The sequence below is a fragment of the Actinoplanes sp. NPDC026623 genome (genome assembly GCF_040638275.1).
GTDB lineage: Bacteria > Actinomycetota > Actinomycetes > Mycobacteriales > Micromonosporaceae > Actinoplanes.
Genome location: NZ_JBEZXZ010000001.1, coordinates 1 through 113475, shown reverse-complemented (window position 1 = coordinate 113475; position 113475 = coordinate 1). Strand labels below are relative to the sequence as shown.

The window sequence follows — 113475 nt, the reverse complement described above, 5'->3', positions numbered from 1 at the left end:
CGACGACCCGTACGACGTGCTGGTCTTCTCCCGTACGGCCGGATTCCGGCACGACTCCATCGCCGTCGGCACCCAGGCCATCCGTGACCTGGGCGCGGCCAACGGCTTCTCGGTCACCGCGACCGAGGACCCGGCGGTGTTCACCGCCGCCGGGCTGGCCGGCTACGAGGCCGTCGTCTTCCTCAACACGACCGGCGACGTGCTCGACAACAACCAGCAGACCGCCTTCGAGGGCTACATCCGCGGCGGCGGCGGATACGTCGGCGTGCACGCCGCCGCCGACACCGAATACGACTGGCCGTTCTACGGCCAGCTGGTCGGCGCCTGGTTCGCGTCGCATCCGGCGATCCAGCCGGCCGCGGTGGTGGTCGGCGACCGCGGCCAAGCGGCGACGGCGCACCTGCCACAGCGCTGGACCCGCACGGACGAGTGGTACAACTACCGCACCAACCCCCGCTCCACCGCACACGTGCTGGCCACCCTCGACGAGAGTTCGTACTCGGGCGGCGGCATGGGCGCCGACCATCCGCACGTCTGGTGCAAGACGCTCGACCGCGGCCGGTCGTTCTACACCGGCGGCGGCCACACCAACGAGTCCTATGCGGACCCGGCCTTCCGGGCGCACCTGCTCGGCGGCATCCGGTACGCGGCCGGCGCGACAAACGCCGACTGCCGCCCGGAGACCGGCTACACGACGCTCTACAACGGCTCGACCGCCGGCTGGTCGCAGGCCGGCCCGGGCAGCTTCACCAACAGCGACGCGACCCTCACCTCGGTCGGCGGCATGGGCCTGTTCTGGTACAGCGGGAAGCAGTTCACCAACTACTCGCTGAAGCTGGACTGGCGGCTGGCCGGCGACGACAACTCGGGCGTCTTCGTCGGCTTCCCGCCGTCGACCGACCCGTGGTCGGCGGTGAACAACGGCTACGAGGTGCAGATCGACGCGACCGATTCCGCGGACCGCACCACCGGCTCGATTTACACGTTCAAGTCCGCCGACCTCGCCGCCCGCGATGCCGCGCTCAACCCGCCCGGCGAGTGGAACACCTACGAATTGCTGGTCGAGGGCGAGCGCCTGCAGGTGTTCCTGAACGGCACGAAGATCAACGACTTCACCAACACCGACCCGGTCCGCTCGCTGGCCGGCCACATCGGCCTGCAGAACCACGGTGACGGAGACGACGCCGCGTTCCGCAACGTCCGGATCAAGGAGCTCGGCGGCACCCCGCCGACCGGCGTCGGCCCGATCGTCGGGCTGGCCGGCAAGTGCCTCGACGTCGCCGGCGGCGGCACGGCGAACGGCACGAAGATCCAGCTCTACACCTGCAACGGCTCGGGCGCGCAGACCTGGACCGTCACCCCGAACGGCCCGGTGAAGGCGCTCGGCAAGTGCCTCGACGTCGCCGGCGGCGGCTCGGCCAACGGCACCAAGGCCCAGCTGTACACCTGCAACGGGACCGGCGCGCAGAACTGGTCGGCCCAGTCCGACCAAACCCTGCGCAATCCGCAATCCGGCAAGTGCCTGGACGTGAGCCAGAACAACCCGGCCGACGGCCAGCAGATCCACATCTGGGACTGCCTGGGCGCGGCGAACCAGAAGTGGATCCTCCCCTAGTACTGCAACACGCGGGTGGGCAGCGGCGTCTCGGTGACCGAGCCGTCCGCTGCCCGCTTGAGCTCGTAGCCCAGCGGGCCCTCGGCGTCGGCCACTACCTCGGCCAGCCTGGTGCCGCGATAGACCAGGCCGGCGCCGTCGTCGGTCGCGTAGCCGTCGCCGAGCGTCCCGTCGGCGATCAGCTTGTGCATCGTCGGGCGGCGCTGCTCCTCGGCGTCGTAGTGGACCCCGTTGCTGTAGGGCAGCCAGCCCAGGCCGTCGGTGAACGCCCGCAACTCGGTGCCGAAGCTGTCGGTGCTGCCGCCCTGGTGCCAGCAGATCGAGCCGGCCGACACGCCACCGAGCACCACCCCGGCCTGCCACGCCTCGTGCAGGATCTCCTCGAGGCCGTGCGCCCGCCAGACCGCGACCAGGTTGGCGACGCTGCCGCCGTTGACCCAGATCACGTCCTGGTCGAGCAGGTGCGCGCGGATGTCGTCGTGGTTCGGCATCGGAAACAGCTGCAGGTGCGAGGCCCGGTAGCGGGTCTTGGCGAACGCCGCGTAGGTCGCTCCGATGTAGTCGACGGGGTCACCGACCGCCTGGTGCAGGTAGCAGAATTTGGCCGTGTCACCGGCGTTCGCCAGCTCCGCGGCGAAGTGGTGGATCGGCCCCACCCGCAGGTCGAACATGCCGTAGCGGCCGCGCCGGAACCCGGCGCTCGTGGCGAGAATCGTGGGCTCGTCAGCTGTCATCGCGACATCATGGCGCACGCGTCGGCGGTATCCAGAACGAGGTCGACGGCGGCATCGAGCGCCGTCGCGAGGTGCACCGGGTCGCCGTCCAGGTCGGCGAAAACGGCGTTGATCCGTTCGGCGAACCGCGGCGGCGCGCCGGGCAGGGCGGCGGCCGCGGCGACCGCGCCCTTCTCGTTGATCAGCCAGCGCCCGGCCGCGCCGTGCAGCGCGTGCGCACACAGCCCCACCAGCCGGAACAGGCAGCCGGCCAGGTAGGCCGAGTCCCCGCGCGGCACCGCCTTGCGTGCCACTTTGGCGAGGAAGTCCGCCTCCCACAGGCCGGCGACGAGGCTGTCGCGCAGCGCCGGCGGAAAGACCCGGGCCCGCTCCTGCAGCGCCGCCAGCTCGCCGGCCGGATCGGCCAGGATCACCCCCAGGGCAACCTCTCCCGCGTACGCGAAGTCCGGCACGCCCAGCGGATGGCCCACCTGCGCGTGGAAGGCGTACCGGCCCTGCTCCGCGTCCGCGCAGGCCCGCTCGACCCGCGCCACGTCGCGGTAGATCCAGTCGACCGCCGCGCCGTCAACGGTCAGCCAGCCGCCGCCGTCCACCCACGGTCCCCACTCGCCGGGCGAGGTGACGCGCGCCGCCGGGCCGCCGAAGAATCTGGCCGACTCCGCCAGCGCCCCGACGTCGAGCGGCGTGCGGTAGTAGACGCCCAGGTCGGTGTCGGAGTCCGGGAGGTGCGTGCCCCGGGCCCGGCTCCCGCCCAGCAGCACACCGGTCACGCCGGGCACCCCGGCCAGGCCCGCGGCGAGCTCGTGCAGCCGCGTATCGCTCAACGCCACACCGTCATCCTGCCGCAACGCGGGCGGCGCCGCGGTCCGGGTCCGGCCGCGGCGGTCGCGCCGGGGCCGGCGGGCTCACCCCCGGTCGCCGTCCTGCGGCCGCTCGTCCGCGACGGCATCGGTCGCGGCGACCGCCGCGGGGGCCTTCACGGGATCCGTCGCGGTGGCCTTCGGTACGTCCTTCGCGGGATCCTTCGCGGCGTCCTTCGGCTCGTCGACGCAGGGCAGCCTGAGCTGGAGCTCGTCGATGTCGGCCGGGGTGAGCAGGCTCAGGTCGCCGTCGACGAGGCCCTCCTCGCCCTGATCGCCCTTGCGGTCGATGCAGATGGTGCCGCGGCCCAGGCCGATGCACGGCCCGATGGCGAGCCGGCATTCACCCGGGTGCACCCGCCCGCCGCCGGGCCGGATGCCACCGCGCCGGTTGCCGAAGGCGACGATCCGGGGCTGCGGCTCGCGGGTGACGGTCGAGTCGATGAGCCGCCGTCCCGTCTCCTTGCTGCCGGTGAAGGTCACCTCGTAGTGCAGGATCCGCTCGCCGGGAATGCCCGGCGTCTGGATCGCCCGGCTGCCGGGCGGCAGCGACGGATCCCGGACCAGCCGGGTCCGGAACGGGATCGACTCGGATTCCGAGATCCGCTCGACGCGCACCACGGGGCCCCCGGGCCCCGCCGTGCGCGCGGATCCGCCCGCATGCGCGGCGGCGGGGTTCCGGCCGGCGTGCAGGGTCGTCCGCCGCGGCGTGCGGGTCGCCGTCCGATCCGCCTCGCCGGGTTTCGACCTGCCGTCGTCCGCCTCTTCCGCCCCGGCGTGACCGGTGTCCGGCAGGCCCGCGTTCCGGTCACCGGCGTCGCGGCCGGAGGCGTTGCGGCCGCCCGCCTTCTCGCCGGCGGCGTCCTGGGAGCCGAGTTCGGCTTCGTCGGCCGGAGGCAGTTCGACGACCGACGAGTCGCGCCCGACGGCGGTCACCACTCGCGTGTCCGTGCTCGTCAGGGCAGCGACAACCGCTGCCGAGCCGGACACGAGGGCGAGCGCCCCGAGTCCGGCGGTGGCCATCCGTACCCCGAATGGCAACCGCGCCCAGAGAGACTTTCGCGGCGTTTCGAGTAGATGCTGCCAGGAATCACTAGATGTCTGGTTTAGCACCAAAACATTGTGCTGCCGCGAACCCAAGACACCAGCGTCAAAGCCGCACCCGAAAGGATGAAGGTCCGCCGACCGACGGCTATCCGACACCGCCGGCCGGTGATGGTTTTCGGGCCGCCACGCCGCACTCCACGTCCCCGGCGCGGCCGCGAACGCGCAGAGAATCGGCGGACACGCCCACGAAACCTGGAGGTACGGTGCGCAGAACGACAAGCATCCTCGCGGCGGCGACGATGGCAGTCGCGGGCACGCTCGCGATCGGCGGCCCGGCCTCGGCGGCCACGCCGAGCCTGCGCTTCCACGGTGCCCAGTACGACTCACCGGGCAGCGACACCCGCACCAACGCGAGCCTCAACAACGAGTGGGTCTCGTTGATCAACAGCGGCCGCAAGCCGGTCAACCTCAGCCGTTACACGATCCGCGACGCGTCGAACCACGTGTACACGTTCGGCAACGTGACGATCGCCGCCAACGGTGGCCGCATGTGGCTGCGTACCGGCAAGGGCACGAGGAACGGCCGCATCGTCTTCTGGGGCAGCGGGAACTACATCTGGAACAACACCGGCGACACGGCGACGCTGCGCAACGCCGCCGGCAAGAACGTCGACACCTGCACGTGGAAGCAGAAGACGGGCCGGACCTGGGTCGCCTGCTGACCGACCGATCCGCGAACGCGAGGCGGGCCGCCCGGGCATCCACCCGGGCGGCCCGCGCCCGTTCGTGGCCGGGCACCGCGGCCGGCGTGTCAAAGTACTCGGCATGACGACTGACGACCTGCCGGCCGGCATCGGCGCTCCCGCCACGCGAGCCCTGCACCAGGCGGGATACCACCGCCTGCCGGAGTTGGACGGCGTCAGCCGGGCCTCGCTTGCCGCGTTGCACGGAGTCGGCCCCAAGGCGCTGCGCATCCTGGCCGAGGCGCTCGACGCGCGCGGCCTGTCGCTGACCGCGTGACGTTCCGTCCCGGGCAGCAGGTGGTCCGGCGCTATCTGCACGCCGACCGCCGCATCGCCGCCGCGCTGGCGGCCCTGGTCGTCGCGGACGACGCGAACGGGCTGCTGCTGTGGTTCGAGTGCGGCGCCGAGACCATGCGGCGTACCGATCTGGCCGGCGGCCCGACCCGGCACCTGAGCATCGCCGCCGAGGTGGCGATGCCGACGATGCTGAGCCCGAGCCACCAGCGGACCTTCCGCACGCTGCTGCTCATGCCGCCCGGCGCCGCCCATTCGGTCTCCTGGAACTGGCTCCCGGACGGCACCTTCGCCGGCTGGTACGTCAACCTGGAGACGCCGGCCCGGCGCTGGCCCGGCGGGGTGGACACCCGCGACCAGTCGCTCGACGTGCTGGTCGGCGCCGACCGCGCCTGGCTGCTCAAGGACGAGGACGACCTGGCGGCGCTGGACCCGGCGCAGGCGGCGGCCATCCGGGCCGAGGCGGGACGGGTGACCGGGCTCGTCGAGGCGGCGGCCTACCCGTTCGACGGCAGCCACCTCGACTTCCGGCCGCCCTCCGGCTGGGCCCCGGCGACGCTCCCGGCCTGGTGGGACGCCGTGCCGGCTTGACGTATGCCGTTATGGGTATACGATTGGCCCATGGCGCGAGCGGCAACGACGACGGATGCGTTCAACGCGGTGGCCGAGCCCCGGCGGCGGCAGATCCTCGACCTCCTCGCGGCCGGCGAGCTGCCGGTCAACGACCTCGTGGAGCTGCTCGGGCTGGCACAGCCCCAGGTCTCCAAGCACCTGCGGGTGCTGCGCGAGGTCGACCTGGTGCGCGTCCGCGACGAGGGACGGCACCGGATGTACCGGCTGAACGCCGAGCCGCTGAAGACCATCCACGACTGGCTCAGCGGATACGAGCAGTCGTGGAACACCCGTTTCGACCTCATGGACGACGTTCTCGACGAGCTCAGAAAGGCGGAGGAGACAGATGGCGACCACGACTAACGGCACCGCGAAGGTCACGCTGCCGGCCGGCAACCAGATCATGATCACCCGCGAGTTCAACGCACCCGCGCGGCTGGTGTGGAAGGCCTACACGACGCCGGAGCTCATCAAGCGCTGGTGGAGCGGCGGCCACGGCACCGTCACGATCGCCGAGGTCGACCTGCGGGTCGGCGGCAGGTGGCGCTACGTGCTGGAGGCCAACGGCGGCTTCGAGGTGGCCTTCCACGGCGAATACCGCGAGATCCGGGAGCCCGAGCGCCTGGTCAACACCGAGGCCTTCGAGGGCATCCCCGACCCGGACGATCACGCGGCGCTGGTCACCACGACGCTTACCGAGAAGGACGGCCGGACCTACCTGGAGATGCTGGTCGAGCACCGCGACCAGACGGACCGGGACGCGCACGTCAACTCCGGCATGGAGGCCGGCATGCAGGCCGGCATGGACCTCCTCGAACTGGTCGCCGTCTCACTGGCCTGACGGCTCGAACGGCAGGACGGGCGGGCCGGACCAGGTCGAGAAGATCAGATGGGTTCGCACCCGCCCGACCTCGCGCCGCGCGGTGATCTCGTCGAGCACGAGGCGCTGCAGGTCGGCGGTGCTGCCGCAGGCGACGTGCACGACGAAGTCGTCCTCGCCGGTGACGTGGTGCAGCGCCCGGGTCTCCGGCAGCGCGAGCACATGCGCGACGAACGGGTCGACCAGCGGCCGGGCGTGCGGCTGCACCTGCACCATCAGCAGCGCCTCGACGTCACGGCCGACCGTGACCGGATCGACGGTGGCGGCGTAACCGGTGATCACCCCGGCCCGGCGCAGCCGCGCGACGCGGTCCAGGCAGGTGGACGGCGCCACCCCGACCGCGGCGGCGAGGTCCTTGTTCGGCATCCGGCCGTCGTTCTGCAACAGGCGCAGAATCGCCACGTCGACCGAATCGAACTGCACGTTTTCTCGCATCACCCGACGATAGTTCGGCGTGCGAGCCGCCAGGCCGTCAGCTGGCCGACACTCACCGCATGCAGCTTTCGACGCGAGCGGTGCACGCGGGACGCGACGACCTCGCCGACCTCGGTGTGCACGCCGTACCCCTGGACCTGTCCACGACCTACCCGGCACGTGACAGCCGCGCCGAGGCGGCCCGCCTCGACGTGCTCAGCACCGGCGCGACCGTCCCCGGAATGCCGGTGTACGGCCGGCTGGGCAACCCGACGGTGGCCCGGTTCGAGGCCGCACTGGCCGAACTCGAGGGATGCGAGGCGGGCGTCGCCTTCGCGAGCGGCATGGCGGCGCTCTCCGCCTGCCTGCTGGCCTCGGTCGCGGCCGGCCGCCCGCACGTGGTGGCCGTCCGGCCGCTGTACGGCACCAGCGACCACCTCCTCGGCTCCGGCCTGCTGGGCAACACGGTGACCTGGGCGGCACCGGGCGAGGTCGGTGCCGCGCTGCGCAGCGACACCGGCCTGGTGATCGCCGAGTCGCCGGCGAACCCGACCCTGGCCGAGGTGGACATCGCCGCGCTGGCCGCCGAGTGCGGCGACGTGCCCCTGCTGGTGGACAACACCTTCGCCACCCCGGTGCTGCAACGGCCGGCCACGCTCGGCGCGCAGATCGTGCTGCACAGCGCGACGAAGTTCCTGGGCGGCCACGGGGACGTGCTCGGCGGCGTCGTGGCGACCACCGAGGAGTACGCCCGCCGCCTGCGCCAGATCCGCTTCGTGACCGGCGCGGTGCTGCACCCGCTGGCGGGCTACCTGCTGCTGCGCGGGCTGTCGACCCTGCCGGTACGCATCCGCGCGGCCTCGGCTACCGCGGCGGTCCTCGCCGAACGGCTGCGCGCGCACCCGACGGTGTCGCGCGTGCACTACCCGGGCCGCGGCGCGCTGGTGTCGTTCGAGGTGACCGGCGACCCGCACGCCGTCGTGGGGGCGGTGCGGCTGATCACCCCGGCGGTGAGCCTGGGCAGCGTCGACACCCTCATCCAGCACCCGGGATCGATCAGCCACCACATCATGGGCGCGGCGGAGCGGGCCGGCGTCGGCATCAGCGAACGCCTGCTGCGCATGTCGGTCGGCCTCGAGGACGCCGAGGACCTGTGGGACGACCTCGACAAGGCCCTGCACGCCTGACACTGCGATCATGTGGCGTGACCATCACCGGTACGCCCGCCGCGGATCGCCTCGCCCGGATCGTGTCCGAGGTGTTCGCACCCGCCGTCCTGGTCGCCGGCCTGATGCTGGCGATCGGCTGGCACTCGGGCGGCGAGCCCGGCGTGTCGCGCTGGTGGGGGCTGCCGGGGGCGCTGTTCGCCGCCGGCATCCCGCTGGCGTACGTCCTGCGCGGTGTCCGGGCCGGACGGCTGACCAGCCACCACATCCCGGAACGCGAACACCGCCGGCTGCCGCTGCTGTTCGGGATCGCGTCGGTGGCGGTCGGCCTGCCGGTGCTGGTGCTGCTCGGCGCCCCGCGCGACGTGCCGGCGCTGATGGCCGCGGGCGGCGCGGGCCTGCTGGTCTTCGCGGCGGTGACGCACTGGTGGAAGATGTCGATCCACGCGGGCGTGGCGGCGGGCACGGTGGCGACGCTGGTCGCGGTGTACGGCCCGGTGGCCCTGATCGGCGTGCTGGCGGCGCTGCTGGCCTGCTGGTCCCGGATCCGCCTGTCGGCTCACACGCCGGCCCAGGTCGTGGCGGGCGCGCTGGTCGGAGCGCTGATCGCCGCGACGGTCTTCCCGGCGCTGCGCTGAACCTATGCGGGCTCCATCCGGGTCGCGCTCACCCGCAGGCCGATGAGGATCACGACCACTCCGAGCAGGCTGGTGAAGGCGAACGGGCCGACGAACGGAAAGAGCGCGAACAGCAGGCCCGCGACCGCCAGCGACGCGCTGCCGCCGACCGCGTCGGTGATGCTCTTCGCCGCGGTGTTGAAGCCCTGCTCGCCCGGCGCCGAGAGGGCGAGCACGACCGTGCTGATCCGCGGGTACAGCGTGCCCATGCCCGCGCCCGCCGCGAACCAGCCGATCACCGCGGCCGCGGGCGGCAGGTGCAGCACGACGGTCGCCCACTCGGTGATCGCCCCGCCGGCGAGGAGCACCGCGCCGGCCCGCAGCGCCGTACCCGGATCGAGCCGGTCGTCGAGCCGGCCCTGCACCGCCGAGGCCAGCGCCCAGGCGATCGCGCCCGCCGTCAGCGTGAGGCCGGAGAGCCAGGTCGGCAGGCCGTAACGGTCGTGCAGCAGCAGCGGCAGATAGACCTCGGTGCCGAAGAACACCCCGCCGGCCACGCCGCACAAAGCGACGGTCGCCGGCAGCCCCGGACTGATCCGGTACGTGCCGGGCGGCACCAGATTGCGCAGCGCGACCCCGATGATCAGCAGGAAGACCGGCACCAGCAGCCAGGCGGTCGCCGGCTCGAACTCGCCGAGCGAGCTCAGGGCGACCACGCTGACCGCGACCACCGCGGCCTCGGCCACCCGGCGGGCGTCGGCGGCCGACGCGGGCAGCCGCTCGGCGCGGACCCGGTCGCGGCCGCGGCCGCGGCCGCGCAGCGAGGGAAGCATGAGAGCGGTCGACACGGCGACCAGCACCAGCACGCCGAGAAACACCCAGTGCCAGCTCAGCGACTCGGCGACGAGGCCGGCCGCGAACGGCCCGACCATCGACGGCAGGACCCACGCGGAGGCGAACGCCCCGAAGATCCTGATGTGCAGGCCCGCCGGGTAGACCATCGCGACGAGCACGTACAGCGCGACGGTCTCGCCGCCCGCGCCGAGCCCCTGCAGGAAGCGCCCGGCCACGAACACCGGCATCGTGGCCGCCGTGCCGGCAACCCCGAGGCCGAGCGCGAAGATGCCCACCGCGGCGAGCAGCGGCACGGCCGGGCCGCGCCGGTCGGCCCAGGAGCCGAAGGCCACCATGCCGACGACCCCGGCTGCGAGCGTCGAGGAGAAGGCCATCGCGTACAGCCCGCGCCCGTCCAGGTCCGTGGTCACGATCGGCATGATCGTGGTGACCGCGAGCGACTCGAACGCGGCCAGGAAGACCAGGCTCCAGGCGCCGATGGTGGTCAACGCGTACGGGCGTTGCAGGATGCCGGCCGGTCGGGTTTCGCTGTCCACGCTCACCGCCCGAACCTAGGTCCTCAACCCGGCTTCAGGTCAAAGCGTTTGTGGCACGGGCTACTGCACGTCGATGTAGTCGGCGCCGCCGTTCACCGCCGTCGAGGCGGCGTCGCCGGCGTAGACCCAGCGGTACGAGCCGTCCGCCGACGCCGTCACCGTCGTCTTGAGCGTGCCGTTCGCGGCCGTCTTCACGGTCTTGACGTTCTTCCAGGCGGTCGTCTTCGCCTTCAGGTACTGCAGCGTCGCGTTGACCGTCCCGTAGCCCTGGAAGGTCAGGCTCTCCCAGCCGGCCCGGGTGAGCGTGCCCGTGACGGTGATGGCCTTGCCCTTCTTCACCGGCTCGGGCGCCGCGTTGGTGGTCAGTTTGGTGGTCCGCTTCACGGCGAACACGCCCGCGGCGTGCCGGTCGGCGAGGCCCTTGCCGTCGCCGGCCCGCGCCCAGGCCGCGACCTGCCACCCGCCGGACAGGGCGTTGCGCGCCGCGTCGACCCGCACGTCCATGGCGAACCGCGCCGTGCAGACTGAGCTGGTGTTGCTGGCCTTGACGCAGTCGGCCGGGCCGTTGGGCAGCACCAGGCCGTCGGGCGCCAGGTACGCACCGTGGTAGAGGTAGGCGTCGCCGTCCGCGATCCCGGACGGGTCCGAGGCGGTGAAGGTGGCCGCGAACGACCCGCCGCCGGAGGTGCCGAACGCGAGGTCCTTGCCGCCGTTGACGACGACGTTCGAGATCCTGGTGGCGCCGGCGGTCTCGTCCGGCGGCACGGCCGGACCCGCGAACGCGCGGATGACCGTCCGCCGCAGCCGCCCGCCCCGGTCGTCGGTCGCGGTGATCCGCAGCGACACGAACGCGGCCGTCGCGGGAACGGTCAGGGCGTCGCCGCGCAGCGCGGTCCACCCGGCGCCGTCGTCGGTCGAGTACTCGAGGTCCGTGACGGTGGCCGCGCCACCGCCCCGGGTCGACGCGGACGCGGTGACCCGCACGGCCGCCGCGCCCGCGCGGTTGCGGTTGTCCAGCCCCGAAACGGCGACGCCGACGTCGACCAGATTCAATGGGCCGTCATCGGGTGCCCTGAAGTCCCACTCGCTGCGGATCCGGGTGGACAGCTGCGACCACGCGACGCGCCGGCTCACCACCCGGTCGTAGTGGTGCGTGTCGCCGTCCGCGGTCAGCTTGCCGGTGACCACGGCCCGGGCGTCGACGCCGGGATTGCCGGCCGCGTCGGCGAACGACGCCGGCTCGTTCATCCGCAGCTCGCCGCCCGCCCGTACCGAGGAACCCGGCCCGCGCGGCAGCAGCGGCCCGGCGCCGACCGTCGACCCGGCGGCGGTCCCGGCGGCCAGCGTCCGATCCGGCAACGCGAGAAAGTTGTCGGTGGAGCCGACGGTCAGCCGGCGGCGCAGCGCGAGCCCGGGCGTCACATACTCGGTGACCGTGCCGGGAAGCCGGACCGCGGACTCCAGATAGGAGCCGCTCCAGCCGCCGCTGACCTCGGAACCGAGCGCGGCGTTCATGCTGATGCCCGGCGCCACCAGGGTGGTGACGGTCTTCGCGAGGTTGGCGGTGGTCACCTTGGCGATCGGCGCGGCCGGCACCGTGTCGGTATAGACCGACTGCAGGTCGTAGCGGTAGGGACTGGGCACCACCGCGGACGATCCGGCCTTCGTCAGCAGCTCGTGAACGCGCAGCGAGACCCCGGCCGCGGTGAAGGGCGTGACGTAGTTCCTGGCCGGCCCGCCGCTCGCGAAGCCGACCCTGGATCCGTCGGGCAGGGCGAGCCAGACCGCCGACGTCGCCCGGGTGGCGGTGGCGTCGTCCGCGATGATGCCGGTCTCCTTGGCGCCGGACTCGGCGAAGGCGACCGACACGGCGGCGGCGGTCACCTTGAAGGTGCGCACCAGCAGGTAGTTGCGCTGGCGGAAGTAGCCGTAGCGGGCGACGGCGAGGTAGTCGCCGGGCGGCAGCTTGGCGGTGCCGGCCGGGCTGTCCCCGTCGCCCTGCACGACGTGGTACTTCCAGGTGCTGCGGTCCCAGACATACATGAACCGGCCGGAGACCTTGGCGCTCGAGGTGATGGAGAACGTCACCTGATAGGTGGCGGCGGCCGAGGCGGGCAGCGGCGCGGAGGCCAGGACGAGACCGGCCACCACCGCGTACGCCATGATCCGCAGCATTCTCATGGCGGCCACAGTAGAGTGATCCGCCCCCGGCGGGGCACCCCCTAACGGGCACCCTGCGATGAACGAGCGCCGGGTAAGCGGTTGGCGGCGGCGCAGGCCGACCCCAGGTCGGCCTGGACGGTCAGGCCCGGCCGGGCGAGCCCGAGCTGCTGAACGACGTCGAACCGGCGCTCGTAACTCGGGTCGGCACCGACCGCCAGCGGCTTGTCCGAGGCCGCCCAGCGCCCCAGTTCGTAGAGCACGATCGGTTGCGTCGTCTCGAACGAGAACCAGAACAGGATCGCGTCGGCGAACGCGAGCAGGTCGAACTCCCAGCGAATCTGCCGGGCGCCCTCGGCGTCGTCGCCCATGGGAAAGACCGCCCGACGCGGGTTGTAGACGACCGGCCAGGCGGGACGCAGGTGTTCGATCGCGTCTCGCTGCCAGTCGGCAACGCCGCTGATGCCTCCGGCCAGGAAGATCCCCGGCCGTAGCGGCGACGCCGGCCGATCCGGCGCGACCACCACGGTCATCGGCCGTCGCCCGTCATTCATCTCGCCGGGCCGGACGCAGCGCCACCGTCACCACGTCGCCCTCGGCCAGGCCTTCGGCCTTGCGCACGACATCCTTGAGCGGAATCAGGTAGCGGCCGTCCTTGGGGAACAGCGCCGTCCTGAACTCCGTCTCCCCGACGACGACCCGCACCGGAACCTGGCCCCAGTAGATCAACGACCGCGCCTGCTCCTTGAGGTCGGCGCTGTCCGGCTCGGACATGGCCACGAAGAAGTAGGGCGCCGGTCCGCGCCACTCGATGACCTCGCCGTCGAACACCCACTCCACGGCGCCTCACACTGCCACAAGCCGGACACGTTCGCCGCAGAGCCGGGCGTGGCTACACGTTGAAGCGGAACTCCACCACGTCGCCGTCCTTCATGATGTAGTCCTTGCCCTCCATGCGGACCTTGCCCGCGGCCTTGGCCGCCGACATCGAGCCCGCCGTGGTCAGGTCGTCGTAGCTGACGATCTCGGCCTTGATGAAGCCGCGCTGGAAGTCGGAGTGGATCACGCCGGCCGCCTCGGGGGCGGTCGCGCCGACCGGGATCACCCAGGCGCGCGCCTCCTTCGGGCCCGCCGTCAGGTAGGTCTGCAGGCCCAGCGTGTTGAAGCCGACCCGGATGAGCTGGTTCAGGCCCGGCTCGGTCTGGCCGGTCGACTCCAGCAGCTCCATCGCCTCGTCCTCCGGGAGGTCGATGAGCTCCGACTCGATCTTCGCGTCCATGAAGACCGCCTCCGCGGGGGCGACCAGCGCACGCATCTCGTTCAGGAACGCCTCGTTGCCGAGCTCGTCCTCGTCGACGTTGAAGACGTACAGGAAGGGCTTGGTGGTCAGCAGGTGCAGCTCGGCCAGCAGGTCCAGGTCGATGCCGGCCGCCTGCGCACCCACGTACAGGGTCGTGCCCTCGTCGAGCAGCTTGAACGCGGCCTCGGCGGCCGCGACCACCGGCAGCCGGTCCTTCTTCAGCTTGGCTTCCTTCTGCAGGCGCGGCAGCGCCTTCTCGACCGTCTGCAGGTCGGCCAGGATGAGCTCGGTGTTGATCGTCTCGATGTCGTCGGCGGGCGCGACCTTGCCGTCGACGTGCAGCACGTTCGGGTCGGAGAAGGCGCGCACCACCTGGCAGATCGCCGAGGCGTCGCGGATGTTCGCCAGGAAGGCGTTGCCCCGGCCCTGGCCCTTCGAGGCGCCGCGCACCAGGCCGGCGATGTCGACGAACGAGACCGGCGCGGGCAGGATCTTCTCCGAGGAGAAGATCTCGGCCAGCTTCGTCAGCCGCTCGTCAGGCAGCCCGACCACGCCGACATTGGGCTCGATCGTCGCGAACGGGTAGTTCGCGGCGAGCACGTCGTTCTTGGTCAGGGCGTTGAAGAGGGTGCTCTTGCCGACGTTGGGCAGGCCGACGATCCCGATGGTAAGGCTCACGACAGGCCAGTCTACGTGGCGGGCATGTGCACGTACGCCTTGAGCCCGAGGGCGGCGAAGGCGTCGGCCGGGTCCGCGTGCCGGGGCAGGCCGGTCTGGAAGCGCCGCCAGACATCGAGGTCCGCCCGCCAGGCGCCCAGGTACGCCACGCAGAACGCCGGATCGATGATCTGGCAGCGGCCGCGGGCCACCTTGAGCGCCTGAATGATCCGGTTTCGCCGCTCGTCCGGGCGGCGGAGGTGCAGCAGGGCCAGGATCTCGTCGATCATGGCGATCCGGTCGTCGAGGAAGGCGCGCCAGAACCGTTCGTCCGCGGCCTGCATGGGGCGTTCGTGGTCGGACAGGGAGAAGAGTCCCTCGGCGAGGCAGTCGCCGAACTCCTCGGACCGCGCCCGCTCCGGGGACAGGAAAGGGTCGTAGCGGTCCTGGTCGACCCGCCCGTGCACGGCGACCCGCTCGACGTTGCGGCGGCCGACCAGGAAGAGCCAGTCCTCGTTGTAGATCGTGGGGAAGAACGGGGTGCGGGCATTGACCCGTACGGCCATGGCGCCCCCGCCGACGAAGACGTCCTGCGGCAGGCCGACCTCCCGCCGGGCGTGACACACGACGGAGTTGTCGGGGAAGCCGCCGTTGTGCATCGCCGACACGTTGTAGTCGTCCAGCAGGCCGCCCGCGTTGCGGATGTCCTCCGGCCGCAGGTGGGTGAGGTCGTCGTCGAGGAAGGCGATCCGCTGCCAGCGCAGCATCCGGGCCACGGCGAGGCCCAGGTTGCGCTTGATGCTGACGTCGGTGGCCCGGTTGAGCCTCTTGTGCCCGGCGAGCAGGACGTCGCAGCTGAACACGGGCAGTTTCGCCCGGTCGGTGACGTCCACCGCGATGACCGGCGCGTCGAGCTTCTCGGCCTGCTTGCGCACGATCTCCGCCGACGACCAGCCGCTGCACAGCGCGATCATCGGCCGGCCGAGCTCCCGGGCCAGGAGCACCGAGTCGCGCATGGTGGCCGGGTTGCGGATCGTCGGCACCACGATGGCGGGCATGTCGCCGGGCGTGAACCGGGTCGGGCGGGCGAGCAGGTGGCCGTGCGAGTAGCGGTGTCCCACGGTTCGCGCGACCGGGCGCCGCAGGGCGGCGGTCATCCCGCGTTCGACCACTCGTGCAGCACCGTGCCGGGCAGGGTCCAGTCCGGGGTGATGACCTCGCCGGCGACGATGCTGGCCCGGGCCAGGATGCTGTAGGTGTCCTCGGGCCGGTACCGCTGCTCGATGTAGGCGCGGTTGCGGTCGCGGAACCGGCGGTCGGTCAGGGTACGCACGGCGGCGTAGGTGCCTCGACCGTAGTTGCCGTTGCAGATGGTGACCGACCTCTTCCGGTTGTAAGGGTTCGGCGCGCGGCAGAACTGGGCGACGTCCTCGATCAGCAGCCGGCCCGGCGGATCACCCTCCAGCCTCGATGGGAAGACGGTCACGTTGCCGTCCTGGTCCTGTACACGGAAGGAGCCCTCGTCCGGATCACTTCCCTGGCGCCGGTCCTGCACGACCGGGAGGTCCAACGACTGCATCACCTGGCGCGTCATGGGATTCCAGTCCACGCCACCCAATAGGACGAGGTGATTGGTGACGTCGTCCTGGGTCAGCTCGTCGGCGAGCTTGCGGCGCACGGTGACGCCTGGGTTCGCGGCGTGCACGTGGCCGTACAGCTCCATGAGGGCGTCGAGGTCCGAGTAGCCGTAGAGCTCCACGTAGTCGGGGCTCTCCGGCGAGGTGTAGGTGTCGCTGGCGCGCAGTTCCGCGGGCAGCCGCGCGCAGACGAGCGTGATGGACGACTGGTCCGGGAAGTGCCACATGCCTTCCCGGGGCGACCGGGTGGTCAGCTCATCCGCGCTCGCCGGGCCGGACGGCTGGCCCGGTACGGTCGCGGTGCGCAAGCGCAGGAGTTCGCGGAACAGCTCCTCGAAGCGGTCGAGCTCGTCGTCCCGGAGGTCCTTCCTGGCGAGCAGCCGCGGGTGCCCGTCCGCGAGCGAGCGCGGGCTGGCGAAGAAGCGGGCGTACGCGTTCAGCCATTCCTCGGAGGGCTGCGCCTTGCCCTTTTCCCAGGACGAGACGAGCGGGACGCTGCGGCCCAGGGCGGTGGCGATCACGCCCTGGGTCACCGACCGGTCCGCGAACCCGGTCTCGCGCAGCGCGCGCAGGCGTGCGCCGAGCTTGCCGTCGTCAGCCATCGCGATCCTTCAGTCGAAACTTCAGCCAAGCACTGAACTTTTCTCGCCGAGCGGATGGTGAATGGCCATGAATGCCGCATACATGACCAGTGGTCCACAGTCGGCCCGGCAAGTATCTTGCTTCAGTTCAGACTGAAGTTTAGCTTGAAGACAGAAGTATCCGAAACGTTATGTCGGATGATCAGCCGTGGAGGGAGGTGCGCTCCGCAAACGACGGCGTAAACGACAACACCCCCGGTGGCCGCCGAGGGTGTTGTCAGGGCATTTCATTTCGGCGGCATTTCAATCCACTTGCCTGCAGAAAGAAGCCACCATGACCACATTAACCCTCGACTCCGTGCTGTCAAACTCTGCCGCGCACCAGAACGACAAGCTGAGCGCCCTCATCGTCTGCATGATCCTCGTCGGCCTGGTGCTGGTGCGGATGTTCGGCGGGATGATGGCGCCGTTCAAGGAGATCGTCAAGGCCGCGCTCGCCGCGCTCGGGGCCGTGCTGCTGACCGGCGCGCTCGTCGTCATGCTGGTCACCGCGCTCATGATGTCCGCTTAGTGTCCGGGCTCTCGAAAGACGGGTCGGCGTTCCACCCCGGCGGTGGGCGCCGATCCCGGCGTGACGGGTGGCGCATCGACCGGCACGATGATCCCGTGGGGGACCTACAGGGATTGCGCATCAGGCCAGGGGTTCCCGGAGACTTCGACCGGCTGGGCCGCACGTTCGGCCCCGCCGCCCGCGACTACTACCTCGACCGGTCCCGCCGGCAGGGCGTGCTGCTCGTCGCCCGGGTCGGCGAGCGGGCCGTCGGCGCGGTGTTCGTCTCGACGGAGCCGGCGCCGGAGTCCGCGATCATCCGCCACCTCGGCAAGGTGCCGATGCTGCACAAGCTCATGGTCGACGCGCCGCTGCGCCGCAAGGGCATCGGCACGAAGCTCATCGCCGCGGCCGAGGCCGAGCTGCGCCGCCGGCGCCTGTGGCGGGTCGCCGTCGGCGTCGACATCGACAACCCCAGCGCGGCCCGGCTGTACCGCCGGCTCGCCTACCGGGAGTGGGCACACGGGCGGCTCGAGACGATCCGCGAGGACGTCAAGGACGGCAAGGTGATCGTCCTGCCCGACGAGTGCCTCGTCTTCATCAAGCTTCTCTAGCGAACGAGGACGCCCAGCGGGTTGTCCGCCATCGTGCGCAACTGGGTGGCGAGGTTGCGGGCGTCGCCGTCCCGGTTCGCCGCGATCGCCTCCGCCAGCGCCCGCAGCTCGGGCGACGGGAGCTGGGCCATGCCGGGGCCGTGCAGCGGGATCGTGATCGTGCGCCCGCCGGCCGGGTCGCGGGCGATCAGCGTCGGCAGCCGTTCCACCGCCGAGTGCGGGGTGTCCTGGTTGCGGCGCCACGAGAACGAGCCGACCGTGATGGTGGCCGTCGCCAGGTCGACCGTGCGGGTCCGCAGCGCGCGCCGCACCGTCGCGCTCGTGCCGTCCAGCCAGGCCGCCGTCCGCAGCGAGCTCAACGCCATGCCGAGCCCGATCAGCACGAACGGGATGCCGAACAGCCCGATCAGCCGCATCGCCCCGATGCCGTTGTCGAAGCCGGAGCCGGCGGTGAACCAGCTGCCGTTCGACAGGCAGTCCCGGACCGGCTCGGGCAGCATCTCCCGCGGGATCCCGGCGAGCTCGTCCGCCGTCGGGCAGGACTCGTCCGCGTTGATCACGCTCTGCAGCCAGCCGTCCGCGAGGAGCGGCAGCATCACGAACGCCGCGCCGACGGCCGCGAACAGCAGGCCGAAGATCGCGCCGGCGACCTTCTGCGCGGGTGCGGCGCCGATCGACAGGCGCAGCTTCTCGTTGATCACGCCCGGAAGCATACGTCGCCACGGCGATGTCCGAATCCCGCCAGCCGACGGCCCGCCCGGTGGAGCAGACTCGGGAGCATGGAGTTGGACTTCGAGCGTTGTTACCGGGCCGTGGACAGCCGCGACCAGCGCTTCGACGGCTGGTTCTACACCGCCGTGCGCACCACCGGCATCTACTGCCGGCCATCCTGCCCCGCCGTCACCCCCCGGCGTGAGAACGTCACCTTCTACCCCAGCGCCGCCGCCGCGCAGCGCGGCGGCTTCCGCGCCTGCCGCCGCTGCCGGCCCGACGCCGCGCCCGGCTCACCCGAATGGGACGTGCGGGCGGACACGGTCGGGCGCGCCATGCGGCTCATCTCGGACGGCGTGGTCGACCGCGAGGGCGTGCCGGGGCTGGCGAGCCGCCTCGGCTACACCGAGCGGCACCTCAACCGCATGCTCGGCGCCGAACTGGGCGCGGGGCCGCTCGCGCTGGCCCGGGCCCAGCGCGCCCAGACCGCGCGCATCCTCATCGAAACCACCGACCTGGGCCTCGCCGAGATCGCGTTCGCCGCCGGCTTCGGCAGCGTGCGCCAGTTCAACGACACGATCCGGGAGGTGTACGCCCGGTCACCCAGCGACCTGCGGCAACGCCGGACGATCCGGCGGCCCGAGTCCGGCACCATCACGCTGCGGCTCGCGTACCGGGCGCCGTTGCACGCCGGGGCGTTGCTCGGGTTCCTGGCCGCCCGGGCGCTGCCCGGCATCGAGGACATCGACGCCACGACGTACCGGAGGGGATTGAATCTGCCGCACGGCGGCGCGACCGTCGCGCTGCGGCCCGGCGACCGGTGGGTCGAGGCGACGCTGCGGCTCACCGACGTCCGCGACCTCGCCCCGGCGGTCGCCCGCTGCCGGCGGCTCTTCGACCTGGACGCGGACCCGGCCGCCGTCGACGCCCTGCTGGGCGACGATCCCGCGCTCGCCGCCCCGGTACGCGCGGAGCCGGGGGTACGGGTGCCCCGCGCGGTCGACGGCTTCGAGCTCGCGGTGCGGGCGATCGTGGGCCAGCAGGTCTCGGTGTCCGGGGCACGCACGACGCTGGGCCGCCTGCTGGGCCCCGCCGCGCCGGGTGAGCTGCGCGGATTCCCCAGCGCCGAGTCCGTCGCCGAGCTGCCCGACGCGGCGTTCCGGATGCCGGCGGCCCGCCGCGGGACCATCCGGGCCCTCGCCGAGGCCGTGGCCGACGGCAAGCTCGACCTGGAGCCCGGCGCCGACCGCGAGGAGTCCGTCGCCCGGCTGCTCGAGCTGCCCGGCATCGGCGCCTGGACCGCCGGCTACGTGGCGATGCGCGCCATCGGCGATCCCGACGTATTCCTGCACACCGACGTGGCGGTTCAGCGCGGCGCGAAGGCGCTCGGCCTGCCGCACTCCCCCCGCGCCCTGGCCGCGCACGCCGAGAGGTGGCGGCCCTGGCGCTCCTATGCACTGATGCGACTCTGGAGGTCAGCATGATGCAGCACACCACCATCGAAACCCCGGCCGGACCGTTCACCTACCTGGTCAGCGACGCCGGCGCCGTACGGGCCTCGGGCTTCACCGCCGAACTCGATGACCTGCTGCCGCTCGTACACCGGGAGCTGCGGGACCGGACGCGGCCCGCCGCGTCGCCCGGGCCGGTCGGTGACGCGGTCCGGTCCTATCTCGACGGCGACCTCACCGCGATCGACGACGTGACGGTCGAGCAGCGCACCGGCGGGGAGTTCCTGGGCCACGCCTGGCAGGTCATGCGCGACATCAAGGCGGGCGAACCGGTGACGTACACCGGCTTCGCGGAGCTGGCCGGCCGGCCCGCCGCGGTGCGTGCGGCGGCCACCGCCTGCGCGCGCAACGCCGCGGCGTTGTTCGTGCCCTGCCACCGGGTGCTGGGAACCGACGGCACGCTGCGCGGATATCGCTGGGGGCTCGCCGCCAAAACCTGGCTGCTGCGGCACGAGCGGGGCCGTAGCATCGCTGCATGACCGATACGGGCAGGACCGCGCGCGCCGGTCTCCCCGAGCGACCGTCACTTGACGGCCTCGAGGAGAAATGGGCGAGCCGCTGGCAGGAGGAGGGCACGTACACGTTCGACCGCAGCAGGACGCGGCCGGACGTGTACGCGATCGACACGCCTCCGCCGACCGTATCGGGCGAGCTGCACATGGGGCACGTCTTCTCCTACACGCACACCGACACGGTCGCGCGGTTCCAGCGGATGCGCGGCAAGACCGTCTTCTACCCGATGGGCTGGGACGACAACGGGCTGCCGACCGAGCGGCGGGTGCAGAACGTCCACGGCGTCTACTGCGACCCGTCGCTGCCGTACGACCCGCAGTGGCAGCCGCCCGAGACGCCGCCGAAGCCGGCCGTCGCGGTGTCCCGGCGCAACTTCGTCGAGCTGTGCAACCGGCTCACCGTCGCCGACGAGAAGGCGTTCGAGGCGCTGTGGCGCCGGCTCGGGCTGTCGGTCGACTGGGCGATGACCTACACGACGATCGGGGCCCGGTCGCAGGCCGTCTCGCAGCGCGCGTTCCTCGCCAACCTCGCGCGCGGCGAGGCCTACACGGCGGAGGCACCGACCCTCTGGGACGTCGGCTTCCGCACCGCGGTCGCGCAGGCGGAGATCGAGGACCGGGAGCGGCCCGGCGCCTACCACCGGCTGCGCTTCCACGGCCCGGACGGGCCGGTCGAGGTCGACACGACGCGCCCCGAACTGCTGCCGGCCTGCGTCGCGCTGGTCACCCACCCGGATCATCCGCTGGTCGGCCGGACCGTGCGCACGCCGTACTTCGACGTCGAGGTCCCGGTGCACGCCCATCCGCTCGCCGAGGCGGACAAGGGCACCGGCATCGCGATGGTCTGCACGTTCGGCGACCTGACCGACGTCATCTGGTGGCGGGACCTGCACCTGGAGACCCGGGTCGTGCTGGGCCGCGACGGCCGCTTCCTGCCGGACCGGCCGGCGGGCGTGCCGGACGCCGCGTACCGGCCGTTCGCGGGGCTGAGCGTCAACGCCGCCCGGCGGGAGATCGTCCGGCTGCTGGCCGAGACCGACGACCTGATCGGCGAACCGCGGCCCATCACCCACCCGGTCAAGTTCTACGAGCGGGGCGACTCGCCGCTGGAGATAGTCACCAGCCGGCAGTGGTTCATCCGAAACGGCGGCCGGGACGCCGAACTGCGCGACGGCCTGCTGGACCGCGGGCGCGAGCTCAACTGGGTTCCGGGCCACATGCGGCACCGATACGAGCACTGGGCAAACGGGCTCACCGGGGACTGGCTGATCAGCCGTCAGCGCTTCTTCGGCGTGCCGATCCCGGTCTGGTACCGGCTCGACGACGTTGGCGAGCCGGACTACGGCCAGCTTCTCATACCGGATGTTTCGACGCTGCCAGTTGACCCGTCCTCGGAGTGTCCGCCGGGCTTCGACGAGTCCCGGCGCGACGTCCCGGGCGGCTTCACCGCCGACCCGGACGTCATGGACACCTGGGCCACGTCGTCGCTGACCCCGCAGATCGTCGGCGGCTGGGGCGACGACGAGGACCTGTTCGCCCGGGTCTTCCCGATGGACCTGCGCCCGCAGGGCCAGGAGATCATCCGCACCTGGCTGTTCTACTCGGTGGTCCGCTCCCGCTTCGAGCACGGGACGCTGCCGTGGAAGACGGCGGTGCTCTCCGGCTGGATCCTCGACCCGGACCGCAAGAAGATGTCGAAGTCCAAGGGCAACGTCGTCACGCCGATGGACCTGCTCGTCCAGCACGGCTCGGACGCGGTGCGGTACTGGGCGGCCAACGGGCGGCCGGGCGCCGACCTGGCGTTCGACCCGGCGCAGATCAAGGTCGGGCGGCGGCTCGCGACCAAGCTGCTCAACGCGTCCCGGTTCACGCTCGGGCTCGGCGCCGCGGACGCGCTGCGGCAGCCGGTCACGGCCGGGCTGGACCGGGCGGTGCTCGCCCGGCTCGCCGAGGTCGTCGACGTCGCCACGGCGGCCTTCGACGCCCTCGACCACACCGCCGCGCTGCAGGCGAGCGAGGCGTTCTTCTGGACGTTCTGCGACGACTACATCGAGCTGGTCAAGAACCGGGCGTACGCCGAGGGCCCCGACGGCGACTCGGCCCGGGCGGCGCTCGCGGCCGGGATGTCCGTGTTGCTGCGGTTGTTCGCGCCGTTCCTGCCGTACACGACCGAGGAGATCTGGTCGTGGTGGCGGTACGGCTCGGTGCACCGCGCGACCTGGCCGACGCGGTACGAGCTGACCCGGGTCGCACCCGATGGCGACGCCACCCTGCTCGACCTGGCGGGGGAGGCCCTGCGTCAGGTCCGGCGCGCCAAATCGGACCGGAAGCTGTCGATGAAGGCGGAGATCCCGCTCGCGGAGGCGCTCGGGCCGGCGAAGATGCTGGACCGGCTGGCGTTGGTCGAGGCCGACCTGAAGGCGGCGGGCCGGATCGGCGAACTCGACATGCTTCCCGACCGCACGGAGGAGCTCGTGATCGCCTGCGCGTTCTGAGCGCCCGCGGGGCGGGTCGCCGCCTTTGGGCAACCCGGTCCTACGGACGCCGCCGACACGGCAGCATGGGAACCATGTCGATCCCGCCCGACGAGGTCGAGGCCCCGGCCGACGACGCGGTCCTCTTCAGGTCGTCGCCGTGGCGGACGTTCGCGCTGATGTTCGCCGTCGTGCTGCTCGCCTACGTGGCCGTGTCGCCGCTGGTGGGGCTCGTGCTGGGGGCACCGGACGAGCGGTGGTGGTCCACCCTCGCGCAGGGCGCGGTGATCGGGGTGGTGGTGGCCGGCGGCTACGCGCTGTCGGCCCGCTCCGCGCTGCCCACCTGGGTCCGGGCCTCGTCGGGCGGCCTGGAGCTGGCCGCGCAGGGCAGCGACCCGGTGCTGCTGGCCTGGCCGGACATCGACCACGTGGTGGTGCGCCGGGACGGCCTGCGCACGATGCTCGATGTGACCCCGGTCGACCTGGACCGGGTCCATCCGGTCTCGGAGGAGGACGAGGGCTGGCCGGCGATCCGCGACGACGACGCCGACCCGCAGGGCCGGCCGGCCTTCACCGCCGACCTGACCGAGGTGTGGCCGGGCCCGCGGGCGCTACGCCGCGAACTCGCCCGCCGCATGCACTGATCGCTCAGAAGTCGCCGCCGCCGAAGTCCCCGCCGCCGAAATCGCCGCCACCGAAGTCGCCGCCGCCGTAGTCCCCGCCGCCGAAGTCGCCGGCCTGGTTGACGTCGCCGCCCTGGTCGCCGCCGAAGTCGCCCGCCGCGTCCTGGAAACCGTCCTGGTAGCCGTCGCCGTAGCCGGTGTCGCCGAAGGCCGGCGAGAACAGCGCGTCGAAGATCAGCATGCCGCCGAGGACGCCGGCGCCGGTGCCGAGCGCCGTGCTCCAGACCGGCGACGAATACCAGCCCGACGGCACCGGCCGGCCCTGCACGCGACCGCCCGGGTAGTAGTAGGGCGTGTCCGGCCCCGGCTGGGGGCCCGCCCGGTACTGCTGGCCCTGCACGCTGACCTCGCGCTCGCGGGTCAGCTGACCCGCGCCGCGCGCGGCCGCCAGCGGCGGCAGGTCCGGGCCCGGGTCGAGGCCCATCGCGACCCGGGCGGCCCGCGCGTAGGCCAGGCCCTCGAGGGCCGACTCCCGGGCCAGCTCGAACTGCCGCACCGACTTCGCCTGCTGCAGCTGCCCGCCGGCCGCGTTGTAGCGCTCGCCCGCGTCGGCCAGCGCCTGCCGGGCCGCGGGATCCTCGCCGTGCAGGTTCATCAGCTGGCCGCCGAGCCGCTCATACCACCGCTGGGCCTCGGCGCGGGCGTCGTCCAGCCGCCGCTGCTCCCGGGCAGCGGCGCCGCCGCGCGCCACCGCGACGACCGCGACCACGACGATCAGAATCAGGAAGAGCAGCAGCAACACCTTCATGACTCGACGGTACCCTCGCCGATCTAGTCAGAGGTCTCTGGCAAGCTCCGTTGCGTGAGCTTCTCGACGCTGGCCGTGGTGATCATCTGCTTGGGGGTCGGTGGCGCGCTCGGCTGGCTGGCCGGGCGCCTGCGCGCCGCCACCGACATCGCCCGGCTGGAGGCGACCCTGCAGGCCGGCCGCGATGGCGAGGCCCGGATGGAGCAGTCGCTGCGCGCACTGTCCTATGAGGCCACCGCGCAGTCGCAGGAGGCCGTGGCCCGCGCGGTGGCACCGCTGCACGAGACCCTGCAGCGCTACGAGATGCGGGTGGCCGAGCTCGAACGCGACCGGGTGGACGCCTACTCCCAGCTGCGCGAGCAGGTCCGGTCGATGGGCGCGGTCGCGGGCGAGCTGCGGACCGAGACGAAACAGCTGGTCGCGGCGCTGCGGGCGCCGCAGGTGCGGGGCCGCTGGGGCGAGCTCCAGCTGCGCCGCATCGTCGAGGCGGCCGGCCTGCTGGAGCACTGCGACTTCGCCGAGCAGGTCACCGGCGCGACCGACCACCAGGGCGTACGCCCCGACATGCTGGTGCGCCTGCACGGCGGCCGGTGCGTGGTGGTGGACGCCAAGGCGCCGTTCGACTCCTATCTGTCGGCAATGGAGGCCCGCGACGAGCGCACCCGCGACGCCCACCTGGACCAGCACGCGCGGGTGCTGCGCGGGCACGTGGACGCGCTGTCGGCCAAGGCCTACTGGACCGCGTTCGACCAGGCGCCGGACTTCGTGGTGCTGTTCGTGCCGGCCGACCCGTTCCTCGACGCGGCCCTGCAGCGCGACGCGTCGCTGATGGAGCACGCGTTCGCCCGCGACGTGGTGCTGGCGACCCCGGCGACGCTCATCGCCCTGCTGCGCACGGTGGCCTACTCGTGGCGGCAGGAGGCGCTGGCCCGCAACGCGCTGGCGGTGCACGGCCTGGCCCGCGAGCTCTACGGCCGGCTGGCCACGCTCGGCGATCACGTCGGCAAGCTGGGCAGCTCGCTGAGCGGGGCGGTGACGGCCTACAACCGCGCCGTCGGCTCGCTGGAGTCGCGCGTGCTGGTCAGCGCCCGCAAGCTCGCGGAGATGGGCGTCTCGGACGACGAGCTGGCCGTCCCGGCCCAGGTGGAGCTGACCCCCCGCCAGCCGCAGGCGCCGGAGTTGCTCGACGACGACGGCCTGGAACGCCGGGCCTAGGGGGCCAGATGCGCCCTAGCGTCGGGCGGCCGCGGCGGCCTTCATGTCGCGGCGCAGCTCCTGCGGCAGCGAGAAGGTCAGCCGCTCCTCGGCGGTGGTGAACTCGGTGACCTCGCCGAAGCCCCGCTCCGCGAGGTGGGCGAGCACCTCCATGACCAGGTCGTCGGGGACGCTGGCGCCCGAGCTGACGCCGACCGTGGTCGCGCCCTCCAGCCACTCGTCCTTGATCTCGTGGGCGTAGTCGACCAGGTGCCCGGCCCGCGCGCCCGCGCCGAGCGCGACCTCGACCAGGCGCACCGAGTTGGACGAGTTGGTGGAGCCGACGACGATGACCACGTCGCACTCCGGGGCGATCTCCTTGATCACGTGCTGGCGGTTGGACGTGGCGTAGCAGATGTCGTCGCTGGGCGGCGACTGCAGCAGCGGCAGCCTCGTCTTCAGCCGGGCGACGGTCTCCATGGTCTCGTCCACCGACAGCGTGGTCTGCGACAGCCAGACGACCTTCGCGGGGTCGCGGACGACGACGTTCTCCACGTCGTCGGGCCCGTCGACGAGCTGGATGTGCGCCGGGGCCTCGCCCGCCGTGCCGATGACCTCTTCGTGCCCCTCGTGCCCGATGAGCAGGATGTCGTAGTCCTCGGCGGCGAACCGCTTCGCCTCGTGGTGCACCTTGGTGACCAGCGGGCAGGTCGCGTCGATCGCCTTGAGCTTGCGCTCGCGGGCCTGCTCGTGCACCTCGGGCGCGACGCCGTGCGCCGAGAAGACGACGGTCGAGCCCTCGGGGACCTCCTCGTTCTCCTCCACGAAGATCGCGCCGCGCGCCTCGAGCGTGGTGACGACGTGCCTGTTGTGCACGATCTGCTTGCGCACGTAGACCGGGGCGCCGTAGAGCTTGAGCGCCTCCTCGACGGTCTGCACGGCACGGTCGACGCCGGCGCAGTAGCCCCGCGGCTTGGCGAGGAGCACACGCTTGCGAACTGGGCTGGTCGAGTCGGCGGTCACCCCGCCATGGTACGTGCACCGGGCCGCAACATCCCGCCGTGCGACGGGCGCCACAGCCCGCCCCGGGCCCGGGCACCGGCCCCGGCATCGCCGCGCGGGCCGGATCGCGCCGCGGCGCGGCATACTCGTGCGGTGGATGAGACGAGAGTGACCGTTCGGTACCGGGTCGGCGCCGCCGCGCGAGGGCTGCTCGGCGCGGTGAGCCTCGTCGGGGGCCTGACCTGGATCCTGCTCAATCTGGGCGCGCCGCGGCCGGTCACCGACATGATCGTCGGCGTGGTCCTGGCCGGGGGCGGGCTGGTGCTGCTCATGCCGCACCGGATCGGGCTGCCGGCCCGGGCCACCGCGGCGGCGACGGCCGGCGCCGCGGTCGGCGGCACGCTGGCCTGCACCCTGGTGACCAGCGTCGACGTCGGCGGCACGTACGTCTATCTCGCCAGCCGGGGCTGGCCGTTCGCCTGGCTGTCCCGGGGAGCGAGCGCCGCCGACCCGGCCACCGCCGAGGCGGCCGCGAACCGGTCGAGCTGGCAGCTCGACGCCGTGAACCTCGTCGCCGACCTCTACTTCTGGGCGTTCGCCGGCCTGCTGGTGGTGGCCGCCGTCGTCGTGGTCCGCCGCGCCGGTGCCGACCGGGAGGCCGCGCTCATCTCCTGACCGGCAGAGTGCGTTTCCGCACCTGGCGGCGGTGGCGGGCGCGATACTCGGTCGATGAGCGCCGTAGGCGATGCGGGGTACCGGTCCGGCCGCGCGGCGGGCGGCACCGAGGCGGCACCCGGCCTGATGGACTCGTTCGGCGCGGCGCTGCGGCTGCTCGTCGGCTGGTTCAGCATCGCCATCGGCATCCTCAACCTGCTCCTCGAGATCGACCGCGGCGGCGCCGACGACGGCGCGTACGTGGCCTTCCACGTCATGCTCGTGATCGGCGGCCTGCTCCTGGTCTCATTCTCCAGGCTCGGCGCCGGGGCGGGCGTCGCCGGCTACTGCGCCGGCGGCGCGGTGACGGCCGCCGGCCTGATCCTCAGCGGGGTGCGGTCGTTCGACGCGGCGTGCTGCCTGACCGGGTACGCGATCCGGCACGGCTACCCGTTCAGCCTCGCGGCCCGCGCCGCGGGCCACTGGCACGTCGACGGCCCGCGCCTGCTCGCCGACCTGCTCTTCTGGGGGTACGCGGGCCTGATCGTGCTGGTCGCGGTCGCGAGCGTGCGCCGGGCCGCGCGGCGCACCACGCCTCGGGGGTGACCGGGCGGGCGGGGGCAGGGCCTAGGCTGGCCCGGTGACCCAGCCCGAGACGCCGAGCGCGCCAGCGAAGTCGAGCGCCGACGAGCCGTGGCCGGTCCGGGTCGTCAGCCAGAAGGTCAGCGCGTGGATCGCCAAGCTCGGCTGGGTCTGGGTCGACGGCCAGGTCGCGCAGATCAGCCGCCGCCCCGGCGCCAGCGTGGTCTTCCTGACGCTGCGCGACCCGTCGGCCGACCTCAGCCTCACCGTGACCGCCCATCGCGACGTGCTCGACGCCGGCGCGCCCGACCTGGCCGAGGGCGCCCGGGTCACGCTGCACGCCAAGCCCGAGTTCTATCCGGCCCGCGGCTCGCTGAGCCTGCGCGCCGACGAGATCCGCCAGGTCGGCCTCGGCGAGTTGCTGGCCCGCCTCGAGCGGCTGAAGAAGCTGCTCGGCGCCGAGGGGCTGTTCGCCCGCGAGCGCAAGCGGCGGCTGCCGTTCCTGCCGCAGCGGGTCGGGCTGATCACCGGGCGGGCGTCCGCGGCCGAGCGGGACGTGCTCATGAACACCCGGCGCCGCTGGCCGTCCGTGGACTTCCGGGTGATCAACGTGCCGGTGCAGGGCCCGACCGCGGTGCCGCAGATCATCGACGCGCTGAAGGTGCTCGACAACGACGAGACCGTCGACGTGATCGTGCTCGCCCGCGGCGGCGGCAGCGTCGAGGACCTGTTGCCCTTCTCCGACGAGGCGCTGTGCCGGGCGGTGTTCGGCTGTCGCACCCCGGTGGTCAGCGCGATCGGCCACGAGACGGACGCGCCGCTGATCGACTACGTGGCCGACGTGCGGGCGTCAACGCCGACCGACGCGGCCAAGCGGATCGTGCCCGACCTGGCCGAGGAGACGACCCTGGTCCGGCAGGCCCGCAGGCGGCTGGACCGCGCGGTGATCACGCTTGTCGACCGCGAGTCGCACCGCCTGGAATCCTGGCGGTCGCGCCCGGTGCTGGCCCGCCCCGAGTCGCTCGTCGAGCAGCGGGCGGCCGAGGTCGACGCGCTGCGCGACCGGGCGGTGCGCAGCCTGGACCAGCGGCTGCGCCGGGCCGACGACGACCTGCGGCACCTGCTGGCCCGGCTGCGGGCGCTGTCGCCGATGGCGACCCTGGAGCGCGGGTACGCGATCGTGCAGCGCGCCGACGGCCACGTGGTCCGCGCGGCGGGCGAGGTGGAGACGGGCGACGTTCTTCGGGTACGGCTGGCCGACGGTGAGCTTCGAGCGGGAGTGCAGTGATGACGGACGAGGAACTCAGTTACGAGCAGGCCCGCACCGAGCTGGCCACGGTGGTGGAGCGCCTCGAGCAGGGCGGCAGCTCGCTCGAGGAGTCGCTGGCCCTGTGGGAGCGCGGCGAGAAGCTGGCGGACGTCTGCCAGCGCCGGCTGGACGGCGCCCGGGAGCGCATCGAGGCGGCCCGTGCGGCCCGCAGCGACGGCTGACCGGGCCCTCCTCAGCTCAGCCCTCGGCTCGGCCCTCGGCTCAGCCCTCAGCTCGGCCCTCAGCTCAGCGACGAGGCGAAGCTCTCCAGGCTCTTGGCGTCGGTGCTGCCCACCACGATGACCGTCCGGCCCTTCTCCAGCAGCAGCAGCGCCTCCTCGCCCGGCCGGGCGTCGTAGCGCTGCCAGGTGCGCGCGCCGGACCGGAAGGTGCCGATCGCCTCGGGGTCGCTGCCCAGCTCGACCGGGATCAGGTCGGCCGTCGGGGTGCTGCTCTCGATCAGCTGGATCCCGTCCCGGTCGGGATCGACGTAGCCGATCCGCAGCGTGGCGCCGCCGCCCTTGCGCTCGAAGGTCGCGCTCACCGCGTGCCAGTCGTCGCCGAGCCCGCGCGGCACGACCACCTCGAAGGCCGCCGCGGCGCGGGCCTGCTGGAGGGTCGGCTCGGTGTCGATGCTCACCGGCCGGTCGCCGTCGAGGACGAGCCGGTAGAAGAGCAGCAGCAGCGCGATCGGTATCAGCAGGATGCCGAGCGACATCGCCATGTCCCGCGGTGAGCGGCCGCCGCGCTTTCCGACGGTGACGGGTTCGGCTGCGGCATCGGGGGTAGTCACCTCACCATTGTTAACCATGTCGCGGACGCGGGACTTCCCGCGTCTCCCCGTGTGAGGATCGGTGCACCACACCCGCACCGTCGCGAGGAGGCACCCCCATGCCCGTTTCCAACAACCCGCAGGACCTCGACCGCAACATCGCGCTCGACCTCGTACGCGTGACCGAAGCCGCCGCGATGGCCGCCGGCCGCTGGGTCGGCCGGGGTGACAAGGAGGGCGGCGACGGCGCCGCCGTCGACGCGATGCGCAAGCTGATCAACTCGATTCAGATGCGCGGCGTCGTCGTGATCGGCGAGGGCGAAAAGGACAACGCCCCGATGCTGTTCAACGGCGAGGAGGTCGGCGACGGCACCGGGCCGGAGGTGGACGTGGCGGTCGACCCGGTCGACGGCACGACGCTGATGAGCAAGGGGATGCCGGGCGCGGTCGCGGTGCTGGCGGTCGCCGAGCGCGGCGCGATGTTCGACCCGAGCGCCGTCTTCTACATGGAGAAGATCGCCGTCGGTCCGGACTGCGCCGACGTCATCGACATCAACGCGGGCGCGACCGAGAACCTGCGGCGCATCGCCAAGGCCAAGCGCTCGAGCGTCTCGGACGTGACCGTCTGCATCCTGGACCGGCCGCGGCACCAGGCGCTGGTCGAGGAGGTCCGGGCGGCGGGCGCGAACATCAAGTTCATCTCCGACGGCGACATCGCCGGCGCCATCTCGGCGGCCCGCAGCGAGTCGGAGGTCGACGTGCTGATGGGCATCGGCGGCACCCCGGAGGGCATCACGGCCGCCTGCGCGATCAAGTGCCTGGGCGGCGCCATCCAGGCGAAGCTCTGGCCGCTTGACGACTCGGAGCGGGAGAAGGCCATCGGCGGCGGGCACGACCTCGATCGCGTGCTGGGCACCGACGACCTGGTCACCGGCGACAACTGCTTCTTCGTCGCGACCGGGGTGACCTCCGGCGACCTGCTCAAGGGCGTGCGATACCGCTCCGGTGGCGCGCACACCCAGTCGATCGTCATGCGCTCCAAGAGCGGCACGATCCGGGTCATCGACTCCTACCACCGGCTGGAGAAGCTGGCGCTGTACTCGGCGGTCGACTTCGACGGGCACCTGCCGACGGTGGGCGAGTGACGCAGACCTCGATCGCACCCGCGCCACCCGAACCCGCCGTCCCGGCCGTCTCGGCCGGGCGGCGCGCCACCGGCCTGCTGTTCGCGCTGGTCGCGGGGGTTGCGCTGGCCGTGCAGTCGAGGATCAACGGCGAACTCTCGATCCGCCTGGACGACCCGATCGGCGCGGCCGTCGTCTCGTTCGGCTCCGGCCTGCTGGTGCTCGCGGTGCTGGTGCCGCTGCTCCCCGCCGGCCGGGCCGGGCTGCGCCACCTGCGCGACGGGTTGCGGGGGCGGCGGATCCGCCCGCACCAGTGCATCGGCGGGATGTGCGGCGGCTTCCTGGTCGCCCTGCAGGGCCTGACCGTGCCGACGCTGGGCGTCGCCGTCTTCATCGTGGCGCTGGTCGCGGGCCAGTCCTCGAGCAGCCTGCTGGTGGACCGGGCGGGCGTGGGCCCGGCCGGCCGGCAGCCGGTGACCACCCCGCGGCTGGCGGGCTCGGTGCTGACCATCTGCGCGGTGCTGCTGGCCGTCGGCGACCGGCTGGGGCACCCGAGCGCGCTGGCGCTCGCCGTGCTGCCTCTGCTGGCCGGCGTCGGCATCGCCTGGCAGCAGGCCGTCAACGGCCACGTGCGGGTCGTCTCCGGCAGCGCGATGGTGGCGGGCCTGGTCAACTTCGCCATGGGCACGTCGGTGCTGCTGGTCGCGCTCGTGGTCTCCGTGTGCGTCCGGGGCCTCCCCCGCGCTTTGCCGTCCGGCCCCTGGTGGCTGTACATCGGGGGCGTGCTCGGCATCCTCTTCATCGCCGTCGGCGCCGCCGTGGTCCGCTACACCGGCGTGCTCCTGCTCGGCCTCGGCATGATCGCGGGCCAGGTCACCGGCGCGCTGCTGGTGGACGAGATCGTGCCGGCGGCGGCCGGGCGGCCGGGCTGGAACACCCTCCTCGGCGCCGCGCTCACCCTGGTGGCGGTGGGCGTGGCGGTCCTGCCGGCGCGGCGGCCCAGAGGCGCGCTCAGCGGTCGGTGAGGGTGGCGCCCTGGTCATACAGGGCCGGGACCGGGCGCGGGCGGCGCCGGCGGAAGAGGATCGCCGAGATCACGCCGCCGAGCAGGCCGAGCAGGTGCCCCTGCCAGGAGATCGGCTGGTCGGTCGGCAGCACGTTGTACAGCTGGTACCAGTAGAGCAGGCCGATGAACGCCGCCACGCCGAGGTTCCACCAGCTGCGCTCCACGAAGCCGCGGGCGAAGAGCAGGCCCAGGTAGCCGAAGACGACCCCGCTGGCGCCGACGACGACGCTGCTCGGGTCGCCGATCAGCCACACGCCGAAGCCGCTGACCAGCACGATCACCAGCGTCGACCAGAGGAAGCGGCGCACGCCGCCGGCCAGCGCGAACGTGCCGACCAGGATCAGCGGGATGCTGTTGCCGTAGAGGTGGTCCCAGCTGGCGTGCAGGAACGGGCTGAAGATGATCCCGTCGAGGCCGGCGAGGCGGTGCGGGATGATGCCGCCGGCGACGTCGAGGCGCCCGGCGCCGATGCCGACGTCGATCGCCTCGATGAGGAACAGCACCGGGATGACGGCGCACATCGCCACGAACGCCCGGCCGATCGAGGCGAAGAAAGCCTCGGTGCCGAACCTAGCCGCCTGGTCCTCGCGCTCCCCGGGGTAACCCATCCCCCGATGGTTGCCGATGGGCGCCAGCCACGCCAACCCGGTCCGCCCGTAAACCCAGGCAAGTTCGTTACATGAGCTTGCGGGTAGCCGCCTGGATGTCGTCGCGGAACTCCGACACCTGCGTGTAGACGCCGGGGTAGCCCTTGCGGGCGCAGCCCAGGCCCCAGCTCACGATGCCGACCTGCACCCACTTGCCGTCGGCGATCCGGTGCACCATCGGGCCACCCGAGTCACCCTGGCAGGTGTCGACGCCGCGCCGGGCGGCGCAGATCGACTCGTCCTCGACGAGCTCGACATTGACCTTCCGGTACGCCTTGGCGCAGCGCTGGTCGCCGACGACCTGCACGGTGCCGTACCGGAGCCGGGTCTCCTGGTGCATGGAGGTCTCGCTGGTCTGCCCCCAGCCGAGGATGGTCTCCGCGCCGGTCTCGTCGGCGCCGCCGGCGGTGATGTCCAGGGTCGGCAGGTCGAGCTTGTGGTCGAGCTTGATGAGCGCCCAGTCGTCGCCGAGGGTTTCGCTGCGGAACCCGTCCGCGCGAATCACCGATACCGATTTCGCCTTGATCGCGCGGGCCGAGTTGAGGTTGGTCACCCCGGCGGTCACCTCGATGCTGGTGTCCGCGCCCGAGCCGGTCACGCAGTGACCCGCGGTGAGCACCACCCGCGGCGCGGTCAGCGCGCCGCCGCAGCCCATGGAGAGCCGCACCATCCACGGAAATCGCCCATCGGCCGCGTTGTCGCCACCAACGACGTCACGCGCCGGTTCGGCGACATCCCCGGCGTTTGCCGCTGTCTGGTTCACGGAAAGAACGGAGGCGAGAACGCCGAGCACGACCAAGGAGGCGACTTTCCGGACCATATGGATATTTGAACACGAGGTGCCCACGCAAAAGGGGTACGCGCCGAAACCCGTACCCCTTTTGTCGTGCCGCTAGGTCTTAGTACCAGCCGGTGTCCTGCGAGTGACCCCACGCGCCACACGGGGAGCCGTAGCGCCCCTTGATGTAGCCGAGTCCCCACTTGATCTGGGTCGCCGGGCTGGTCTTCCAGTCGTCGCCCTCGCTGGCCATCTTGCTGCCCGGCAGCGCCTGCGGAATCCCGTAGGCACCGGAGCTGGAGTTGGAGGCGCGGTGGTTCCAGCCGCTCTCCTTCTTCCACAGCTTGTCGAGGCACGGGAACTGGTCGATCTCGAAGCCGTCTTTGATCATGAGCGCGCAGCCGGTGGCCCGGTTGCCGCTGAACTCATCGCAGGAGTCCGGGATCGGCCCGTCGTAGGGCACCGTCGCACCGGAGTCGTCGTCGGACTTCTTGTCCTCGGCCGCCTTCTTCTCCGCGGCCTTCTTAGCGATGACCTTCTTCTCCAGCGCCCGGGACCTGCCGGCGGCGACCTTGGCCTCGGAGGCGGCCTTCGAGGCGGCCTCACCCTCGGCCTGCCGCTGGTAGGCGCGCGCGGCCGCGTGCTGACCGTGCCGCTCCTTGAGCAACTGCAGGTCATCCACCTCAGCCTGGGCGACGAGGCCGGACTGGGCGCTCTGCGCCTGGACTTCCTGATCCTTACCGAGGTAAACCCCGCCGATCACGCCGGCCACGAGAAGACCAACCGAGGCCACGCGGATTCCGACCCGGCTCCAGAGCCGATTCACGAAGTTTCCCTTCGTAGGGGGCAATGACGCGGTGCGAATTCGCCGGGATGAATCCCGGCGACTATTCCCGCCGCGAGCACCGTCGACCCCTCGGGCCGCGTGACCGGCCACCGTGCTCCCGGTCACGATGACCCCGCAGTCGATCTCTGACCTGCCGGGCCACGCGATTGATGCTCGCCAGACACCATGGCCCAGAGTGAGGTGGATGTGAAATGACGACGCGCACGTGTGAAATGAATCACAGGATTATTGGTATTTAATCCGGGCAAAAGGCCACCATTTCCATCACGATCGAGGTAATGGAAATCTCACTTTAGGTAGTTACTCCTCTCCATAGCGTGAGGCGGGGACCCGTCGGGCCCCCGCCTCAGCTCGTAACGGAGAGTTACTGCGGAATGTCTTCCAGTAGATCGGTGACGACCTCTGCGATCGGCGAGCGCTCCGACCTCGTAAGGGTGACGTGGGCGAAGATCGGGTGGCCCTTCAGCGCCTCGATCACCGCCGTCACCCCGTCGTGCCGGCCGACCCGCAGGTTGTCGCGCTGGGCGACGTCGTGGGTGAGCACCACCCGCGAGCCCTGCCCGATCCGGGACAGCACCGTGAGGAGCACGTTGCGTTCCAGCGACTGGGCCTCGTCCACGATCACGAACGCGTCGTGCAGGCTGCGGCCGCGGATGTGGGTCAGCGGGAGGACCTCGAGCATCCCGCGCGCCAGGACCTCCTCCATGACGTTCGCGTGCACGACGGCTCCGAGGGTGTCGAAGACCGCCTGCGCCCAGGGCGACATCTTCTCCGACTCGCTGCCCGGCAGGTAGCCGAGGTCCTGCCCGCCGACCGCGTACAGCGGGCGGAAGACCACGACCTTCTTGTGGCGGTTGCGCTCCATCGTCGCCTCGAGGCCCGCGCAGAGCGCCAGCGCGGACTTGCCGGTGCCGGCCCGGCCGCCGAGCGACACGATGCCGATGGCCTCGTCCAGCAGCAGGTCCAGCGCGATGCGCTGCTCCGCGGACCGGCCACGCAGGCCGAACGCCTCCCGGTCGCCGCGGACCAGGCGCACCGTCTTATCGGGATTGACCCGGCCCAGCGCCGAACCCCGCGACGAGTGGATCACCAGGCCGGTGTGGCAGGGCAGCGCGTCCGCCTCCTCCAGCGCGAGCTCCTCACCCGCGTACAGCTGGCTGACCTGGTCCTCCGAGAGCTTGAGGTCCGACATGCCCACCCAGGTCGGGTCGCTGGCCTGGCCGTGCCGGTACTCGTCGGCGGTAAGGCCGACCGACGCCGCCTTGACCCGCAGCGGCATGTCCTTGCTGACCAGGGTGACGTCCCGGCCCTCCGCGGCCAGCCCCAGCGCCACCGAGAGGATCCGGGTGTCGTTGGAGTCGTTGCGGAAGCCGTGCGGAAGCGCGCTCTGGTCGGCGTGGTTGAGCTCCACCCGCACGGTGCCGCCCTCGTCGTTGCAGAGGACGGGATGGTCGAGGCGGCCGAACTTGATGCGCAGCTCGTCGAGCATGCGCAGCGCCTGGCGGGCGAACCAGCCGAGCTCGGGATGGTGGCGCTTGTCCTCCAGTTCGGAGATCACCACGAGGGGAATGATCACTTCGTGGTCGGTGAACCGGCGAAACGCCGCCGGGTCGGACAGCAGGACCGAGGTGTCCAGGACGAAAACCCGGCCGGCTGGGGCGGGCTCCGCATCGGCGTGCCGATCCCGGGACGACCTGCGTCCCGTGGAGGCGCGACTGCTGGAGACTTTGGCGGCCGGGTCTTGGGGGGTCCCGGCGTCGGTACGGCGAGATGTCACAGGCCTGCTCGCTCCAGCGGGCGTGCAACCCGGGCCGCCCGCGGTCCGCCACGTCCGGCACCCGTCCCTGACACGGAGCCGGGATGCGGGCCCCGTGGCGCACTTGTCGCAGGTCCGGGCCGACCGGTTGGCCCGGGACGACCCCGCGCCATGACAAGAACGCTACTGGTCAACAGGCACCTGCGGTAGTACCCGCGTGATACGCCAATTCACCGTCGAAGCGGCGGCGTGCAACCGGCCGAACGGCGGGTACGCTGGGAGTCGTGCCTGAGTCTCCCCCCAGCAATGCGCGTCCTACGCACCCGCTGAGCGCCGCCGAGGCCTGGCAGTTCACCGCCTCGCGGGCCCGGGACACGACTCTCTTCTTCGACTTCGACGGGGTGCTGTCGCCAGTCACGGACGATCCCGACGCCTCCCAGCCCGTGCCCTCGGTGCTCGGCGTGCTCGAGGAACTCGCCGGTGCGGTGGCCCGCGTGGCGATCGTCTCGGCGCGCCCGGTGAGCTTTCTGCGCTCGCGCTTCGAGTCGCTGACCCACGTCGACCTCTTCGGGCTTTACGGCCTCGAGGTCTGGCACGACGGCGAGGTCGTCACGGAGCCCGCGGCCCTGCCGTGGGTGCCCGCGATGGCGGAGTTGGCCGAGCGTGCCAAGACCGAGCTGCCCGAGGCGATCCTGGTGGAATACAAGCGCCTCTCGGTCGCCCTGCACTACCGCACCGCGCCGCATCTCGCCGCCACCGTCGAGCGCTGGGGCCACGAGCAGGCGGAGCGCCTGGGGCTGCGGATCCAGGGCGGCCGCATGGTCGTCGAGCTCAAGCCCCCGGTCGACCAGGACAAGGGCATGGTGATCAGCGAGGCCGTGCTCAACGCCGGCTGCGCCTGGTATTTCGGCGATGACATGTCCGACATCAAGGCGTTCGACGCGCTGCGCGCCCGCGAGGCCGTCGACCCCGGCTTCTTCGGCATGTGCGTGGCCGTCGCCAACCCGGAGACCGGCGCCGAGGTCTCCAGCGCGGCCGACCTGACGCTGGAGTCCCCCGAGGCGGTGGCGGGCTTCCTCGCCGAGGCACTATCGGCCTTCCGCCGCCCCTGACCAGCCATAGGTCCGGCGGGCCAGGTCCCGCAGTTCGCCGAGGTGACCCGGCGGATCGTCGCGCCACCACGCCAGGCGCACCGAGATGGGCGGCGCGTTCCGCAGCACCCGGTACGCGACGCCCGGCCTTGGATACTGGTACGCGGTCGCCTCGGAGGTGACCCCGACGGCCTGGCCGGCGGCGATGAGCGTCAGCCACTCGTCCACCGTGAGCGTCGCGCGGACGGCGGACGGCCGGGCCTCCGGCGGCCACAGGTCCAGCGTGGTCGTGCCGGTGCGGCTGTCGATCGCGACCGTGTAACGGGACAGGTCCGCCAGCCGCAGGCTGCGCCGGCGGGCGAGCGCGCCGCCCGTGGCGACCGCCGCGCACCGCGACTCGAGGCCGATCTCCGCGGTGGCGAAGCGGTCGTCGTCGAGCGGGCGGCGGATGACGGCGACGTCGGCCGTACCGTCGCTCAGGCCCGCGGTCGGGTCGTTGGCCTGCACGAACACCAGCGGGACGCCCGGATGCGCGGCCGCCCAGATCCGCTGCAGCTGCCGGGTGTGCCGGCCCAGCGCCGCCCAGGCGAAGCCGAGCAGGACCTCGGTCCGCGAGGCGTCGGCGATGCGCTGCAGGTGTGCCACCTCCTCGACGATCCGCCGGGCCTGCGCGACGATCCGGGTGCCGGTGGCGGTCAGCGCCACGTGCCGGGTGCTGCGCTGCAGCAGCCGGGCGCCGAGCGCCCGCTCCAGCGCCGCGACGGAACGCGAGACGGTCGCCTGTGACACGCCGAGGACGGTCGCGGCGTCGGTGAAGGTGCCCGCGTCGACCACCGCGAGGAGCGTCCGGAGCTGACCCAGCCGCACATCCATGCGCCGAGCGTATAGATCGGGCGGCCTGCGTATTTCCGTGAGCGCCGCGCGGCGGCGAACGCTGACGCCATGAGATCCCACCGGCTCGCGGGCGTCGCGACGATGCTCGGCAGCGCGGCGAGCAACCAGGTCGGCGCCGCCGTCGGCGCGCACGCGTTCGCGACGATCGGCCCCGCGGGTGTCGTCGCGGTGCGCCAGTTCGTCGCCGCCGCCGTCCTGCTGCCGCTGGCCCGGCCGAACCCGTTCCGCTTCAGCTGGGCGCAGTGGTGGCCGACGCTGCTGCTCGCCGCCGCGTTCGCGGTGATGAACCTGAGCCTCTACACCGCGATCGACCGAATTGGACTCGGCCTCGCGGTCACCCTCGAGGTGCTCGGCCCGCTCGCGGTCGCGCTGGCCGCCTCCCGCACCCGCCTCGACCTGCTCTGCGCGCTGGGAGCCGCCGCCGGCGTCTATGTGCTGGTGCTTCCCGGGCCGGCGAGCGACTACCCCGGCATCGGGCTCGGCCTGCTCGCGGCGGCCTGCTGGGCGTCGTACATCCTGCTCAACCGGCTGCTGGGGTCGCGGCTGCCGGGCGTGCAGGCGCCGGCCGCGGCGACCGCGGTGTCGGCGGTGGCCTACCTGCCGGTCGCCGCGACGCTGGTGGCGCAGGGCCGGCTGGGCGGCGCCGGGCTCGGGTACGCCGTCGCCGCGGGCGTGCTCAGCTCGGTGATCCCCTACGCCGCGGACCTGATCGCCCTGCGCCGGGTGCCGGCCCGCCTCTTCGGGATGTTCATGAGCGTGCATCCGGTGCTCGCCGCGCTGGCCGGTCTGGTGCTGCTCGGCCAGGAGTTGAGCGCGCACGAGTGGGCCGGGATCGCGATCGTGATTTCTGTACTGATCCTGAACAACGTCAAGCGCCGTAGCGCCGCTGCCGTCCCGCGTATGACCGCAGCGCCCGGAGGAAGTCCGTGCGGCGGAAGTCCGGCCAGTTCGCGTCGTGGAAGTAGAACTCCGAGTGCGCCGACTGCCACAGCAGGAAGCCGGAGAGCCGCTGCTCCCCGCTCGTGCGGATGACCAGGTCGGGATCGGGCTGGCCGCGGGTGTAAAGGTGCTCGGCGATGTGCTCGACGTCGAGGATCTCGGCAAGCTCCTCGAGGGTGCGACCGGCCGCCGACTGCTCGTAGAGCAGCGAGCGGACCGCATCGGTGATCTCGCGGCGGCCGCCGTAGCCGACCGCCAGATTGACCTCGACGCCCTCGGTGCGGTGCCGGGTCTTCTCCTGCGCGGCCTTGAGCGCGGTCGCGGTGGTCGCCGGCAGCACGTCGAGCGCGCCGACGAGGCGCAGCCGCCACGGGTTGCCGTCCTCGGCAAGCTCCGTCGCCAGGTCCTCAATGATCTTTACCAGCGGATCCAGCTCGGCGGCCGGGCGCTGCAGGTTGTCGGTCGCCAGCAGGTAGAGCGTGACGTGCCCGATCCCGGCCTGGTCGCACCAGCCGAGCAGCTCCTTGATCCGCTCGGCGCCGACCCGGTGGCCGTCGTTGGGGTCGACGTAGCCCATCTCGCGGGCCCAGCGCCGGTTGCCGTCGCACATGACCCCGACATGCTGCGGGACCGGCTTGCCGGCGAGCTTGCCGGCGAGCCGTCGTTCGTACAGCGAATAGACCAGGGACCGCAGACTCATCCGGACAAGCCTAGCGAGCCTGGGCGCACCCTCAAGAGGGTGGCGGTGCGATGTGCAGCAACTCTGCCCCGATGCGTCCTATCGTGCGAAGGTCGAAAACCCCCTCACCCAGCCCCAGTTCCACCATTCGGTCGAAAACCGCGCCATCTCGGCGGGCCGCGCGGACTGCGGCGTCGACCACCTCCGGCCGCCGGGTCAGCAGCGCAACCACTCCGGAGTGGCGGAGGTGACGGCCGAGCCGACGCCTGAGTGCGGCGCGGTAGCGCTCGACAACCCGGTGCGCCCCGGTCGCCGCGGCGGCGCCGGCCAGCGCGCCGGAGAGCACCGCGTAGAAGATGCCCTCGCCGGTGAACGGGTTGATCAGCGACAGCGCGTCGCCCGCGAGCAGCACCCGGCCCTGGGCCGGCGGCGGCCGGTGGGTGGACAACGGCAGGTGGTGGGCGCGCACGCCGGTCGGCTCGGTGCCGGGCAGCAGCTCACCCAGCCGCGACATCAGGTACGCCTTCGTCAGCGGCGCCCCGCGCAACGTCTCGCCGTACCCGACGTTGGCGGTGCCGTCCCCGAGCGGGAACGACCACGCGTACGCGGGCCAGCGCGCGCTCGTCGTCCGGATGAGCTGTTCGGTGCCGACCGCGCTCGCGTAGCCGCGGATCGCGATGGCGAGATGGCCGTCCGGGTTGGCCGGGTGGCCGAGCGCACGGCGGACCACCGAGCCGGCCCCGTCGGCGCCGATCACGACCCGGGCCCGGATCCGGTCGTCGAGGACGACGCCCTCGCCGTCCTCGCGCATCGTCCGGACCGTGTGCCGGCAAAGCTCGGCGCCCTGTGCGACCGCGGCCAGCACGAGCCGGGCGTCGAACACCCGGCGCGGAACGGTGTGCGCCGGCCGGGGCAGCGGCCGGGCCACCTCGGTGCCGCCCGGCGCGATCAGTCGCAGGCCCGCCACCGGTTGATAGCCGTCGGTCAGTCCGGTGACGCCGAGGCCCGCGAGCACGTCGACGGCGTCTGCCGCGATGCCGTCGCCGCACGGCTTGTCCCTGGGGAACGCGGCCCGGTCGATCAGCAGCACCGACGCGCCCGCCCGCCGCGCCGCGAGGGCCGCGGCGGCACCGGCCGGGCCGGCGCCGACGACCGCAACGTCAAACACGGCGTCGACGGTACTCAGGCCGCGCCCGCCTCGTTCACGAGGCGGGCGCGGGGTGTCACGCGGCGTTGAGGCGGGCCTTGAGAGCGTCCAGCTCGGACCAGAGCACGGCCGGCAGCTTGTCACCGAACTTGGTGAACCACTCCTCGACCTGCGGGATCTCCGCCAGCCACTCGTCGGTGTCGACGCGCAGCACGGCCTCCAGGTCCGCCCGGCTGATGTCGAGGCCGCTCACGTCGAGGGCGTCGGCGGTCGGCACGTGACCGATCGGGGTCTCGACCGCGTCGGCCTTGCCGTCGAGGCGCTCGACGATCCACTTGAGCACGCGCGAGTTCTCCCCGAAGCCCGGCCACAGGAAGCCGCCGTCCGCGTCGCGGCGGAACCAGTTCACGTAGAAGACCTTCGGCAGCTTGTCGGCGTCGCCGGAAGCGGCCTTGCCCATCTCGATCCAGTGGTTGAAGTAGTCACCGGCGTGGTACCCGATGAACGGGAGCATCGCCATCGGGTCGCGGCGCACCACGCCGACCTTGCCCACCGCGGCGGCGGTGGTCTCGGACGACAGCGTCGCTCCGAAGTAGACGCCGTGCACCCAGTCGCGGGCCTCGGTGACCAGCGGGACGGTCGTCTTGCGCCGGCCGCCGAAGAGGATCGCGTCGATCGGTACGCCGCGCGGGTCGTCGTACTCGGGCGCGAGGATCGGGCACTGGTTGATGGGCGTGCAGAAGCGGCTGTTCGGGTGGCTGGACGTCGTTGCGGAGTCCGGCGTCCAGTCGTCGCCACGCCAGTCGATGAGGTGCGCGGGCGGCTCGCCCATGCCCTCCCACCAGACGTCGCCGTCGTCGGTGCGCGCCACGTTGGTGAAGACCGAGTTGCCGCGGGCCAGGGTGCGCATCGCGTTCGGGTTGGTGTGGTGGTCGGTGCCGGGCGCGACGCCGAACAGGCCGTACTCCGGGTTGGTGGCCCACAGGCGGCCGTCGGAACCGAAGCGCATCCAGGCGATGTCGTCGCCGACGGTCTCGACCTTCCAGCCCGGCAGCGTCGGCTCGAGCATGGCGAGGTTGGTCTTGCCGCAGGCCGACGGGAACGCGCCGGCGATGTAGCGGACCTGGCCCTCGGGCGAGGTCAGCTTCATGATCAGCATGTGCTCGGCGAGCCAGCCCTCGTCGCGGGCGGCGACGCTGGCGATCCGCAGGGCGAAGCACTTCTTGCCCAGCAGCGAGTTGCCGCCGTAGCCGGAGCCGTACGACCAGATCTCGCGGGTCTCCGGGAAGTGCGAGATGTACTTGGTCTCGTTGCACGGCCAGGCCACGTCGGACTCGCCCTCGGCCAGCGGCATGCCGACCGAGTGCAGCGCGGGCACGAAGTCCGCGGTGTCACCCATCGCGGTCAGGACGGGGGTGCCCATCCTGGTCATGATCTTCATCGAGGCCACCACGTAGGCGCTGTCGGTGATCTCGACGCCGAACATCGGGTTGGGCGCGTCGAGCGGGCCCATGCAGAACGGCACGACGTACATGGTGCGTCCGCGCATGCAGCCGCGGTACAGCCCCGTCATCAACTCCTTCATCTCCGCCGGCGCCGTCCAGTTGTTGGTCGGACCGGCGTCGGCGGGATCCACCGAGCAGATGAACGTGCGTTCCTCGACCCGAGCGACGTCCCCGGGATCCGTACGCGCCCAGAACGAATTGGGCCGCTTGGCCGCGTCGAGGCGGACCAGCGACCCGGCGTCGACGAGCACGTCGGTGACCCGGGTCCATTCCTCGTCGGAGCCGTCGCACCAGACCACCCGGTCCGGTGTGGTCAGGGCGGCAACCTCGTCGACCCAGTTCAGAAGCTTGGCGTGTGCGGTGGGGGGCACAGACATGTGAATCCCTTCGGTCGGCACTGACCTGTGACGAACCAGGCCGATCGGTCGGCCATTGTCACGGGAGTCACATCAGCCTAAGCCGAGGGAACGTTCAGTTCATCGGCGAATCTTGTGGACAACCGCACAATCCTCGGTGTTTGTGCGCAATCACGATCGATCCTTCGCCGCTTGACGCACAAGCGCGCACGGCGGCCGACTGAATGCATTTCCCGGCCCGCATCCACCCGCGTTCACAAAGCGGACGAAACGTCCTAAGCTAGTCGTTAATCGGGCTTTCCTCCCACTCCCCGCTACAGGAGGCAGGAATGACGATCCCGGCCAGCGAGACCGACATCGACACAGATCTGCTTTCCGCCGTACGCGCGGGCGACACCGCCGCGTACGGCGTTCTCTACCAGCGCCACCGGGCCGCCGCCCGGGCGCTGGCGTACGGCCTCGTCCGCGATCCGGCCGACGCCGACGACCTGGTCGCCGAGACCTTCGCCAAGGTCTTCGCGACGCTGCGGGCCGGCGGCGGGCCGCTGGTGGCGTTCCGCGCCTACCTGAACACGACCCTGCGGCACGTCTGCTACCACCGGGCCCGGCGCGACCGCCGGCTCGAATTCACCGACGACCTCACCCGGTACGACGAGGGCGAGCCGTTCCGCGACCCGGCCCTCGACCGCCTGGAGCGCACCTACGCCGCGCAGGCCTTCCGGGCGCTGCCCGACCGCTGGCGCGATGTGCTCTGGCGCACGGAGGTCGAGGGGGCCAGCCCGGCCGAGGTCGCGCCGCACCTCGGGCTCACGCCGAACGCCGTCGCCGTGCTCGCGCACCGGGCCCGCGAGGGTCTGCGCCGGCTCTATCTGCAGCAGCACGTGGCGGTCGCCGATCCCCCCGAGTGCCGGTGGACCGGCGACCGGCTGGGCGGTCACGTCCGGGGCCGGATGGCGCCGCGCGACGCCGCCCGGCTCGAGACCCACCTCGCCTGGTGCGCCGGCTGCCGGGCCCGGCACGCGGAAATCACGGAGATCAACCAGAGCGGCTACCGTCCGTACAAGCAGCGTGGCCCGGTCGGTGCCGACGGGTTAAGAGTCGCTCACGAAAACGGCGCTCCGTGACCGGCGCCGGTACTCTCAGGTCCGTGCCTGCCGCAATCCTGCCCGCGCTGCGGGCACGCTTCGGGGCACTCGTGCGCGAGTTGAGCAAGTTCGGCGTCGTGGGCACCACCGCCTTCGCCGTCGACCTGACCATCTTCAACCTGCTGCTTCAGCACGGCAGCGAGTCGCTCACCGCCAAGACGATCTCCACGGTCATCGCGACCACGGTGGCGTTCCTGGGCAACCGATTCTGGACCTGGCGGCACCGCGGGCACGCCAACATGGCCCGGCAATACGTGATGTTCTTCCTGCTCAACGCGGTCGGCCTGGTCATCGGCCTGGCCTGCCTGGCGATCAGCCACTACGGCCTCGGCCTGATCTGGCCGGTGCTGCAGAGCCCGCTCGCGGACAATGTCTCGGGCCAGCTGATCGGCACCGCCGTCGGCACCCTGTTCCGCTTCTGGTCCTACCGGCGCTTCGTGTTCGGCGACATCGCGGTCCCCGGCCCGGTCGAGCCCGTCCCGGCGCCGCCGATGGACACCTCCGCCCCGGTGCCGCGGTCCGTCCCGCCGACCGCCCCGCCCGCAGTCCCGCGAATGTGACGTCGGAGTCATCTCCCCGTACGGTCCGACGTCTTCGCCTCATTCCCCCCGTAAGGTTGACCAATGCTCTCAGCCCGCTCGCTGGCGGACCGCCTGCGCCACCTCGCCCCGGAAGCGCTGGCCTTCGGCGTGATCGGCGCCGGCAACACCCTGCTCTACATGGTGATCACGTGGGCCCTGCTGTCCATCGGCGCGGTCAAGGCGAGCATCGTGGCGACCCTCGTCACGACCACCCTGGCGTACGTCGCGAACAGGTACTGGACCTACCGCCACCACACCCGCAGCGCCCTGCGCCGGGAGTACACGCTGTTCTTCGGCTTCAACCTGATCGGCATGATCATCCAGTCCGGCGCGGTCACCATCGGCAAGTACGGCTTCGGCCTCACCGAGGAGCACGACGAGATCCTGTTCCTCGGGGTCACGATGCTGGGCGTCGCGGTGGCGACGGTGTTCCGCTTCTGGGCGTACCGGACCTTCGTCTTCCTCAAGCCGCCGGTCGACGGGCACGAGGCCGCGGTCTGCGAGCTCGACGTGGTCGCGGGCCTGGCCGAGCTCAGCGCCGAGGCCGACGGGACCCTGGACGCGGAACTGGCGAAAGAGATCGACGCTCAGCGCCGCGCTGTCTAGCGGCCAGCGGCGCCGATTCGTCCTCGCCGGTCTCCTCGTCCTCGCCGTCCCCGCGCAGCTCACGGTCCGTCTCGATCAGCTCGTAGAGCAGGGTCTGCACCCGCTGGGCCCCCGGCACCGACTCCAGCACCGCGACCTGTTCGCCGATCGAGTCGATCTTCAGCGTGCCGCAGCCCAGCAGCCGGTCGAGCATCGTCTGCCGCATCGCGTGGTCGTTGACCCGGTTGAGCGGCAGGTCCCGGCGCGCGCGGGCGATCACGCCGTCCTGCAGCAGGATCCGCTCGTCGGTGAAGACGTAGTGCGTGGTCCGCCAGACCAGCAGCGGCCAGAGGCCCCGGGTCAGGCCCATGAAGAGCGCGACCGCGGCGACCACGAGCACGCCGATCAGGCCGCCGGTCGTCGGCGGCAGCATGACCCAGACCAGAATCACCGCCGCCAGGCCCGCCAGCAGCACCAGGATCGGGCGTATCGCCGCCCTGGCGTGCGGGTGCAGGTGGAGGACGACCTCCTCCTCGTCGGTCAGGACCTCGTCCGGGAACGCCACCCGCTCAGCGTACGTGCAGGACGTCACCCGCCGAGACGCGCCGCTCGCCGTCAGCCGTGCTGACCGCGAGCTGGCCGTAACCGTCCACCGTGGTCGCCGTACCGGTGAACTCCCGGCCGTGCGGCAGCAGCACGCGAACGTCGCGGCCGATCGTCGAACACCCCCGCTGGTACGCCGCCAGCAGCCCGCACATCTCCGCGTCGCCCTCGGCCTCGCGCCAGCCGCCGTACCACTGCGCGACGCCGCGCAGCAGCGAGCGCAACAGCGGATCGCGATCGGTGGCCTTCGCGCCGGCGGCCCGCAGCGACGTGGCCGGCAGGCCCGTCGTGCCGGGAAGCTCGTCCGGGCGGGTCGTGACGTTGAGCCCGAGTCCGACCACCACCGCGTCCCCGGCCACCTCGGCGAGGATGCCGGCGGCCTTGGCCTCGCCGGTGCCGACATTGATCAGCAGGTCGTTGGGCCACTTCAGCGACGCGTCCAGCTCGGTGAGGCGCTGCACGGTCTCGAGCAGCGCCACCCCGGCGAGCAGCGGCAGCCAGCCCCAGGTGTGCTGCGGCGCGGGCGCCCAGCCCCGCGCCTCGTCGGCGGCGCCGGGCCGCAGCAGGAGGCTGAGCGTCAGCCCGGCCCGCGGCGGCGAGACCCACTGCCGATCGCGGCGCCCCCGGCCGGCGACCTGCTGCTCGGCGACGACGACAAACCCCTCGCTGGCGCCGTCCCGCGCGGCCGCGGCGGCGTCGGCATTGGTCGAGCCGGTCTCGGCCCGCACCTCGAAGCGCCGCCACAACCCGCCGGGCACGATCAGCGCGCGTTGCAGCGCGCGCTCGGCCAGCGGCGGACGATCAAGATCTGCGTACGGCGAGGTGGCCACCGCACCACCCTAGGCCTCGCCGGGCGGCCCGCCGTCAGTTGGGCTCCGCCGCGTGCCGGCTCACGTAGACGGTGCTGCGCGGCTCGGCCTGGGCGTTGCTGGCGCGCGGGCGGGGCCGCGGGCGGGCGTTCCGGGTCGCCTCGAGATCCAGCGCGGGCATGATCTGGGTCAGGCCCTCGGAGGCGGAGGCCGAACCGACGTTGCGCCGGCGCCGGATCACGGCGGCCGGACGGCGGACCCGGCGGGGCGCGGCCTCCTCGGCGGCCTGCCCCGGAGCCCAGGACAGGTCGGGCATGGCCGTGTCGGGCAGGTCGGACACCCGCCAGATCGGCTCGTCCAGGCTCTGGTTCACCGGCGCGGAGGCCGGCTGCGGCCACTCGGCGTCGTCGCGGCGCCCGTTGTCGTCCAGGAGCACTGCGCCGTGGCGGTCGGCGTTGACGGAAATCTGCCCGGCATCGTCGTGTTCCCCGGCCGCGACCGGCAGGCCGTTCCCGTCCCGCTCCGAGAGGGGACGGGGCGCCTCGACGCGGTCGTCCGGGCGCACCGGCGGCCACTGCGGCACGACCGGCGCCGGTTCCGGCTCGGCGTCCTCGGCGCCGGCCGCGGGCGCGTACAGGTGCGTCTCCGGCTGGGTCTCCGCCGGTTCGGGCCAGCCGTACTCCGGGTCGTAGCTGCCCTCCGGGACCGGCATCCAGTACTCGCCGGAGATCGGCTCCAGCTCCCCGCTGTACTCCGGCCGGCTCCAGGCCTCGGCCCGGTCGCCGTAGCCGCCGCCCCACTGCCGGCCCGTGGTCTCGGCGCCCGGCGCCGCGAAGCCACCGGAGGCGGCCTCGTCCACGGCGTCGAAGCCCGCGGACAGTGCGGGATCCTCCGGGCTCTGCGCCTGACCGGCCGGCCAGCCAAGGTCGCCGCCGTCCCGCTCGTGGCCCGCCCATTCGCCGCCGGACCAGTCGCCGGCGTGGCCGAGGTCGGCGCCGGGCCCGTCACCCGGAAGGCGGACGTCGGCGGCCAGTTCGTCGGGGACCGGGAAATGGTCGGCCAGGAAGCCGCCGGCCAGGTCGTAGGCGCCCTCGGCGTCGCCGTACCCGCCCTCGGCGCCGTCGTAGGTGCCCGCGGTGTCTTCGTAGGCGCCCGCCGCCTCGAGGTGGTGCAGTTCCAGGCTGTGCGAAACGGGCTCGTCGGCCACCCGGTCCAGTTCGGGATCGATGTCGAGTTCGGGCGCGCCCCCGCGCTCGGGGACCGCGTGCAGCCCGTCCAGGGGCAGCAGGTCCACGTCGGCCGGCCCGGCACCCGGGGGGATCAGGTCGAATCGCCCGGAGGAGGGCGCGTCGATGTCCTCGAGCGCGGCGAACCGCTGGAGCATGCCGCGCCCGCGGCCCAGTCCGGCGATGCCCTCGTCCATCGCCGGTTCCCGCCTGGCCTGCTCGACGGCCGGCAGGCCGGCCACGGCCGAGCCCCCGCCCAGCAACTCGGCGATCGGCGTGCCGGCCTCGGGCCACGGCGAGTCGAACGGCATCTCGATCCCTTCCTGTTGCATACCGAATGGCGCGGTGGCCCCGTCCCGCGCCGGGTCGTAGGCCTCGGCCCCGCCAGTGAATTCCGGTGCGGGGAGCGTGCCGGGCTCTTCGCCGGCCCGGTACGCGGCGTCCGAGGCGGGCCCGAGCGCGGCGGAGGTCGGCCAGAAGCGCCGCGATCCCGGGCCGGAATCCGCGTTCTCGCCAGGCGCGCCCGGCCTCACCGCGGGGTACGGCCCCTCCACGGGACCGGAGCCCGCCGCGGCTCCCAGCGGCGGTTCGGCGCCGGGCGTGGCGGGCGCGGCCTCGGAGCCGGCTGCGTCCGCACCGCCCGGCGCCGCCGGGCGCAGCGATCCGGGAGCGCGGCGGGTAGTGGTCCCGGCGGGCGGCGCGGCCGGCAGCTCGCCGGCGGTGCGCCCACGCCGGGCATTGCGGCCGGTGGCGGCAACCGCGTCCTCGACCCCGGCGCGCGGCGTCTCGCGCGTGGCCCGCCCACGCCGGGCCTTGCGGCCGGCCCCGGCGGCAACCGCGTCCCCGGCCTGGTCGGCGGCGGTATCCGCACCCGCCTTCGACCCGCGGCGCCGGGCCTCGCCCGCGCCGTTACCTGCTCTGCCGAAGAGTGCCCTGCGGAAAACGATGAGGGTGGTGATGCCACCGACGATCATCGCCACGCCGACGGGGGTCATCCATGTCGTCACGGGGGATGTAACGAATGGGGCATTGAGTGCGAAACGTGCGAACCGCCCAACCGCTTAACCCGGGCACCCCACCCGCCGCCCCGCGCCCTGGTTACGATCTCTGCGGCATGCGGGGCGAGCGGAGGACAGGGCATCGTGACGGCGCAACAGGACGTGACGCAGCAGGCTGACATCCACACCACGGCCGGCAAGCTCGCCGACCACGATCGGCGCACCGACGAGGCGGTGCACGCCGGCTCGGCGCGGGCGGTCGAGAAGCAACACGCCCGCGGCAAGCGCACCGCCCGCGAGCGCATCGCGATGCTGCTCGACGAGGGCTCATTCGTGGAGCTCGACGAGCTCGCCCGGCACCGCTCGACCGCGTTCGGCCTGGAGAAGAACCGGCCGTACGGCGACGGCGTGGTGACCGGCCACGGCACCGTCGAGGGCCGCCAGGTGTGCGTGTTCTCCCAGGACTTCACCGTGTTCGGCGGCTCGCTCGGCGAGGTCTTCGGCGAGAAGATCGTCAAGATCCTGGACCTGGCCATGAAGATCGGATGCCCGATCATCGGCATCAACGACTCCGGCGGCGCGCGCATCCAGGAGGGCGTCGTCGCGCTCGGCCTCTACGCCGACATCTTCTTCCGCAACGTCCGGGCCAGCGGCGTCATCCCGCAGATCTCCCTGATCATGGGCCCCTGCGCCGGCGGCGCGGTCTACTCCCCCGCGATCACCGACTTCACCGTGATGGTCGACCAGACCTCGCACATGTTCATCACCGGACCCGACGTCATCCGCACCGTCACCGGCGAGGACGTCGGCATGGAGGAACTCGGCGGCGCCCGCACGCACAACTCCCGCAGCGGCAACGCGCACTACCTCGCCAGCGACGAGGACGACGCGATCGACTACGTCCGCGCGCTGCTCTCCTACCTGCCCAGCAACAACCTGGACGAGCCGACCACCTTCGATCAGCCGGCCGACCTCGCACCGAGCGAGGTCGATCTCGCACTGGACACGCTGATCCCCGACTCGGCCAACCAGCCCTACGACATCAAGCGGGTCGTCGAGGCCGTCGTCGACGACTTCCTCGAGGTCCAGCCCCTGTACGCCCAGAACATCGTGATCGGCTTCGGCCGGGTCGAGGGCCGGCCGGCCGGCATCGTCGCGAACCAGCCGATGCACTTCGCCGGCACCCTCGACATCGCCGCGTCGGAGAAGGCGGCGCGCTTCGTGCGCACCTGCGACGCCTTCAACATCCCGGTGGTCACCTTCGTGGACGTGCCCGGCTTCCTGCCCGGCACCGGCCAGGAATGGGACGGCATCATCCGGCGCGGAGCCAAGCTCATCTACGCGTACGCAGAGGCGACCGTACCCAAGGTCACCGTGATCACCCGCAAGGCCTACGGCGGCGCGTACGACGTGATGGGGTCCAAGCACCTCGGCGCGGACATGAACTTCGCCTGGCCGACGGCGCAGATCGCGGTCATGGGCGCGCAGGGCGCGGTCAACATCCTCTACCGCGGCGAACTCGCGGCGGCCGAGGACCCGGCGGCGCTGCGTACCGAGCTGATCGACGAGTACGAGAACACGCTCGCGAACCCGTACATCGCGGCCGAGCGGGGGTACGTGGACGCCGTCATCAAGCCGTCGGAGACCCGGGTGCAGGTGACCCGCGCGCTACGGATGCTGCGCACCAAGCGCGAGACGCTGCCGCCGAAAAAGCACGGCAACATCCCGCTCTAAGCACTCCCAGGCGCCGCACCGTCCAGGCCCGCGCCATCCCGGCGGTGCCGTCGGGCGCGATGCCGCCGGGCGCGGTGCCATGCGCCGTCCGCCGTCCGCCGTCGAACTGGTCAGCCGGGCGCGATACCGTCCGGGCGATGCCGTCCGGGCGCGGTGCCATCTGCCGACCTGGTGCGACGCCGTCAGAGCGCGACGCCGTTCGGGCCTCGCGCCAGGGCGGGCCGCCGCGTCGGGCGGCGGTCGGATCAGAGGTTGGTACCCAGCTCGGGGAGCCACTGGCCGGCCAGCATGAAGCCGCCGATCACCAACGCGGCGAGATCGACCGCGAGGAAGACGCCGACCCAGAAGATCGCGGGCACGTGCGTCACCCCGGCCAACTGGTCCGCATCGGACTCCGGCATCCTGCCGCGGCCGCGCAGCTTCTGCAGTTCGAAGACCGGGCGCACGCCGCCGATCAGCAGGAACCACACCCCCACGTACGCGAAGGCCGCCTGGGTCTGGGGGGACCCGTACCAGGAGACAGCGAACACGATCGCCCCGGTGACCAGCACGGAGACCACGCCGAACACGTTTCGGATGTTGATCAGCATGAGCAGCAGCAGGACCACCACCACCCAGAGCAGCAACATGATCCGGTTGCCGCCGAGCAGCCAGGCGCCGCCGAGGCCGACCAGCGACGGCGCGATATAGCCCGCCAGCAAGGTGAACATCATGCCCGGACCGGTCGGCCGACCGGCCGAGAGCGTGAGCCCCGACGTATCGAACTCCAGCCGGATCCCCCGCAGCTTGCGCCCCGTGAGCAGCGCGACGAGCGCGTGGCCACCCTCGTGGGCGATGGTTATCGCATTGCGCGCGACCCGCCACAGCGGCCGGACCGAGACCACGGCGAGCGCTATCACCGCCGTCACCAGCACGAGCAGGCCGGACGGGTCCGGCTGGGCCCCGAACAGGTTGTCCCAGAGTTCACTTACCGAGTCGATCGACACAGCCCGCGAGCGTAGTCGATCAGCGCTGGTCTGGACCTGTCCGGTCGGTCACCGCGGACCTGGACACCCATCCGCGGCCGCCTCCGATGCCTTGAACGCACGGTGAACGAGTGGACGGGCGCGGGCAGCGCCGGACGCTGGGCCCGGCCCAACATGACCTCGCACCGTCCGCGGCCGCCGGCCTCGCAGCGCCCCGCACGCGGCGCTGAAGCTTCAGCACACGGCCATGGTCGTGGATCCCATGTCGGGGGTGTCGCCGATGTGCACGAGGGCCAGTTGTCTTCAAGACCTGTGGGGTGTCAGCCGTTCCCGCCGGCCATGCGTGCGCCCGCTACCCGGAGCCCGCCGTTTCCGTCCCTGGTCGCCGAATGGGCGCGGCGCACGGCCGGCTCACGCAGCAGCGGCGCGCGGTGCTGCAGCATCCGGACGCCGGCGACGACCGCGCACAGCAGCGTCGTCGCGGCGACGGCCAGCAGTACAGCAACGGTGCCGACAGCCGCCACCAGGAGCGCGGCATCGGCGATCGCGACGAGCATCCACAAGGCGATCGTGGGCCTACGGCCGTGTCGTCGAATCATCATGCACCTCCATCCGTGGTGACCGATGACTACCCGCTCATCCGTTCACTCACACCCGGAGATCACGACTTCGGCTTGAACCCCTGGTAGATGAGCCGCAAATCCTTCAGGCCGTCCTGCCAGTCGTCGGGCGAGGTGTACCAGGAGATCCCGTACGCCTGCTTGCCCGCCTTGGTGATGACACCGCGCTTGACGGCGTGCTGCGGGTTGCCGCCCGACGTGGTGTACGTGAACTCCCAGTCGGCGGCCTTCACGAAGTAGTCGACCGGCACGATCTTGATCCGCCCGTAGTTGCGGTAGGCCCGCCCGCGCCGATCCCGCTCCTGGGTCTTCCAGTCTGCGACCGGATCCGGCTTCGGCTGATCGGTCTGGTCGATGATCAGCAGCCGGTTGTTCTTCCGGAAGTAGACCTCGCTGCCCTGGTGCGTGATGTTCACGCCGTCCGGCACCGGCACGGAGAAGCCGGTGCTGTCGACGTAGCGGTACCAGCCCTTCGGAATCGCCACCGCGCCCGGGGCCTGCGGCGCGGCCGAAGTAGGCGGCGCGGCCGAGGTAGGCGGCGCCGTCGCGGACGTCGACGGCTGCCCGGTCGTGACGGCCGGGGGCGCCGGCGCGGTGGAGGCGGACGGCTTCGTCGCGCTGGCGGCGGGCGCGCCCCCGCCCTGGCGGTCCTTGTCCTTCGCCTGGTCGTCCCCGTTGCCGCCGAAGGCCATCGGGATCAGAACGACCAAGGCCAGCAGTACGGCGACGAGCATGCCGATCCCGATCGCCGTCTGCCGGCGGGTGAGCGTGGTGCCGAAGACCGTCACGCCGCGGGCACCGGTGGACTCCGGCACGCGGAAGTTCATCGGCTGCCAGGCGGGACGGCTCGGCTGCCCGAGACCCGCAACGCCGGATACCGGTTGCTCGGCGCCCGAGGAGTTGCCGGCCACCGCCGGAACCGCGGGAACCGCGCCGACGCGGGTGGCGGCGAGGGCGGGCTTGCGCTCGGCCGGGGTCTTCTGGGGGCGCTTGGCCGTGCCGGAGCGAGGCTTCGGGGCGTCCGGGTCGGTGACCGGCTTGATGATGCGGGTGCGGTCCGGGCCGGCGGCGGTGCCGCCCCTGCGGTCTCCGGCGGGCTTCGCCGCCTCCGGCTTCGCCGCGTCGGTACCGCCTGCCGGGGCCTCGGCCTCGGCGGCCGGCGCGTCTTCGCCGGCCAGGTCGTCGCCGGCCAGGTCGTCGCTGTCGGCGACGTCCGGATTGGGTGTGGCGTCGACGGCAGTGGCGTCGTCGGCCGGGGTGACGTCGGCCGGGGTGACGTCGGCCGGGACGTCTTCGACCGGGGTGACGTCGTCGCTCTCGCCGCTGTCGGCGGCCTGGGTGGCGAGAACGGCCGCTCCGGCCTCGTGCGCACCCTCAGGAGCCTCTTCGGACGCCGGTGGCGCCGGTGTGGCCTGCGCCGGCTTTCCTGCGGCGGCGTTGGCCGTCGAGGCCTTTGCGGTGCGGCCTCGGCCGCTCTTGCGCGCGGCCTTGGCCCGCTTTGCGGCGGGTGCGCCTTCCTCTGCCTGGTCGGCAGCGGCCGCCTCGGCCGGGCCGGACCTTTCCGGGTCCGCTGCCGGCGTCGTCCCGGCGGCGGCCTCGACGTCCGTGCTCCCTGCGGTCTGGTCCGCGTCCGTAGACGCCGTGCCGTCGACGGTCTGGTCCGTGTCCGTCGCTGCAGTGCCCTCGACGGGCTGGTCCGCATCCGTCGCTGCCGCGCCTTCGACGGGCTGGTCAGCGTCCGTCGCTGCCGCGCCCTCGACGGGCTGGTCCGTGTCCGTCGCTGTCGTGCCGTCGACCGTCGCGTCGGAGTCCGCGCCCGTAGACGCCGCTGCCGCCTCGTCGGTGGTCGTGGCGACGCTCGGCTCGGTCGCGGGCGCCTGGGACGGCCTCGGGCCGAACGGCTGGTGGGTTCCCTTCGGCGCGCCGGCGTCGGCGCCCGGCTCCGCCGTGCCCGAACCGCTGGTCGCCGTGTCGACCGCCGGCGCGGCCTGCTCGTTCGTGCCAGCGGCGTCCGGCGCGGTGGCGTCCGGATTCTCCGCAGCGGTCGCAGCCGCCGCGGTCGAGTCAGAGACGGTCGAGTCAGAGATGGTCGAGCCGGACCCGGGCGAGCCAGAGACCGTCGAGCCGGATCCGGGCGAGCCAGAGACCGTCGAGCCGGACCCGGGCGAGCCAGAGACCGTCGAACCGGACCCGGGCGCGCCGGGCGCTGCCGGGGGCAGGGTCGGCTGCGGTGCCGCCGTCGCGGGGAGGTCGGCCACCGTGGACGCCGCCGCTGCCGCGCGAGGCGCCGGCGTGGCGGGCCGCTGGGACTCCGGGGCGGGCGGGGCGTTCGGCGGCGTGGGGGCGGCCGGCACTTCCGTTCGACCCGTGAAGCGCTTGCGGGCGGCGGCGACCTCGTCGGCGGTGAAGGACCCCGGAGCGGAGCCCGACCCGCGCATCGTCGCGTCCGCGGCGGTGCCCCGCGCAGCCGACGCCGACGCCGGTGGGGGCGGGGACGATGCTGGGCGCGTACGGGATCGGTCCGGGTTTTCGATCCGGGTGGCATCCAGGGCGGGCGGCTTCGCGGCATCGACCCGGGTCGGGGCCGGCTGGCCGACCGAGGCCTTGCCCGGCGCGAAGATCGGCGGGCGGCCGCCCGAGGCCGGGTCGGCCGGCGGGCGCGCCGGGGAGAACGGCGGGCGCGGGCCGGGCACCACGGGCGCGGAGGCCGACACGCCGGGCACGACCGGTGGGGTGGCGCCGGCCGGCGGACGTTCGCGGCCCGCACCCGGGCGGCGCATCGTCGGGCTCATCGGGAAACTCAGCCTCGACTTGCGGCCGGTGGCCCGCAGCAGCAACCGCTCGGCCTCCTCCGCGTTGATGCGGTGAGCCGGATCCTTGCGCAGCAGGCCGTTGAGCACCGGCTTGAGCGGCCCGGCGTTGCGGGCCGGCGGCGGGTTCTCGGTGGCGAGCGCGGCCAGCGTGGCGATCGCGGACGGCCGCGCGAACGGCGACGCGCCCTCGACGGCGGCGTATAGCGTCGCGCCGAGCGACCACAGGTCGGCGCCGGGCCCGGCCGAGCCGTCCCGGGCGCGCTCGGGAGCGATGTAGGCCGGGGAGCCCAGCACGAGGCCGGTGCGGGTCACGTTGGGGTCGCCCGGCACGGTGGCGAGCCCGAAGTCGGTCAGCACGACCCGGTCGTCGTCACCGATGAGCACATTGCCCGGTTTCACGTCCCGGTGGACGACGCCGGCGCGATGCGCGGCCCGCAGGGCGTTGAGCACGCCGAGCCCGATCTCCGCGGCGCGGACCGGGTTAAAAGGTCCATCGGACGCCAAAATGTCCTGCAGCGAACGGGACGGCACATACTCCATGACGATCCACGGGTCAGCGTCGGTGCGCAGGACGTCGAAGACGCGGACCACGTTGACGTTGTTGAGCCGGGCGATCGCGCGAGCCTCACGCAGCGAACGCTCGCGCATCTCCCGCCGCTCGTCGGGCGTCAGCCCGGGCGGCGGGACCAGCTCCTTGATGGCGACCTCGCGGTGCAGGACGACGTCGGTCGCCCGCCAGACGCGACCCATCCCGCCCTGACCGAGCGGCGCAACAAGCCGGTAGCGGTCAGCGACAACAAGCGGGGGGGAAGTAGACATCACGCAGAAAATACCCGGTCATGTCGAGCCGCAGCGAATCGATCAGCCGAGTGTGGGACGCGTGTCACCGCGAACCACCCGCCCGCCGTACCCTTGATCAATGGATGAGGAACCGCTGGTCAACGTCGTCCGGGGCACGCCGACCCCGGAAGAGCTCGCCGCACTGGTATGCGTCGTGGCCGGCCTGTCCACCAGCACGGATTCACATTCACGGCGTCCGGAGATGTCCGCCTGGACGAGAAGCGCCCGCCCAGCCGCAGGTGGGACGTCCTGGAGAGGGTCGGCACTGCCCCGCTAGACATCGACGGGTCTCGGTCGCGTTGCGACCGAGCTTTTCAAGCTGGCCCGGGCGGCACCGCCCGGCAGAGATCGACGGCCCGGACACCTCTGGCCGCGGCCAGGTTGAAAATTGCTCACCGTCCATAGCCCTGAGTAGGGGCTGCACGGGCAAGCAGTGACGGACTACTCTCGCGGGAGATTTCGCACTCTCGGGGGAGGGCTGGGCAAATGCCTGTAGACAACGAACCACCGTCATGGATCGACAACTTCGGCTCGATCGAGACCGACATCCAGGCGATGGAAGAGTTCGCCGCGACCCTGGCCCACGAGGTCGAGACCGGATACCAGCCGCACCTCGAGCAGGTCACGGCGATCATGCTGACCAAGGTCCCGGAGGCCAACCCGGAGTTCGCCGAGTTGCAGAGCTTCCTTCAGTACCACCACGAGGTCCAGCAGCAGACCTTCTCGAATACGTTCAACTTCTCCGCGGGGACACGTCACTTCGCCTCCGCCGCCCAGGAGATCAGCGATGAATATCAGGGCAGCGACGCATATGCGAACGCGAAGGTGAAAGACGTGGATCGGGCGTTCACGGTCACCGATCCGAGCTTCAGCATCGGCAGCGAGGGCGGAACGAAGGAGGGACGCTGATGTTGATCGCTGACGGTGGTGGCGGCTACGGCGGCACGGACTGGAACTCCAAGGACGTCCGATACATGTGGGCGATGGTCGCCAACCAGGAGACCGACACCCACTTCGACGTCGTCGAGGGCTGGCGTAAGACGGCTGACCTGACCTCTACTCATATCGGGCAGGTCACTCAATACCGCGATAATCTCGCAAGCGTCTGGCCGCCGTCGAAGAGTGCCGCGTCGGCCGCCTATATCGAGCGGCTCAACAAATTGATCGCGGATCTGCAGACCACCCATGATGCCGCCTCCGCGAACTACACCGCCTTCTCCACCGTGACGCTCACGCTGAGCCTGGCCCGGACGAAGCTGAAGCCGATTCTCGAGCAGTTCGAGGCGAACCAGCAGCTCAACCTGGACTGGCAGGCCAAGAAGGACGCCACTCCGGCACCGACACCCAAGGCGACCGGCACGCCATCTCCGACTCCGTCTCCATCTCCTTCTCCGTCGCCCATCGCACCGGTTCCACCGGTATCGGCGGCGCAGCAGGAGCGCCTGAACAATCAGGCCCGCGTCATCATGTACGACCTGAGCAGCACCGTCATCAGCGGTCAGGCGGCTCTTCAGAAGCCAAAGGCCTACGATCCTTCGGACTTGACAGGCCACACCGAGGATGGCAGCAAAAAGGGAAACGGCGAGGGCACCGGTTTTCCAGTCCCCCCGGTGATCCCCGCGCCGGGAAGCGGCAGCGGTGCTGTTTCGGCGTCCCACACATCCACCGGCACGGCTCAGGCATCCGTCCCGGTTCCGCCGGCAACCACACCGATCGGCTCGCCGCCCGGCGGCGTTATCGGCGGAGGACCGGTCCTTGGCGGGTTGGGACCTACTCCGGTCGCCAATCCGCCGACATCCACCCTTCCACCGACGCCTTCTCCCCTCCCGACGCCGGGACCCAACCCGCCGGCCCTGACTCCGGGACTCATCACGCCAGCAGGTGGCCTTGGCACCCAACCGCCCAGCGGGTTGTTCCCTGGCGGGAAGCAGATCCCTGCCGTCGGCCTGATCAAGCCGGGTATGGGCGGCGGACCCGGCGGACGCATCGCGATGCCCTCTGGCGGCGTCATCGGTGCCACACCCGGCAGCGGACTGATCGGGCAGATGCCCGGCGGAAGTCCCGGGCAGTCGCGTCCCGGCGCCGCTGGACGTGTGAACCCGGTCGGCGGCGTGATCGGCCAGCAGGGCTCCGGCCAGCAGGGTGCACGTGGTGGCGCAGGACGCGCGGGGTCCGCTGGCCACTACGGACAGATGGCCGGTCAACCGGGCCGCGCGCGCGGTCGCCGCGAGGGAGAAGGCGATCAGAATCGCTGGGATCCGGATAACCCGTGGGTGACCGAAGAGGGCGTCGATCCGGTCGTCTCACCTCCGGAGGACCCGGGTCCCATCGATCCGGGCCCCGCCATCGGCTACCCACGATGACCCGACGGCTCATCGCGGTACTCGCGGCGGCGCTGGCCGGAGCCGGCGCCGCCTTGTACGGCAGCCCGGCCTCGGCCGATCAATACCGCAACCAGCAATGGCATCTCGACTATCTGAATGTCGCTGAAGCCCACCGGATCAGCACCGGCAAGGGCGTCACAGTCGCGGTAATAGACTCCGGAGTCTCAAAGCATCCAGACCTCGCCGGGAGCGTCCTTAAAGGGACGGACTTCGTGAAGCCCGGAGGAGACGGAACAATAGATCTGGATGGGCACGGAACCAACATGGCCGGATTGATTGCCGCTCATGGAAAGAATGGCAATGGTGCGCTCGGGATTGCCCCGGATGCGAAAATCCTTCCGATCCGGATCCTTGGTTCAGGGCATGCAAAGGTAGACTTCGCGCCCGCGCTACAGTATGCGATCTCTCACGGCGCCAAGGTCGTTAATCTTTCAGTCGGCGGTTCAGTAACGCCTGCCATTATCAATGCAATAGAAGCAGCGAAGAGTTCTGACGTGGTCATCGTCGCCGCTGCCGGAAACAGACCTGACGATGTCGGAGTGGCGGCACCGGCCTTCCTCGACGGTATCGTCGCGGTCGGCGCTGTGGACAAAAAGGGAAACAAGGCGGAAATTTCGGTCACCGGCCCGGCAATGGACCTCGCGGCGCCCGGCGAAGACATGACGAGCACCAGCAACAAGGGTCTCTACAGCGTCGGCACACAGGGGACTTCAGGCGCTGCCGCCATTGTCTCCGGTGCTGCCGCGCTGCTGCGCAGCAAATATCCGAACATGAGCGCAGACGAAGTCGTCCAGCGGCTCGAAGCGACCGCCACCGACAAGGGCGCGCCCGGCGTCGACCCCGTTTACGGCCACGGCATCGTCAACCTCGTCGCCGCTCTGTCAGCCACCGACATACCCGCTTCGAGCGGGCAACCCAGCACCCCGGCAACCTCGCAGGATGCAGCGACGCCTCCCACCTCCCAGGCCGCGCCCGGGGCCTCGACGTCAAGCAGCAGCACGCCACTGCTGTTCGGCGGCCTCGCGGTGGCAGTCCTGGTAGCCGGCCTGGTCGCCGTCTTCGCCCTGCGCCGCAAACAGTCGCCCGACCCGCGCTAAGGCAACCCTTTCGGGGACGGCCTCCCCGCAAAACGCGGGGCCCGCCGCCCCGGCGGCGCCCCGACCACTTGTAGCGTTGGTCTTCGTGCAGACCGACAACGCCCCGCGCCTGGTGCTCGCCTCCGCGAGCCCCGCCCGGCGGGCCCTCCTCCACGCCGCCGGCATCGACGTGGAGGTCCTCGTCAGCGGCGTGGACGAGTCCACAGTCGAGGCGGCCGACGCCCACGAACTTTGCCTTTCCCTGGCCCGGCTGAAGGCGCGCGCCGTCGCCGCGACCCTCCCCGGCGATCCCGGCGTGCTCGTTCTCGGCTGCGACTCGGTCCTGGCCTTCGACGGCGAGATCCTCGGGAAGCCGCACACGCCCGCCGAGGCCGTCCGGCGGTGGCGTGCCATGCGTGGCCGTTCCGGCGTGCTGCACACCGGCCACCATCTGACCGATCTCACCACCGGCAAGCAGGCCGAGGACGTCGGCGCCACCGTCGTGCACTTCGCGGATCTCACCGACGAGGAGATCGAGGCGTATGTCGCCTCCGGCGAGCCCCTGCATGTCGCGGGCGCGTTCACCATCGACGGCAAGGGCGGCGCGTTCGTCGAGCGGATCGAGGGGGACGCCGGCAATGTCATCGGCCTTTCCCTGCCCCTGCTGCGCCGGCTGCTGATGACCTTCGGCGTGACGGTTCCCCAGCTCTGGCGCACCGAGCGGAAAGAGGACGCATGACCTACAAGGGGCTCTCAGTCACCGCGGAGCTGCACGAGTATCTGCTGAGCCGCAGCACCCCGCCCGATGAGATCACCGCCGATCTCATCGCCGAGACCCGGGCCGTGCTGCCCGGGGACGCGGTCATGCAGGTCGCGCCCGAGCAGGCCGCCTTCCTGCGCCTGTTGACCGGGCTCATCGGCGTACGGAATGCGGTTGAGGTCGGGACCTTCACCGGGCTCTCGTCCCTGTCCATCGCGCGGGGTCTCGCCGACGGCGGCCGTCTCACCTGCTTCGACATCTCGGAGGAGTTCACCGGCATCGCCCGCCGGTACTGGAAGCGGGCCGGCGTCGACGACCGGGTCGAGCTGAGGATCGGCCCGGCCGCCGAGCGCCTTCGGGAGCTGCCGGCCGAGCCGCACCTCGATCTGGTCTTCATCGACGCCGACAAGGGCGGCTACCCGTCGTACTGGAACGAGCTCGTTCCGAGGGTGCGGCCGGGCGGCGTCCTGCTCGTCGACAACGTCCTGTGGTCCGGGGAGGTCGTGGATCCGCGGGACGAGAACGGCCGGGCCGTCGCCGCGTTCAACGACGTAGCTCGCGACGACGACCGGGTCGAGCTGGTCATTCTGCCCATCGCCGACGGTTTGACGATGGCCCGGCGCAGGTAGCGGTCAGCGCACGCTGCGGGCGAACAGCCGCGCCGCCCAGGTCAGGGCGAGCCCGGCGAGCACGGCCATGATGGCCAGTCCCTGCCAGACCTCGGGGGCGCCCAGGTCGCCGACGAACAGTGACCGCACGCCGTTGACCGCCCAGGAGAACGGGTTCCAGTCCGCGATGCCCTGCAGCCAGCCGGGTGCGAAGGTAAGCGGCAGCAGGATCCCGGACAGCAGCAGGACGGGCTGGGCGACCGTGTTCATCATCGGCGCCAGCACGTCCTCGCTCTTGACCGCGAGCGCCACCCCGTAGGACAGCGCCGAGGTCATCAGCGAGATCAGGGCCAGCATCAGGAACGCCAGCAGCAGGTAGCCGATGAATACGCGCAGGTCGAACAGGAGCGCGAGCAGCGTGATGATGACCGCCTGGGCCAGCAGCGAGACGGTGTCGCGCAGGGACCGGCCCAGCAGCAGCGCGAACCGGCTGACCGGGGTGACCCGGGAGCGCTCGATCACGCCCGCGCGCAGTTCGGCGATCAGGCCGAAGCCCTGGAACAGCCCGCCGAAGATGGCCAGCAGGACCAGCAGGCCGGGCACGAAGATCTCGTACGCCTCGGCGTTGGACCGCACCCCGAGCGCCGGCTTGAGCAGCGGGGCGAACAGCAGCAGGTACATGACCGGCTGGAAGACGCCGACCAGGATCCAGACGGGGTTTCTCAGCAGGAGTTGCATCTGCCGCTGGAAGATCAGTGAGGTGTCGCGCAGCAGCTTCATGGCTCAGCTCTCCCGCAGGGATCGGCCGGTCTTGGTCAGGAAAACGTCGTCGAGGCTGGGCCGGTGCAGCTCGATCGACTCGAGCTGCACGGACGCGCCGTCCAGCGCGCGCAGGATCAACGGGATGGCGGTCGCGCCCTCGTCCACGTAGAGCCGCACGCTGTCGTCCTGGGTCTCGAGCTTGTTGACGAAGTCGGCCGAGCCGAGGGCCTCGGCGGCCCGCGCGGGCATGGGCACCCCGACGGTCACGATGTCGCCCGAGATCTCCCGCTTGAGGGCGTCCGGCGTGCCGGAGGCGACGATCTCGCCGTTGTCCATGATGGAGATCCGGTCGCAGAGCGCGTCGGCCTCGTCCAGGTAGTGCGTGGTGATGAACACGGTCATGCCCTCGTCGCGCAGGCGGCGCACCTCGTCCCACATGTGCGCCCGGCTCTGCGGGTCGAGGCCGGTGGTCGGCTCGTCGAGGAAGACGACCTTCGGCTCGTGGATGATGCCGAGCGCGATGTCGACCCGGCGGCGCTGGCCGCCGGAGTACGTCTTGCATCTGCGGTCCGCGTACCCGCTGAGCTGGAAGCCGTCCAGGACGCGGGCGGCACGGGCGAGCGCGTCGGACTTCGAGATGCCGTAGAGGCGTGCCTGCAGCACCAGCTCCTCGCGGGCGGTCGAGTCGTCCCAGGTGCTGCCGCCCTGCGCCACGTAGCCGATGCGGCGCCGGACCTCGCCGGGGTTCTTGCGCAGGTCGGCGCCGGCGATGACGGCATCGCCGCCGTCCGGCTCGATGAGCGTGGCGAGCATCCGCAGCGTCGTGGTCTTGCCGGCGCCGTTCGGGCCGAGGAAGCCGAAGATCTCGCCCTCTTCCACCCGCAGGTCGACGCCGCGGACGGCCTCGACGGTTTTCTTCTCCCGACCCTGGCGGGATGTGAAGGACTTCCGCAGCCCCCGCGTTTCGATCATGGTGCTCCCCAGTCCCGGGCGGACGGATGCCCGCCACCGGTCGAGGGCAGCGTAGGACGGGCGATGTCGGTAGTCAAACTTGATTAATCAGAGGTCTTCCCAGCCGCTCGGCGGCGCGCCCTTCGCCGCGGAGCTCGCCGGCAGGTACGACGCGCCCGACTCGATCAGCTCCGCGATCCGCCCGCACCAGCGGATCTCCGCCTCCGAGCGCTCGATGGACAGCTCCCACATCCAGGTCACGAACGGCGGCTTGTTCTGCGCCCAGTCGGCGCTGATCGCGGCCCGCAGCTGCTCGATGCCGGCGCCCAGCTGCGTCGCCCTGTTCCGCAGCGCCGCGGCGGCCTCCGGGCGCGGCATGGCCGGCAGGAACGAGAACGCGGCCATGAACGGGTCCGGCGGCATCGCGATCGACCACCAGTTGCCGCGCAGCAGCGAGGTGAACTCCGCGGCGCCCTTCTCGGTGATCTCGTAGGTGGTCCGGGCCGGCCGGGCGCCCACCTGCTCGGTGGCCACCTCGCGCAGCAGCTCCTCGTCGGTCAGCTTGCGCAGGGCGTGATAGATCGAGCCGGGCTGGACGTTGGCCCACTTGTCGGCGCTCCAGCTGAGCAGCTCGCGGCGCACGTCGTAGCCGTGCACGGGCTGCATCCATTGGACCAGTCCGAGGATCATCATGCGGGTCGCCGACATATCTCACAGCGTAATAGGCAAACTTGACTGAGAAACTTGCCGGTAACTGACGATAAGCTCACTGCGTGCGCAAGGTATTGATCGCCAATCGCGGCGAGATCGCCGTTCGAGTCATCCGGGCCTGCAGAGACGCGGGCCTGGCCAGCGTCGCCGTCTACGCGGACGCCGATCGCGACGGGCTGCATGCGCGGCTCGCCGACGAGGCCTACGCGCTCGGGGGCGATACCGCGGCGGATACCTATCTGCGCATCGACAAGCTACTGGACGTCGCCGCCCGCAGTGGCGCCGACGCCGTGCACCCCGGCTACGGCTTCCTGTCGGAGAACGCCGGCTTCGCTCAGGCCGTACAGGATGCGGGTTTGATCTGGATCGGCCCGACGCCGGCCGCGATCCGCGACCTGGGCGACAAGGTCACCGCCCGGCACATCGCGCAGCGCGCCGGCGCCCCGCTGGTGCCGGGCACGGCCGAGCCGGCCAGGAACGCCGACGAGATCGTCGCGTTCGCGGTCGAGCACGGCCTGCCCGTCGCGATCAAGGCGGCGTTCGGCGGCGGCGGACGCGGCCTCAAGGTCGCCCGCACGCTGGGCGAGATCCCCGCGCTGTTCGAGTCGGCGACGCGCGAGGCGATCGCGGCGTTCGGCCGCGGCGAGTGCTTCGTCGAGCGCTACCTGGACCGCCCCCGGCACGTCGAGGCCCAGGTCCTGGCCGACACGCACGGCAACGTGATCGTCGTCGGCACCCGCGACTGCTCGCTGCAGCGCCGCCACCAGAAGCTCGTCGAGGAGGCGCCGGCGCCGTTCCTCAGCGACGACCAGCGCGCCCGCATCCACTCGAGCGCCAAGGCGATCTGCCGCGAGGCGGGTTACCACGGCGCCGGCACTGTCGAATACCTCGTCGGCCAGGACGGCACCATCTCGTTCCTCGAGGTCAACACGCGGCTCCAGGTCGAGCACCCGGTCAGCGAGGAGACCGCGGGCATCGACCTGGTGCGCGAGCAGTTCCGCATCGCCGACGGCGGCGTGCTCGCGATCACCGAGGACCCGGCGCCGCGCGGCCACTCGATCGAGTTCCGGATCAACGGCGAGGACGCGGGCCGCGGCTTCCTGCCGGCACCGGGCCAGGTCACGGCCCTGACCTGGCCGGCCGGGCCGGGCGTGCGGGTGGACACCGGCATCGAGGCGGGCAGCGTGATCGGCGGCAACTTCGACTCGCTGCTGGCGAAGATCATCGTGACCGGCGCCGACCGCACCGAGGCCCTCGAGCGCGCGCGCCGCGTGCTGGACGAGACGGTCATCGAGGGCATGGCGACGGTCCTGCCGTTCCACCGCCTCGTCGTGCGCGACCCCGCGTTCGTCGACTTCACCGTCCACACCCGCTGGATCGAGACGGAATGGCAGGGCGGCGTCGAGGCCTTCACGCCGGCCGGGGCCCCGGCCGCCGAGGAGCCGGAGCGCCAGACCGTCGTGGTCGAGGTCAGCGGCAAGCGCCTGGAGGTGCGCCTCCCGGCAAACCTCACATCCGGTACGCGCACCGTCAACCCAGCCCGCCCCCAGCCCCGCCGTTCGGGGTCCGTGAAGCAGGCGGCGGGCGGCGGCGCGGCCGCGCTGGCCGCGCCGATGCAGGGGACGATCGTCAAGGTCGCCGCCCAGGACGGTGACCTGGTCGCGGAGGGCGACGTGATCGTGGTCGTCGAGGCGATGAAGATGGAGCAGCCGCTGCAGGCACACCGTGCGGGCACGGTCTCGGGCCTGTCGGTGGAGGTCGGCGCCACCGTCACCGCCGGCGCCGTGATCTGCGAGATCGCCTGAACCCTCGGGCGCGCTAGGTCCGGCCGCCCAGCCGGCGCAGGACGGCGCGGGCCGCCTCGTCCGGCGCCTCGTCGTTGCGCGGCAGCGCGCCGCTGAGCCACAGCGTCGCGAAGCCGTGCGCCAGCGACCACGCGGCCAGCCCGGCCTCCCGCACCGTCGCACCGTCCCCGCGCAGATCCGCCACCCCGGAGTAGAGCGCGTCGCCGGCCCGCTCCCGCGCGGCGATCAGCGCCGGATCGTCGGCGTGATAGAGGTCCGGGCGCCACATCACCTCGAAGTGCGCGGGGTGCGTCGTCGCGTACCGGACGTAGGTGACGCCGAGTTCCAGGAAGCTGTCCGTCGTCGCGCGGGTCTCGGCCAGCGCCTGCGCCAACTGCGTGAAACCCTCGGTCGCCAGGGCCGTGAGCAGGCCGAGCTTGTCGCCGAAGTGGTGCGCCGGCGCCGCGTGCGAGACGCCCGCCCGGCGGGCCAGGTCGCGCAGGCTCAGCGCCGCCGGCCCGCTCTCGGCGATCGCCTCCGCCGCCGCGACGAGCAGGGCCCGGCGCAGGTCGCCGTGGTGGTACCGCTCCTTCGCCATGCCGCCAGCGTATCTTTACATCGACAAGATGATCAGCGGAGCCGGGTGATCGTCACCTCGACGCCCTGGCCGGTGCTCTGCGGGCCGGCGTAGACGCCCTTCAGCGGCGGCACGTCGCCGTACTCGCGGCCCCGGCCGACCACGACGTGGCGTTCGCCGACCGGCACCCCGTTGGTCGGGTCGAAAGCCGTCCAGCGGCCCACCCACCACTCGACCCACGCATGGCTCTGGCCGACCACGCTGTCGCCGATCGCCGCCGCCGGTGACGGGTGCAGGTAGCCCGACACGTACCGGGCCGGCAGCCCCATCTCCCGCAGCAGGCCGACCGTCAGGTGGCTGATGTCCTGGCAGACGCCCTTGCGCTGCGCCCACGCGTGCAGCGCGTCGCTCTGCACGCCGGTCGCGCCCGGCTGATAGGTGACCTCGCCGCGGACGAACTCGCACACGGCGAGCGCCGCGGCATGCGGCGTCGCGTGCGCGCCCCGGATGTCCGCCGCGATGCCGGCGAGCTCCCCGTCCACGCCCGTCCGCTTGGTCGCGAGCAGAAGTTCGTACCAGCGGTCCACGTTCTCCGGCATCGCGAGCACCTCCCAGCCGGCGCCCTCGCCCTGCTCGATCAGGTCGCCCGGCGGCAGGGTCTCCACCGTGGACGTCGCCGTCACCGTGAGGGCCTCGTGCTTCGCGTGCACGTCGAAGGCCGTGACGACCGTGCCCCAGTAGTCCTCGTAGCGGTACGTGCGGGCCGGCGGCCACACCTCCACGCGCGCGTCCAGCACCGCCTGGTGGCTCTCGTTGCGCGGCCACATCCGGGCCTCGTTGTAGGACGACGACACCGGCCCGGCGTAGTCGAAGCCGCTCTTGTGCTGAATCTTCAGCCGCCAGCTGTCCACCAGCGGGCCACCCCGGTCACTCATGCGGTGCCTCCCTCCGGCATGCGCACCCGGCCCTCGCTGCGCTCGGTGCGTCGCTCATGCCCCGACCGCCCCGCGCACCCAGTTGACCGCCGTGGTCTGGCGGAAATAGCGCCGCGACACCGCGTCGTTCACCTGGGAACACGTCTTCTCCAGGCTGGCCAGCACCGGCGCCAGGTCGTCGATCAGCTCGTCCGCGCCACGGAACTCCAGGTTGGTGCGGGCCCGGCCGACGATCCGCTGCGCGTCCGTCGCCACGCCCGCCCGGCCCGGGTCCGGCTCCAGGTCGGCGAGGCAGGCCTCGGCCGTGGAGAGCGCCGCGAAGACCGAGCGGGGAAAGAGCCGGTCCAGCAGCAGGAACTCCGCCGCGTGGCGATCATCCAAGGATCCACGGTACGTGCGCAGAAACGTCTCCCAAGCCCCGCTGGACCGCAGCAGCGTCAGCCACGAGGGAATGCTCCCGCCGGCCCGTTCGTGGGTACGCAGCAGCCGGGCCGTCATGTCCACCCGCTCGACGCTGCGGCCCAGCACCAGGAACAGCCAGCCCTCGTCGCGGCTCATGGTGGCGTCGGTCAGCCCCGCCATCACCGCACACCGCTCGCGCACCCAGCGGAAGAACGAGTGCACCCCCTGCTGCTCGACCCGGCGCCGGGCGTTGGGCAGGCCGTGCCAGGTCGAGTTGAGGCACTCCCACATCTCCGAGGAGACCGTCTCCCGGGCACCCCGGGCGTTCTCCCGGGCCGCCGCCAGCGCGCCGACCACCGAACTCGGGCTGCGCTCGTCGAGACCGAGCAGGCCGACCACCCGGGCCGCGGTGAACGGCTGGTCCTCGGCCGCCATGCCCATGACCCCGAGCAGGGAGCGGCACGCATGGTCCTCGCTCGTCCACGGGTCGGCGAGGATGCGCTGCAGGTGCACGTCGAGGATGCGGGCGGTGTCCTCGGCCCGCTCGACGTACCGGCCGATCCAGTAGAGCGACTCGGCGATCCGGCTCAGCATCGCGGCCCTCCCTGCTGCTGCTGTTGCTGCTGCTGTTGCTGGGACTCGCCCATGACCCCGCCCGGTCCCGGCTCCGGGCTGCCGGCCGCCGGCAGCGGGGCCGGGTCGGCGGACAGGTGCGGCACCTCGACGGGCGACGTGTCGCCGGCGTCGGCGAGCACCCAGGTGTCCTTGGACCCGCCGCCCTGGCTGGAGTTCACGACCAGGGCGCCCTCGGGCAGCGCGACCCGGGTGAGCCCGCCGGGCAGCACCCAGATCTTGTCGCCGTCGTTGACCGCGAACGGCCGCAGGTCGACGTGGCGCCCGCGCAGCCGGTTGCCGATGAGCGTCGGCACCATGGAGAGCTTCACCTCGCGCTGGGCGACCCAGCCGCGCGGATCGGCGACGATCTTCTCGCGCACCGCGGCGAGCTCGGCCTCGGTGGCCTGCGAGCCGATCACGATGCCCGCGCCGCCGGCGCCGTCGACCGGCTTGAGCACCAGCTCACCGATGCGGGCCAGCACGTGGTCGAGCACGCCGGGCTCGTCCAGCCGGTAGGTGTCCACGTTGGGCAGCAGCGGCTCCTCGTCGAGGTAGTACCGGATGAGGTCCGGCACGTACGTGTAGAGGAGCTTGTCGTCGGCGACGCCGTTGCCGACCGCGTTGGCGATGGTGACCCGGCCCGCCCGGGCGGCGTTGAGCAGCCCGGCCACGCCGATCACCGAGTCGGCCCGGAAGTGCACCGGGTCGAGGAACTCGTCGTCGATGCGCCGGTAGATGACGTCGACGCGCTGCTCGCCCGCGGTGGTCCGCATCGCCACGTCGTTGCCGACGCAGACCAGATCGCGGCCCTCGACCAGCTCGACGCCCATCTCGCGGGCGATCAGCGCGTGCTCGAAGTACGCGGAGTTGTACACGCCGGGGCTGAGCACCACGACGGTCGGATTGCCGACGCCGACGGGCGCGGCGGCACGCAGCGCGCGCAGCAGCATCGCCGGATAGGCCTCGACCGGCCGGATCTTGGTGGCGGCGAAGACCTCCGGCAGCACCTGCGCCATCGCCCGCCGGTTCTCCATGACGTAGCTGACCCCGGACGGGATCCGCACGTTGTCCTCGAGCACCCGGAAGGTGCCCTGCTCGTCGCGGATCAGGTCGACGCCGGCCACGTGGATGCGGACGCCGTTGGGCGGGTTGATGCCCGCCGCGGCGCGCAGGAAGTGTGCGCTGGTGGCGATGATGCGCCGGGGGACCACGCCGTCCGCGAGCACCTGGCCGGCGCCGTACACGTCGGCGAGGAAGGCTTCGAGGGCGCGGATGCGCTGCGCGACGCCGAACTCGACCTTGCGCCATTCCGCGGCGGCGATGATCCGGGGCACGATGTCCAGCGGGAACGGGCGCTCGACTCCTTTGAGGGCAAACGTGATGCCCTGGTCCAGGAAGGCCCGAGCCAGCACCTCGGCACGAACGCCCAGCTCAGCGCTCGACAGCGGCTGCAGCGTTGCGTGCAGCGCCTCGTAGCTTTCCCGAGGCATGCCGAGCTCGCTGAACATCTCGTCCCAGCCGGGGCCGAGGCGGTACTCCTCGAAAAGATCCGCCATGGCCTGACCCTAGGGGCAACTCGTTGCGCGTTGGTAACAGTGGCCACGGCCAATTCACGAGGTGGTGGGCCCGCCGGGCCGCCGGCATGAGGCGGGCCGCCGGCACGGGACCTACCGACGGCCCGGGCGCAACACACCCGGCACGAGGCCGGACGGGCGCCGCTCGCCCGAGACACCGAGAACGGGGGACCCGGCGTATCGGGGACTGGCCCCCACGGTACGCGTGCGAGGCCGCCACCAGAAGCGCCCGATCCAGGTCTACCCGGTCAGGGACCGCCGCGGCCCGCGTCGAGGGCCCACGCGAAAACGGCTCGACACGTACCGTGTCGGGCATCACCGTTAGGTGGGCCTGATCGGGGGCGCATTCTGTACTCAGCTCATTCTCAGGGGCGCCCACGGACAATGCCGTGTGCCCTGGAGCCGCGAGGTGGCTAGCCGATGACCGATTTGCTGACCGCGATGGCGACGCCGGCCTGGGCGTACCTTGCCCTTTTCGGGTTCCTCGCGGTCGATGCGATGATCCCGGTGGTGCCGACCCAGGCCATCATGATCACGTCGGGCGCGCTCACCGTGTACGGCAACCTGAGCCTGCCGCTGGTCATCGCGGTCGGGGCGCTGGGCATGTTCACCGGCGACTCCGTCGCCTTCGTGCTGGGCCGGACGGCCGGCCAGTCCGGCGGCCACTGGTTCAGCAGCCGGCTGAGCGCCCTGCGGCAGCGCTTCGCGCCCAGGAACGAGCAGGCCGACAAGCCGGAGTCGAAGACGAAACGCGCGGCCGAGCGGTTCACCCGCGGCCTGCGCCGGCCGGGCCCCCTGGTGCTGCTGCTCTGCCGCTTCGTGCCGGGCGGCCGGATGGCGGCCGGCTACCACGCCGGGCGCAGCGGCTACCCGATCAAGCTCTTCGTGATCTACGACGGCGCCGCGGCGCTGGGCTGGGCCATGTACGGCGGCCTGGTCGGGCACATCGGCGGCACCGCGGTGACCCAGTCGGCGTGGCGGCTGTTCGCCATCGCCGCCACGGCCGCGGTCATCTTCGGCACCGCAGGCTGGATCCTGGCCCTGTTCGGCGGGGGCAAGGAGGCCGAAGCCCTGCGCGATGACCTCGGGGCGAGCGGCGACGAGAGCCCCGGCGACCAGCCGGCCCGGGTTCGCTAGCCCCGGGCCCGGCCGGTCGCCGGGCCGTCCGTCGCTACTGGAGCTCGTGCAGCATCAACTGGCGGGCCGCCTCGGCGATCGAGCCGGACAGCGACGGGTAGATGGTGATCGTGTGGGCCAGGTGGTCCACCGTCAGGTTGTTCTCGATCGCCATCGTGATCGGCAGGATGAGCTCGCTCGCCTTCGGCGCGACGACCACCCCGCCGACGATCTGGCCCGTCGCCGGGCGGCAGAAGAGCTTGACGAAGCCGTCGTGCAGGCCGGCCATCTTCGCCCGGGCGTTGCCGGTCAGCGGCAGCATGACCTGGCGGGCGGGCACCTTGCCGGCGTCGACGTCGTTCTGCGAGACGCCGACCGTCGCCAGCTCCGGGTCGGTGAAGACGTTCGCGGAGACCGTGCGCAGCCGCAGCGGCGCGACGGCCTCGCCCATCGCGTGCCAGATCGCGATCCGGCCCTGCATGGCGGCGACGCTGGCCAGCGGCAGCACGCCGGTGCAGTCGCCGGCGCCGTAGATGCCCGGCACGTTGGTGCGCGACACCCGGTCGACGTTCACGTAGCCGCCGTTCGCCACGTCGACGCCGTACTCGCGCAGGCCCAGGTCGGCGGTGTTGGGCACCGCGCCGACGGCCATCAGGGCGTGCGAGCCCTCGACCTTGCGGCCGTCGGAGAGCGTGACCAGCACCCCGTCGCCGGTGTTGACGACCGAGTCGGCGCGGGACTGGTTGAGTATCGTCATGCCGCGCTCGCGGAAGACCCGCTCGATGGCCATCGCGGCGTCGGCGTCCTCGTGCGGCATGACCCGCTCGCGGCTCGACACCAGCGTGACCCGGATCCCCATGGCCAGATAGGCGCTGGCGAACTCGGCGCCGGTGACGCCGGAGCCGATCACCACCAGGTGCGAGGGCAGCTCGTCCAGGTCGTAGACCTGCCGCCAGTCGAGGATGCGCTCGCCGTCGGGCACGGCGGTGGGCAGGACCCGCGGGGTCGCGCCGGTCGCGATCAGCACGGTCGCGGCGTCGAGCGCGTACGCCGCGCCGCCCGCGGGAGTGATCAGGACCTGGTGGGTGTGACCGAGCGTGTCCTCCCCGAGCCGCGCGCGGCCGGTGACGACGTCCACCCCCGCCTTGATCAGCTTGGTCTGGATGTCACCGGACTGGGCCAGCGCGAGCTGCTTGACCCGGTCGTTGACGGCCTTGGCGTCGACCGTCACGCCCTCGAGGCCCGCCGAGCGGATACCGAAGCGCTCGTTGTGCCGGTAGCCGGTGACCACCTCCGAGCTGGCGATGAAGGTCTTCGAGGGGACGCAGTCGGAGAGCACACAGGCGCCGCCGGCCCCGTCGGCCTCGACGAGGGTGACGTCCGCGTCGAGTTGTGCGGCGACCAGCGCCGCCTCGTACCCGCCGGGCCCACCGCCGATGATCACGATCCGGCTCAAGATACTCCGACCTCCATTGCTCAGTTTTGTGGCTTTCGTGCCTCTGATGTGCCGACACGCACACCTCGTATTCTCCACTACCGGCCGTCCGGGCTATCGTCATCGCCGTGGGTCACTACGCCGCGTACGGCTCAAACCTCGATCCGGCCCGTATGCGGGCCTACTGCCCGCACTCGCCCATGGTCGGCGTCGGGTGGGTGGAGGGCTGGCGCCTGACCTTCGCCGGCGAGGGCGACCTGGGCTGGGAGGGCGCGGTCACCACGATCGTGGAGTCACCCGGCGACCGGGTCTTCGTCTCGCTCTACGACGTGCATCCGTGGGACGCCGCCCAGCTCGACGAGGTCGAGGGCGTGACCGCGGGCGCGTACCAGAAGCTCACGGTGCGTGTCTCCACGCTCGAGGGCGAGTTCAGCGCCTGGGTCTACGTCTTCGACGGCTACGAGGGCGGCATGCCCACGGCGTGGTATCTCTCCGAGATCGCGAACGCGGCCGAGAAGGCCGGCGCGCCCGACGACTACGTCGCCGAGCTGCGCGGGCGCCCGACCCGGACGGCGTCGCCCGAGGTCTGAACCGTCCGCTGGTAGATGTTCGCCTCGTACAGCGGGCGCATGCCGACCGCCCGGTAGAGCCGCGCGGCCCGCGTCGGATTCGCCAGGTCCACCCCGAGACCCGCCGCGCCGCGTCCCTTGGCCGCGTAGGCGGCGAACGCCCGGCGCAGCAGGGCCTCACCGACACCCCGCCGCCGGTACGGCCGCAGCACCGCCAGCGAGCGCACCCACCCGGCGTTGTCGTCGGCACCGACGTCGGCCGACTCCAGCACCCCGGCCCACTCGCCGTCCACCTCGCCGACGAACCACTCGTCCCAGGCGACGCTAGGCGCGGCCGACCACCGGCCCCGCCAGGTCTCGTAGTCCGTCGCCGGGTGGTCGCTGTCCCGGAACGCCGCCACGATGGTGGCGTGGAACCGGCGCAGCTCGGCCTCGTCGTCGTGGCGCAGCGGCCGGACCGTGACGCCCAGCGCCGGATCCGGGGCCGTGGCCGGCACGTCCGCCAGCGACATCGTCATGCGCGCGTGCTGCTTGAGGAAGCCGAACCCGGCCTCGGTCAGCGCCGCGATCCACTCCTTCTCGGTGGGCACCGCGCCCGCCCGCACCGTGTACGGGTCGTGGCCGAACTCCCGGCCGCGCTCCACCACCCGGTCGAGCAGGAGCGCCAGCAGCCACCGCAGGCCGGGCTCGCCGCGCCCGGGCCACGCGTACACCTCGATGAACTCGCGGTCGCCGCCCGTGGCGTTGCCGGGGTAGGCCCAGCACACGATCTCGCCGGCGGCGTCCAGCGCCACCCAGCAGTCCCGGGCCGGGTCGGTGTGCGCCATGGTGAGCGCCGCCCGCACCTCCTCGGCCGTGAAGTCGGGCTCGCCGACGGCCGCGATGTCGCTCGCCTGCGCGAGCCGCAGGATCTCGGGCACGTCGCCGAGATCGGGGCGGCGGGTGCGCCAGCCCTCGGGAAGTCCGGTCACTCCGGCATCTGAGCACAGATCGGCGGGCCGGCCAACCGGATTCAGCGGGTCAGCCGGTGCGACAGCGACTGGAGCAGCCCGCAGAGCTCGATCCGCTCGGCCCGGTCGAGCTGGCCGTAGGCCTGCCCGGTCAGCGAGTCCGCCACCGACTCGGCCCACATGAGGCGGCGCACTATCGGGCCCGGCGACGGGTAGGGCGGCTGCCAGCCGAACGCCACCGCGTCCGTCTCGCCGTCCGGGCCCGCGATGATCGCCTGCAGCGGGGTGAGCCCGCTGGCCCGGACCGCGACCACGTGCACGCCGAGCCGGTGCTCGTGCAACAGGTGCAGCATGACCGCCGCCTGCGCGCCGGGCGCGGCGTCGGGCACCGGCATCGCCCGCCACGCCGCGAACAGCGGCAGCCCGGCGGCGTCGACGGCGGACACCACCCGCCGCGACAGGTCGAGCAGCCGGCTCAGCCGCGGGAAGCCGCCCAGCTCGGTGACGCCCCACCGGCACAGCTCGTGCAGGTGCCAGGTGGCCACCTCGACCGGCGGGGTCGTCTTGGCCGCGGCCTCCCAGCCGTCGGTCACGGCGTCGGGCGCGATGAAGCCGATCGCCGCGGCGACCGTCTCGGGGCGCACGTCGCCGAGCGCGCCCGCGCGCGCCGCCACGTGGTAGGCCCAGCCGGACAACCCCATCAGCCGCGCGCGGCGCAGTGTCTGCGGGGACTCCGCGAACGCCCCGATGAGGCCGGCGAGTCCCGGTTTGGCGCTGGCGGATGCCTGTTCGGGGGTCACCTGCCCGATTCTGCCCCCCCTGACCGGTTCAGGAAACCGGCTAATGATCCGTTTCATCGGCATCGAGATCCTCGATGGCCGCCTCGACATCGCCGACCTGACGCCGCGCCGCCGATGCATCGCGTTCCGACGAACGTCGGGCCAGCTTGCGGCGCGACAGCTCCGCCTGTGCCACGATCCGCTGGCGTTCGAGCTCGGCGAGCTGCTCCTCCAACTCGTCCACGGCGTGTCCTGCGTCACGCTCCGCCGTTTCGGCGCGCTCGAGCCGGGTGCGCGCCCGCAGATCCGCCGCCCGCGCCGCGGTCAGCTCCCGCTCGAGCTCGCGCCGCCGTTCGGCCCGCTCCTGCCGGGCCTTGCCCTCGGCCCGCCGCCGCCGCTCGTCCGGCACGGGCGAGGAGGGTGCGGATGCCGGCTCCTCGGGCGCATCCTCCGCGGTGACCAGGCGCAGCCGGGGCCGGGGCACCTCGCCGAAGCCGGCGTACGTCGCCGCCCGCACCAGCCGTCCACCGCGGACCTGTTCGGCGATCTCCGGCTCGGCCAGCGCCGCGGTCAGCGTCGCCTCCACCTCGGCCATCGGCAGCTTCACCGCGCGCAGCCCGGGGTCGTCCTCGACGGCCAGTCGCTGCGCGGCGTTGACCAGCGCGGACACCAGCCGGCGGCGCTGGGTGGACAGCTCGCGCAGCTGCTCGCCGTGCAGGCCGCGCTGGGCCGCGCGCAGCTCCGTGGAGAGCTCGACCAGCTCGTCGATCAGCTCCGGCCGGCGCAGCGCCAGCAGGTTCACCAGCCATGCCGCCACGGTCGGCTTGCGCAGCGCGGCCAGGCGCTTCGCCGTCTCCTTGTCGCCGGAGCGGCGGGCGTCGGCCACCGCCGCGGCCCGGCCCGCGACGAAGCCCTCCGGCGGCGCCTCGTACAGCGCGCGGATCAGGTCCTCGGTGCTGGCCGGCACGTCAGTCGAGGGTCGTGCCGGGCGCGACGTGCGCGTACCTGGTGCCGCCCAGCCGGTCCAGGTGCCCGTCGGAGACCTGCGCGCCGGTCGGCGTGAGCAGGTGGTCGTGCAGCGCGAACGCCCGGTCCGGCCGGACCGCGCGAACGAAGTCGATCGCCTCGCTCAGCTTCATCCAGGGCGCGTTCAGCGGCACGAAGAGGGTGCCGACCTGCTCGTCGGGCACCGTGAACGAGTCGCCGGGCGTGTAGACCGAGCCCGAGTCGTCGGAGATCAGGTAGCCCAGGTTGGCGATCCGCGGTATGTCCGGATGGATGATCGCGTGCTGACCGCCGTACGCGCGGACGCTGAATCCCGCCGCCGTGAACGTCGAACCGGCCGACACCACCGTGACCACGTCGGCGAACGCGGTCAGCTTGGGCAGCACCTCCTGGTGGGCGTACACCCGCAGGCCGGGGTGCCGGGCGAGGGCATCGGCGAGCCCGTCCACGTCCAGATGGTCGAAGTGCTCGTGCGTGATCAGCACGGTATCCGCGCCGGTCAGGGCGGACCGCTCGCTGAACGCGCCCGGATCGACGACCAGGACGGCGCCGCCGCCTTCGATGCGTAGACAGGAATGCGTGAACTTCGTGACGCGCACGGGACCCCTCCGGTGCCGAATCGTGACCGCTCACCTCGCAGTCTGCCGGAACCGGCGCACTCGCGCCGCGCGTCTCAGGGTGCATCGCTCAACCGGCATCGGAGGATCCATGCGTGCAAGACGAAAGATTACGGCGGCCATCGCCGCCGCCGGACTGGCCGTGACACTGGCTCTGGCGGGTTGTGGCAGCGACGGTGCGAGTGATCAGGCTTCGACCTCGGGCGCCGCGCCCGACGCCGCCGGGCCGGCGGCCGAAGCCCCCGAGGCCGGGCCGGCGGCCGGCGCGGCCGAGCAGGGCGGCCGGCAGGACAGCAACCAGGGCAAGAACCAGCCGGCGCAGGCGCCGAACCTGGCCGTCGACCAGCGGTCGATCATCTACACCGGCTCGATCACGGTACGCGTGGGCGACGTGAACATCGCCGCGGCGCGAGCGACCGGCATCGCCACGGCGGCGGGCGGCTTCGTCGGCGGCGACAAGCGCAACAGCGGCTCCGGCTCGTCGGACGCCACCCTCGAGTTGCGCGTCCCGGCCGATCAGTTCGCCACCGTGGTGAGCCGGCTGGCGAAGGAACTGGGCGTCGAGGAGCAGCGCGGCATCAACACCGAGGACGTCACCGAGCAGACCATCGACCTGGGCGCCCGGATCGCCACCCAGCAGGCCCGGGTGGACAGTGGACGCAAGCTGCTCGCCCAGGCGAAGTCCCTGAACGACCTGGTGATGCTGGAGCGCGAGGTCGCCACGCGGGAGGCCGACCTGGCGTCGCTGCAGGCGAAGAAGCGCCGCCTGGCCGACCTCACCGCGCTGTCGACGATCACGGTGATCCTGCTCGACCCGGAGGCCGTGGCCAAGCAGGCCGAGGACGGCCCGCCCGGCTTCCTCTCGGGCCTGGAGAACGGCTGGAAGGGCCTGCTGGCCTCGCTGGCCGTCCTGCTGACGATTCTCGGCTGGCTGCTGCCCTGGGCCATCGCCATCGGCATCCCGGCCTGGGCGATCCTGCTGGCCTACCGCCGCTACCGCCGGTCGCGCCCGGCGCCACCGGCCGTTCCCGCGTACGCGATGCACGGCCCGCCCCCGGGATTCCCGCACCGCCCCCAGTCCGCGCCCCCGGCACCGCAGCCGGCGCCACCGGCTCCCCCGGCCGCGCCGAAGGCGCGGGACTCCGAATAACGGCCGGCCCTGTCGTCTCGCCGAGGCGGCAGGGCGCTAGAAGGCTCCCGTCGACAGGGCGGCGAGCGCGGTGTGCACCATGACCCGCACCCCGTAGCCGATGCACCGCTCGTCCACGTCGAAGCCACCCTGGTGGAGATCGACGTGCACGTCCTGGCCCGGCGCGCCGGTGCCGAGCCGGATCATCGCGCCCGGCACGTTCTCCAGATAGAAGGCGAAGTCCTCGCCACCCATGCTGATCTCGGCCTCGACCACCCGGTCGGGGCCCAGCGCCGCGCCGGCCGCGCCCGCGATCACCGCGGCCGCCATCCGGTCGTTGATCACCGGCGGGACGCCCCGGGTGTATTTGACCTCGACCTCGGCGCCGGTCGCGGCGACCACGTCGCGGACCAGCTTGGTGATCAGCTCCGGCGCCTCGCGCCAGGCCTCGCGGTTGAGGATGCGGACCGTGCCGAGCACCGAGCCCTCGCCGGGGATCGCGTTGAACGCCTGCCCGGCGCGCACCGCACCCCAGACCATCGAGACGCCGGCCCGCGGGTCGACCCGGCGGTCGAGCAGGGCGGGCACGTCGACGATGACCCGGCCCAGCGCGTGCACCAGATCGGCCGTCAGGTGCGGGCGGGCGGTGTGCCCGCCGGGGCCGCTGAGGCACACCTCGACCGTGTCGGCCGCGGCCGTGAACGGTCCCGATCGGACCCCGACCAGGCCGGCCGGCAGCTGGGGGTAGCAGTGCAGCGCGTAGATCGCCGCGACGTCCTTGAGCGCGCCGGACGCGATGACCTCGGGCGCGCCCGAGGGCACGCACTCCTCGGCGGGCTGGAAGATCAGCCGGACCCGGCCGGGCAGCTCGCCCTGATCGTTCAGCTGTGCCAGGGCGAGACCGAGGCCGAGCAGCACGGTCGTGTGCACGTCGTGGCCGCAGGCGTGCGCGACCCGATCGACCGTCGAGCGGTACGGCACGTCCTTGGTGTCCTGCAGCGGCAGCGCGTCCAGGTCCGCGCGGAACGCGATCACCCGGTCGCCCTCGCCGATGTCGCAGATCAGACCGTTGCCCTTGGGCAGCAGCTGCGGGCTCAGGCCGGCGACGGCGAGCTCCCGGGCGACCAGGGCGGCGGTCTCGAACTCGGCGTGCGACGGCTCCGGGTGCGCGTGGATGTGCCGGCGGATCGCCACCAGTTCTGCGCCCCGGGAGGCGAGCCAGCGGTCGAGCTGGCCGGGCAGCGGGTCAGCGCCGGGAGGCGGGCCCGGGAAGGGCGCCAGCTGGGAGCTGTCGGGCACGGTCAAGGCACTTGTCACGTCGGATTCTCTATCGCTCTCGTCAACTGAACCGGTTTCCGCAACGCGCGACAGCTTAGACCTCATGAGGTGACGCTGTGCAACGCCATTCCCGCATTGATCAACTCTCGCCGTGTCACTAAAGCCCTGATAAGAGCCTTTTGCGGGCGGCATCAGTTCACCAACTCCTACAACGTGTAACGAATCGCGTAGGTGACGCGGTTCAGGCCCGGCCCGAGACCTCGATCAGAAGTGCTCAACCGGGCGATATACCCCCCACACGTCGCGAAGCGTGTGGCATACCTCGCCCACGGTGGCACGCAGTCGCAAGGCCGCGCGCATCGGGGGCAGGACGTTCTCCGTGCCCTGCGCCGCCTTCCGCAAATCCTCCAGCGCCGAGCCGACCGCGCCGGAGTCTCGTTCGGCGCGCAGCTTCGCCAGGCGGGCGGCCTGGTTCGCCTCGATCGCGGGGTCGACCCGCAGCGGCTCGTACTTCTCCTCCTCGTCGACGCCGAACCGGTTCACGCCGACGACGACCCGCTCGCCGCTGTCGATCTGCTGGGAGATCCGGTACGCCGAGGTCTCGATCTCCTGCTTCTGGAAGCCCTGCTCGATCGCCTCGACGGACGAGCCGAAGCTGAAGACCCGCTCGATCAGCGCGGTCGCGGCGGCCTCGACCTCGTCGGTCATGGCCTCGATCACGTACGAGCCGGCGAACGGGTCGACGGTGTCGACCAGCCCGCTCTCGTACGCGAGCACCTGCTGGGTACGCAGGGCGAGCCGGGCCGACTTCTGCGTGGGCAGCGCGATGGCCTCGTCGTACGCGTTGGTGTGCAGCGACTGGGTGCCGCCGGCGACCGCGCCCAGCGCCTGCACCGCGACCCGGACCAGGTTGACCTCCGGCTGCTGCGCGGTGAGCTGCACGCCGGCGGTCTGGGTGTGGAACCGCAGCATCAGCGACTTCGGATTCTTCGCGCCGAAGTCGTCGCGCATGATCCGGGCCCACATCCGCCGGGCCGCGCGGAACTTCGCGATCTCCTCGAGCAGCGTGGTGCGGGCGACGAAGAAGAACGAGAGCCGGGGCGCGAAGTCGTCGACCGCGAGGCCGGCGGCGATCGCGGCGCGCACGTACTCGATGCCGTTGGCCAGCGTGAACGCGATCTCCTGCGCGGGCGTCGCGCCGGCCTCCGCCATGTGGTAGCCGGAGATCGAGATGGTGTTCCACTTCGGGATCTCGGCGCGGCAGTAGGCGAACGTGTCGGCGACCAGGCGCAGCGACGGCTTCGGCGGGAAGATGTAGGTCCCGCGGGCGATGTACTCCTTCAGGATGTCGTTCTGGATCGTGCCGGTCAGCGCGGAGCCGGCGACGCCCTGCTCCTCGGCGACCAGTTGATAGAGCAGCAGCAGCAGCGAGCCGGGCGCGTTGATCGTCATCGACGTGGAGACCTTGCCCAGCGGAATGCCGTCGAAGAGCTGCCGCATGTCGTCGATCGAGTCGATGGCCACGCCGACCTTGCCGACCTCGCCGTGCGCGATGGGGTCGTCGGAGTCGTAGCCCATCTGGGTGGGCAGGTCGAAGGCGACGGAGAGGCCCATCGTCCCGGCCGCCAGCAGCTGGTGGTAGCGGGCGTTGGACTCGGCCGCGGTGCCGAAGCCCGCGTACTGCCGCATGGTCCACGGGCGCTCGGTGTACATCGTCGGATAGACGCCGCGGGTGTACGGATAGGCGCCGGGCTCGCCGAGCCTCCGGTCGACGTCGGGCGCCACGTCACCGCTGCCGTAGACCGGCTTGATCTCGAACCCGGATTCTGCGTTCACAGTGCCGATCCTAAAGCAGCGTTAAGCACGCGGGCGTGAGGGGTTTTGCACTCTCCGTCCGAAAAGTTCCACCGTACGCGACAGGACGGCTACCCACGGTCGAGTTCTGGATAACACCCCCTCGGCGACTTTCCGAAAAGGGGTGGCAACCGGCAAGATAGCCTGGTTGGCCGACAGCCCCTACACCCCCTCGGTGGCATCTCACGTGACTCAGATTCCGACCTGGAGCGGTAGCAACTCTGCTCCGACCAGCGGACGCGCGGCACCGGGCACGCTCATCGGCGGGCGGTACACGCTGCGCGCCGCGGTCGGCCACGGTGGCATGGGCACGGTCTGGCGCGCCGCGGACACGCTGCTGCGCCGCGACGTCGCCATCAAGGAGGTCATCCTCCCGCCCGGCCTGGCACCCAGCGACCGCGACTCGATGTATGAGCGGACCATGCGCGAAGCCCGCGCCGCCGCCGCCCTGCAGCACCCGGCGGTCGTGCAGGTCTACGACGTGGTGCACGAGAACGGCCGCCCGTGGATCGTCATGGAGCTGCTGGAGGCCCGCAGCCTCGCCGACATGGTCATCGAGGACGGCCCGGTCGCGCCCCGCGTGGTGGCGAAGATCGGCATCGCGCTGCTCGGCGCGCTCGAGGTGGCACACGCGCACGGCGTGCTGCACCGCGACGTCAAGCCGGCCAACGTCCTGATCTGCACCGACGGCCGCTGCGTGCTCACCGACTTCGGCGTCGCCCGGATGCCCACCGACGTGCAGCTGACCACGCCCGGCATGGTGCTCGGCTCGCCGCACTTCATCTCGCCCGAGCGGGCCATGGGCAGCGACTTCGGCCCGCCCAGCGACCTGTTCTCGCTCGGCGTCACGCTCTACACCGCGATCGAGGGCCGCCCGCCGTTCGACAAGGGCGACCCGATCGAGACGATGCACGCGGTCGTCGAGGACCCGCCGACCCCGGCGGTGCGCGCCGGCTCGCTGACCCCGGTGCTGATGGGGCTGCTGGAGAAGGACCCGGCCCGGCGCTTCGACGTGCAGAATGCGCGCACCATGCTGCGCCAGCAGCTGGCCGGCCCGCTGGCCAGCAAGGCGCCGCCGCACATGATGACGGACCCCTACTCGGTGGTCCCGTCGCAGCGCCCGCCGGCGGCCGAGACCCAGCCCATCCCGCCGCCGCAGCAGCCGAAGCCGTCCGGCCAGATCGGCGGCCGGGCCATGCTCGCCCCCGGCGAGTCGCTGACCGGCCGCCTGTCCAAGCTCAAGCCGGGCGGCACCGGCGGTGGCCGGCGGCGCGCCCCCGAGGCGGAGCCCGCGTCCGCGCCCACCGGCGCCTACCCGCCGCCGCCCGCCCTCGACAACAACCGGACCAGCGTCATCCCGCCGCCGGGCACCGCGGAGAGCGACGCGACAAGCGTGCTGCCGCCGCGGCGGCAGTGGGACGGCGCCCGCGCGGCCCGCGATCCGATGCCCGGCACGGTCGTGACGAGCCCGGCCGCCAAGCGCCGCGCGATGGTCGACAACGCGGTCACCACGGTGCGCGAGGGCACCCGCCGCGCCGTCGGCACGGTGCAGGGCTGGCCGCGTAACACCCAGCTCGCCGCCGGCGGTGGCGTGCTCGCCGTGCTGGTGCTGGTGCTCGTCCTCTCGCTGTCCGGCGGGGACGACCCGGTGGCGCCGCCGAACCAGCCGCGGGCGACCGGCCAGGCCGACCCGGCCGCGGTCGCGACCCAGGACTACAAGGGCAACAAGGCCGTCACGGTCAAGGTCCCGAAGGGCTGGACCCGGTCCGCGTCCGGCAACTGGGTGGACTACTCCGACCCGGACGACAAGTCGACGAAGGTCCGGATCCTGGTCGAGCCGGGATCGATCGCGCCGCGGAAGTTCGTCGAGGAGACCGCGCCCGGCACGCTGGCGAACAAGTCGAAGAACTGCCCGAAGCCGTTCCACCACCTCGGTGCGACCGACGTCGAGGTCTCCGGGCAGTCCGGCGCCCAGTTCGAATACACCTGCGGCGAGGGCGACGACATGCGCCACGGCATCTGGCGGCAGACCACCACCGGCGGCAAGATGTACTCCTTCTACCTCACCACCACCGAGGAACAGTTCGCCGGCAACAAGCCCTACTTCGACGAGATGGCCAAGACCTTCACCCTCAACGCAGGCTGACCCGGGCCGCCGTGCTATCCACAGAGCATGGCAACAGACGACCTTCGCAGGCTGGCCGAGACCTGGCTCGCCGACGATCCCGACCCGGCCGCGCGCGACGAGATCCGGGAGCTGCTCTCCCGGCTCCCCGCCAGCGCGGATGAGCTCGCCGACCGGTTCGCCGGCCCGCTGACCTTCGGGACGGCCGGCCTGCGCGGCCGGCTGCGCGCCGGGCCGAACGGCATGAACCTCGCGGTCGTCACCCGGGCGGCCGCCGGCCTGGTCGGCTGGCTCGACGCGCAGGGCGGCCGGGGACCGCTGGTCATCGGCTACGACGCCCGCCACGGCTCGCGGGAGTTCGCCCAGCAGACCGCGCGGGTGGCCACCGGCGCCGGACGCCCGGCCCTGCTACTGCCCCGGCCGCTGCCGACGCCGGTGCTGGCGTACGCCGTGCGGGCCCTGGACGCGGTCGCCGGTGTCATGGTCACCGCCAGCCACAACCCGCCACAGGACAACGGCTACAAGGTCTACCTGGGCGCCCAGCTCGGCGGGCCCGGCGGCGCCGGCGCGCAGATCGTCCCGCCCGCCGACAGCGGCATCGAGGCCGCCATCCAGGCGGTCGACGCGGTCACCCGGGTCCCGCTCGGCGATCCCGGCACGGTCCTCGACGAGCCCATCGTCCAGGGGTACGTCGACAGCGCGGCCGGCGTCGTCTCGCCCGGCCCGCGCGATCTGCGGGTGGCCTACACGCCCCTGCACGGCGTCGGCGGCGAGGTGCTGGCCGCGGCGTTCGCCCGGGCGGGCTTCCCCGCGCCGGGCGTGGTCGCCGAGCAGGCCGAGCCGGACCCGGAGTTCCCGACCGTCGCGTTCCCCAACCCGGAGGAGCCGGGCGCGATGGACCTGCTGCTCGCGCTTGCCTCGAAGCTGGACGCCGACCTCGCCATCGCCAGCGACCCCGACGCCGACCGCTGCGCCGTGGCCCTGCCGGGCGCGGAGCCGGGCAGCTGGCGCCCGCTCAGCGGCGACGAGCTCGGCATCCTGCTCGCCGATCACCTGATCCGGCGCGGCACGGCCGGCACCTACGCCACCACGATCGTCTCGTCCACGCTGCTGCGCGCCCTCTGCGCCGCCCGCGGCGTGCCGTACGCGGAGACCCTGACCGGCTTCAAGTGGATCGTGCGCGGCGCCGAGAAGCTGGCCTACGGCTACGAGGAGGCGCTCGGCTACTGCGTGGCGCCCGGCCTCGTGCGCGACAAGGACGGCATCACGGCCGCCCTGATCGTCGCCGAGATGGCGGCCGCGCTCAAGGCCGAGGGAAAGTCCCTCGCCGACCGGCTCGCCGACCTGGACACCGAGTTCGGCGTCCACCGCACCGGCCAGCTGTCGATGCGGGTGGAGGACCTCGAGGAGATCACCCGCGCGATGGCCCGGGTCCGCGCGAACCCGCCCCGGACGCTGCTCGGCGACGAGGTGGCGAGCGTCGAGGACCGGCTGCCGGACGCCGACGTGCTGACCCTGCGTACGGCTCGCGCCCGCGTGGTGATCCGCCCGTCGGGCACCGAGCCGAAGCTCAAGGCGTACCTCGAGGTGGTGGAGCCGGTCGCCGACGGCGACCTGGCGGCGGCCCGGCTGCGCGCCGAGGCCGCCCTCGACCGCGGGCTGCGCCCGGAGATCGCCACCGCGCTCGGCCTGGACTGACTGTGCGGATCTGGGGCCGCCGGGCCCCAGATCCCGGTCAGGCCTTCGGCGCGCCCAGGGCGGCGGAGATCGCGCGGCCCAGGGTGGCCACGACGAGCGCGACGCTCGGGCGCACGATGGAGTCCTCGAGGTTCATCGTCCCGTAGAAGCCCGCGCCGCTGGCGATCTGCTCCAGCCGCTGGTGTGCCCGCGCAGCCTCCTCCGGCGGCAGGCGCAGGGCCGGCTCCATCCGGGCCGCGATGAGCAGGGTGGCCAGGGCCGCCGTCCGCTCGTCCGGCGGCGCGTCGGTGATCAGGGCCTCGGCCAGCCGCTTGCGGATCTCGGCCTCGAACGCGGGGTCCGCCGTCGGGTAGCGGTGCACGTGGATGTGGCCCATCTGGGTCTCGTCCACGTCGCGCACGACGCCACGGAGGATCAGATCCTGCAGGACCCGGTTGCGCAGGTTGTGCCGCAGCCGCTGGACCCACTGGGCCGGGGTGTGCGGCTCGTCCGCCGCGGCCTTGGCCAGCACCAGGTCCGCGATCGGCTCGCCGATCGGCGTGGGGTCGGTGACTATCAGATTCCCGTTCACGTACGAGATCCGGCCGGCCAGCGCGAGGTCCACCAGCACAGCCGCGGACATGCCGAGGTCGAGCCCGATGCGGGAACCGGTCGCCTTGCCGGTCTGGTCGTCGTACGCGAGGAGGAGCAGTTCCTCAGCGAGCGCGATGGAGGTCATGGCGAAACGATAGTGGCCGGTGTCACCCGACGGATACTGCCTCACCCCAGCTTCGATCACGAACGGGCGCACGGACCGAGGCGAGAAATCGACACTCTTGACGGTGTTCGTGCCGATGCGGCGATCAGCGCCCGGCGAGCAGCCAGTCGACCAGCTTCACCGCCGCCTGATCCCCGCCGGCCGGGTGGCTCTCCGCGAACGCCTTGGCCGCCGGCGTGTATTCGGCGGTGAGCGGCCCGATGTTCCGCACCGCCGCGATCACCTCGCCGGAGGTGCGCAGCAGCGGCCCGGGCGCGGCCGTCTCGAGGTCGACGTTCAGGCCCGGCGACGCCGCGAACCCCTCGAGGTCGGGGACGTAGAGCCAGGCCGGCCGGCCGGTGACCGCGAAGTCGGCGAGCAACGCCGAATAGTCGGAGATCAGGACGTCGGCGGCGAGCAGCAGCTCGGCCACCCGCGGATAGGCGGAGACGTCCAGCACGCCGGGCACCAGGCCCAGCACGTCGTCGCCGAGCCCCGGGTGCCGGCGCACCAGCAGCTCGTAGCCGGGCGGGAGGGCCGCCACGACGTTCGGCAGGTCCAGCAGCTTGCCCGGGTCGCTCCAGCCGCGCTTGCGCAGGTCCATCGGCCGCAGGGTGGGCGCGTACAGGATCAGCCGGGTGCCGGCGGGCAGGTCGAGGCGCTTGAGCACCTCGGCCCGGGCCGCCTCGGCCTCCATCGTGGTCAGGAGCTCGTTCGCCGGGCGGCCGTACTCCAGCACCGGCCCGTCGAACCGCAGCTCCCGGCGCAGCACCGGGGTGGCCGAGGCGCTCGGCGAGGCCACCGCCGTCCAGCTCGCCGCGTCGGAGTCCAGCTGATCGATCAGCTCCTGGCCGAGCGGATGGGCCACGGCCCGCGCGCCGAACCGGGCCACCGGCCAGCCGCCGCCGAGGCGCAGCACCACCTGGCCGTCGCGCGGCTTGAACCAGCGCGGCAGGTTGTCGTTGGTGACGATCCAGCGGCTGGTGGTGAGCGCGGCGTACCAGGCCTCGCTGCCGAGGGTGACCGGGTCGGCGCCGGCCGGCACCGGCTGGCCACGCTCGACGGTCCAGCGGGCGGCCGGGGCCTCCGGCCGGCCGGCCAGCTCCGCCAGCATCGCGGCGGGGTCGTCGGCGAAGCGGCGCCCGGCCGCGGCGTCGAACAGCACGACGTCGCGCAGCGCGGCGCCGTCGGTGATCGACGTGTACGCGGCCCGCAGGCGTTCCTGCTCCACCGGGTCGACCGGCGCGGCCTCGACCACCAGCAGGGCCCGCTCGCCCGCGGTCGTCCGCAGCACGACGCGCACGCCGTCGGCGGTACGCGGTGCCGGCAGGTCGGCGGCGACCGCACCGGCGAGGCCCAGCGGGACGATCGTGGGGTGGTAGGCGCCGGCGGACCGGAAGGAGAGATCCCAGCTGCCCGCCACCAGCGGCAGCGGCCCGGCCAGCCCCGGAACGGCGGACGGGTCGACCGTCACCTGCCAGCGCCCGTCCACGACCCGCAGCGGCAGGCTGATGTCCTTGCGCCGGCCGCGCAGGCGCAGCACCAGCTCGCCGTCCACGGCGCGCGGGCCGTCGCCGCCGAGCACGAGGGCGCCGTCGGAGTTCCACCGGGCCTCGGTCACCACCGGGCCCGCCGGGCGGGTGCACAGGTACACGTACCCGCCCTCGGAGACGGCGGTGTAGACCTCGTCGGTGCCCTCGATCGTGCGAGTCTCGACGAACCGGTCGTCGGCGATGAGGTGCACCGGCTTGTGCGCCGCCACGATCTCGATCTTGAAGCGCTGGGCGTAGAGGCCCGCGGCGTGGTTGTCGTCGCCGACGGTCAGCGCGATGCCCGCGAGCGGAATCCGGGCGACGAAGGCGAAGCCCTCCGGGGTCTCGCTCACCTCGGCCGGCAACCGGTGCGAGACGATGCCCGGCACCCGGCTCAGCTCTATCCGGATCGGGCCGCCGGGCGGGTTGCGCAGCCGCCCCTCGATCACGAGGTCGCCGCCGTCGCGGCGGCTGGCGACCAGCCAGCCGTCCGACTTGCTGACCCGCAGCCGCAGCCGGCCCTTGGTGACGATCGGGGCGACCCAGACCCCGGCCTCCAGCTGCCGCCGGGGCAGCGGGTCGGCCCAGCCGTCCGGCATCCGGATGCCGCTGCGGTGCAGCTTGATGCCGCGGACCACGGCGACCGCGACCGTCCAGCTGCCGCTGCGCCAGATCTTCCCCATCCGCAGCGACGTCGGATTCACCGAGACGGCGAAGCCCGCGGCCCGCTCGGTCACCGAGGCCGCCGGATCCCGGTGTGCCCGCGCGCGCAGCGGGACCTTGCGGCGGCCGCCGTCGCTGGAGAGCCAGAGCAGCCGCAACGAGCCGAACCGGCGCGGCGCGTCGCCGGGCACATACGCGTAGCCGGTCAGCTCCAGCCGGCCGTCGCGCCAGGCGAGCGTGCGGACGGCGGACTCCACCTTCGGCAGCGCGGGCGACCGGCGCCTGCGGAAGCCCTTGTCGATGAGCTCGACCAGGTCGTCGACGCGGCCGTCCCGGATCAGCTGCCAGTGCCGGCGGAACTGCGCGGGCTGCCGGTTGACGGCGCCCGGGTCGAGCTCGGCCAGGTACGCCTGCGCCAGCTCGAGGAACGTCGCGCGGAACTCGGGCGTGGCCGCCGGCAGGAACTTGAGGTAGCTGCTCAGCTTGTCCCAGATCGCCTGCTCCTCGTACGTCCTGAGGAGCTCGCGCTGACCGGCCTCCTTGAGCAGCCGCCGGGTCAGGTTGACCGAATAGAACCGGTCGACGAGGTTGCGCAGGTCGCTGCCCGACTGGGTGATCGAGCGGACCGCGCCCTCGCGTACCCGCCAGAAGTAGATCGGCTCGTGGACGATCGCGACGCTGGTGGCCAGAGCGTGTGCCGGCACGGTGACCGGCACGTCCTCGAAGAGCCGGCCGACCGGGAACTCGAAGCCGTGCCGGTCGTAGAAGCTGCGCCGGTACAGCTTGTTCCAGATGGTCCGGTCGCGCAGCAGCCGGGGATTGCTCGACACGTGGGTGTTGAGGTTGGTGCCGGCGATCGCGTCGTTGTGCGGCGCGCCGCGGTAGGTGCCGCGCGAGGAGTAGCGGCGCACGCCGCCGCTGGCGAAGTCCGCGCCGCCGGCCATGGCCTGCACCAGCAACTCGTACGCGTGGGCGGCCAGCACGTCGTCGCTGTCGACGAACGCGAGGTACTCGCCGTTGGCGACCGGGACGGCGACGTTGCGGGCCGCGCTGAGGCCCGCGTTGGCCTGGCTGATCAGCCGGAAGCGGGGGTCGGCCGCGACGAACTCCTCGGCGATGGCCGCGCAGCCGTCGGTGCTCCCGTCGTCGACCAGCAGCACCTGCAGGTCGGTGTAGGTCTGTGCGCGCAGCGAGTCGAGACAGTCCCGCAGGAAGGGCTCCACGTTGTAGATCGGCACGATGACGCTCACCAACCCGTTGATGAGCTCAGGCATCGCCGGAGGCCTTTCGATCGTTCAGAAATATCCGGCGGACGACCCGCTCGGACGCGTTGCCGTCCTCGAGGGAGCAGAACCGTTCCCGGAAGGCGGCCCGGGCCCGCGCGGCCTGCGCGCTGTCGGGCTGACCGGTGCGGAATGCGGCGACCAGTTCGTCGAAATCGCGAACGAAGGTGCCGGGGTGCTCGGTGGAAAGGTCGAAGGTGACGCCACGCACGGCCCGGTAGATCTCCCAGTCGGGCGCGAAGATCACCAATGGCCGGTCCAGGACCGCGTAATCGAACATCACCGAGGAGAAGTCGGTGATCAATACGTCGGCGGCCAGGTAGAGCGTCTCCACCGGCTGGAACGACGACACGTCGGTGACCCGCGGGTGCAGGCAGGGAAAGCCCGCCATGCCATAGAAGTAATGGCCGCGCAGCAGGACCCGGGTGTCCGGGCCCAGCGCCTCGGCGAGCGCGTCGACGTCGAGCACCGGCGTGAAGGTGGCGTGCCATTCCCGGTGGGTCGGCGCGTAGAGCACGGTCCGCTCGCCGGGCGCGATGCCGAGCTCGGCGCGGGCCGCCGCGACGTCCTGCGCCGTGGCCCGGGCCAGGCGGTCGTTGCGCGGGTAGCCGGTCTCCAGCGTCTCGCCCCTGATCGGGAACTGCCGGTCCCAGAGCAGCGTGGTGTGCCGGTTCGCGGTGATGCTGAAGTCCCACTTCGCGATGTTGCGGCGCATCCGCTCGGCGTCGTAGCCGACCGTGGAGGCGGGGAACTTCGGCTGGTCGAGGCCCATCGTCTTGAGCGGCGTGCCGTGGTGCGTCTGCACATGCACCGCGCCGGGCCGCTTGACCACGGCGGGCGGGAAGGTGGCGTTGTTGATCAGATACTTCGCCCGCGCGATGGCCCGGTAGTAGGCCCGGCTGCCGGAGACCACATAGGGGACACCCTCGGGCATCGCGGCCCGGCCCGGCTTGACGACCCAGACGCCCCGGACACCGGGTGCGAGCTCCCGGGCCTTCTCGTAGATGGCGGCCGGATTGCAGGCATAGCCGCGGTACCAGTACGCCGCGTAGACCGCCAGGTTCTCGTCGATGGGGCGGCGCAGTTGCCACCGGTAGTACCAGCGCAGGCCGCGCTTGCGCAGCCGCGCCTTGGCGGTGCCGGCCGCCTTGCGCGCCGCCCGGACCCGGCCGCCGGCGCCGTTGACCGCCCGGTACCCCGCGAAGGAGCCGGCCGCGATCAGCCGGAGCCGCAGGCCGGCTACCCCGCCGGGGCGCGGGGCGGCGCCGGCCTCGTGCCTGCGCAGCAGCCCGGAGATCGCCGCGAACATCGGGCGGCGGTCATTCCGGGGCACCCGGGCGCCGTCCTCCATGATCTTCAGCAGCTCGGTGACGGCCTGGCTCAGCGCCCGCCGGCGCAGCTTGGGTGCGGCCTCGGCGCACACCGGGCGGCTCAGCGCGTGGTCGTACTGGGCCACCGCGTCGGCGTGCCGCTTCGACCGGGTGGTGTGGAACGAGCCAGCGCGGTCCAGCCGGTGGATGTAGCAGGCGGGCTCCAGCACCGCGACGCTCGCGGCCTCGGCGAGCACCTGGTACGCGAACGCGACGTCCTCGTACCCGCCCGGCCGGAACCGGATGCCCGATTCGAGCAGGAACTGCCGGCGCACCAGCAGCGCGCCCAGCGGGGGTGCCGGCCTGGTCAGCGCATCGGCCCCCGGCGAAACCGCCGCCGGGATGCGCCAGGGTGAGACGGACCTGTTCCACCGCTCGCGCGCGACGCCCACGACGAGCACGTCGGGCTTCTCCTCGCGCAGCCGGGCCTCGATCACGCGCAGCGCTCCGGGAACGATCCGGTCGTCGCCGTCGACGAACCAGACGTAGTCGCCGGTCGCCCGCTCCAGGCCGGCGTTGCGGGCCGGGCCCGGCCCCCCGTTGGTGTCGAGGTGCACCACGGTCAGCCGGGAATCGGTCGCCGCGCGCTGGTCGAGCACCTCGCCGCTGTGGTCCGGCGCCGCGTCGTCGACGCCGATCACCTCGGCGTCGACACCCTGCTGCTCGAGCACCGAATCGAGGCATTCGGCGAGATATCCCTGGACGCCCCACGCGGGGATGACGACGCTGAAGGGGGTCATATATATACGCAGACCGATCGATACTAGACCACGGGGGTGCGCCGATGGTAGCACCGGGCGAGATGCCGGAATTATCTCCCGATTTCGACAACCGGCAGGCCGGGCATCACACTGCCCTGATGGAAGACACCAACATTGAGAGCAGGCCGCCCTTCGTTCACCCGTCCGCGGACGTGGAGGACGGTGCCCAGGTCGGCGCGGGGACGAAGGTCTGGCATCTCGCCCATGTCCGCTCGTCCGCCGTCGTCGGCGACGACTGCGTGATCGGCCGCAACGTGTACCTCGACGCCAACGCCGTCGTGGGCAGCCGCGTCAAGATTCAGAACAACGTCTCGGTGTACCAGGGCGTCACGATCGAGGACGAGGTCTTCGTCGGGCCGTGCGTGGTGTTCACCAACGACCTGCGGCCCCGGGCCCAGAACGCGGACTGGAAGATCACCCCGACGCTGGTGCGCCGCGGCGCCTCGATCGGCGCCAACGCCACGCTGGTCTGCGGCATCGAGGTCGGCGAGTACGCGATGATCGCCGCCGGCTCGGTCGTGACCAAGGACGTGCAGCCCTACCAGCTGGTGGCCGGCAACCCGGCCCGGCCCAAGGGCTGGGTGGACGAGAGCGGCGAGATCGTCAGCCGCGATCCCGAGCGCCGGTAACCCGATGATGATCGTCCCGGGGCGGCGGGCCGCCCCGGGACCAGGTCATCAGCCGCCGATGACGATCCGGCGGATGCCCTCGAGGCGCTCCGGGTCGGTGGTCCGGCGCCCGTCGACCAGCACCTTGACGCCCGGCAGGTCATCGCCGGTGAGGGTGCGGTACTCGGCGTGGTCCGCCTGCACGACCGCGGCACCGAGCTGCTCGCCGTCCCACGGCGGCAGGCCCAGGGCGGTCAGCTCCGCCGCGCTGTACATCGGGTCGGACACGTACGGCTTCGCGTTGCGGCGGCGCAGCTCCTCCACCGTCGCGAAGACACCGGAGAACGCGGTCTCCTTGACCCCGCCCCGGTACGCCGCGCCGAGCACCAGCACGCCGAGCCCGTCGAGGTCACCGACCGCGGCGGCGAGCAGGTCCACCGCGTACGCCGGCATCGCGGCGTTCGCCTCGCGGGCGGCACGCACGACCGTGGCCGACGGGTCGTTCCAGAGGTAGAGCCGCGGGTACACGGGGATGCAGTGACCGCCGACCGCGATGCCCGGCCGGTGGATGTGGCTGTACGGCTGGGTGTTGCAGGCGTCGATGACGAGGTTCACGTCGACGTCGACGGTGTCCGCGAACCGGGCGAACTGGTTCGCCAGCCCGATGTTGACGTCCCGGTAGGTCGTCTCGGCCAGCTTCGCCAGCTCGGCGGCCTCGGCCGAGCCGAGGTCCCAGACGCCGTTGGCGCGGCTGAGGTCGGGACGCTCGTCGAAGTCGAGCACCGCCTCGTAGAACTCCACGCCGCGCTGCGCCGACCCGGCGTCGACGCCGCCGATCAGCTTCGGGTACTTGCGCAGGTCGGCGAAGACCCGGCCGGTGAGCACCCGCTCGGGGCTGAAGACCAGGTGGAAGTCGCGCCCGGCGACCAGGCCGGAGCCCTCCTCGATCAGCGGCGCCCAGCGGTTGCGGGTGGTGCCGACCGGCAGCGTGGTCTCGTAGCTGACCAGGGTGCCGGGCCGCAGGCCACGGGCGATGTCCCGGGTGGCGGACTCCATCCAGCCGAAGTCGGGGATGCCCTCGCCGTCGACGAACAGCGGAACCACGACCACGACGGCGTCGGCCTGCGCGACCGCGGCCGCGGTGTCGGTGGTGGCCGTCAGCAGGCCGGCGTTGACCGCCTGGCTCAGCTTGACGTCGAGGTCGGCCTCTCCGGGGAAGGGCACGAGGCCTTCGTTGACCGTGCGGACGGTCGGCTCGGAGACGTCCGCACCGATCACGGTGTGTCCCTTGGACGCGAACTGGACGGCGAGCGGCAGCCCGATCTTGCCCAGGGCGACGACACAGATCTTCATGCTGGGGGACATCCTCCTGCTAAGCCGGCGTCGAACGGCCGGCTATTCGGCTGGTGTGGGTGATGGTGCTCACGACGTGGAATGTGGCAATAACGAGGGACCACGTCGATGGAGAATACATAGCCGCCGCCGCCGAGAGGGCCGAGGCGGTCCCGGAGAATACGCTCCGCCGCCAAGAGGGGCGAGGCGGTCACAAAAAACTGTACGGCCCGCCGCCGCTGTACGGCTGAAGTGCTACCGGCTACGCCGACTGGACGCCATGAGCCAGGCTGGACGCGGCAAGGTAACCTTCCCCCGTCACGCGCCGAAATTGCGTTCAGCAGGAGGATCACCCATGCCCGCCAACCAGGCCAGGGCCACGCGCGGCCGTGTTGTCATGCTCGTTGACAACGACGTGCGGGGCGACTCCCGAGTGCAGAAGGAAGCGCGGTCCATGGCCGCCGCCGGGTGGGAGGTCATCCTCCTCGGCGAGCGCCGCGATTCGCCGCTCGAGAGCTGGATGATCGGCGACGCCGAGGTGCGCCTGGTGCCGATGGGCGACAAGCTGACCGTCGCGCCGACCGCCTGGCGCCGCAGCCTGCGCCGGCCGCTGGCCTACCCGCCGGGCAAGGAGCAGGCCTACCGGCTGGAGCTGGTGAAGGTCCGGCACGCCGACCTGACCACCCGTTTCGCGCTGCTCAACGCCAAGCGCCGGGCCGGCGGTTCCCCGGCCGCACACGCCATGGGCAAGGCCGCGCTGCTGCCGGCCCGGGTCACCACCAAGTCGCTCGCCGTGTGGACGCGGCTGCGCGCCTCCGAGACGCGGCGGCTGCGCGAGGCCCGCAAGGACAACACCAAGATCCTCAACCGGGCGCCGATCTGGATCTGGAAGGCGCTCATGGGCGACCGCGCCTGGCGCCGGCTCGACCCGTCGCTGTGGCAGTGGGAGCTCGCCTTCCGCAATGTGATCGACAAGCTCGAGCCGGACATCATCCACGCCAACGACTTCCGGATGCTCGCGGTCGGCGCGCGCGCCACCATCCGGGCCCGGGCCAAGGGCCGCAACACCAAGCTGGTCTGGGACGCACACGAGTACGCACCCGGGCTGGTGCCGCGGCACAACCCGCGCTGGCTGCCCGCGGTCGCCGCGCACGAGGCCGAGTTCGTGCCGTTCGCCGACGCCGTGGTCACCGTCTCGCCGCCGCTGGCCGACCTGCTCCAGGAGGAGCACGGGCTGGCCACCAAGCCGAACGTGGTGATGAACTCGCCCGTGCAGGCACCCGCCTCGGACGAGAGCGCCGCGGCCGTGCCCGATCTGCGGGCCGACTGCGGCATCGGGCCGGACGTGCCCCTGCTCGCGTACGTCGGTGGCATCACCCCGGTGCGCGGCGTCGACATCATCATCGACGCGCTGCCGCACCTGCCCGAGGTGCACGTGGCGATGGTCTCGGTGCACCCGAACGGCAAGAACTCGCCGGTCGACAAGGCACGCGAGCGGGCGGAGGCGCTGGGCGTCGCCGACCGGGTGCACATGCTGCCCTACGTCCCGCACTGGCAGGTGTCCGACTACCTGCGCACGGCGGACGCGGCGGTCAGCCCGCTGCACCACCTGCCCAACCACGAGATCGCGCTGAGCAACAAGTTCTTCGAGTACTCGCACGCCCGCCTGCCGCTGATCACCAGCGACATCCGGACCATGGCCGCGATGGTGCGCAGCACCAACCAGGGCGAGGTCTTCAAGGCGCAGGATCTCGACGACTTCGTCCGCGTGGTTCGCCTGGTGCTGGCCGACCCCGACAAGTACCGCGCCGCGTACAAGGAGGAGCTGCTGCTGAGCTGGACCTGGGAGGCGCAGGCCGCCGTGCTCGACCAGGTCTACTCCGAGCTCGTTCCCGCCGTCGCCGCGGTCGCCGAGCCGGCCGGCACGGCCGACCCGGAAACCGCAGCCGAGTCGCTTCCCCAGGCCGCCCGATGACGGTGCCCACCGGCTCGCGGCACGTAACGGTGGTCACGCCGTGGTACCCGACCCGGCTGCTGCCGTTCCGCGGTGCCTTCGTACAGACGATGGTGGAGGCGACGGCGCCCGGGTGTGACTCGATGACGGTCATCCACGGCGACCGCTGGTCGGCGAAGATCTCCGCCGACCAGGACAAGGCGGTCAACCGGGCGCATCTGGCGCTGCTGCCGCGGACCAAGCGGGTCTCGTCGACGGTCGCCGGCGCGACGCTCAACTACCTGCCGGTGCCGATGCCGGCGGAGGTCGGCTTCGCGGACACCGCGACACGCCACGAGGCGACCCTGCGCGCCGCGCTCGACGGCAAGCTCATCGACGCGGATGTGGTCCACGTGCACGAGGCGCTGCCGAGCGGCTGGGCCGTGCTCGATCACCTGCGGCCGGAGACCAGGCTGTTCGTCACCGAGCACGCCAGCTTCCTGGAGCAGTTGCTCGATCAGAGCGACGCCCGGGAGATGTACGACAAGGTGCTGGACCGCTGCGAGGGCCTGTTCGTGGTCGGCGACGGCACCCGGGACGTGCTGCTGAAGGCGCTGCCCCGGCACGCCGCGAAGGTCAGCCTGGTGCCCAACCCGATCTCCTTCGATCACCCCCGCCCGGAGCCGGTGACCGCGCTGCGCCGCTGGCTGTTCCTCGGCGGCCTGATCCCGCGCAAGGGTGTCAACTGGCTGCTGGAGGCGTTCGCGAAGTGCCACGCCGAGGACCCGGCGCTCACGCTCACCATCGTCGGCGACGGTGAGCTCGGCGGCCAGTTGCGCAAGCGGGCCGAGGAACTCGGCGTCCAGGACGTGGTGACCTTCGCCGGATCGGTCGGGCCCGAGGTCGCGTTGCAGATGATGCGCGAGCACGATCTGCTGGTGCACGCCAGCCGCTGGGAGAGCTTCGGCGTGACCGTGGTCGAGGCGGTGGCCGCCGGGATGCCGGTGCTGGTCACCCGATGCGGCGGTCCGGAGGAGACGCTCGCCGGGATCGAGGACGCCGCCGGCGAACTCGTCGCCGTCGAGGAGGACGACGCCTCGCTGGTCGAGGGCTACCGGCGCCTGCGCGACCGGTTCCCGCAGGGGCTCGATCTGGACAAGGCCCAGCAGACGCTCAACGAACGCTACGGCTACCCCGCCGTGGCCCGGATGCATCACCGAGTGTGGTTCGAGTGAATATCCTGTTTCTGGCGCTGGGCGCGAGCCGCAAGCGAGCCGTGGTCGAGGAGTGCGCCAAGGTGGTCGCGGACGGCGGCACCGCCACCGTGATGGTCGAGTCGATCGCGCCGTGGCAGCGTGCCGGGTTCGCCACCGGCGTCACGGTGATCGACTCCGCGTCACTGCAGCGGGCCCAGCTGCCCCTGCGGATCGAGCGCCTGGTCGTCTACCGCGGTCCTGAGTTCCTGCTGAGGAAGGTGCTCGGCCGACGGGGTAAGCGTGCCGCCGGCGCGTACAAGAAGAAGGTCGCCGACCGGTTCCACCGGCGCGTGTTCATGCCGGCCTACCAGCGGCTGCGGGGAGACACCCGCAGCGCGCTCGTCGCGCAGCACATCACCCGCAGCCCGCGCCCGTTCGACTGGATCGTCATCGCCGACCCGGTTTCCATGCCGGAAGCGGCGCAGGTGATGGACACCCTCGGCACCGGCAGCCGGGTCGGCCTGGCCTACAGCGTCGACCACATCTCCTGACCCTCGCGTTCCCCGATCGGCGTCCGGGGGCTGATGACCACGGACCCGAACGAGGTACTAGTCTGCGCAGGATCGCATCACTGTTCCCGCCCGCGAAAGTGGATCATGCCATGACGGTGCTCACCGAGGCGGAAGTCTCGAAGTTCTGGAACGACCGCCATCAGCGGGAGTCCGATCTACGATCGGGTGGCCACATCTCTTTCGACGAGGCCACAAACTACATGTTCTACCTGCGCCGGCTGACCATGCTCATGGACCGCATCGGCCTGCACAACAGCCCCGCCGCGCCGCTCCACCTGCTGGACGCCGGCTGCGGCAAGGGCTACTTCAGCCGGGAGCTCGCCAAATTCGGTCACCAGGTCGACGGCATCGACCAGAGCGAGGCGGCGATCGCCCAGTGCAACGACCTGGGCGGCGGCCCGCGCTATCAGCAGAGCTCCCTGTCGGGCTGGCGGTCACCCTGGCTCTATGACGCCGTCATGACGGTCGACGTGCTCTTCCACATCATGGACGATGCGGAATGGACCCGGTCCGTGCGCAACCTGGCCTCACTGGTCCGGCTCGGCGGCAAGCTGATCATCGGTGACTGGGGACAGGACCACGACCACGTCTTCGGCAGCTACCAGGTCTGCCGGGGCCGCGACCGCTACCTGCCGTTGCTGGACGCCTGCGGCCTTCGCTTCGACGACTGGGAGCCGTACCGCTTCCGACGGAGCCCTATCGGGTTCTATACCTTTACCCGCATCGGCTGAGGAACGGCGACGACATGCTTATTCGAGAACTGCTTCCGCTCTTCGACGACGTAACGACCATCGTCGAGGTCAGCGCGACCGGGGAGGTACTGCGGGAGCAGCTCCGCGCTCCGGAGGAGACCGCGTACCGGCCGTACGCGCCGGGCGAGAAGATGGACGCCGACACCCTGTTGGTCGGTTTCGTGGGGCCCAGGCAGGGCACCCAGGTCGAGGCGGAGGCGGTCGCGCCGGCGCTGCGGGACCTGCCCGTCGGCGGCCGGGCGATGATTCTGCTCGGCTGGCCCCTGCTGGACCTGCCCTACCACCAGGTCCTCGAGGAGCTGGTCACCGCCGGGTGCCAGGTGCTTCAGGTGATTCCGATCGACAACGCCGCGGGGCAGGGTGCGCACTGCGCCGTCGTGGCCGCGCGGGTCGACCGCCTCATCCCGCTGCGCACTCACCTCTCGGACGCGCCGATCGTCGCCGACGGTGACGAGCCCGACCTCCGCGCCCTGCTGCGCCTGACCGGTGAGTACGTGTTCGGCGACCTGCTCAGCCGGCCCCTGCGCCTCAAGCTGGCCGAGGCCGGCGACCGGCTGAAGGAGCAGGACAAGCGGATCCGGCAGCTGGAGAAGGAGCTCGCCACCACGGTCGCGAAGGCGGACGCCCGGGTCGAGCGGGCGCGCAACGACGTCGCCAACCTGCGCGCGTCGACGACCTTCCGGGTCGGAAACACCGTCGTGCAGGGCGCGCGCAAGCCCGGCAAGGCCATCGTCAGCGTGCCGGTCGGGCTCGTCCGCATCTGGCGCAAGCGCGGTGCCGCCGACGAGACCCCCGGCCAGAAGATCTAGCCCCTTCGATCCCTGTATGGATCCCCGAGCTCACGGAGTAAGTCTGCGATGAAGGTCCTGAGTATTGTCGGTGCTCGGCCACAGTTGGTGAAGCTGGCGCCCATCGCGCACGCGTTCGCCGGCACACACCACCAGCACGTGATCGTCCACACCGGACAGCACTACGACGCCAACCTCTCGGACGTCTTCTTCACCGGGCTCGGGATCCCGGACCCGGACGTGCACCTGGGTGTCGGCTCGGGCAGCCACGGCGTGCAGACCGGTGCCGTGCTGAGCGCGATGGACCCGGTGCTGGAGCTGGAGAAGCCGGACTGGGTCCTGGTGTACGGCGACACGAACTCGACGCTCGCCGGCGCCGTCGCCGCGGTCAAGATGCACATCCCGGTGGCGCACCTCGAGGCCGGCCTGCGCTCGTTCAACCGCCGGATGCCCGAGGAGCACAACCGCGTGCTCACCGACCACGCGGCCGACCTGCTGCTCGCGCCGACCGAGGAGGCCGTGCGCCACCTGCGGGCCGAGGGCCTGGGCGACCGCACGACGCTGGTCGGCGACGTCATGGTCGACGTCTGCCATCGGGTCCGCGACGACGTGCTGGCCGGGCGGCACTCCGCACCGGTGCTGCCCGACGGCATCGACCCGGCGCAGCCGTACCTGCTCGCCACCCTGCACCGCGCGGAGAACACCGACGACCCGAAGCGGCTGGCCCAGCTCGTGGGTGCGCTCGCCGACCTGCCCGTCCCGGTGGCGCTGCTGGCACACCCGCGCCTCATCGCCCGGGCGCAGGCTCAGGGACTCGAGCTGCAGCGCGGGGCCGTGCACGTCGGCGCGCCGCTGCCGTACGCCTCGATGGTGGCCGCGGTGCTCGGCTCAGCCGGCGTGGTCACCGACTCCGGTGGCCTGCAGAAGGAGGCCTACCTGCTGGGCCGCCCGTGCACGACGCTGCGCAGCGAGACGGAGTGGGTGGAGACGCTCGCCGACGGCTGGAACCACCTGGTGACCGACCCCGACGACCTCGGGGACTCCTGGAAGACGCTGGCCACCCGGCCCGCGCCGACCGCCGAGCGCGGCACGCCGTACGGCGACGGCGCGGCGGCAAAGCGGGTCGTCGAGGTATTGGCCGAGCGCTTCGCCGCACGCTGACGGGCCGGGGCCCCGCGAGGGGCCCCTCCCGGTACGGCTATCCGACGTACGGCTTGCGATCCAGGGACGTCGTCGTGCGGACGCCGGGATAGCGGCGCGACAGCCGCCACGCCAGCGGCACGGCCGCGTGATCGGCGGCCACGATGCGGTCGGCCCGGGCCAGGTCCAGCTTCATGGCGGGACCCCGCGCCTTACGCGACAGCATCATCGGGCGCATCATCTTGAACGCCGGCCAGAACAGCTTGCGGTGGATGCCCCGGGACACCCACGACTGTGCCCGCTGGGTCACCGACAGGCCGACGTCCACCGGCTTGAGCGCCGCCCGGTCGACGGTCATCGACCGGGCCTTGCCGAGCACCTTGCCCGGCAGGGTGAACAGAACGCCACGCTCGATCCGCCGGACCAGAACCTCGGCCGCCTCCACCCCGAACACGCGGTGCACCCGGACCCGGGGATCGATCTCGACGTCGTTCGTGCTGCTGTTCTCCGCGAGGAGCAGGTCGACCTCGACGTCGGCGTCCACGAGGTCCTGCACGTAGGACCGCACCCGCCAGGCCGGCTTGTAGCCCAGGGCGATGACGACGACGCGCGGCCTGGTCACCGGGTCGGCTGACGTACTCACGACGACAACTCCTGACGCAGACGAGCTTCCAGCGGCGCCAGCAGCGCGTCCCGCTTGAAGATGGTGGCATGCCGGCGGGCGGCCTCGCGGGTTTCCGGGTCCGCCTGACGCGCCGCGATGCCGGCCTCGATGAAGGACTGCGCCAGCTTCTCGGGGTCGAGGCTGTCGGCGTGGAACCACAGCGGGTAGCCCTCGAGGACCTCGCGCGCGGCGATGTCCGGCGCATGCACCGAGACGATCGGCCGGCCGGTCGCCATGTACTCGAAGATCTTGCCCGAGGTGACGTAACGGCCACCGGCCGCCAGGAACACCAGCGCGTCACTGTCGGCGTAGACCGACGACACCTCGGTCTTCGCCACCGGCCCCCGCAGCCGCAGGCCGGCGTCCAGGTCCGGGTCGACCTTCCCGGAGGCGTTCAGCCCGAGCCGCGTCAGCAGGCTCAGGTGGCTCTGCTGGAAGAAGCCGAGGTGCCCGAAGAGGTTGAGCTCCGCTCCGGCCAGCGCCGGGTGCTCGCGGGCGATCCGGAAGGCCTCGGCCATCTCCTCCATCGGCTGATGGGTGGTGATCGTGCCGAGATAGCTGAAGTTGAGCGGGCGCTGCGGCTCGGCCGGCACCTCGGGCGTTGGCGGCAACTCGAGCAGATCCGGATCCCACCCGTTCGGCACGACCATCATCCGGTCCGCCGCCTCCGGGTAGCGCTCGGCATGCCAGTCGCGCAGCGCGTTGTTCACGAACACCACCGCCGCGGAGCTGTCGATGACGCGGCGTTCCCATTTCCACGTCGGGTGCTTCGGCGGGAACGCGGGTTCGTCCTTGAACAGGTCGAGGGTCCAGGAGTCGCGGTAGTCGATCACGTACGGGATCCGGGCCAGCTTGCCGATCGCCCAGGCGGCGGCGAAGGCACCGAACGGGTTTCCCGTGGCCAGCACCGCGTCGAACTTCTTGCGCCGGTGCAGCTTGAGACCCTTGACCACCGACGATCGTGCCCACGAGACGTAGGGCTCGGGGAACTGCTTGGCCTCGCGCCACTCGAAGAACCGCTTGGAAACGTTCGGCATCATGCCGCGCATCCAGCTCATGTTCTGCAGTTCCTGCTCCCACCGGAACGTGTCGAGCTCGGGCCGTTCGACCGAGACCTGCGGATCGACGGTTTCGAGCAGCTTGTCGTCCGTGGAGCCGATCACGTCATAGAGGAAGCCCAGCGGCGCGGCCAGGACGGTGACGTCCCATCCGGCGCGCGCGAAGTGGTTGGCCGTCGCCCGCGCCCGGTAGACGCCGCTGGCCCGCGAGGGTGGAAAGTAGAAGGCGAGATACAACAGGCGGGGCTTCCGCTCGCTGGCTGTCATACGTTGCACTCCTGGTCCACAGTTTCCCCTCGACAACCTGGACGGTCACCTGTCGCCACAGCGACCGTACAGGGCAGCATTATCCGAATCTCTGGCGGGCGGCGACGACGCACCCGCCGGTCCGGACGGCGCCCGGCCCCAGGCGGGCTCAGCCTTACGGGCGGCGCATGCCCAGCTTGCGCAGCACCCGGCCGACGACCCGGCGCGGGGTCAGCGGCACGGCGACGACGCCGATCCGGCCGCTCTCGTCGAGGGCGGCGCTGATCAGGTAGAGGCCGGCGCCGCGCCGGTGCACCCGGCGCTGGGCGGCACTGACGTCGGCGGCGATCACGGCGTAGCTGTAGTTCTCGTCCTCGCCGGAGCCGGAGAGCCGCAGCCGCCGGGCACGCTTGACGACCGTCCCGTCCACCAGCACGTCGAGCGGCAGCACCGCGGTGATGACGGAGCCGTCCCTGCCGTCGCTCCGCGCCGTGAACTCGGCCTGCCGGCGGCCCAGCGCGATCTGCACCGCGGCGGGACCGGTCGGTTCCAGGTCGGTCAGCAGGCTGCGCCAGGTGACCACCAGCGCCTTACGGCCGTCGGACGCGCGTCCCCAGTGGACCCGCGCCGGCCCGTCCTGGTGGGCGGTGCGGCGCAGCTGCGAGGTGGCGTCGAACCACTCGTCGGGGAAGCCGGCGCGGAAGCCGGGATAGCCGATGTAGTAACGGTCGTCGCTGAACGTGAGCGGGGAGAAGCCGTGCTGCGCCTGGTGCCGGGCCACCGCGATCAGGTCGTCGAGGGTGCCGAACTGCGCGATGCTCAGCGGCACCCGGCGCTGCACGTCCAGGCCGGCCCGGATCTCGTCGGTCAGGTAGGTCTCCGCGAGCTTGCGAACGCCCTCCTGCACCCGGCGCTGCTCCTCGCGGTCGACCGTGAGGAACCGCTTGCCGAGCAGCTTGCCCAGCTCCCAGGTGAAGTGCCGGTGCAGCACCTTGGCCCGGGCCACCGGATCGGTGATCACATCGGCCGCGGCGTCCATGATGATCGCGGTGTCGCGGGCGAAGCCGGACAGCGAGGTGCGGTAGGTGATGTTGCTGGAGTCCGCGCGGCGGGCCGCGAAGTAGAACTCGTAGTCGGAGCGGACCGCGATCCGCCGGGCCGCCACCACCGCGCGGATGGTGAACGGCTGGTCGCTGCCGGAACGCAGGTCCTCCGGGTAGCGGATCCCGTGCTCTTCGATCAGCGAGCGCCGGAACAGCTTGGTGTTGGACAGCGCCCAGGGCAGCGCCGAGTTGACCAGGTCGATGTCGTCGCGGTTGCCCGGCTCGTAGACGGCCTGGTTGACCACCCGGCCGCCGGTGCCGACCAGCCGGCCCAGGACGATGTCCGCGTCGAGTTCGTCCGCGGTGGCCACCAGCCGCTCCATGGCCTCGGCACCGAGGGTGTCGTCCGCGCCGAGGAAGTAGACGTAGCGGCCGGTGGCGAGCTCGAGTGCCCGGTTGCTCGGCCCGGCCGGGCCGCCGGAGTTGGCCTGGTGCAGCACCTTCATGGTGCCCGGATACCGCTCGGCCCAGCGGTCCAGCTCCGCGCCGCCGCCGTCGGTGGAGCCGTCGTCGACGGCCACCAGCTCCAGCCGGTCGACGCCGATGGTCTGTTCGAGCACCGACCTCAGGCAGTCGGTGAGATAGGGCATGGTGTTGTACACCGCGACGATCACCGTCACGTCCGGCACCGCGCGGTCCGGTGGGACCGCCTCGCGTGCCGTGTCCGCCCCCCGCGGATGACCGTCGATGTCCAACTGGCTTCCACCTTGTCTCGAGCGTGTGTCCGGTAGGCCGTCGGACCAGGAATCTACGTTATGGGAGGCGTCCCGGAAATGACCGTCTGCAAACTATGCGGGCGGACAACCGATTCGGCCGGGATGACGTGAGAGCGCCACCCCGGCCGATACGAAGTCCTAAGTGGTCAGGCGGCGGGCAGGGCCGGCACGTGCACCGTGTTGCCGGCCTTCGCCGACTCCAGGATCGCGGCGGCCACTTCCACCGTACGCATGCCCTGGCGCAGTGTCACGATGTCGCTTTCCTTGCCCTCGACCGCGTCGCGGAACCGCTCGTGCTCGACGAGCAGCGGCTCCCGCTTCGGGATCGCGTACCGGACCATGTCGCCCTCGGAGACACCGCGGAACGCGCGCAGCGCCTCCCACTCGGTGCCGATCGCGCCGTTGGCGAAGAAGGTCAGGTCGGCGGTCAGCGTGTCGGCGATGAAGCAGCCCTTCGCGCCGGTGATGACCGTCGACCGCTCCTTCATCGGGCTCAGCCAGTTGATCAGGTGGTTGGCCATCAGGCCGTCCTGCATCGAGGCGACCACGGAGACCATGTCCTCGTGGGGGCGCCCGCTGCGGGAGACCGTGCGCGCGGAGACGTTCTCGTAGCTGCGGCCGGTGACCCAGGCGGTCAGGTCGATGTCGTGGGTGGCGAGGTCCATCACCACGCCGACGTCGGCGATCCGGCCCGGGAACGGGCCCTGCCGGCGGGTGACCACCTGGTAGATGTCGCCCAGCTCGCCGGCCTCGAGCCGGGACCGCAGGCTCTGCAGCGCGGGGTTGTAACGCTCGATGTGACCGACCGCGCCGACCAGGCCACGGCTCTCGAACGCCTCGACCAGCCGCTTGGAGGCCTCCAGCGAGGGCGCGAGCGGCTTCTCGATCAGGGCGCAGACACCGGCCTCGGCCAGCCGCAGGCCGACCTCCTCGTGCAGGCCGGTCGGGCAGGCCACCACCGCGTAGTCCAGCCCGAGGGCGATGAACTGCTCGATGTCGGTCACCACGGGCACGCCGAACGGCGCGGCCGCGCCGGGCGCCGGGTCGAGCACGCCGACCAGCTCGACGCCGTCCAGCAGGTTGAGCACGCGGGCGTGGTTGCGCCCCATCGCGCCGAGGCCGATCAGGCCCGCGCGCAGGACCTTCGAGCTCATGCCTGCACCGCCACGGCGTTGACGGCCTCGACGATGCGGTCGAGCTCGCCGGTGGTCAGCCCCGGGAAGATCGGCAGCGACACGACCTCGTCGGCGGCCCGGTCGGTCTCCGGCAGCTTCCACGGGCCCGGCATCCCGTCCTCGCCCAGGTACGGGCGCAGCTTGTGGATCGGGGTCGGGTAGTAGACGGCGTTGCCGATGCCGCGCTCCTTGAGCCCGGCCTGGAACGCGTCCCGGTCACCGGTGAACCGGATCGTGTACTGGTGGTAGACGTGCTTGGCGCCCTCGGCGACCGGCGGGACGACCACACCGGTGAGGCGCTCGTTCAGGTAGGCGGCGTTCGCCCGGCGGCGCTCGGTCCAGCCGGCGAGCTGGGTGAGCTGAACCCGGCCGATCGCGGCGGCGACGTCGGTCATCCGCATGTTCGCGCCGACGATCTCGTTCTGGTAGCGCGCCTCCATGCCCTGGTTGCGCAGCAGGCGCAGGGTGCGTGCCAGCTGCGCGTCCCCGGTGCTGATCATGCCGCCCTCGAGCGAGTGCATGTTCTTCGTGGGGTAGAAGCTGAAGCAGCCGACCGCACCGAAGCTGCCGACGGGCTTGCCGTCGACCGCCGCGGCGTGCGCCTGCGCGGCGTCCTCGACGACCGCGAGGCTGTTCTGCTCGGCGATCTGCATGATGCGGGCCATCGCCGCCGGGTGGCCGTAGAGGTGCACCGGCATGATCGCGACGGTGCGCGGGGTGATCGCCGCGGCGATCGCCTCCGGGTCCAGGCAGAAGCTGTCGGCCTCGATGTCGACGAACACCGGGGTGGCGCCGACGAGGCGGACGGCGTTCGCGCTCGCGGCGAACGAGAACGACGGCACGATGATCTCGTCACCCGGGCCGAAGCCGAGCGCCATCAGCGAGAGCTGAAGCGCCGACGTCCCGGAGTTGACGGCCACGCAGTGCCGGCCGCCGACGATCTCGCCGAACTCGGCCTCGAACGCGGCGACCTCGGGGCCCTGCACGACCATGCCGCTGCGCAGAACGCGAACGGCGGCGTCGATCTCGGCCTCACCGATGACCGGACGAGCGGGCGGAATGGCGTCCTGCAGCCCAGTCATGGGCGGTCCTCCTGTGTACGCACGGCGATACGACGCCGGATGAGCTGACGTGGCTCGGCGGTTCCGCCACGGCACTCAGCGGCTCCGGCACGGCACTCTTGGCGGCCGGAACAGTACCCTACCGAACGTGAGATCTCGTACGGATGCATCGTCCGCATCCGTCACCGGACCGGGGTCCGGCCGCCCGAAAACCCGTGGTCGCGTCGCCGTATGTCGCTTTATGACCGGATCGCCTCGGCCGTCCGACGCGGTGAATTCATCGACCGGTTACCCACCGCACACCTGGAATAGCCGTTTCGCCAGTATTTCCTGGCCCTCAGAACCTGGGCATACCGCCGAACTGACGGTCACCGGCGTCACCGAGGCCGGGGACGATGTACATCTTCTCGTTCAGGCCCTCGTCGATACTCGCTGTAATCAGGCGCAGCGGTAGCCCAGAGTCACGCAGCCGCTCGACGCCCTCGGGTGCGGCGAGGACGCAGCAGACGATGACATCGGTGCAGCCCCGGTCGACCAGCAGCTGGCAGCAGTGCACCAGCGAGCCGCCGGTGGCCAGCATCGGGTCCAGCACCAGCACGGGCAGGCCGGACAGGTCGCCGGGCAGCGATTCCATGTAGGCGCGCGGCTCGTAGGTGTTCTCGTCGCGGGCCAGGCCCACGAAGCCCATCGACGACTCGGGCAGCAGCGCCAGCGCGGCGTCGGCCATGCCGAGGCCGGCCCGGAGCACCGGCACGATCAGCGGCGGGTTGGCCAGCCGGGTGCCCTGGGTCGGCGCGACCGGGGTGTTGATCGCGAACCGCTCGATCTCGAAGGAGCGGGCGGCCTCGTAAACGACCATCGTGGTCAGCTCGTGCAGTGCGGCGCGGAAGGCTCCGGAGTCGCTCTCCGCATTGCGCATGACGGTGAGTCGGGACTGGGCCAGCGGGTGATCAACAACGAGTACGTCCACGCCGATCAACCTACCGGGGTTCCCCAAGATCAATTGCTGTAGGGCCGCGTAGAATCCTTCTCATGACTGCGACAGCGACGTCGAGACTGCCCGACGTGTCCGGTTCCGCCTTCAACCTCCGGTCTTTCCTGCACGGACTGCCCGGGGTTGACAAGGTCGGGGTCGAGGCCCGGGCGGCCGCCCTCGGCACCAGGTCGGTGAAGACGACCGCGAAGGCCGCGGCGATCGATCTCGCGATCCGGATGGTCGACCTGACCACGCTCGAGGGCGCGGACACCCCCGGCAAGGTCCGTGCGCTGTCGGCCAAGGCGCTGCGCCCCGACCCCGCCGATCCGTCCTGCCCCAGCGTCGCCGCGGTCTGCGTCTATCCGGCGATGGTCCCGGTGGCCGCCGAGGTGCTGGCCGGCTCCGGCGTGCACCTGGCGAGCGTGGCCACCGCCTTCCCGTCCGGCCAGGCCCCGCTCGAGGTCAAGCTCGCCGACACCCGGGACGCCGTCGCCGGCGGCGCCGACGAGATCGACATGGTGATCAGCCGGGGTGCGTTCCTCTCCGGCCGTTACGACCATGTGTACGACGAGATCGTCGCGGTCAAGCAGGCGTGCGGTTCCGCGCACCTCAAGGTGATCCTCGAGACCGGCGAGCTGGGCACCTACGACAACGTCCGCCGCGCCTCCTGGCTGGCCATGCTCGCCGGCGCCGACTTCATCAAGACCTCGACCGGCAAGGTGCCCGTCGCCGCGACGCTGCCGGTGACGCTGGTGATGCTCGAGGCCGTCCGGGACTTCCGGGCGCAGACCGGCCGCCAGATCGGCGTGAAGCCCGCCGGCGGCATCCGCACTACCAAGGACGCCATCAAGTACCTCGTGCTGATCAACGAGACGGTGGGCTCGGACTGGCTCGACCCGGACTGGTTCCGGTTCGGCGCCTCCTCACTGCTCAACGACCTGCTGATGCAGCGGACCAAGCTCGCCACCGGCCATTACGCCGGCCCGGACTACTTCACGCTGGACTGAGCCATGTCCCCCGACAGCGGCTCCGTCGCATTGCAAGGAGAGACCAGCAGGATGTTCGAATACGCTCCGGCGCCCGAGTCCCGCTCGGTCGTCGACATCGCACCCTCCTACGGCCTGTTCATCGACGGTTCCTTCGTGCCCGCCTCGCCCTCCGGCGGCGTCTTCAAGACCGTCAACCCCGCCTCGGAGGAGGTCCTCGCCGAGGTCGCCTCCGCCGGCGTCGAGGACGTCGACCTGGCCGTCGCCGCCGCCCGGCGCGCCTTCGGCCCGTGGTCGGCGCTGCCCGGCGCCGAGCGCGCCAAATACCTGTTCCGGATCGCCCGCATCATCCAGGAGCGCTCCCGCGAGCTGGCCGTGCTCGAGTCCCTCGACAACGGCAAGCCGATCAAGGAGTCCCGCGACGTCGACCTGCCCCTGGTCGCCGCGCACTTCTTCTACTACGCGGGCTGGGCCGACAAGCTGGCGTACGCGGGCTACGGCCAGAACCCCCGGCCGCTCGGCGTCGCGGCACAGGTGATCCCGTGGAACTTCCCGCTGCTGATGCTCGCGTGGAAGATCGCGCCGGCGCTGGCGGCCGGCAACACGGTCGTGCTCAAGCCGGCCGAGACCACGCCGCTGTCGGCGCTCTTCTTCGCCGACATCTGCCGGCAGGCCGACCTGCCGCCCGGGGTCGTCAACATCATCACCGGCGCCGGCGAGACCGGCCGCGCGCTGGTCGAGCACCCCGGCGTCGACAAGGTGGCGTTCACCGGCTCGACCGAGGTGGGCCGGCAGATCGCCGGGTCCGTCGCGGGCACCCGCAAGCGGCTGACCCTCGAGCTGGGCGGCAAGGCGGCGAACATCGTCTTCGACGACGCGCCCATCGACCAGGCCGTCGAGGGCATAGTCAACGGCATCTTCTTCAACCAGGGGCACGTCTGCTGCGCCGGGTCGCGGCTGCTGGTGCAGGAGTCCGCGTACGACGAGGTGCTCACCGCCCTCAAGCGCCGGATGGCGACGCTGCGGGTCGGCGACCCGCTGGACAAGAACACCGACATCGGCGCGATCAACTCGGCGGCGCAGCTCTCCCGGATCCACGAGCTGTCGGAGATCGGCGACTCCGAGGGCGCGCAGCGCTGGTCGCCGCAGTGCGAGCTGCCGGCGCAGGGCTACTGGTTCGCGCCGACCATCTTCACCGGCGTGACACAGGCACACCGGATCGCCCGCGAGGAGATCTTCGGGCCGGTGCTGTCGGTGCTGACCTTCCGCACGCCCGACGAGGCGATCGAGAAGGCCAACAACACGCCGTACGGGCTCTCGGCCGGCGTCTGGACCGAGAAGGGCTCGCTGATCCTCGCCATGGCCGACAGGCTGCGCGCGGGCGTGGTGTGGGCCAACACGTTCAACAAGTTCGACCCGACGTCGCCGTTCGGCGGCTACAAGGAGTCCGGTTACGGCCGCGAGGGCGGCCGGCACGGACTGGAGGCCTACCTTGCCTGAGTCCACTTCCCCGACGAAGGCCACGCGCGCCGCCAAGGCAGCGCGCAGCCGCACCGTGCCCGCCGCCAAGGCGGCGAAGGTCGTCTCCGCCCGAGCCGGCGCGGCCGCGCCGGCCAAGGCCGGGCGAAAGGCGAAAACCGCCGTCGAGGCACCGGCCACGACCACGGTGGCACCCGTCGCACCGGCCGGGCGGCTCGCCGTGCGCAAGACCTACAAGCTGTTCATCGGCGGGGCCTTCCCGCGCAGCGAATCGGGACGGACCTATCTCGTGGACGGGGACAACGCGGCCCTCGCCTCCCGCAAGGACGCCCGCGACGCCGTCGTGGCGGCGCGCAAGGCGCAGGCCAAGTGGGGCGCGGCGACCGCTTACAACCGGGGGCAGGTGCTCTACCGGATCGCCGAGATGATCGAGGCTCGGCGCGGCGAGTTCATCGCGCTGGGTGTGCCGTCCGCCGAGGTGGACGCCGCCGTCGACCGCTGGGTCTGGTATGCGGGCTGGTCCGACAAGATCGCCCAGGTGCACGGCGGCGCCAACCCGGTCGCCGGCCCGTTCTTCAACATCTCGGCGCCCGAGCCCACCGGCGTGGTCGGCGTGGTCTCGCCGGCCTCGTTCCTCGGGCTGGTCAGCGTCATCGCGCCCGCGATCGTCACCGGCAACACGGTGGTCGTGCTGTCGCCCGCCCCGCAGGCGGCCGTGACCCTCGCCGAGGTGCTGGCGACCTCGGACCTGCCCGGCGGCGTGGTCAACATCCTCACCGGCCGGCCCGCCGAGACCGCGCCGTGGCTGGCGTCGCACGACGACGTCAACGCGCTCGACCTCACCGGCGTGGCCGACCCGGCGCTCGCCGCCGACCTGGAACGGGCCGCGGCGGGCAGTCTCAAGCGGGTCATCCGGCCGCCGGCCGGCACGCCCGATTTCACCGCCGACCCCGGCCTGCGCCCGATGACGGCGCTGCTGGAGACCAAGACGGTGTGGCACCCCAAGGGTTTCTGACCTCGGTCGGCCGCCCTCCAGGCACGCACACTAAGGTGTGTGCCCAGACTCACCGTCCGAACAGCTGACTTGAACCAACCCGGAGGTCACCGTGACCAGCCAGTCGCCCGAAGAGGGCTCGACGGTCAAGGAGGAGAAGGCCGTCCTCAAGGACGGACTCTCCGGCCGTGAGCTGTGGGACGAGGTCCGAATCTCGCCCGTCGAGATCGCGATGCCGGGCGGCGTCGGCCTGACCCTGCGCGCATACCGGCTCGCGTCCGAGCTGACCCCGACCGAGGTCGTGGCCGACGAGGACGACCCCTTCGAGGCCCGCGACCGCGCCGCCGCGGCCCGCGCCGCCGAGGAGGCGGGCGTCGTCGACGACTTCTCGGCGCTGGTCGCCGAGGGCGACTCCGGCACCCGGTCCGAGCGCAAGACGGACGGCACCATCACCACCGAGGACGGCGAGGTCGTCGACGAGCCCGACGCGGCCGACTTCGCCGAGGAGGCCGAGGAGGCCGAGGAGGAGGCGCCGGAAGACGAGGAGGTGCCCATCTTCCTCAGCCACCGTGGCAAGTTGCTCGCCTTCAAGACCCCCGAATCGCTGACCTCCTTCATTCGTTCGGGTGCTCCGCACGACCTCGCCCAGCTCGACACCTGGGCGACCGTCGCCGAGCGGGTACAGTCGTCTGACGTCGACCCCAAGCCGGACGACCGCTACGAGTTGGATCTCGTGGTGGAGAACCTGCGCGGCGGGCACGACACGTGGGACCTGCCGCTGCTCATCAACGCCGGCGAGGTGGCCCGAGACCTGGGCCACGCGCTGCATTTGAAGCCGGTGATCCTGGCGTTGGCGCCCGGTTCGCCGCTCGATGACCTGGACGAGTCCCTGCGGTCAGCCGAGAGTGGCGGAATGGGCGGTTTCTTTGGACGCCGGAAGCTCCGTAAAATCGGGGCACAACAGGCGAGTCTGGGCTGGCGTTCGATTATCGGCAAGATCTCTGCCGCTGTGGACTGGCGCGACTGACCCCTCAACAGGGACCATCAGTCCTTGGCCGAAAACAGCAGTCTCGGGGAGGAGGACGACGCCGTGGCGCTCGTGCGCGTGTACTGCGGTCTGGCGTCGGCTGATGAGACGGTGCGGACGGCTTCGGCCGGTTCGCAACTGACCATCGCCGTCGTGGACGACGCGGGAAGGCTGCTCGGCGTTCACGAGATCAGCGACGACCCGACGGGTTATGCCCAGTTGGGGACGCTGCTCGTGGAACGGACGAGCGGATTCACGGACGCCGCGGTCGCTGCCGACAGCGACGACCACATGGTCACGTCGCTGCTGACCGCAGCCGGCCGTCCCCTGGTAGTTGCCGACGACGATTCCACCGACGACTTCGCCGAGCGGTTCGCCGACGACGACTCCCCCGAGGAGATCTCGGCGCCGCCGGCCGCCCGTCGCGCGGTGGGCCTGGCCCGCGCGCTGCAGGCGGGTGCGATCGCGGCCGTCACCATCCCGGCCCCCCGCGAGCTGGTCAGCTACAAGCCCGTGCTCGCGGCGCACGTCACGATGCTCAACGGCCGGCACGCCGCGGCCACCGCCCTGCGCGAGGTCCTTCGCGAGCTCTACCCGGCCGCCCTGCGCGCCTACCCGGACCCGGCGCACCCGCTGGCCCTGGCCGTGCTGGACGCGCTGCCGGAGCCCAGCCGCCTCACCGGCCGCGGCCACGAGACCGAGCAGGTCGCCGAGGACGTCGCCGCGGAGCTCACCCGCGCCGGTGCCGGCACCGACGACCAGGTCGTCGCCGCCGTCACCGCGCTGGTCGTGGCGATCGGCGAGTCCCCGCGCCGCGGTGGCGTCAACAAGGCGCTGTCACCGGCCGCCGCGGACACCGTCCGGCACGCCATCGGCGCGGTGCGCTCCTGTGACGCCGCCTGCGAGGCGCTCGTCGGCACCCTCGCCGCCCGGGTCAGCACCCAGTCCGCCGCCGGCGCACCCGGCCGCCGGCAGGGCGGCTCGCGCCGCGCCACCGAGCCGGCCGCCGGCCTCCAGCCGGTGCGCTCGCCGGCCACAGTCGACGCCAGGATTCCTCGCCGCGGACGGCCCGAACCCGCAGCCGCGACCGGTTCCCCCGTGACGCCGCGCCCCCTGACCAGCCCGCCCGTCGCGCCCGAGCCGGTCATGCCGCCGCCGCTGGCGCCTCGCCCGGTCGCGCCCCCGCCGGTCGCCCCGGCCGCCGCCGCGGGCCTGCCGAGCCGGACAGCCAACCCCGGTCCGGCCAGTCGCCCCGTCTCGGTTCCGCCGCCCCCGCCGGGAATGACGCCGATCGTGCCGGGCTCGCGCCCGTCCTCGGTCCCGCCCGCGGACGCCGGCCAGCCGTTCCGGCCCACCCTGACGAACGCGGCGATGAGCAGCGCCCGCGCCGAGCGTCAGCGCACGGTCATACCGTCGCGGCCCAATACCCGCACGTCGGCGCCCCCTGCCGCGAACGGGGCGACGGACTACTCCCTGCCGATGCCGGCCCAGCGCGCGGCGGACCTGCCCGAGCCCGGCTCCCGCGCCAACTGGCCGCTCATGAACGGCGGCGACGACCTCGCCGCGGCTCCCCCGCCCGCCGCGGTGAGCAGCCCTCCGGCCGACGGCCGGGTGCGCCCGCCCTGGCAGGACATGCCGAAGGAGCCGCCGGCGCTGCGCCTGGTCGAGTCTCAACTCGGCGGCCTGGCGAACACCCCGGCCGACGTCACCGCCGTCACCGACCTGCCGCCGCTGCGGCTGGTCGACGAGCGAGGCGGACGAAACGGCCGCACCCCGGCCCGCCGCACGACGCTGACCGCGCTGGACCGCAGCGCCGCACCCCCGGTTCCGGCCGAGGGCGACGGCGACCTGCTGATCTTCGCCGCGGCCAGGTCCGCCTGGTTCACCGGCCACGACGAGGAGGCCGCGGACAACCTGGACTGGACGAACGCGTCCGACACCGGCTGGCGCGCGGCCCAAAAGGCCTCCAAGCCGTCCGTGGCGGCGGAGACGTCGTCGGCCGGGCTGCCCAAGCGCGTCCCCCAGGCCAACCTGGTCCCCGGCTCCCCGCTGCGCGAGGAGCGCCCGCTGCGCATCGTCCGCGACGCGGCGAGCATCGCGGCGCACACCACCGGATACTTCCGGGGCTGGCGCCGCGGCCAGGAGATCGGCGGCTACGCGATCGGTGGCCGCCCCGGCCGCGAGGCGGCCGGCGGCTGGGACTTCAGCCGTGACGGCGGCACCCAGGCCGAGGAATACCACAACGCGGGTTACCGCAGCAGCTGACCGCGGCGCTCCCGCCCGTGTCATACGTGTGAATCGGCCACGCTCCCGTCGGAGCGTGGCCGATTTTCTCTCGCAGCCGGTCTCGGGGACTTCTCTTGCAGGCTGGCGCGGTCGCGGTCGCGAACTGACGTCGGCCTGATCGCCAACTTCTGTGGTGAAGCCGGGGTCGATGATCGGCCTTTAGAACGGAGGGTCGGCGCCCCCGGCGGATGAGGGCGCTGTCCCTCTCTCGCGCGCGACGCCCGCAGTCCGCCCGCCGCGATTCAACTGCGGATGAGGGCGCCGCCGCTTTCACCGCGACGCGGCAAACCGCCCGCCGCCACTCAACCGCGGATCAGAGCGCTGCCGCTCTCTCGCGGCGCCGGCAGTCCCCGGCCCGGACTCAACTCCGGGAGAAGAACTCGGTGTCCGGGCGCTGCATGTACTCCATCGCCGCGGCGAACTGCGGATCGCCGAAGCGTCGCGTCATCTCCTCGGGCGGCACGTCCTCGATGTGCGACTGGATCCACCAGACGTTGCCGAACGGATCGCGCACCCGCCCCACCAGGTCGCCGAACGCCAGATGGGTGACCTCCGAGATCGACACGCCGCCTACCTCGACCGCCTCGCGATGCACAGCGTGGGCATCCTCGACATACAACCGAAGAAACGCGGGCGTAGCGGGCCAGGACGAGTGGCCGTCGAAGAGCATCACGATCGCATCGCCGATGCGGACCTCCGCGTGTCCGATCAGCCCACGGGCGTCGATCACCCGGCCCAGTTCCTCGGCGTGGAAAGCCTTTCGCAGATACTCGATGACCGCGGCCGTATCGCGGGAGATGATCCACGGCGTGACGGTCGTGTAGCCCTCGGGGATCGCCTTGACAGACATATCGAGTGACTCCTCTACAACCAGGAATGTGACCCGAAATTAACTGCCATTTAGGCCAGCTTCTGTCCCCATGGGGATGCCTCCTCGCGGCCCGCCGGACTTCGCCACGCGGGACGATGTCTGACCATCAGCGATAGCGTCGAGAACTCCCGTTTGCGATTGACCCAAGGTCACGCACACGCCGGGTGGGTCCGCAGTCCAATGAGAGGCGGCCCAAGGCCACGCACACCAGGTGGGTCCGCACTCCATGAGAGGCGGCCCAAGGCCACGCACGCGGGTGCGCCGGACTCCCCGCTTGGGACCCCCTCACTCACGCACAGAGCGACGCTTTCGGACATCCGGTGTTGGGCAACGTCTGGCACGATTCAGAGCCGCCTGGGCCGTCTCAAGGGTCGTCCCGGGCCACGTGGGCTCCCTTCGCGAGCTCCGCGCATCAGATTCCCCAGAACTCGAGCACCGGCAGGTTCCGGCCGCCCTCGATATCTTCGACTTGCGGGTGCTCGCCCTCGATGAACGGGTCCTCCGCGCGCGTGACGTGACGAGTCCGTGGGCGGCGGCGCGGGCAGACCCGCGCATATCTCGTCACCGCCAGCACTCCTCGCTACCGCATCCTTGCGGTGCTTGCGGTGCTTGCGGTGCTTGCGGTGCCTGCGGCGCTCGCGGGGCTCGCGGCGCTCGCGGGCCTTGCGGCGCGCGGGCCTTGCGGCGCGCGGGGCTTGCGG

The 113475-nt window shown here is 72.0% G+C and carries 104 protein-coding genes and 2 pseudogenes (1 of these 106 only partly in view); 51 read left to right on the top strand and 55 right to left on the bottom strand.

The features are described from left to right. Positions 1–1615 carry the 3' portion of a ThuA domain-containing protein gene (locus AB0F10_RS00530; RefSeq protein ID WP_360619473.1) on the top strand. 56 nt of this gene lie to the left of the window's left edge, so the window shows 1615 of its 1671 coding nt (coding positions 57–1671); its start codon lies off the left edge, out of view; it ends in the stop codon at positions 1613–1615. Here AB0F10_RS00530 and AB0F10_RS00525 read toward each other — a convergent pair. The 3 genes from AB0F10_RS00525 to AB0F10_RS00515 all read right to left on the bottom strand — a co-directional run bounded on the left by AB0F10_RS00525 (position 1612) and on the right by AB0F10_RS00515 (position 4232). Then, positions 1612–2349: a peptidase E gene (locus tag AB0F10_RS00525; RefSeq protein WP_360619472.1), complete on the bottom strand. Its 738-nt coding sequence runs from the start codon at positions 2347–2349 to the stop codon at positions 1612–1614. The genes AB0F10_RS00530 and AB0F10_RS00525 overlap by 4 nt on opposite strands. Continuing rightward, positions 2346–3179, bottom strand: coding sequence for a nucleotidyltransferase domain-containing protein (locus tag AB0F10_RS00520; protein ID WP_360619470.1), 834 nt, complete (start codon positions 3177–3179; stop codon positions 2346–2348). The genes AB0F10_RS00525 and AB0F10_RS00520 overlap by 4 nt, the downstream gene beginning before the upstream one ends. Positions 3180–3254: 75 nt before the next feature. After that, positions 3255–4232 carry a G5 domain-containing protein gene (locus AB0F10_RS00515; protein ID WP_360619468.1) on the bottom strand — a complete coding sequence of 326 codons (978 nt, stop codon included), beginning with the start codon at positions 4230–4232 and terminating at the stop codon, positions 3255–3257. 287 nt (positions 4233–4519) lie between these two features. On the opposite strand from AB0F10_RS00515, the gene AB0F10_RS00510 reads away from it, so the two are divergent. The 5 genes from AB0F10_RS00510 to AB0F10_RS00490 all read left to right on the top strand — a co-directional run bounded on the left by AB0F10_RS00510 (position 4520) and on the right by AB0F10_RS00490 (position 6746). Next, positions 4520–4978, top strand: a complete 459-nt coding sequence (locus tag AB0F10_RS00510; protein ID WP_360619466.1) for a lamin tail domain-containing protein — start codon at positions 4520–4522, stop codon at positions 4976–4978. A gap of 103 nt (positions 4979–5081) precedes the next feature. After that, positions 5082–5276 (top strand): DNA-binding protein, encoded by a 195-nt coding sequence (locus AB0F10_RS00505; protein ID WP_360619465.1) that lies wholly within the window; start codon positions 5082–5084, stop codon positions 5274–5276. Then, on the top strand, positions 5273–5884 hold the full coding sequence (locus AB0F10_RS00500; protein ID WP_360619464.1) for a DUF402 domain-containing protein: 612 nt from the start codon (positions 5273–5275) through the stop codon (positions 5882–5884). Before AB0F10_RS00505 ends, AB0F10_RS00500 begins: the two co-directional genes overlap by 4 nt. A gap of 30 nt (positions 5885–5914) precedes the next feature. Continuing rightward, complete coding sequence (locus AB0F10_RS00495; RefSeq protein WP_360619462.1) at positions 5915–6268, top strand: metalloregulator ArsR/SmtB family transcription factor; 354 nt, start codon at positions 5915–5917, stop codon at positions 6266–6268. Next, positions 6252–6746: an SRPBCC family protein gene (locus AB0F10_RS00490; protein WP_360619461.1), complete on the top strand. Its 495-nt coding sequence runs from the start codon at positions 6252–6254 to the stop codon at positions 6744–6746. The genes AB0F10_RS00495 and AB0F10_RS00490 overlap by 17 nt, the downstream gene beginning before the upstream one ends. Here the strand turns inward: AB0F10_RS00490 and AB0F10_RS00485 are convergent. Beyond that, positions 6735–7220 (bottom strand): Lrp/AsnC family transcriptional regulator, encoded by a 486-nt coding sequence (locus tag AB0F10_RS00485; RefSeq protein WP_360619460.1) that lies wholly within the window; start codon positions 7218–7220, stop codon positions 6735–6737. The genes AB0F10_RS00490 and AB0F10_RS00485 overlap by 12 nt on opposite strands. A gap of 59 nt (positions 7221–7279) precedes the next feature. Between AB0F10_RS00485 and AB0F10_RS00480 the strand changes: the two genes are divergently transcribed. After that, a complete protein-coding gene (locus AB0F10_RS00480) occupies positions 7280–8386 on the top strand; it encodes a PLP-dependent transferase (RefSeq protein ID WP_360619458.1) in 1107 nt (368 codons plus the stop codon). Between the two features lie 17 nt (positions 8387–8403). After that, positions 8404–9003, top strand: coding sequence for a phosphoesterase PA-phosphatase (locus AB0F10_RS00475; protein WP_360619457.1), 600 nt, complete (start codon positions 8404–8406; stop codon positions 9001–9003). A gap of 2 nt (positions 9004–9005) precedes the next feature. Here the strand turns inward: AB0F10_RS00475 and AB0F10_RS00470 are convergent, their stop codons facing one another. Genes AB0F10_RS00470 through AB0F10_RS00440 form a run of 7 tightly spaced genes read right to left on the bottom strand, consistent with a single transcriptional unit; the run spans position 9006 to position 16729 of the window. Continuing rightward, positions 9006–10379: an MFS transporter gene (locus AB0F10_RS00470; RefSeq protein ID WP_360619455.1), complete on the bottom strand. Its 1374-nt coding sequence runs from the start codon at positions 10377–10379 to the stop codon at positions 9006–9008. Between the two features lie 54 nt (positions 10380–10433). Then, positions 10434–12554 (bottom strand): hypothetical protein, encoded by a 2121-nt coding sequence (locus AB0F10_RS00465; RefSeq protein WP_360619453.1) that lies wholly within the window; start codon positions 12552–12554, stop codon positions 10434–10436. Between the two features lie 41 nt (positions 12555–12595). Continuing rightward, positions 12596–13066, bottom strand: a complete 471-nt coding sequence (locus AB0F10_RS00460; RefSeq protein ID WP_360619452.1) for a nucleoside 2-deoxyribosyltransferase domain-containing protein — start codon at positions 13064–13066, stop codon at positions 12596–12598. Between the two features lie 13 nt (positions 13067–13079). Further along, positions 13080–13373, bottom strand: a complete 294-nt coding sequence (locus AB0F10_RS00455; protein WP_360619451.1) for a DUF1905 domain-containing protein — start codon at positions 13371–13373, stop codon at positions 13080–13082. A 52-nt stretch (positions 13374–13425) separates the two neighbouring features. After that, positions 13426–14511 carry a redox-regulated ATPase YchF gene (gene ychF, locus AB0F10_RS00450; RefSeq protein WP_360619449.1) on the bottom strand — a complete coding sequence of 362 codons (1086 nt, stop codon included), beginning with the start codon at positions 14509–14511 and terminating at the stop codon, positions 13426–13428. An 11-nt stretch (positions 14512–14522) separates the two neighbouring features. After that, entirely contained in the window at positions 14523–15662 is a 1140-nt protein-coding gene (locus AB0F10_RS00445) for a hypothetical protein (protein ID WP_360619447.1), read from the bottom strand. Beyond that, complete coding sequence (locus tag AB0F10_RS00440; protein ID WP_360619446.1) at positions 15644–16729, bottom strand: helix-turn-helix transcriptional regulator; 1086 nt, start codon at positions 16727–16729, stop codon at positions 15644–15646. The genes AB0F10_RS00445 and AB0F10_RS00440 overlap by 19 nt, the downstream gene beginning before the upstream one ends. Positions 16730–17042: 313 nt before the next feature. Here AB0F10_RS00440 and AB0F10_RS00435 point away from each other — a divergent pair, with 313 nt between their 5' ends. Further along, entirely contained in the window at positions 17043–17279 is a 237-nt protein-coding gene (locus tag AB0F10_RS00435; RefSeq protein WP_360619445.1) for a hypothetical protein, read from the top strand. A 95-nt stretch (positions 17280–17374) separates the two neighbouring features. Continuing rightward, a complete protein-coding gene (locus AB0F10_RS00430) occupies positions 17375–17872 on the top strand; it encodes a GNAT family N-acetyltransferase (protein WP_360619444.1) in 498 nt (165 codons plus the stop codon). Here AB0F10_RS00430 and AB0F10_RS00425 read toward each other — a convergent pair. Continuing rightward, positions 17869–18573, bottom strand: coding sequence for a hypothetical protein (locus tag AB0F10_RS00425; protein WP_360619442.1), 705 nt, complete (start codon positions 18571–18573; stop codon positions 17869–17871). The two genes, AB0F10_RS00430 and AB0F10_RS00425, sit on opposite strands and share 4 nt — an antisense overlap. A 78-nt stretch (positions 18574–18651) precedes the next feature. Between AB0F10_RS00425 and AB0F10_RS00420 the strand changes: the two genes are divergently transcribed. The 4 genes from AB0F10_RS00420 (at position 18652) to AB0F10_RS00405 (ending at position 23724) form a co-directional block, all read left to right on the top strand. Next, positions 18652–20067, top strand: coding sequence for an AlkA N-terminal domain-containing protein (locus tag AB0F10_RS00420; protein WP_360619440.1), 1416 nt, complete (start codon positions 18652–18654; stop codon positions 20065–20067). Beyond that, entirely contained in the window at positions 20064–20573 is a 510-nt protein-coding gene (locus tag AB0F10_RS00415) for a methylated-DNA--[protein]-cysteine S-methyltransferase (protein WP_360619439.1), read from the top strand. The genes AB0F10_RS00420 and AB0F10_RS00415 overlap by 4 nt, the downstream gene beginning before the upstream one ends. Further along, a complete protein-coding gene (valS, locus tag AB0F10_RS00410; RefSeq protein ID WP_360619438.1) occupies positions 20570–23101 on the top strand; it encodes a valine--tRNA ligase in 2532 nt (843 codons plus the stop codon). Before AB0F10_RS00415 ends, valS begins: the two co-directional genes overlap by 4 nt. Positions 23102–23175: 74 nt before the next feature. Continuing rightward, positions 23176–23724, top strand: a complete 549-nt coding sequence (locus AB0F10_RS00405; RefSeq protein WP_360619437.1) for a hypothetical protein — start codon at positions 23176–23178, stop codon at positions 23722–23724. 4 nt (positions 23725–23728) lie between these two features. Here AB0F10_RS00405 and AB0F10_RS00400 read toward each other — a convergent pair whose 3' ends face one another. Beyond that, the gene (locus AB0F10_RS00400) at positions 23729–24511 is read right to left on the bottom strand and encodes a hypothetical protein (RefSeq protein ID WP_360619436.1); all 783 of its coding nucleotides are present in this window, start codon (positions 24509–24511) and stop codon (positions 23729–23731) included. A gap of 54 nt (positions 24512–24565) precedes the next feature. On the opposite strand from AB0F10_RS00400, the gene AB0F10_RS00395 reads away from it, so the two are divergent. After that, on the top strand, positions 24566–25726 hold the full coding sequence (locus AB0F10_RS00395) for a DNA recombination protein RmuC (protein WP_360619434.1): 1161 nt from the start codon (positions 24566–24568) through the stop codon (positions 25724–25726). Between the two features lie 15 nt (positions 25727–25741). Here AB0F10_RS00395 and AB0F10_RS00390 read toward each other — a convergent pair whose 3' ends face one another. Then, entirely contained in the window at positions 25742–26728 is a 987-nt protein-coding gene (locus AB0F10_RS00390) for a 4-hydroxy-3-methylbut-2-enyl diphosphate reductase (RefSeq protein ID WP_360619432.1), read from the bottom strand. Positions 26729–26860: 132 nt separating this feature from the next. On the opposite strand from AB0F10_RS00390, the gene AB0F10_RS00385 reads away from it, so the two are divergent. The 4 genes from AB0F10_RS00385 to AB0F10_RS00370 are packed head-to-tail and all read left to right on the top strand — an operon-like array spanning position 26861 to position 29434. Further along, entirely contained in the window at positions 26861–27382 is a 522-nt protein-coding gene (locus tag AB0F10_RS00385) for a hypothetical protein (protein WP_360619431.1), read from the top strand. 54 nt (positions 27383–27436) lie between these two features. Beyond that, entirely contained in the window at positions 27437–27967 is a 531-nt protein-coding gene (locus AB0F10_RS00380; protein WP_360619430.1) for a hypothetical protein, read from the top strand. A gap of 34 nt (positions 27968–28001) precedes the next feature. Continuing rightward, positions 28002–29231 carry an exodeoxyribonuclease VII large subunit gene (gene xseA / locus AB0F10_RS00375; RefSeq protein WP_360619429.1) on the top strand — a complete coding sequence of 410 codons (1230 nt, stop codon included), beginning with the start codon at positions 28002–28004 and terminating at the stop codon, positions 29229–29231. Next, positions 29231–29434: an exodeoxyribonuclease VII small subunit gene (locus tag AB0F10_RS00370; protein ID WP_360619427.1), complete on the top strand. Its 204-nt coding sequence runs from the start codon at positions 29231–29233 to the stop codon at positions 29432–29434. Before xseA ends, AB0F10_RS00370 begins: the two co-directional genes overlap by 1 nt. Positions 29435–29493: 59 nt before the next feature. On the opposite strand, the gene AB0F10_RS00365 is transcribed toward AB0F10_RS00370, so the two are convergent. Beyond that, on the bottom strand, positions 29494–30045 hold the full coding sequence (locus AB0F10_RS00365; RefSeq protein WP_360619425.1) for a DUF4245 domain-containing protein: 552 nt from the start codon (positions 30043–30045) through the stop codon (positions 29494–29496). A 98-nt stretch (positions 30046–30143) separates the two neighbouring features. On the opposite strand from AB0F10_RS00365, the gene glpX reads away from it, so the two are divergent. Together glpX and AB0F10_RS00355 are read left to right on the top strand one after the other, a co-directional pair. Continuing rightward, complete coding sequence (gene glpX, locus AB0F10_RS00360) at positions 30144–31169, top strand: class II fructose-bisphosphatase (RefSeq protein ID WP_360619423.1); 1026 nt, start codon at positions 30144–30146, stop codon at positions 31167–31169. A gap of 74 nt (positions 31170–31243) precedes the next feature. After that, positions 31244–32173: a DMT family transporter gene (locus tag AB0F10_RS00355; RefSeq protein ID WP_360619514.1), complete on the top strand. Its 930-nt coding sequence runs from the start codon at positions 31244–31246 to the stop codon at positions 32171–32173. On the opposite strand, the gene AB0F10_RS00350 is transcribed toward AB0F10_RS00355, so the two are convergent. The 4 genes from AB0F10_RS00350 to AB0F10_RS00335 form a co-directional block, all read right to left on the bottom strand. After that, positions 32160–32822 carry a rhomboid family intramembrane serine protease gene (locus AB0F10_RS00350; protein WP_360619422.1) on the bottom strand — a complete coding sequence of 221 codons (663 nt, stop codon included), beginning with the start codon at positions 32820–32822 and terminating at the stop codon, positions 32160–32162. The genes AB0F10_RS00355 and AB0F10_RS00350 overlap by 14 nt on opposite strands. 67 nt (positions 32823–32889) lie before the next feature. Then, on the bottom strand, positions 32890–33681 hold the full coding sequence (locus AB0F10_RS00345) for a serine protease (RefSeq protein ID WP_360619421.1): 792 nt from the start codon (positions 33679–33681) through the stop codon (positions 32890–32892). 79 nt (positions 33682–33760) lie between these two features. After that, positions 33761–34465 (bottom strand): lytic transglycosylase domain-containing protein, encoded by a 705-nt coding sequence (locus tag AB0F10_RS00340; RefSeq protein ID WP_360619420.1) that lies wholly within the window; start codon positions 34463–34465, stop codon positions 33761–33763. A 385-nt stretch (positions 34466–34850) separates the two neighbouring features. Continuing rightward, on the bottom strand, positions 34851–36263 hold the full coding sequence (locus AB0F10_RS00335) for a PhoH family protein (RefSeq protein ID WP_360619418.1): 1413 nt from the start codon (positions 36261–36263) through the stop codon (positions 34851–34853). A 263-nt stretch (positions 36264–36526) separates the two neighbouring features. Here AB0F10_RS00335 and otsB point away from each other — a divergent pair, with 263 nt between their 5' ends. Next, positions 36527–37354 (top strand): trehalose-phosphatase, encoded by an 828-nt coding sequence (otsB, locus tag AB0F10_RS00330; RefSeq protein ID WP_360619416.1) that lies wholly within the window; start codon positions 36527–36529, stop codon positions 37352–37354. Here the strand turns inward: otsB and AB0F10_RS00325 are convergent. Continuing rightward, positions 37331–38206 (bottom strand): LysR family transcriptional regulator, encoded by an 876-nt coding sequence (locus AB0F10_RS00325; protein ID WP_360619414.1) that lies wholly within the window; start codon positions 38204–38206, stop codon positions 37331–37333. The genes otsB and AB0F10_RS00325 overlap by 24 nt on opposite strands. Before the next feature lie 69 nt (positions 38207–38275). On the opposite strand from AB0F10_RS00325, the pseudogene AB0F10_RS00320 reads away from it, so the two are divergent. Beyond that, a pseudogene (locus AB0F10_RS00320) lies at positions 38276–39079 on the top strand (EamA family transporter); the annotation flags it as partial. Between the two features lie 16 nt (positions 39080–39095). On the opposite strand, the gene AB0F10_RS00315 reads toward AB0F10_RS00320, so the two are convergent. From AB0F10_RS00315 to AB0F10_RS00305, 3 genes are read right to left on the bottom strand one after another with little or no spacing between them, the layout of a single operon-like run. After that, positions 39096–39866: an isoprenyl transferase gene (locus AB0F10_RS00315; RefSeq protein ID WP_360619412.1), complete on the bottom strand. Its 771-nt coding sequence runs from the start codon at positions 39864–39866 to the stop codon at positions 39096–39098. A gap of 31 nt (positions 39867–39897) precedes the next feature. Then, positions 39898–41013, bottom strand: coding sequence for a geranylgeranyl reductase family protein (locus AB0F10_RS00310; RefSeq protein ID WP_360619410.1), 1116 nt, complete (start codon positions 41011–41013; stop codon positions 39898–39900). A 55-nt stretch (positions 41014–41068) separates the two neighbouring features. Beyond that, positions 41069–42874: a phosphoenolpyruvate carboxykinase (GTP) gene (locus tag AB0F10_RS00305; RefSeq protein WP_360619408.1), complete on the bottom strand. Its 1806-nt coding sequence runs from the start codon at positions 42872–42874 to the stop codon at positions 41069–41071. A 308-nt stretch (positions 42875–43182) separates the two neighbouring features. On the opposite strand from AB0F10_RS00305, the gene AB0F10_RS00300 reads away from it, so the two are divergent. The 3 genes from AB0F10_RS00300 to AB0F10_RS00290 all read left to right on the top strand — a co-directional run bounded on the left by AB0F10_RS00300 (position 43183) and on the right by AB0F10_RS00290 (position 45185). Next, a complete protein-coding gene (locus AB0F10_RS00300; protein ID WP_360619406.1) occupies positions 43183–43977 on the top strand; it encodes a sigma-70 family RNA polymerase sigma factor in 795 nt (264 codons plus the stop codon). Positions 43978–44000: 23 nt separating this feature from the next. After that, positions 44001–44558 carry a GtrA family protein gene (locus AB0F10_RS00295; RefSeq protein WP_360619404.1) on the top strand — a complete coding sequence of 186 codons (558 nt, stop codon included), beginning with the start codon at positions 44001–44003 and terminating at the stop codon, positions 44556–44558. Between the two features lie 63 nt (positions 44559–44621). Then, positions 44622–45185 carry a GtrA family protein gene (locus AB0F10_RS00290; RefSeq protein WP_360619402.1) on the top strand — a complete coding sequence of 188 codons (564 nt, stop codon included), beginning with the start codon at positions 44622–44624 and terminating at the stop codon, positions 45183–45185. Here the strand turns inward: AB0F10_RS00290 and AB0F10_RS00285 are convergent. Genes AB0F10_RS00285 through AB0F10_RS00275 form a run of 3 tightly spaced genes read right to left on the bottom strand, consistent with a single transcriptional unit; the run spans position 45112 to position 48797 of the window. Then, complete coding sequence (locus tag AB0F10_RS00285) at positions 45112–45729, bottom strand: PH domain-containing protein (RefSeq protein WP_360619400.1); 618 nt, start codon at positions 45727–45729, stop codon at positions 45112–45114. The two genes, AB0F10_RS00290 and AB0F10_RS00285, sit on opposite strands and share 74 nt — an antisense overlap. A 4-nt stretch (positions 45730–45733) precedes the next feature. Beyond that, entirely contained in the window at positions 45734–46597 is an 864-nt protein-coding gene (locus AB0F10_RS00280; RefSeq protein ID WP_360619398.1) for a biotin--[acetyl-CoA-carboxylase] ligase, read from the bottom strand. A 34-nt stretch (positions 46598–46631) separates the two neighbouring features. Further along, positions 46632–48797, bottom strand: a complete 2166-nt coding sequence (locus AB0F10_RS00275; RefSeq protein ID WP_360619397.1) for a hypothetical protein — start codon at positions 48795–48797, stop codon at positions 46632–46634. 165 nt (positions 48798–48962) lie between these two features. On the opposite strand from AB0F10_RS00275, the gene AB0F10_RS00270 reads away from it, so the two are divergent. Next, positions 48963–50534, top strand: a complete 1572-nt coding sequence (locus AB0F10_RS00270) for an acyl-CoA carboxylase subunit beta (protein WP_360619513.1) — start codon at positions 48963–48965, stop codon at positions 50532–50534. 245 nt (positions 50535–50779) lie between these two features. On the opposite strand, the gene AB0F10_RS00265 is transcribed toward AB0F10_RS00270, so the two are convergent. The 3 genes and pseudogenes from AB0F10_RS00265 to AB0F10_RS00255 form a co-directional block, all read right to left on the bottom strand. After that, positions 50780–51520: a M50 family metallopeptidase gene (locus AB0F10_RS00265; RefSeq protein ID WP_360619396.1), complete on the bottom strand. Its 741-nt coding sequence runs from the start codon at positions 51518–51520 to the stop codon at positions 50780–50782. 299 nt (positions 51521–51819) lie between these two features. Beyond that, positions 51820–52056 carry a hypothetical protein gene (locus AB0F10_RS00260; RefSeq protein ID WP_360619395.1) on the bottom strand — a complete coding sequence of 79 codons (237 nt, stop codon included), beginning with the start codon at positions 52054–52056 and terminating at the stop codon, positions 51820–51822. 2285 nt (positions 52057–54341) lie between these two features. Beyond that, a pseudogene (locus AB0F10_RS00255) lies at positions 54342–55751 on the bottom strand (protein kinase); the annotation flags it as partial. Positions 55752–55851: 100 nt separating this feature from the next. Between AB0F10_RS00255 and AB0F10_RS00250 the strand changes: the two are divergent. From AB0F10_RS00250 to AB0F10_RS00225, 6 genes are all read left to right on the top strand, one after another. After that, positions 55852–56049 carry an acyl-CoA carboxylase subunit epsilon gene (locus AB0F10_RS00250; RefSeq protein WP_360619394.1) on the top strand — a complete coding sequence of 66 codons (198 nt, stop codon included), beginning with the start codon at positions 55852–55854 and terminating at the stop codon, positions 56047–56049. A gap of 209 nt (positions 56050–56258) precedes the next feature. Beyond that, on the top strand, positions 56259–56681 hold the full coding sequence (locus AB0F10_RS00245; protein ID WP_360619392.1) for a hypothetical protein: 423 nt from the start codon (positions 56259–56261) through the stop codon (positions 56679–56681). Then, positions 56681–58135, top strand: a complete 1455-nt coding sequence (locus AB0F10_RS00240; RefSeq protein WP_360619390.1) for a hypothetical protein — start codon at positions 56681–56683, stop codon at positions 58133–58135. The genes AB0F10_RS00245 and AB0F10_RS00240 overlap by 1 nt, the downstream gene beginning before the upstream one ends. Next, positions 58132–59253: a type VII secretion-associated serine protease mycosin gene (gene mycP / locus AB0F10_RS00235; RefSeq protein WP_360619388.1), complete on the top strand. Its 1122-nt coding sequence runs from the start codon at positions 58132–58134 to the stop codon at positions 59251–59253. Before AB0F10_RS00240 ends, mycP begins: the two co-directional genes overlap by 4 nt. Before the next feature lie 85 nt (positions 59254–59338). Next, the gene (locus AB0F10_RS00230; RefSeq protein ID WP_360619387.1) at positions 59339–59971 is read left to right on the top strand and encodes a nucleoside triphosphate pyrophosphatase; all 633 of its coding nucleotides are present in this window, start codon (positions 59339–59341) and stop codon (positions 59969–59971) included. Then, positions 59968–60621, top strand: coding sequence for an O-methyltransferase (locus tag AB0F10_RS00225; RefSeq protein ID WP_360619385.1), 654 nt, complete (start codon positions 59968–59970; stop codon positions 60619–60621). The genes AB0F10_RS00230 and AB0F10_RS00225 overlap by 4 nt, the downstream gene beginning before the upstream one ends. Positions 60622–60624: 3 nt before the next feature. On the opposite strand, the gene AB0F10_RS00220 is transcribed toward AB0F10_RS00225, so the two are convergent. From AB0F10_RS00220 to AB0F10_RS00210, 3 genes are all read right to left on the bottom strand, one after another. Beyond that, a complete protein-coding gene (locus tag AB0F10_RS00220) occupies positions 60625–61380 on the bottom strand; it encodes an ABC transporter permease (RefSeq protein ID WP_360619384.1) in 756 nt (251 codons plus the stop codon). 3 nt (positions 61381–61383) lie between these two features. After that, complete coding sequence (locus tag AB0F10_RS00215) at positions 61384–62334, bottom strand: ATP-binding cassette domain-containing protein (RefSeq protein ID WP_360619383.1); 951 nt, start codon at positions 62332–62334, stop codon at positions 61384–61386. An 87-nt stretch (positions 62335–62421) separates the two neighbouring features. Next, positions 62422–63021, bottom strand: coding sequence for a PadR family transcriptional regulator (locus AB0F10_RS00210; protein WP_360619382.1), 600 nt, complete (start codon positions 63019–63021; stop codon positions 62422–62424). Positions 63022–63086: 65 nt separating this feature from the next. Here AB0F10_RS00210 and AB0F10_RS00205 point away from each other — a divergent pair, with 65 nt between their 5' ends. Further along, positions 63087–64829, top strand: a complete 1743-nt coding sequence (locus AB0F10_RS00205) for a biotin carboxylase N-terminal domain-containing protein (RefSeq protein ID WP_360619380.1) — start codon at positions 63087–63089, stop codon at positions 64827–64829. Positions 64830–64842: 13 nt separating this feature from the next. On the opposite strand, the gene AB0F10_RS00200 is transcribed toward AB0F10_RS00205, so the two are convergent. From AB0F10_RS00200 to AB0F10_RS00185, 4 genes are read right to left on the bottom strand one after another with little or no spacing between them, the layout of a single operon-like run. Next, the gene (locus AB0F10_RS00200) at positions 64843–65406 is read right to left on the bottom strand and encodes a TetR/AcrR family transcriptional regulator (protein WP_360619378.1); all 564 of its coding nucleotides are present in this window, start codon (positions 65404–65406) and stop codon (positions 64843–64845) included. Between the two features lie 32 nt (positions 65407–65438). Further along, positions 65439–66320, bottom strand: coding sequence for a transglutaminase family protein (locus AB0F10_RS00195; RefSeq protein WP_360619376.1), 882 nt, complete (start codon positions 66318–66320; stop codon positions 65439–65441). A gap of 54 nt (positions 66321–66374) precedes the next feature. After that, on the bottom strand, positions 66375–67316 hold the full coding sequence (locus tag AB0F10_RS00190; protein WP_360619374.1) for an alpha-E domain-containing protein: 942 nt from the start codon (positions 67314–67316) through the stop codon (positions 66375–66377). Further along, entirely contained in the window at positions 67310–68893 is a 1584-nt protein-coding gene (locus tag AB0F10_RS00185) for a circularly permuted type 2 ATP-grasp protein (RefSeq protein ID WP_360619372.1), read from the bottom strand. Before AB0F10_RS00185 ends, AB0F10_RS00190 begins: the two co-directional genes overlap by 7 nt. 438 nt (positions 68894–69331) lie before the next feature. On the opposite strand from AB0F10_RS00185, the gene AB0F10_RS00180 reads away from it, so the two are divergent. Further along, on the top strand, positions 69332–70048 hold the full coding sequence (locus AB0F10_RS00180) for a DedA family protein (RefSeq protein ID WP_360619370.1): 717 nt from the start codon (positions 69332–69334) through the stop codon (positions 70046–70048). A gap of 34 nt (positions 70049–70082) precedes the next feature. Here AB0F10_RS00180 and AB0F10_RS00175 read toward each other — a convergent pair whose 3' ends face one another. After that, a complete protein-coding gene (locus AB0F10_RS00175; RefSeq protein WP_360619368.1) occupies positions 70083–71483 on the bottom strand; it encodes an NAD(P)H-quinone dehydrogenase in 1401 nt (466 codons plus the stop codon). Positions 71484–71590: 107 nt separating this feature from the next. On the opposite strand from AB0F10_RS00175, the gene AB0F10_RS00170 reads away from it, so the two are divergent. Beyond that, positions 71591–72052: a gamma-glutamylcyclotransferase gene (locus AB0F10_RS00170; RefSeq protein ID WP_360619366.1), complete on the top strand. Its 462-nt coding sequence runs from the start codon at positions 71591–71593 to the stop codon at positions 72050–72052. Here AB0F10_RS00170 and AB0F10_RS00165 read toward each other — a convergent pair. Genes AB0F10_RS00165 through AB0F10_RS00150 form a run of 4 tightly spaced genes read right to left on the bottom strand, consistent with a single transcriptional unit; the run spans position 71998 to position 75364 of the window. Further along, positions 71998–73002, bottom strand: coding sequence for a GNAT family N-acetyltransferase (locus AB0F10_RS00165; RefSeq protein WP_360619364.1), 1005 nt, complete (start codon positions 73000–73002; stop codon positions 71998–72000). The genes AB0F10_RS00170 and AB0F10_RS00165 overlap by 55 nt on opposite strands. A gap of 41 nt (positions 73003–73043) precedes the next feature. Beyond that, complete coding sequence (locus AB0F10_RS00160) at positions 73044–73781, bottom strand: SCO6745 family protein (protein ID WP_360619362.1); 738 nt, start codon at positions 73779–73781, stop codon at positions 73044–73046. A 40-nt stretch (positions 73782–73821) separates the two neighbouring features. Further along, entirely contained in the window at positions 73822–74727 is a 906-nt protein-coding gene (locus AB0F10_RS00155; protein ID WP_360619361.1) for a hypothetical protein, read from the bottom strand. A gap of 1 nt (position 74728) precedes the next feature. Continuing rightward, a complete protein-coding gene (locus AB0F10_RS00150; protein ID WP_360619360.1) occupies positions 74729–75364 on the bottom strand; it encodes an MBL fold metallo-hydrolase in 636 nt (211 codons plus the stop codon). 160 nt (positions 75365–75524) lie between these two features. Between AB0F10_RS00150 and AB0F10_RS00145 the strand changes: the two genes are divergently transcribed. Then, complete coding sequence (locus AB0F10_RS00145) at positions 75525–76532, top strand: DUF4349 domain-containing protein (RefSeq protein WP_360619359.1); 1008 nt, start codon at positions 75525–75527, stop codon at positions 76530–76532. 36 nt (positions 76533–76568) lie between these two features. Here AB0F10_RS00145 and AB0F10_RS00140 read toward each other — a convergent pair whose 3' ends face one another. Together AB0F10_RS00140 and AB0F10_RS00135 are read right to left on the bottom strand one after the other, a co-directional pair. Further along, positions 76569–77828, bottom strand: a complete 1260-nt coding sequence (locus tag AB0F10_RS00140) for an amidohydrolase (protein ID WP_360619357.1) — start codon at positions 77826–77828, stop codon at positions 76569–76571. Between the two features lie 225 nt (positions 77829–78053). Beyond that, on the bottom strand, positions 78054–79625 hold the full coding sequence (locus AB0F10_RS00135; protein ID WP_360619356.1) for a methylmalonyl-CoA mutase family protein: 1572 nt from the start codon (positions 79623–79625) through the stop codon (positions 78054–78056). A 205-nt stretch (positions 79626–79830) separates the two neighbouring features. On the opposite strand from AB0F10_RS00135, the gene AB0F10_RS00130 reads away from it, so the two are divergent. Next, positions 79831–81789 carry a protein kinase domain-containing protein gene (locus AB0F10_RS00130; RefSeq protein WP_360619355.1) on the top strand — a complete coding sequence of 653 codons (1959 nt, stop codon included), beginning with the start codon at positions 79831–79833 and terminating at the stop codon, positions 81787–81789. Positions 81790–81816: 27 nt separating this feature from the next. Then, a complete protein-coding gene (locus AB0F10_RS00125) occupies positions 81817–83466 on the top strand; it encodes a phospho-sugar mutase (RefSeq protein WP_360619353.1) in 1650 nt (549 codons plus the stop codon). Positions 83467–83503: 37 nt separating this feature from the next. On the opposite strand, the gene AB0F10_RS00120 is transcribed toward AB0F10_RS00125, so the two are convergent. The 3 genes from AB0F10_RS00120 to AB0F10_RS00110 form a co-directional block, all read right to left on the bottom strand. Continuing rightward, positions 83504–84184 carry a GPP34 family phosphoprotein gene (locus tag AB0F10_RS00120; RefSeq protein WP_360619351.1) on the bottom strand — a complete coding sequence of 227 codons (681 nt, stop codon included), beginning with the start codon at positions 84182–84184 and terminating at the stop codon, positions 83504–83506. A 124-nt stretch (positions 84185–84308) separates the two neighbouring features. Next, positions 84309–87671, bottom strand: coding sequence for a CDP-glycerol glycerophosphotransferase family protein (locus AB0F10_RS00115; protein WP_360619350.1), 3363 nt, complete (start codon positions 87669–87671; stop codon positions 84309–84311). Beyond that, the gene (locus AB0F10_RS00110; RefSeq protein WP_360619349.1) at positions 87664–89790 is read right to left on the bottom strand and encodes a bifunctional glycosyltransferase family 2 protein/CDP-glycerol:glycerophosphate glycerophosphotransferase; all 2127 of its coding nucleotides are present in this window, start codon (positions 89788–89790) and stop codon (positions 87664–87666) included. Before AB0F10_RS00110 ends, AB0F10_RS00115 begins: the two co-directional genes overlap by 8 nt. Before the next feature lie 119 nt (positions 89791–89909). Between AB0F10_RS00110 and AB0F10_RS00105 the strand changes: the two genes are divergently transcribed. Further along, the gene (locus AB0F10_RS00105) at positions 89910–90440 is read left to right on the top strand and encodes an acyltransferase (RefSeq protein ID WP_360619348.1); all 531 of its coding nucleotides are present in this window, start codon (positions 89910–89912) and stop codon (positions 90438–90440) included. Positions 90441–90488: 48 nt separating this feature from the next. Here AB0F10_RS00105 and AB0F10_RS00100 read toward each other — a convergent pair whose 3' ends face one another. Further along, the gene (locus tag AB0F10_RS00100) at positions 90489–91772 is read right to left on the bottom strand and encodes a nucleotide sugar dehydrogenase (RefSeq protein ID WP_360619347.1); all 1284 of its coding nucleotides are present in this window, start codon (positions 91770–91772) and stop codon (positions 90489–90491) included. A 376-nt stretch (positions 91773–92148) separates the two neighbouring features. On the opposite strand from AB0F10_RS00100, the gene AB0F10_RS00095 reads away from it, so the two are divergent. From AB0F10_RS00095 to wecB, 6 genes are all read left to right on the top strand, one after another. Continuing rightward, the gene (locus AB0F10_RS00095) at positions 92149–93726 is read left to right on the top strand and encodes a glycosyltransferase family 4 protein (RefSeq protein ID WP_360619346.1); all 1578 of its coding nucleotides are present in this window, start codon (positions 92149–92151) and stop codon (positions 93724–93726) included. Next, positions 93723–94919, top strand: a complete 1197-nt coding sequence (locus AB0F10_RS00090) for a glycosyltransferase (protein ID WP_360619344.1) — start codon at positions 93723–93725, stop codon at positions 94917–94919. The genes AB0F10_RS00095 and AB0F10_RS00090 overlap by 4 nt, the downstream gene beginning before the upstream one ends. Next, complete coding sequence (locus AB0F10_RS00085) at positions 94916–95431, top strand: hypothetical protein (RefSeq protein WP_360619343.1); 516 nt, start codon at positions 94916–94918, stop codon at positions 95429–95431. Before AB0F10_RS00090 ends, AB0F10_RS00085 begins: the two co-directional genes overlap by 4 nt. Positions 95432–95541: 110 nt before the next feature. Further along, complete coding sequence (locus AB0F10_RS00080; protein ID WP_360619341.1) at positions 95542–96183, top strand: class I SAM-dependent methyltransferase; 642 nt, start codon at positions 95542–95544, stop codon at positions 96181–96183. Between the two features lie 14 nt (positions 96184–96197). Further along, positions 96198–97013, top strand: a complete 816-nt coding sequence (locus AB0F10_RS00075; protein WP_360619340.1) for a hypothetical protein — start codon at positions 96198–96200, stop codon at positions 97011–97013. A 48-nt stretch (positions 97014–97061) separates the two neighbouring features. Continuing rightward, positions 97062–98153 carry a non-hydrolyzing UDP-N-acetylglucosamine 2-epimerase gene (wecB, locus tag AB0F10_RS00070; RefSeq protein WP_360619338.1) on the top strand — a complete coding sequence of 364 codons (1092 nt, stop codon included), beginning with the start codon at positions 97062–97064 and terminating at the stop codon, positions 98151–98153. A 37-nt stretch (positions 98154–98190) separates the two neighbouring features. Here wecB and AB0F10_RS00065 read toward each other — a convergent pair whose 3' ends face one another. The 6 genes from AB0F10_RS00065 to upp all read right to left on the bottom strand — a co-directional run bounded on the left by AB0F10_RS00065 (position 98191) and on the right by upp (position 105125). Continuing rightward, positions 98191–98775: a hypothetical protein gene (locus AB0F10_RS00065; protein ID WP_360619337.1), complete on the bottom strand. Its 585-nt coding sequence runs from the start codon at positions 98773–98775 to the stop codon at positions 98191–98193. Further along, positions 98772–100121 carry a glycosyltransferase gene (locus AB0F10_RS00060; protein ID WP_360619335.1) on the bottom strand — a complete coding sequence of 450 codons (1350 nt, stop codon included), beginning with the start codon at positions 100119–100121 and terminating at the stop codon, positions 98772–98774. Before AB0F10_RS00060 ends, AB0F10_RS00065 begins: the two co-directional genes overlap by 4 nt. Positions 100122–100275: 154 nt before the next feature. Next, on the bottom strand, positions 100276–101898 hold the full coding sequence (locus AB0F10_RS00055) for a glycosyltransferase (RefSeq protein ID WP_360619333.1): 1623 nt from the start codon (positions 101896–101898) through the stop codon (positions 100276–100278). Positions 101899–102065: 167 nt separating this feature from the next. Beyond that, a complete protein-coding gene (locus AB0F10_RS00050) occupies positions 102066–103073 on the bottom strand; it encodes a Gfo/Idh/MocA family oxidoreductase (RefSeq protein ID WP_360619332.1) in 1008 nt (335 codons plus the stop codon). Beyond that, entirely contained in the window at positions 103070–104176 is a 1107-nt protein-coding gene (locus tag AB0F10_RS00045) for a DegT/DnrJ/EryC1/StrS family aminotransferase (RefSeq protein ID WP_360619331.1), read from the bottom strand. Before AB0F10_RS00045 ends, AB0F10_RS00050 begins: the two co-directional genes overlap by 4 nt. 316 nt (positions 104177–104492) lie before the next feature. Beyond that, positions 104493–105125, bottom strand: coding sequence for a uracil phosphoribosyltransferase (gene upp / locus AB0F10_RS00040; RefSeq protein ID WP_360619329.1), 633 nt, complete (start codon positions 105123–105125; stop codon positions 104493–104495). 62 nt (positions 105126–105187) lie between these two features. Here upp and deoC point away from each other — a divergent pair, with 62 nt between their 5' ends. The 5 genes from deoC (at position 105188) to AB0F10_RS00015 (ending at position 111882) form a co-directional block, all read left to right on the top strand. Continuing rightward, a complete protein-coding gene (deoC, locus tag AB0F10_RS00035) occupies positions 105188–106138 on the top strand; it encodes a deoxyribose-phosphate aldolase (protein WP_360619328.1) in 951 nt (316 codons plus the stop codon). A 51-nt stretch (positions 106139–106189) separates the two neighbouring features. After that, positions 106190–107617 (top strand): aldehyde dehydrogenase family protein, encoded by a 1428-nt coding sequence (locus tag AB0F10_RS00030; RefSeq protein ID WP_360619326.1) that lies wholly within the window; start codon positions 106190–106192, stop codon positions 107615–107617. Positions 107618–107783: 166 nt separating this feature from the next. Then, complete coding sequence (locus AB0F10_RS00025) at positions 107784–108611, top strand: aldehyde dehydrogenase family protein (protein ID WP_360619512.1); 828 nt, start codon at positions 107784–107786, stop codon at positions 108609–108611. 172 nt (positions 108612–108783) lie between these two features. After that, complete coding sequence (locus AB0F10_RS00020) at positions 108784–109617, top strand: DNA primase (protein ID WP_360619510.1); 834 nt, start codon at positions 108784–108786, stop codon at positions 109615–109617. Between the two features lie 24 nt (positions 109618–109641). Continuing rightward, positions 109642–111882: a transposase gene (locus AB0F10_RS00015; RefSeq protein ID WP_360619325.1), complete on the top strand. Its 2241-nt coding sequence runs from the start codon at positions 109642–109644 to the stop codon at positions 111880–111882. 382 nt (positions 111883–112264) lie between these two features. Here the strand turns inward: AB0F10_RS00015 and AB0F10_RS00010 are convergent, their stop codons facing one another. Further along, entirely contained in the window at positions 112265–112753 is a 489-nt protein-coding gene (locus AB0F10_RS00010) for a VOC family protein (RefSeq protein WP_360619324.1), read from the bottom strand. A gap of 433 nt (positions 112754–113186) precedes the next feature. After that, a complete protein-coding gene (locus tag AB0F10_RS00005) occupies positions 113187–113339 on the bottom strand; it encodes a hypothetical protein (RefSeq protein WP_360619322.1) in 153 nt (50 codons plus the stop codon). Positions 113340–113475: the final 136 nt, after the last annotated feature.

Excerpts from the sequence above, each read along its gene's own strand:
- AB0F10_RS00525 (WP_360619472.1), bottom strand. The coding sequence starts at position 2,349 with ATGACAGCTGACGAGCCCACGATTCTCGCCACGAGCGCCGGGTTCCGG.
- AB0F10_RS00515 (WP_360619468.1), bottom strand. The coding sequence starts at position 4,232 with ATGGCCACCGCCGGACTCGGGGCGCTCGCCCTCGTGTCCGGCTCGGCA.
- AB0F10_RS00505 (WP_360619465.1), top strand. The coding sequence starts at position 5,082 with ATGACGACTGACGACCTGCCGGCCGGCATCGGCGCTCCCGCCACGCGA.
- AB0F10_RS00495 (WP_360619462.1), top strand. The coding sequence starts at position 5,915 with ATGGCGCGAGCGGCAACGACGACGGATGCGTTCAACGCGGTGGCCGAG.
- AB0F10_RS00490 (WP_360619461.1), top strand. The coding sequence starts at position 6,252 with ATGGCGACCACGACTAACGGCACCGCGAAGGTCACGCTGCCGGCCGGC.
- AB0F10_RS00485 (WP_360619460.1), bottom strand. The coding sequence starts at position 7,220 with ATGCGAGAAAACGTGCAGTTCGATTCGGTCGACGTGGCGATTCTGCGC.
- AB0F10_RS00480 (WP_360619458.1), top strand. The coding sequence starts at position 7,280 with ATGCAGCTTTCGACGCGAGCGGTGCACGCGGGACGCGACGACCTCGCC.
- AB0F10_RS00465 (WP_360619453.1), bottom strand. The coding sequence starts at position 12,554 with ATGAGAATGCTGCGGATCATGGCGTACGCGGTGGTGGCCGGTCTCGTC.
- AB0F10_RS00460 (WP_360619452.1), bottom strand. The coding sequence starts at position 13,066 with ATGACCGTGGTGGTCGCGCCGGATCGGCCGGCGTCGCCGCTACGGCCG.
- AB0F10_RS00440 (WP_360619446.1), bottom strand. The coding sequence starts at position 16,729 with ATGGCTGACGACGGCAAGCTCGGCGCACGCCTGCGCGCGCTGCGCGAG.
- AB0F10_RS00435 (WP_360619445.1), top strand. The coding sequence starts at position 17,043 with ATGACCACATTAACCCTCGACTCCGTGCTGTCAAACTCTGCCGCGCAC.
- AB0F10_RS00420 (WP_360619440.1), top strand. The coding sequence starts at position 18,652 with ATGGAGTTGGACTTCGAGCGTTGTTACCGGGCCGTGGACAGCCGCGAC.
- AB0F10_RS00415 (WP_360619439.1), top strand. The coding sequence starts at position 20,064 with ATGATGCAGCACACCACCATCGAAACCCCGGCCGGACCGTTCACCTAC.
- valS (WP_360619438.1), top strand. The coding sequence starts at position 20,570 with ATGACCGATACGGGCAGGACCGCGCGCGCCGGTCTCCCCGAGCGACCG.
- AB0F10_RS00405 (WP_360619437.1), top strand. The coding sequence starts at position 23,176 with ATGTCGATCCCGCCCGACGAGGTCGAGGCCCCGGCCGACGACGCGGTC.
- AB0F10_RS00400 (WP_360619436.1), bottom strand. The coding sequence starts at position 24,511 with ATGAAGGTGTTGCTGCTGCTCTTCCTGATTCTGATCGTCGTGGTCGCG.
- AB0F10_RS00380 (WP_360619430.1), top strand. The coding sequence starts at position 27,437 with ATGAGCGCCGTAGGCGATGCGGGGTACCGGTCCGGCCGCGCGGCGGGC.
- AB0F10_RS00370 (WP_360619427.1), top strand. The coding sequence starts at position 29,231 with ATGACGGACGAGGAACTCAGTTACGAGCAGGCCCGCACCGAGCTGGCC.
- glpX (WP_360619423.1), top strand. The coding sequence starts at position 30,144 with ATGCCCGTTTCCAACAACCCGCAGGACCTCGACCGCAACATCGCGCTC.
- AB0F10_RS00350 (WP_360619422.1), bottom strand. The coding sequence starts at position 32,822 with ATGGGTTACCCCGGGGAGCGCGAGGACCAGGCGGCTAGGTTCGGCACC.
- AB0F10_RS00345 (WP_360619421.1), bottom strand. The coding sequence starts at position 33,681 with ATGGTCCGGAAAGTCGCCTCCTTGGTCGTGCTCGGCGTTCTCGCCTCC.
- AB0F10_RS00325 (WP_360619414.1), bottom strand. The coding sequence starts at position 38,206 with ATGGATGTGCGGCTGGGTCAGCTCCGGACGCTCCTCGCGGTGGTCGAC.
- AB0F10_RS00315 (WP_360619412.1), bottom strand. The coding sequence starts at position 39,866 with ATGAGTCTGCGGTCCCTGGTCTATTCGCTGTACGAACGACGGCTCGCC.
- AB0F10_RS00305 (WP_360619408.1), bottom strand. The coding sequence starts at position 42,874 with ATGTCTGTGCCCCCCACCGCACACGCCAAGCTTCTGAACTGGGTCGAC.
- AB0F10_RS00300 (WP_360619406.1), top strand. The coding sequence starts at position 43,183 with ATGACGATCCCGGCCAGCGAGACCGACATCGACACAGATCTGCTTTCC.
- AB0F10_RS00290 (WP_360619402.1), top strand. The coding sequence starts at position 44,622 with ATGCTCTCAGCCCGCTCGCTGGCGGACCGCCTGCGCCACCTCGCCCCG.
- AB0F10_RS00275 (WP_360619397.1), bottom strand. The coding sequence starts at position 48,797 with ATGACCCCCGTCGGCGTGGCGATGATCGTCGGTGGCATCACCACCCTC.
- AB0F10_RS00260 (WP_360619395.1), bottom strand. The coding sequence starts at position 52,056 with ATGCTCGTCGCGATCGCCGATGCCGCGCTCCTGGTGGCGGCTGTCGGC.
- AB0F10_RS00250 (WP_360619394.1), top strand. The coding sequence starts at position 55,852 with ATGGATGAGGAACCGCTGGTCAACGTCGTCCGGGGCACGCCGACCCCG.
- AB0F10_RS00245 (WP_360619392.1), top strand. The coding sequence starts at position 56,259 with ATGCCTGTAGACAACGAACCACCGTCATGGATCGACAACTTCGGCTCG.
- AB0F10_RS00240 (WP_360619390.1), top strand. The coding sequence starts at position 56,681 with ATGTTGATCGCTGACGGTGGTGGCGGCTACGGCGGCACGGACTGGAAC.
- mycP (WP_360619388.1), top strand. The coding sequence starts at position 58,132 with ATGACCCGACGGCTCATCGCGGTACTCGCGGCGGCGCTGGCCGGAGCC.
- AB0F10_RS00225 (WP_360619385.1), top strand. The coding sequence starts at position 59,968 with ATGACCTACAAGGGGCTCTCAGTCACCGCGGAGCTGCACGAGTATCTG.
- AB0F10_RS00220 (WP_360619384.1), bottom strand. The coding sequence starts at position 61,380 with ATGAAGCTGCTGCGCGACACCTCACTGATCTTCCAGCGGCAGATGCAA.
- AB0F10_RS00215 (WP_360619383.1), bottom strand. The coding sequence starts at position 62,334 with ATGATCGAAACGCGGGGGCTGCGGAAGTCCTTCACATCCCGCCAGGGT.
- AB0F10_RS00210 (WP_360619382.1), bottom strand. The coding sequence starts at position 63,021 with ATGTCGGCGACCCGCATGATGATCCTCGGACTGGTCCAATGGATGCAG.
- AB0F10_RS00200 (WP_360619378.1), bottom strand. The coding sequence starts at position 65,406 with ATGGCGAAGGAGCGGTACCACCACGGCGACCTGCGCCGGGCCCTGCTC.
- AB0F10_RS00195 (WP_360619376.1), bottom strand. The coding sequence starts at position 66,320 with ATGAGTGACCGGGGTGGCCCGCTGGTGGACAGCTGGCGGCTGAAGATT.
- AB0F10_RS00190 (WP_360619374.1), bottom strand. The coding sequence starts at position 67,316 with ATGCTGAGCCGGATCGCCGAGTCGCTCTACTGGATCGGCCGGTACGTC.
- AB0F10_RS00185 (WP_360619372.1), bottom strand. The coding sequence starts at position 68,893 with ATGGCGGATCTTTTCGAGGAGTACCGCCTCGGCCCCGGCTGGGACGAG.
- AB0F10_RS00180 (WP_360619370.1), top strand. The coding sequence starts at position 69,332 with ATGACCGATTTGCTGACCGCGATGGCGACGCCGGCCTGGGCGTACCTT.
- AB0F10_RS00125 (WP_360619353.1), top strand. The coding sequence starts at position 81,817 with ATGGCAACAGACGACCTTCGCAGGCTGGCCGAGACCTGGCTCGCCGAC.
- AB0F10_RS00120 (WP_360619351.1), bottom strand. The coding sequence starts at position 84,184 with ATGACCTCCATCGCGCTCGCTGAGGAACTGCTCCTCCTCGCGTACGAC.
- AB0F10_RS00115 (WP_360619350.1), bottom strand. The coding sequence starts at position 87,671 with ATGCCTGAGCTCATCAACGGGTTGGTGAGCGTCATCGTGCCGATCTAC.
- AB0F10_RS00110 (WP_360619349.1), bottom strand. The coding sequence starts at position 89,790 with ATGACCCCCTTCAGCGTCGTCATCCCCGCGTGGGGCGTCCAGGGATAT.
- AB0F10_RS00105 (WP_360619348.1), top strand. The coding sequence starts at position 89,910 with ATGGAAGACACCAACATTGAGAGCAGGCCGCCCTTCGTTCACCCGTCC.
- AB0F10_RS00100 (WP_360619347.1), bottom strand. The coding sequence starts at position 91,772 with ATGAAGATCTGTGTCGTCGCCCTGGGCAAGATCGGGCTGCCGCTCGCC.
- AB0F10_RS00095 (WP_360619346.1), top strand. The coding sequence starts at position 92,149 with ATGCTCGTTGACAACGACGTGCGGGGCGACTCCCGAGTGCAGAAGGAA.
- AB0F10_RS00090 (WP_360619344.1), top strand. The coding sequence starts at position 93,723 with ATGACGGTGCCCACCGGCTCGCGGCACGTAACGGTGGTCACGCCGTGG.
- AB0F10_RS00080 (WP_360619341.1), top strand. The coding sequence starts at position 95,542 with ATGACGGTGCTCACCGAGGCGGAAGTCTCGAAGTTCTGGAACGACCGC.
- AB0F10_RS00075 (WP_360619340.1), top strand. The coding sequence starts at position 96,198 with ATGCTTATTCGAGAACTGCTTCCGCTCTTCGACGACGTAACGACCATC.
- wecB (WP_360619338.1), top strand. The coding sequence starts at position 97,062 with ATGAAGGTCCTGAGTATTGTCGGTGCTCGGCCACAGTTGGTGAAGCTG.
- AB0F10_RS00060 (WP_360619335.1), bottom strand. The coding sequence starts at position 100,121 with ATGACAGCCAGCGAGCGGAAGCCCCGCCTGTTGTATCTCGCCTTCTAC.
- AB0F10_RS00050 (WP_360619332.1), bottom strand. The coding sequence starts at position 103,073 with ATGAGCTCGAAGGTCCTGCGCGCGGGCCTGATCGGCCTCGGCGCGATG.
- AB0F10_RS00045 (WP_360619331.1), bottom strand. The coding sequence starts at position 104,176 with ATGACTGGGCTGCAGGACGCCATTCCGCCCGCTCGTCCGGTCATCGGT.
- deoC (WP_360619328.1), top strand. The coding sequence starts at position 105,188 with ATGACTGCGACAGCGACGTCGAGACTGCCCGACGTGTCCGGTTCCGCC.
- AB0F10_RS00030 (WP_360619326.1), top strand. The coding sequence starts at position 106,190 with ATGTTCGAATACGCTCCGGCGCCCGAGTCCCGCTCGGTCGTCGACATC.
- AB0F10_RS00010 (WP_360619324.1), bottom strand. The coding sequence starts at position 112,753 with ATGTCTGTCAAGGCGATCCCCGAGGGCTACACGACCGTCACGCCGTGG.